The organism is Methylobacterium sp. 1030, assembly GCF_040544715.1.
In the GTDB taxonomy this organism is placed as follows: domain Bacteria; phylum Pseudomonadota; class Alphaproteobacteria; order Rhizobiales; family Beijerinckiaceae; genus Methylobacterium.
The window spans coordinates 223,679-305,992 of record NZ_JBEPKM010000009.1 but is presented as its reverse complement, the minus strand read 5'-3'; the positions used below and the strand labels follow the sequence as shown (position 1 = coordinate 305,992).

Here is an 82,314-nt window from a genome sequence, read left to right as displayed (position 1 = left end):
GGCAATCCCGCCGGCCAGCCCGCCCGCTTGTCAGAAGATGGCTCAGCGCCCGGTCCACTTCCGCGGCCGGCGCCGATGAGCCGGGGTATAGAGCCCTCGAATTTGCCCGTCAACAGCCCTGTTCCATCTCCGGGCTGTTCTTTCGCACGGCCCGGGCGATCGCTGCCGCGGCGCCTCCCTGCCCTCTCAGGAGGCCAGAGAGGTCCGGGATCCGGTCAGTACCCCTTCTTCACCTGCGCGAGCGCCGCGCTGAGCCCCTGGGCTACCCGCGCCCGCTCGTCCGGCCCGGCGTCGCGCGCGACCAGCGCCTGCTGCCGGCGCGAGACCAGGGTCAGGCGCTGGAGGCCGTACTCGTCGTCCTCGACCGTCTCGAGCTTGGTCCAGAGCGGATTGAACCGCCACTCCCGCCGCTCACCGCGGTGGCTGACCCGGGCGAGCAGGATCTCGATCTGCGAGATCATCACCTCCTCGAAGGAGCGTCCGCGCCGGAAGCTCACCTTCAGCGCCGCGTAGATCGCCAGCATGTCGAGGCCGAAGAAGCCGGCCACGGGCCAGAAGCCCATGCGCCACGCCCAGACCGACACGGCGACCGAGACCGCGCAGCAGCCGGTCATGACCACCCGGAAGCCGCGCCGGCTCAACGACTGGTGCGGCCGGATCGTCGCGGTGAAGACGGGCCGGTCGATCGTGTCCGGATCGAGCCCGTACGGGTGGACGGAAGGATTGCCGCTCGCCATGCGATCCATATAACGCGCCGATGCCCGCCAGAAAGACTCCCCCGCCCGTGACGGATCGCGCCGGTCGCGCCGCCGCGGGACCGGCCGAGATCGCGTCCGAGACGGTATCCGGGACAGCCCCGACGCGGCGGGGCAAGGGCAGGTCCGGGAGCAAGGCCGAGGGAGCGTCTAAGAAGGCGTCCGGGCGGGCGTCCAAAGGAGCATCAGAGAGCGCCGTCTCCGCGCGGCTCGGGGGTCCGATCGAGCCGGCCGTCACCGCGCAGGTGGATACGGCTCCCGAGGCCGTTGACGCGGCGGCCCTCGCCGAGATCTTCCGCCGCTTCCATGCGGCGGAGCCGGAGCCCAAGGGCGAGCTCCACTACGTCAATCCGTTCACGCTCCTCGTCGCCGTGGTGCTGTCGGCCCAGGCGACCGACCGCGGCGTCAACCTCGCCACCGGCCCGCTCTTCGCGGTCGCCGACACGCCCGAGAAGATGCTGGCGCTCGGCGAGGACCGGGTCCGCGACTTCGTGCGCACGATCGGGCTGTTCAACACCAAGGCGAAGAACGTCGTCGCCCTCTCGCGCATCCTCGTGGAAACGCACGGCGGCGCGGTCCCGGCGAGCCTGGAGGCCCTGCAGGTCCTGCCCGGGGTCGGTGCCAAGACCGCGAGCGTGGTGCTCAACATCGCCTTCGGGGTTCCGCGGATCGCCGTCGACACCCACATCTTCAGGGTCTCGAACCGGATCCCGCTCTTCGTCGGCGCGACGACCGACAAGGTCCAGGCCGGGCTCGAGGCGATCGTGCCGGATGCCTACCGACTCCACGCTCATCACTGGCTGATTCTCCACGGACGCTACACCTGCAAGGCGCGCAAGCCCGAATGCCCACGCTGCCTCATCGCCGACCTCTGCCGCTACCCGTCCAAGACGATCGATTGACGACCGCACGACGACGGCGAGACGCGCGCGCGACGGGTCGCGGAGGTCGTCCCGGGCACGTCCCGACCGGCCTCCGCAATCCCGCCCTGCGGGCTAACGCGTTGTGCTGGAAGCCCGCTTCCGCTAGTTTGGCGGCCGGTCGCCGGGGCCCTCGGGCAGAGGCCGTCCGGCGGCCCGACCTCGCGTCCGGTCGCCGCGCCGCGGATTCCTCCCCATCGTCGCGCATCAGGAGCCTCGGCCCATGGACTTCCTCAAACCACGGTACACGCCTATGAATCGCCGCCGTCGCATCTACGAGGGCAAGGCGAAGGTCCTCTACGAGGGGCCGGAGCCCGGCACGCTCATCCAGCACTTCAAGGATGACGCGACGGCCTTCAACGCGAAGAAGCACGAGGTCATCGACGGCAAGGGTGTGCTGAACAACCGGATCTCGGAGTTCGTCTTCCAGCACCTCAACGACATCGGCGTGCCGACGCACTTCATCCGCCGGTTGAACATGCGCGAGCAGCTGATCCGCGAAGTCGAGATCATCCCCCTCGAGGTCGTGGTGCGCAACGTCGCGGCCGGGTCGCTGGCGACGCGCCTCGGCCTGGAGGAAGGCACGCAGCTGCCGCGCTCGATCATCGAGTTCTACTACAAGAACGACGCGCTGAACGATCCGATGGTCTCCGAGGAGCACATCACCGCCTTCGGCTGGGCGACGCCCCAGGAGATCGACGACATCATGGCGCTGGCGATCCGCGTCAACGATTTCCTGTCGGGTCTCTTCCTCGGCGTCGGCATCCGGCTGGTCGACTTCAAGATGGAGACCGGCCGTCTCTGGGAGGGCGACATGATGCGGATCGTGGTCGCCGACGAGATCTCCCCGGATTCCTGCCGGCTGTGGGACATCAAGTCCTCCGACAAGCTCGACAAGGACCGGTTCCGCAAGGATCTCGGCGGCCTGATCGAGGCCTATACCGAGGTCGCCAAGCGGCTCGGCATCATGTCGGAGAACGAGAAGGTCCAGGGCGGCGGCCCGCGTCTCGTGCAGTAGGCCCGGTCAGGCGCCCGGCCGGCGCAGGGGCGCCGGTCCGGCCTCGGGAAACCCCGCGCGCAGCCGCGCGTGGGTCGAGAGTTCCGGGTCGAAGCCCGGGTGATAATGGGGGTCCTGCACCAGCAGCGACCCCCATCGCGTTCTCAGCGCCGCGATCTCGCGCACGTGGCGGGCCCGGGCCTCTCGGGTCCAGCGGCGGCTCGCCGCCTCGCGGTGATGGAGGACCGCCCCGGGGACCAGGAGCGTGCGGTAGCCGGCCGCGTTCAGGCGCAGGCAGAGATCGACGTCGTTGAAGTCGACCGCGAAGACCGCCTCGTCGAAGCCGCCGACCGCGCGGAACTTCGCCGCCTCGACGGCCAGGCACGCGGCGGTCACCGCCGACACCGTGTGGGTGACGCGCAGGGCCCCGAGGTAGCCGGGGGCATCGCCGGGAAAGTGCCGGTGCCCGTGGGTGACGAGGCCGCCGGTGCCGAGCACGATGCCGCCGTGTTGGATCCGGCCCTCGCCGTCGAGGAGCTTGGCACCGACCGCCCCCACGTCGGGACGGAGGGCCTCCCGGGCCATGCGGGACAGCCAGTCGGGCCGGAAGGCCTCGACGTCATTGTTGACGAAGACCAGCAGCCTGCCGCGGGCGCGGGCCGCGGCGGCGTTGTTCATCGCGGCGAAGTTGAACGGCCCGGGCCAGGGCACGACGTGCCCCCTCCCCTCCCCCTCCAGCGCCCGCAGGTAGGCCAGCGTCTCGGGCTCGCGACTGTCGTTGTCGCAGACGATGATCTCGGTCGACGGCCAGTCGGTGCAGCCTCGGAGGCTCTCGAGGCAGGGGCGCAGGAGATCCAGGCGATCGCGGGTCGGCACGATGAGGCTCGCCAAGGGCCGCTCGTCCGGCAGGGGATGCTCGACCTGCACGAGACCGTCGAGCCCGACGGCCACGCCAACGCCCTCCCGCCCTGTCCGGTCGAGGTGATCGCGCACCAGCGCGTGGTGGGGGACGCGCCCGGTTTCGCCGCCCCGCGTCGCGGTCGAGGCGCCGCGCCGGACCGACAGGATCTCCGGCAGGTGGCCGATGGCGCCGGGACCGAAGCGCTCCGCGATGCGGAATGCGGCCTCGGCGGGACTGCCGGGATCGTCGCCGGGCTCGAGGGCGCCGCGTCGGCAGGCCAGCACGGGTCCGAGATAATCGAGGGCCGCGAGCCGGTCGGCGTCGAAGACCGGCGGCAGAAGCGGCAGCACCGCGCCGCCGGGTCTCTCCTGCACCAAGGCGTCGCCGTACAGCGCCTGCAGGTCGGGCTCGCGCGCGAACGCGGCGGCGATCCGGCCGGGCGCACCGGCGACGAGGACCCCGTCGCCGATCAGGCGGATCGCGTCTCTTGGACCGGCCGGCGCGGAGGGGAAGCGGTCGAGGATCCCGGGCGGCAGGGCGAGCCGATGGTCGATCCCGATCAGGGCGGCGAGCGCCTGCCGGGCGCGCAGGCGCTTACCCGTCACGCGCGCGCGCAGGATCGCGGCCGCCGCCCGGGGATGCGCGAGGAGCTGGCGCGTCGCGCCCACCAGCGCGCGCCAGGAGCGGCGCGACGGTCCGAGATAGGTCGCGGCATCGTGGCCCGACGCGCCGTCCGATGCACCGTCCGACCGCGACGTCATTCCAGGTCCTCGCCGAACGTCGTGACCGACAGGGCGGGGTGGTAGAACGGATCGTGCCGGATCGCGGCCCGCCAGCGCTCGGAGAAGCGGGCGGCCTCCTGCTCGAAGCGGGCGCGCTTGGCCCCGACGGACGGACCGCGGCTGACGGATTCGAGATGGGCCAGCGTCGCGGCCGGCGTCCAGACCGTCTTCCAGCCGGCGGCGCCGAGGCGGAGGCAGAAATCGACGTCGTTGAAGTCGACCGGGAATGCCTCGGCGTCGAAGCCGCCCACCGCCAGATACTTCTCCCGCGCGACGGCGAGGCAGGCGGCCGTCACCGCCGAGACCTCGTGCGCCACCCGCAGCTGGCCGAGATGGCCGGGCGTGTCACCGGGCCGGCGGCGCAGGATGTGGCCGGCCCGGCCGCCGAGTCCGACGACGACGCCGGCATGCTGCAGCGTGCCGTCGCCGTAGAGAAGCTTCGCCCCGACGGCGCCGACCTCCGGTCGGTACGCCTGCCGGACCATGGCCTCGAGCCAGCTCGGCTCCAGCACGGCGACGTCGTTGTTCAGCAGGACGACGATCGTCCCGGACGCCGCGGCGACGCCGGCGTTGACCATCGCGGCGAAGTTGAAGGGCTGCGGGTCCATGAGGATCCGGACGCGCGGATCGCCGCGCAGGGTCGCGTAGTGGTCGAGCACCGCTGGATCGGTGGAGCCGTTGTCGACGATGATCAGCTCGATCGCCGCGTAGGCTGTCTCGTGGAGCACCCCGCGGCAGACGCGGGTGATCAGGTCGAGGCGGTCGCGCGACGGGATGACGACGCTCACCAGCGGCACCGGATCCGGCAGGGGCCACGCGAGGCGAACGGCACCGTCGTGGATCCCGGCGCGGAACAGCGGCTGTCCGGACCGGTGCGCGTCCAGGGCCGCGGCCCGGGCCGACGGGTCGAGACCGTCTCCGGCGGTGCGGGCGAGGATCCGCGGGACATGCGCCACCCGCGCGGCGGTGCTCATCGCCGCGATCGCGATGGCCGGCGCGAGCGCGGCCATCGGGCCGACCGGGCGCGCCATGGCCGCGGCCAGCCACGCCCGCGACAGGAGCAGGGGAAACCCGGGATAGCCGGTCGCCAGGGCGAGGTCCGGGCTCCAGTCCGGCTTCAATTGCGGGCGACCGTCGGGGCCGACCGCGTCGCCGTAGGCGATGTCCGCTCCCGACAGGGCCTGGGCCAGCAGCGCCAGGGCCTCCGGCTCCGGGACGTCGCCGGGGCGCAGCAGGCACAGGGCGTCCGCCTTGCCGGAAAGTTCGTCGAAGCCGGAAGCCGCATCCCAGGTTCGATGCGACAGCGGCCCGTCGACCGATGCGGGCGGCGTCCCCGCCCACGCGACCTGGATCGAGTCGGGGCGGTGCGTCTGCGCGTTCAGCGCGTCGCGCGTGGCCGACAGCGGCGCCGCGTCCTCGGCTCGCGCGAGAACGACGCAGCGGATCCGCAGGGCGGAGGGCGCGACGCGGGCGGGCCGGGTCCGGGCGGCGGCCCAGGCCGGGAACCGGGCCATCGGGGTCACCGCGCAGGCGCCGCGCAGGATGTCGCGGTAGCGCCGTTCCGAGCCGCGGGCGCGCTCGTAGAGGGCGGAGACACAGCGCCAGGGCCTGCGCAGGAGGCACTGCGCGAGCACCTCGACCTCGCGCCGGGCGCCGACCCGCTCGAGGGCGAAGTCCGCACCGGCAGAGAGACGGATCTCCCGGGTATCGGAGGGGATCAGCCCGAGCCAGTGGGCGAGCCCCTGCGCGGCTCCCGGCAGGAGGAAGTCCTGGACCGTCTCGTCAGGCCCTCGCAGGACGCGGAGGATCGGGCGCCGGGGCGCATTCGTCGGATCGCCGGCATAGCTCAGCACGATCCAGCCGGCGGGATGGTCCGGGAGCACGAGGCGGCGATCGAAGACGGGATCGTCCGTGGATTCCAGCCGGAACCGGGTCTTCCGGCCGAGCCAGAGCCTGTCGCGGCCGGTCCGGGCAATCAGCGGGGTCGGATCGCCGAGGCGCGCCGCGGCGTCACTGGGCAGCGTCGCCTCCGCCGGGTGGCGCCGCGGCGACAGCCGGTTTGCGGCGGCGCGGTTTCGCGGCGGTCTTGCCGCCCGCACCCTTGCCGGTCCCGACACCCACCGCGATGTCGTAATCGGCCGTCATGGCGGCCGGAACCTGCAGCTCGTCGGCCACGACCGTGGCGAAGCCCTGCGCCTCTCCGGGCCCGACGATCACGCCGGCCCGCTCGGTGCGGCTCGAGACGGTCTTGCCGTCGTGGCGGATCTGGAACGTCACCGGCACATCGAACCGGCCCGGCGCGCCCGCCGGCCCGAGCAGGACGTTGATCTCGGCGCCCACCTTGACGGTGATCGAGCCGTCCTGACGCCGCGTGCATTCGCGGGCGAGACGGCCGAGGGAGAACTGGGTGCGCACCGTGTCGCCCGCGAGCGTGCGCGAGGCGGCCCCGCCCTCGGCGACCTCGACCGTCGGGCAATAGGCCGGGTCGAGGGCTTCGGGTTGCGACGGCGGGACCGTCGTGCCGCCGTACTTGAACAGGTTGGAGAAGATGTTGCCCTCCTCGGCCCGGCCCGGGGCCGGGGCGGCGAGCGACGCGGCGAGCACAAAGCCGCCGAGCCGGAGAGCGACGGTCCGGCGCCGGGCCATGTCCGGGGACCGCGTGAGGCTCCTGTTCCGATGTCCGATCATCGCACGGCTCCCGAACCGCACCGTCATTTCAGGCTGTCGAACCCGGCCGCGAAGCCCTTCATCGACAGCGGGATGCCGACGCCCTCCTCGGGCGTCTGGAACACGATGAAGGTGGCCTGCGTGCCGTTCTTGAACTGGCGGATCAGCCCGTCATCCATCACGACCTCGGCCACGCACCCGGTGGTGAGGCAGCGGACGAAGCCGGCGCGGCCGATATCCGTCTGGTCGATCTTCAGGCCGAGTCCGGAAGGCAGGAGAACGCCCAGCGGCGCCACCACCCGCAGCAGGTAACCGCGATTGTCGGCGGTCTTGAGGACGATGACCACGAGGGTCAGATTGGGTCTGTCCTCGGCGGCGAGATACTGGACGAGGGCACACTGCTCGGCCTTCGCGCCGGCCGGCGTCTCGCAGCGCAGCTGCCAATCGTCGAAGGTCTTGCGCACCATGCCCTGAGCCGCGGCCGGCCCGGCGGGCGCCAGTGCCGCCGCGACGAGGGCGAGGAGAACCGGCAGCGCGGCGCGCCGGAAACGAACGAGCCTCGCGTGAAGCGGCACCACCGATCCCTTCGGAACGCTCCGGCCGAGGACCGGCGGGAGCCGTACAATCGGGCGTGTTCCGACCATGGTCCGCCCCGCGCTGTCAAGCGATGCGGGCGCGGTGTTGCGCGTCGGCGCTACCCGTAACGGTTTCAGCGGCCTAGATTGTGTTCGAACACTCCTCCAGCGCCGGATTTTGACGCCGTGATGCGCCCGCTCACTCTCTCGGCCGCCTGCTTGGTGGCCACCCTCGCGCAGGCGGGAGCCCAGTCCCTGCCGGTCGGAGAGACTACCTACATCGAACGCTCGCTGAACCACTCGGACACGCTGGTGATCGAGCATCCGCCCGTGGCGGCGAACCCGTACGGCCGCCGCAACGGTCAGGCGGCCATCGCCGGCTACTGCAGGGACGGCGGCCTGGTCCGCCGCCGGGACGAGTTCGGCAACCCGGTGATCATCCGCCAGCGGGAGATCTGCGACAGCGTCGCGCCGCGCACCCTCAGCCCCGGGCAGGTCGATCCCCGCCCGAGCTGGCCGGCGGATGCCGTGGCGCGCCAGCGGGTGCTCCGCGTCAAGGGCTGAGGCGGGGCTGATGCGGGTCTGAGGTCGGCTCAGCCGTAGCGATGCAGGCCGGTGCCGTGGCGCTTGAGCCACGCTTCGGCAGCGTCGGTGTTCGGGCAGAGCGCCTGCACCAGCGCCCAGAAGCGCGGAGAGTGGTTCATCTCGCGCAGATGCGCCATCTCGTGGGCGACCAGATAGTCGAGCACCATCGGCGGCGCGAGGATCAGGCGCCACGAGAAGTTCAGCTCGCCGCGGGCCGTGCAGGATCCCCAGCGACTGCGGGTATCGCGCAGCGTGACCCGGACTGGCCGCTGCCCGAGCCGCGCCGCGTAGCGCTCGATCGCTTCGGTCAGGTCGCGCTTGGCCTCGCGGGCCAGGAAGTCGCGGACCCGGCGCGCCACGTGGGCGGCGTCGCACGACACCGACAGCACCGCCTCCCCCTCGACGGGCTCGATGCGGACGGGACCGCTCCGGGTGCCGCGCTGGCTGATCCGGTGGGGCTCACCGCGGAGCGGCAGGCTGGCTCCGAGCTCGAAGAGCACGCGGGTCGGCACGCGCGCCAGGCGCGCGGCGATCCACTCCGCGTGGCTCGCCGCGAAGCGCTGCGCCGTGTTGATGGCGGTGCGGCTCGGCAGGGTGATCACGGCCTCGCCGGTGGCGGCCGACACGCGGAGCGTGATGCGGCGCGCGGTCGGCCGCCGACGGAGGGCGATGCGGAGGCTGGCCCCCTCGTGCTGGACCTCAAGATGATCGGGATCGGGGCGACGCAGCAGCGCGAGGGGCATGCGCGACTTCTAGCTGGGCCGGGCCCGGGGCTCCAGATCCCGCGTCTCTGAATCGCCGCGGCGGCCTCAGCTGGCGAGGGCCCGGGTCCAGACGTCGGTCTCGGGGAGGACGAGGAGCGCGGCGGCGGCCAGCGCGATCCCGTACGGGATCCCGGTCTTGGCGTCGTGCAGGTGCAGGGCGAACGGCATGCGCGCGATCCGGCCGGGCAGCGGGTGCGTCCGCGCGAACAGGATCGCCAGGGTCAGGGCGCCGCCGAACACCGAGGCCACAAGGAGGTAGTCGCCGAGGCCGTCGAAGCCGAGCCACAGGGCCGTGGCGGCCGCGAGCTTCGCGTCGCCGCCGCCGATGACGCCGAAGGCGAACAGCGTGAACGTGACGAGCAGGACGACCGCACCGGCGGCGCAGTGGAAGCCGACCTCGGTCCAGCTCATCGAGCTCGTCAGGGCCAGCAGCGCGAACCCGGCCACGAGGGCGAGGGAGATCCGGTTCGGGATCAGCATGGTGAGCAGGTCGCTGGCGGCCGCGTAGGCCATCAGGAAGGGAAACAGGATCAGGAGACCGAAACCGGCCGGGCCCAGACCCGCCAGTCCCAGGCTTGCCGTCGCTGAACCGACCATCTCGGCGCCCATCTCGTCGCAGCCTGTCGCGTCACACAATACGGTCCGCCCCGGCGGAGTGCCGGCCGGTCCGGACCTCGGATGTGCCGGGCGGCGAGCGCCGCCGCGAACAACGGCGATCCCGGCAGGCCGGGAACCCCCGCCTCTCTCCGGGTTGCGAGGAGAAGCGGGATGTCTCGAACCTGCCGCAGATCGGACGGGTCTCGATCAGTTCAGGTTGCCGGAGATCTGGCTGAACTTGCTGGTCAGGCTGGTGCCGACCGTCTTCAGGGCGGTGATGATGGCCACGGCGATGAGGGCCGCGATCATGCCGTACTCGATCGCGGTGGCGCCGGACTCGTCCGAAGCAAAACGCGTGAACAGGGTCTTCATAGAGGGTGATCCTTCGATCAACACAGAGCGAGATAAAACTTGCGCGATGCCCGATGAAGAATTTTCAGGTCTCGATCGGCGGCCTGCACAGACTGCCGATTACGCCTTGAAAATCGGTTAAATCGATCCCGCACCGACCTAAAAGGCTGTCTCGCTGCGAGTTTGGTGAAGGTTGGGTTTCACCGATACGGCACAGTGCCGCGACTTGGTCTTGCTTAGCGCTTCCTTCACGGGTTCCGCGCTAGCCTCGGGCCTCGGGTAGGCTCTCTTCGACCGCCCGCCGTCTTGAGGAACCCCGATGCGTCGCACCCTGTCGATCGCGGGCCGCGCCGGCCTCGTCGTCCTGCTGACGGGCGCCGCGGCCGCGGCCGGCCAGCCCGATCTGCTGCCCGTCGTGACCGTTCTCGTCGACAACGCCAAGGTGCTCCGCCTGCCGGAGAAGACGTCGACCGTCATCGTCGGGAACCCGATCATCGCCGAGGTGACGCCGCAGAAGAACGGCGTCCTCGTGCTCACCGGCAAGAGCTTCGGCTCCACCAACCTGATCGCCCTCGACAACGGCGGCGCCATGATCGCCGAGACGACCATCCGGGTCGAGGCGTCGCGGGACTCGACGATCACGGTGCAGCGCGGTCTCGATCGGGAATCCCTGTCGTGCACGCCGGGCTGCCAGCCGTCGGTGCAGCTCGGCGACTCGGCCAGCTACTTCGGTGCGACGAGCGGTCAGGCCGATGCCCGTCGCAAGCTCGCGACCGGCGGCGGCGCGGGCACGGTCCCGGCGGCAGATCACTGACCGGGCCGGGGTTCCATCGCGACATCGGCCGCGGCCTGGGGCAGGATCCCCCGGCCCTCGCCGATTCGCCGCGATGCCGCGGGGGCGCTGACGCCAGGGAGACGTCGAGGCCGATGTCCGCCATCACCCGCAATCCGCCGCCGCCCGCCGTCGACCCGGCCGTGCTGGCGGCCTTCCGCGATGTCTCGACGGCCACGATCAGCGACTGCCTGGCGCGGATGCCGGTCCTGGCCGGCCTGCGCCCGTTCCATCGCGGCGGGACGCTCGTGGGAACGGCCTTCACGGTCCGCGTCCGGAGCGGCGACAACCTGGCCATCCATCAGGCACTGGAAGAGGTCCGCCCCGGCGACGTGATCGTGGTCGACGGCGCCGGCGACACGAGCCGCGCGCTGGTGGGCGACATCATGAAGGCCATCGCGGAGAGCCGGGGCGTGGCCGGCTTCGTGATCGACGGCGCCGTGCGCGACACGGCGGCGTTCGCGGGCGCGGACTTCCCCTGCTACGCCCGCGACGCGACGCCGCGGGGGCCGTTCAAGACGGGCCCCGGCGCGATCAACGTGCCGGTCTGCGTCGGCGGCTGGACGGTGAGCCCGGGGGACGTGGTGGTCGGCGACGCCGACGGCGTCGTGTCGTTCCCGCCCGGCGACGCGGCCGCCCTGCTCGACGCCGTGCGGGCGCAGGCGGCCCGCGAGGCGGAGGTCCTGGAGCAGATCCGGGCCGGTCGCTACGACGGCCGCTACGCCCGGGTGGCGAAGGCCTGATCGGGCCGGGCGCCCTCGGGCGCCTGCAGGCGCCGCCACAGGGCATCGGCCGCACCGCCTCGGCCCTCGCGCGTCCGGAACAGCCGGATCTCCACCGGAACGTCCAGCTCCTCCGGGCCTGCCCGCACGAGCTGTCCGCGGGCGATCGCCGCCTCCGCGAGCGTCACCGGGAGCCACGCGACACCGTCGCCCTCCTGGGCCATGGTCATCAGCGTCGCCGCCAAGTGCGACGTGAAGGCCGGCTCGTGGCCGGCCGCCACCCCGCTCGCCGCCAGGATCCGGCCGAGCCCCGAGGCCTCGCCGTAGGCGAGGTAGCGGACCGCCCCGGTCAGGGGCCAGAGCGGCGCCCCTTCGGACGCCGGTGCGCAGAGCGGCACGAGGCTGTCCGCGCCGACGCGGACCGACTCGCAGCGGCCATCGTCCAGGGGCGTGGGGAGGTCCGCGCGGTGGTGGCACAGGAGGAGTTGCACCTCGCCGGCCAGCAGGATCGCCTCGCAGGCCGCCATGCTGTCCGAGATCAGGTTGAGGGCGCCCAGCGTCTCGAAGGGTGCGTGCCGGCGGATCCAGCCGGAAAAGAACGTGAACGACAGCGCGTGCGTGGCCGCGATCGCGAGGCTCGCATCCGCGCGCGCGCCCGCGGCCCGCGCCTCGCGGCACGCCCGGTCCAGGCCCCGCATCAATTCCTCGGCGTGCGGGCGGAAGCCCGTTCCGGCGGCGGTCAGGTGCGCCCCTTGCGCGCTCCGCAGGAACAGCGGCGTCCCGAGCCACGCCTCGAGCGCGCGGATCCGTCGGCTGAAGGCCGGCTGCGTCACGTGCCGGACCTCGGCGGCCCGCGAGAAGGTCCGGTGCTCGGCGAGCGCGAGGAAGTCCCGCACCCAGTCCAGATCCATAGCGCCTCTCCGACAGGACGGGGCCGATGCCGCCCGCGCATCGCGCGCTCCGGAAACGGCATTGGCTGACCGGGGGCCGCCGACGCTATGGCACCGGGACGCACCGGGGAGAGTGAGCCATGCGCATCGTCGACGTCCGCGAGGTCACCAAGCCGATCGCATCGCCGATCCGCAACGCCTACATCGACTTCTCGAAGATGACCACGAGCCTCGTCGCGGTGGTCACCGACGTGGTCCGCGACGGCCGGCGGGTCGTCGGCTACGGCTTCAACTCCAACGGCCGCTACGGTCAGGGCGGCCTGATCCGCGAGCGCTTCCGCGACCGGATCCTGGAGGCCGACCGGGACAGCCTCCTCGTCGATGCGGGCGACAACCTCGACCCGCACCGGGTCTGGGCCGCGATGATGCGCAACGAGAAGCCCGGCGGCCACGGCGAGCGCTCGGTGGCTGTGGGCACCCTCGACATGGCGATCTGGGACGCGGCGGCGAAGATCGCCGGGAAGCCACTGTTCCGGATGCTCGCCGAGCGGAAGGGCGTCGCCGCCGACCCGCGGGTCTTCGTCTACGCGGCCGGCGGCTACTACTATCCCGGCAAGGACGATTCCGCCCTCCGCGCCGAGATGCGCGGCTATCTCGACCGCGGCTACACCGTCGTGAAGATGAAGATCGGCGGCGCACCGCTCGAAGAGGACCGGCGCCGGATCGAGGCCGTGCTCGCCGAGATCGACGGACGGGGCCGTCTCGCGGTGGACGCCAACGGCCGCTTCGATCTCGAGACCGCCATCGCGTACGCCCGGATTCTGCGGCAGTACCCGCTGTTCTGGTACGAGGAGGCGGGCGACCCGCTCGACTACGCGCTCCAGGCGGCGCTCGCGCCCTACTATCCCGGGCCGATGGCCACCGGCGAGAACCTGTTCTCGCACCAGGACGCGCGCAATCTCCTGCGCTACGGCAACATGCGGCCCGACCGCGACTGGCTGCAGTTCGACTGCGCGCTGTCGTACGGGCTCGTGGAGTACCTGCGCACCCTCGACGTTCTGGCCGAGTTCGGCTGGTCGCCCGCCCGCTGCATCCCGCATGGCGGGCACCAGATGTCGCTCAACATCGCGGCCGGCCTCGGCCTCGGCGGCAACGAGAGCTACCCGGACCTGTTCCAGCCCTACGGCGGCTTCCCCGACGGGGTGCGGGTCGAGGACGGCCACATCACCATGCCGGACCTGCCGGGCATCGGCTTCGAGGGCAAGTCGGACCTCATCGCGGAGATGCGCGCCCTCGCGGCGTAGCGCATCGCTCAGCGCGGCCTTGCGGAGCGCGGCGCCGCGGTGGACGATGGCGCATGGATTCCGGCCCCCTCACCTACGCGATCGGCGACGTCCACGGCTGCGCGGCCCTCCTCGACGCGCTGCTGGAGCGGATCGCCGACCATGCGGGCGACCGTCCCCACCGGCTGGTCTTCCTCGGGGACTACATCGACCGCGGCCCGGACAGCGCTGCGGTGCTCCGCACCGTGAGTCGCCTGAACTGGGCCGAGCCCGAGCGCGTCGTCTGCCTGATGGGCAATCACGAGCGGATGCTGCTCGACGCACTCCAGACGGAGAGCGCGGCCGCGCACTGGATGTACAACGGCGGCGAGGCGACGCTCGATTCGTTCGGCGCGCGGGATCCTGCCGGCCTCCCCCGGGACACCCTCGACTGGATCGAGGCGCTCCCGACGCTGCACGGTGACGGCGCCCACTGGTACGTGCATGCCGGCCTGCGGCCCGGCACGGACGCCCTCGGCTCGGACGCGCACGACCGCCTCTGGATCCGCGAGCCGTTCCTCGAGGGCGACCACGATTTCGGACGGCACGTGGTCCACGGCCACACGCCGCAGCGGAGCGGGCGCCCGGAAGTGCGCCGGTTCCGCACCAACCTCGACACCGCGGCCGTCTACGGCGGCGCGCTCACCGCCGGGATCTTCTCGAACGCGCAGGGGCCGGCCCTGGAGTTCCTGCAGGTGAGAGCATCATAGGGCGCGGCGGCGCCGTCTTTGCGAGCGGAGCGAAGCAACCCAGGGCAGCGCCGCATCGCGCGGCCCGGCGCTGCGTGGACTGCTTCGCTCCGCTCGCGAAGACGCTGGCCCGCGGGCCGCCGGCCGGACCTGTCAGACCCCGCGTCGCGCGGGCACCAGCGCGCAGAGGATCCCGGTGAGCCAGCCGCCCATCAGGGCGAAGCCGCCGGTGGGCGCCGCCATCGGGAAGAGCGCGTGCTGGAGCCACGCGCGCACCGAGAGGTCGCCGCAGAACAGGATCAGGCCGGCGACCAGCAGCCCGGCCGCGACGCGCGCGAGACCGGCCCGGACGAGGCCCGCGGCCCCCAGACCGACCAGCGCCAGGATGGCGGGGGCGTGGAACAGCAGGAACTGCGCCGCCGTCTTCAGCGAGTCCGCCCCGGGGATGTGCGCCGCGGCGGCGCTCAGCGCGACGCCGAGCAGCCCGGCCAGGGCGGCGAGCGCCGCGAGCGCGCGGTCGACACCCGCGAGTCTCACGCGCCGCGCTCCGCCAGGAGCTTGGCGATGGCCGCGCGCAGATCCGGTACGCCGGAATCGTCCCGGCTCGAGGTGAGGATCACCTGCGGGTAGGCGGCCGGCCGCTTGGCGAGCCCCGCCTCGATCCCGGCGATGCGGCTCGCGACCTCGCCCTTCTTGAGGGAATCGCCTTTGGTCAGCACGACCTGATAGCTCACCGCGGCCTTGTCGAGGCCGTCGAGGACGTCGGTGTCGATCGACTTGAAGCCGTGCCGGGCGTCGATCAGCATGAACACCCGGGCGAGGTTGGCGCGGCCCTTGAGGTAGGCGTGGATCAGCCGGGTCCACGCCTCGACCTTGGCCTTCTCGACGGCGGCGTAGCCGTAGCCGGGCATGTCGACCAGCGACAGGCGCTCGCCGATCCGGAAGAAGTTGAGCTGCTGCGTCCGCCCCGGCGTGTGCGAGGTCCGCGCCAGGGTGTTGCGCCCGGTGAGCGCGTTGATCAGGCTCGACTTGCCGACATTCGAGCGCCCCGCGAAGGCGATCTCGACGCCCTCCATGGGCGGCAGCCGGTCGAGGATCTGGGCGGCCGCGTAGAAGTCGGCCGGGCCGGCGAAGAGAAGGCGGCCGGCCTCGAGGAGGTCGGCCGCGTCGTCGTTGGTCTCGCTCACGGCGTCTCGCCCGTCAGCTCTTGGTGGCGGCCGCCTTGGTGCCGCCGCGCTTGAACGTGGTGCGGAGGTTGTCCCACAGCTCCACCTTCACGCCGTTACGGCGCATGATGACGTATTGCTGGATCACCGACAGGGTGTTGTTCCAGGCCCAGTAGATCACCAGGCCGGCGGGGAACGAGCCCAGCATGAAGGTGAACACGATCGGCATGAAGGTGAAGATCTGCGCCTGGACCGGGTCCGGCGGCGCGGGATTCATCTTCATCTGCACGAACATCGTGATGCCCATGATGATCGGCCAGACGCCCAGGTGCACGAAGTCGGGTGCCGGGAACGGCAGCAGGCCGAACAGGTTCACGATGCTCGTCGGATCCGGCGCCGCGAGGTCGCGGATCCAGCCGAAGAACGGCGCGTGGCGCATCTCGATGGTAATGAACAGGACCTTGTAGAGCGCGAAGAAGACCGGAATCTGGATCAGCACCGGCCAGCAGCCGGCGACCGGATTGATCTTCTCCTTCTTGTACAGCTCCATCGTGGCCTGCTGCTGCTTCATGCGGTCGTCCTTGTACCGCTCGCGGATGGCGGCCATCTCCGGCTGCACGGCCTTCATCTTGGCCATGGAGACGTAGGACCGGTTCGCGATCGGCAGGAACAGCAGCTTCAGGCAGAAGGTCACCACCAGGATCGAGACGCCGAAATTGCCGAACAGGTGGTAGAAGAAGTCTAGCGCCCGGAACATCGGCTTGGTGATGAAGAAGAACCAGCCCCAATCGATCATCAGATCGAAGTGCTTGATGCCGAGGTCCTTCTCGTAGTTGTTGATGACGTTGACTTCCTTGGCGCCGGCGAACAGCCGCTGCGTCGCGGTCGCCGAGGCGCCCGCCGCGAGATTCACGGCATCGCCGCGCACGCTGGCTTGGTAGACGTTGGTGGCACCGTCGGTCCGGTCGGTGAAGGCGCCGGTATAGGGCGCGTCCTGATCGGGGATCGCGGCCGCCGCCCAGTACTTGTCGGTGATGCCGACGAAGCCGCCGGTCACGCCGCTCCAGGCCTTGCCCTTGGTGTTGGCACCGCCGTAGGCGCCCTCCTTGGCGAGCTTGTCGTAGGTGAATTCCTGCAGGCCGTCGTTGCCGAGATAGCCGATCATGCCCTCGTGCAGGACGTAGTAGCCCTGGGTATGCGGCTTACCCCAGCGGGAGACGAGGCTGTACGGGTAGAGCGTGATGGCGCCCGAGCCCTTGTTCTCGACCTCGTCGCGGATCGTGAACATGTACTTGTCGTCGACCGCGATGATCCGCTTGAAGACGAGGCCGGCGCCGTTGTCCCAGGTCAGGGTCACGGGCATGCCGGGCGACAGTGTCTTGCCGTCGCTGGTCCAGAGGGTGTCGTTGGTCGGCAGCGGACCGGCATTGGCGCCGACCCAGCCGAACTCGGCGTAGTAGGGCGTCTCGGTCCCGGCCGGCGAGAACAGCACGATCTCGGGGCTCTTGGGGTCGATGGTCTCGTGGTAGTTCCTGAGCGAGACGTCGTCGACGCGGCCGCCCTTCAGGGCGATCGAGCCGGAGAGCGCCGGGGTCTCGATCCGGACGCGCGGCGAGCGGGCCAGCGCCGCCTCGCGGGAGACCGGGCCGCCCTGGGCGGTCGGCAGCGTGCCGGGCGCGGGGGCCGCCGGGCCACCCTCCTTCGGGGACGGCGAGGGCACGCCGTCCGGGGTCACGCCCGGGGGCTGCTGCTGCGCGGCCTTGTTCTGCGCCTCGATCTGGCGCTGCTGCTCCATGCGCGGGCCGGCCACGAAGTACTGCCACCCGAGCAGCACCAGCAGCGACAGGCCGATGGCCACGAACATGTTCGTCTTGTCATTGCCCATCAGGGACACCGCCGCACGCGTTCGGAGTGGCAACAGGAACGTCGCCGGCCCCGGGGGACCTGCGCGCGCCTGTGATTCGGGGATCTCTGTCGCACCCCTGCGACGGGCCGATGTCGGCACCGCCGGGTGGGGCCGCCTGCGCGGAGGCGCGGCCGGCTTCGTGCGGGAGAGAGGACGACTGAGAAGTGGCCGTGTCAGGAGCCGGCTTGGAGCGCCGGCCGCCGGATCGACCGGGTGACCTGTCCCCGCGGGGCGCGGCCGCGCGGGTCACCGCGGGAATCGCGCGGCGCAGATCCTCGGCGAGGGCCTCGAAGGAGGCTTCGAGGGCGGGGCGGCGGGCGATCAGCACGATGTCGGCCGGAAGGCCCGCGAGCTCGCTCGGCAGATCGGACGCGACCAACCCCACGGCAGCGCGGAGTCGGCGGCGGATGCGGTTGCGCTCCGTCGCGTGGCCGACACGCTTCGTGATGGTGAAACCGAGACGGAGGCCGGGGCAGACGTCGGGGTTCCGAAGACGCCCCTGCGCGGTCATACGCTCGGTGTGGAAGCGACGCCCCTCGGCTGCCGCCAGGAAGTCGGGTCGTTTCTTGAGCCGCTCGATCGTCGCCATCGATGGTTCGATCCCGGCCGATACCACTTGCCTCGTGGCGCGGATGCGTCGGAGCGTCCGCGCCGGCGAGGATCAGGCCTCAGGCCGACAGGCGCTTGCGGCCATGGGCGCGACGGCGCGCGATGACCTTGCGGCCGCCGGCGGTGGCCATGCGCGCACGGAAACCGTGACGGCGCTTACGGACGAGCTTGCTCGGCTGGTAGGTTCTCTTCATGGCTCAGAGCCTTCAAAGGTCGAGGCGCGCTCGCGGGCAGCTATTGCTGCACCCGACCTTCACGCGTCCTGGTTGTCTGCAAACACGAAGGGCGCCCATGCGGGGCGCCACGTCGCGAGTGGCGGGCTTATGGCGGATGGGCCCCGCGAAGTCAACGTTTCGCGGGGCTCAATGACCCTCGAACTGCATGAGGGTGCGCACCTCGACGCCCAGGTCGCGCAGGCGCTGCGCGCCGCCGATCTCGGGCAGGTCGATGACGAAGCAGGCGGCCACGATCTCGGCGCCGATCTTCTGGAGCAGGTTCACGGCCGCGATCGCGGTGCCGCCGGTGGCGATCAGGTCGTCGACCAGCAGCACCTTGTCGCCGGGCCGTACGGCGTCGACGTGGATCTCGATCTCGTCGGTCCCGTACTCGAGGGCGTAGGCCATCGAGACAGTCTTGTGAGGCAGCTTGCCCTTCTTGCGGATCGGCACGAAGCCGCAGGAGAGCTGGTGGGCGATGGCCCCGCCCAGGATGAAGCCCCGGGCCTCGATGCCGGCCACCTGGTGGATCTGTCCGCCGGCGTAGGGATGCACCAGGGCGTCCACCGCCCGCCGGAAGGCACGCGGGTCGCTCAGCAGCGTGGTGATGTCGCGGAAGATGATCCCCGGCTTCGGGTAATCGGGAATCGAGCGGACCGATTCCTTCAGCGCGACGTGGCGGCGGGCTTCCATGCGTTCGGCCTTCCGTGGGGAACCGCGGGCTTAAAGCAGAAGCCCGACGGCCTGACCAGTCGGTGGCGGCTCAGGCCGCCTGGACCTTCTTGAGGATGGCGACGAGGTCCCGGTGAAGCCCCTCGTTGCCGCAGGCCACCGACCGGGGCGCCAGCGGCTCGGCCGCGCCGTCCGCCGAGGTCACGAAGCCGCCCGCCTCGCGCACCAGGATCACGCCGGCGGCGAAGTCGTAGGTCTGGAGGTCGCGCTCCCAGTAGGCGTCGAGGCGGCCGCAGGCCACGTAGGCCATGTCGAGGGCCGCCGAGCCCATCCGGCGGGTCCCGCCGGCCACCGCCATCACGGCGCCGAGCTCGCGCAAGAGGCGCGGGTGGCTGCCGCGACCGAGATAGGGCGTGCCGTAGCCCACCAGCGCGTCCGCCATGTCCTGGCGGCCGGAGACGCGCAGGCGCCGGTTGTTGAGATAGGCGCCCTTGCCGCGCTCGGCGACGAACAGCTCGTCCTTGATCGGGTCGAAGATCACGCCGGCCACGATCTGGCCCTCGCGCTCGAGACCGACCGAGACCGCGAAATGCGGCACGCCGTGCAGGAAGTTCGACGTGCCGTCGAGGGGATCGATGTGCCAGGTGTGGCTCTTGTCGGTCCCCTCGATGATCCCGTTCTCCTCGAGGACGAGGCTGTAGCCCGGACGCGCCTTCATCAGGGCGTCGCGCAGCACCTCCTCGGCCTTGCGGTCGGCCGCGGAGACGAAGTCGCCCGGACCTTTGCGCGAGACCTGCAGGTTCTCGACCTCGCCGTAGTCGCGGCGCAGGCCGCGCGCGGCCTTGCGCACGGCATCGACCATGACGGTCATGAGGGGTGAGGAGATCATAGGCGGACTTTTCGCGGATGAGGATTGGCGCCGTCGTTACAGGTCGGCGCCGGAAAAGACGAGATGGGGACGGGACATGGAAGCGCTGCGGGCCGCTGCCTCAGCGCGGAGCCGGCGCGGTCAGGCCGGCCTCAGCATACCGGCGCGCCCGTCTTTGCGAGCGGAGCAAAGCAATCCAGGGCAGCAGGCCGGCCGCGGATGTGGCATCCCTGGGTTGCTTTGCTCCGCTCGCAAAGACGGGCGCCCGCAACACGGCCCGGCCGGGACGGCGGCGCGGATCCTACTCCGCGGCCTCGACGAAGACAGTGCCGGCGCGGGGCAGGTCCAGGGCCTGCCAGGTCTCGCCCAGCGCCGCGGCGAGGCGCTCGATATGCGCCGCGTCGTGGAACGGCGACGGCGTGATCCGCAGCCGCTCGGTCCCGCGCGGCACCGTCGGGTAATTGATCGGCTGAATGTAGATCGCGTGGTGCTCCAGCAGATGGTCCGCCGCCGCCTTGCACAGCTCGGCATCGCCGACCATCACCGGCACGATGTGCGTCTCGGTCTCCAGGACCGGAAGCCCCGCCGCGCTCAGCGCCGCCTTCGTGGCCGCCGCCTGACGCTGGTGCGCCTCGCGCTCCGCGCTCGAGCGCTTCAGGTAGCGCACCGACGCCCGCGCCGCCGCAGCCACCGCCGGCGGCAGCGCCGTCGTGAAGATGAAGCCCGGCGCGAAGCTGCGCACCGCGTCGCAGATCGCCGCCGAGGCGGTGATGTAGCCGCCCACGCAGCCGAAGCCCTTGGCCAGCGTCCCCTCGATCACGTCGACCCGGTGCATGACGCCGTCGCGCTCGGCGATGCCGCCGCCGCGCGGGCCGTACAGGCCGACGGCGTGGACCTCGTCGAGGTAGGTCATCGCGCCGTAGCGCTCGGCCAGGTCACAGATCGCGCCGATCGGCGCCACGTCGCCGTCCATCGAGTAGACCGACTCGAACACGATCAGCTTGGGCCGGTCGCCGGCCTGCCGCAGCAGCTCCTCGAGATGGGCGAGGTCGTTGTGGCGGAAGATCGTCTTGGCGCACCCGGAATGGCGCACGCCCTCGATCATCGAGTTGTGGTTGAAGGCGTCCGACAGGATCAGGCAGTCGGGGATCAGCTTGGCGATGGTCGAGATGCCGGCTTGGTTCGAGACGTAGCCGGAGGTGAAGACGAGACCGGCCTCCTTGCTGTGCAGGTCGGCGAGCTCGCGCTCCAGGTCGACCAGCGGCGAGGTGTTACCGGCGATGTTGCGGGTGCCTCCGGCGCCGACGCCGCAGCGGGCGGCGGTCTCGGTCATGGCGGCGACCACGTCCTTGTGCTGGCCCATGCCGAGGTAGTCGTTGGAGCACCACACGGTGATCTCGGTGGTCTTGCCGTCCGGCTGGCGCCACTTGGCGGTCGGGAAACGCCCCGAGATCCGCTCGATGTCGGCGAACACCCGGTACCGCCGTTCCCCGTGCAGCTGATCCAGGGCCCCGCGGAAGTAGCGCTCGTAGCCGGATCCGGCGCGCGTCGATCCCGCTTGGGCGAGCATCGTGCTGGGCATCCGGGTGACGGTCATCGAGCGTCCTTCGCGTGTTCGGCCGCGCGGGCGACACCGCGTGAGCGGCGTCTCAGGCCCGCGATCGAGGTCCGGCCTCGGTCCAGTCCTTCGCGTGAGGGCCGCAAGATACGCGCGGATCTGGAACTGGTTCAAGGTAAGGGTCCGACATCGCAGCGTTGCATCCGTTGAGAGGCCCGCGTGAACCCGCTAGCGTCCGGCACGTTCTTCCGACCCGAACTTGGCTCCCGCCCCCTGCAACAGCTCATGTCTCCGACCGCAGATGGCTCGTCCGGCGTGGACCGCGCGGCCCCGACCTTGCGGCGACCAAGGGTCGCGCCGTGACGGACTCCAGGGACGAGCGGGCGGAGCGCCTCAAGGCCGCGCTGCGCCAGAACCTGCGCCGCCGCAAGGCGCAGGGCCGCGGGCGGGCCGAAGGAAGACCGTCTCCCGGCGCGGATCAGTCCTGCGCGCGGGAATCGGACGGAAACGGTCCTGATTCCGACAAATCCGGTCTATAGGGCACGGCCAAGCCTGGGCGCTGCCGCGCCCGCGATCAGCACGGCCGGCCGCGCGCCCTCGCGGGTGCGCCGCCCGAGGACACACGATGGACCGCATCCACATCACCGGCGGCGCGCCGCTCAACGGCGTGATCCCGATCTCGGGCGCCAAGAACGCGGCGCTGCCGCTGATGATCGCGAGCCTGCTCACCGGCGAGACGCTGGAGCTGATCAATGTGCCGCGGCTCGCCGACATCGCCGCGCTGACGCGGATCCTCGGCAACCACGGCGTGGACCACATGGTCGTGGGCAAGCGCCCCGGTCAGACCACCGAGACGGGCCAGACGATCCGGCTCACCGCCTCGAATGTCATCGACACCACGGCGCCCTACGAGCTGGTCTCGACCATGCGGGCGAGCTTCTGGGTGATCGCGCCGCTGCTCGCCCGGTTCGGCGAGGCCAAGGTCTCGCTGCCCGGCGGCTGCGCCATCGGCACCCGGCCGGTGGACCTGCTGATCATGGCGCTGGAGAAGCTCGGGGCCGAGATCGAGATCGACGCCGGTTACGTCGTCGCCAGGACCAAGAACGGCCTGCGCGGCGCCGAGTTCGCCTTCCCGAAGGTGACCGTGGGCGGCACGCACGTGGCGCTGATGGCCGCCGCCCTGGCCTACGGGACCACGGTGATCGAGAACGCCGCCCGCGAGCCGGAGGTGGTCGACCTCGCGGAGTGCCTGAACAAGATGGGCGCCAAGATCCGCGGCGCCGGCACGCCGCGCATCGAGATCGAGGGCGTGGCCCGCCTGAACGGCGCCCGCCACGAGGTCCTGCCCGACCGGATCGAGACCGGCACCTACGCCATGGCGGTGGCGATGGCCGGCGGCGACGTCGTGCTCAAGGATACCCGGGCCGACCTGCTCCACTCGGCCCTCGACGTCCTGACGACCACGGGCGCGGAGATCACGCAGGTCGAGGGCGGGATCCGAGTGCGCCGCAACGGCGCCGGCATCGCGGCGGTCGACGTCACCACCGACCCGTTCCCGGGCTTCCCCACGGATCTCCAGGCGCAGTTCATGGCGCTGATGACGCTGGCGAAGGGCCAGTCGCATATCCGCGAGACCATCTTCGAGAACCGGTTCATGCACGTGCAGGAGCTGGCCCGCCTCGGCGCGAAGATCCGCCTGGAGGGCGACCTCGCCATCGTCGAGGGCGTGGACCGGCTGAAGGGCGCCCCCGTGATGGCGACCGACCTGCGCGCCTCGGTCTCCCTGGTGATCGCGGGCCTCGCCGCCGAGGGCGAGACCCAGATCAACCGGGTCTACCATCTCGACCGCGGGTTCGAGGCGCTGGAGGCCAAGCTCGGCCGGTGCGGCGCGCAGATCGAGCGCGTCCGGGCCTGAGCGGCAGCGCTCGGTCCGAACGGGCCGGCGCGCGGCAGCGCCCGAGGCTCAGTCCTCGATCTGCCCGCGCCTGTAGCCGAAGCCGGGGATCTCGCAGCCGCAGGGCGCGTCGGGAGGCCCCGGGCGCACCCTGCACGTGCCGCGGGCCGTCACGCAGACGCTGTCGTCCCACCGGCGCTCGAAGTCGCCGCGCCAGCGCGGGCCGCGCCTGTCGTACGCATCGTCGACTGGCGGCGGGGGCGGACGCCAGCCATACCCGTCATCCGCGGGCGGAGGCGGCGGACGCCCGCCGGGCGGCGGCGGTGCGTAGAGATCCCGATCCGGTGCCGGACGACCGTAGATGTAGGGCCGCGCCTCCGGACCGACCTGCGCGACGGCGGGTCCGGCCGCCTGCAGTCCGACGGCCAGCACCGCCACAACCGCGCGCTCGGTGAGTGCCGCCATATGAGACCCTGCCCCGGCTCGACCGCCGGCGCGTCTAAACGGCGACGCTGGCCCGAGCCTGTGCCCGGCCGGGATCGCGATCCCCAGACCAGCCGTTGCCCGAACGGGGCCGCGCCGCTACCTACGCCGTGCCGCGGACCGGCCCTCGCCGCCCGACCCGCGCCCCGTATTCCCCGAGGACCCTCTGCATGGAGCTGCTCAGGCTCGCCGCCCTCGACACCGAGGACCTGACCGTGATCTCGGCCCATCTGCAGGACGCGATCCTGCGACCTCAGGACCTGACCTTCCTCGCCGGCGAGCACCGCTTCCTCATGGCGGTGCGCCGCTTCGACTGGACGCCTGGCGCCCCGCCGCGCCGGCGCCTCGCCGGCCTGCACATCGAGCGCGTGCTGGGCGTGAAGAGCCGCGGCCTGAAGCCGGACGATGCGACGCCGATGAGCCTGCTCGCCCTCACCTTCGAGCCGACGGACGCGCCCTCCGGGCACATCGACCTCGTCTTCTCCGGCGGCGCGGCCCTGCGGCTGGAGGTCGAGTGCATCGAGGTCCGGATGAAGGATCTCGGCCCGGTCTGGGAATCGGCGAACCGTCCCGGGCACGACATCGACACCGATACGGCCGCCGGCTCGGCGGCCTGACGCGAGACAGAAGGCTTCCCGATGGTCCGGCTCGACAGCAGCGATCCGAATTTTGCCGCCGCCTTCGCGCGCCTCCTCACGGTGAAGCGCGAGATCGCCGAGGATGTGGACGAGGCGGTGCGCGGCATCATCGCCGACGTCGTCGCCCGCGGGGACGAGGCGCTGGTCGATTTCACCCGGCGGTTCGACCGGCTCGGCGCCGATTTCTCCGCCGCGCAGCTGCGGGTCACGGACGCGGAGATCGAAGCGGCCGTCGCGGCCTGCCCGCCGGACTCGCTGGAGGCCCTGCGCCTCGCCGCCGAGCGGATCGAGAGCTTCCACCGGGCGCAGCGGCCCGCGGATCACCGGGCCACCGACGCCCTCGGCGTCACGGCCGGCTGGCGCTGGACCGCGCTGGAATCGGTCGGCCTCTACGTCCCGGGCGGCACCGCGAGCTATCCCTCCTCGGTGCTGATGAACGCGCTGCCGGCGCGCGTCGCCGGGGTGCCGCGCCTCGTGATGGTGGTGCCCACCCCGGACGGCCAGATGAACCCGCTGGTCCTGGCCGCCGCGCAGCTCTCCGGCGTCCACGAGGTCTACCGGGTGGGCGGCGCCCAGGCGGTCGCGGCCCTCGCCTACGGGACCGCCACGATCGCCCCCGTGGCCAAGGTCGTCGGGCCCGGCAACGCCTGGGTGGCGGCGGCCAAGCGCCGGGTCTTCGGCCAGGTCGGGATCGACATGATCGCCGGCCCCTCCGAGGTGCTGATCCTGGCGGACGGCCACGCCAACCCCGACTGGATCGCCGCCGACCTCCTGGCCCAGGCCGAGCACGACGTGGCCGCCCAGGCGATCCTGATCACCGACAGCGCCGAACTCGCCGGCGCCGTCGAGGCGGCGGTCGAGCGCGCCCTCACCACCCTGCCCCGTCAGGAGATCGCCCGGGCGAGCTGGCGCGATTACGGCGCCGTCATCCGGGTCCGCACCTTCGACGAGGCCGTGCCCCTGGTCGACCGCCTCGCCCCCGAACACCTGGAGATCGAGACGCAGGACGCGGAGGCGCTCGCCGCCAAGGTCCGCAATGCCGGCGCGATCTTCCTGGGCTCGCACACGCCGGAGGCGATCGGCGACTATGTCGGCGGCCCCAACCACGTGCTGCCGACCGCGCGCTCCGCCCGATTCTCGTCCGGGCTGGGCGTGCTCGACTTCATGAAGCGGACGACGATCCTCGCCTGCACGCCGGAGAGCTTGCGGGCGCTCGGCCCGGCAGCGATAAACCTCGGCCGGTCCGAGGGCCTGGAGGGGCATGCCCGCTCCGTCGCGATCCGGTTGAACCTGTGAGGTTTTGGGGATGGCGGAGAAGCAGCGCGGGCCGAACCGCCTCGCGAAGGTGAGCCTGGACGAGGGGTCCATCGCCCGCGGCAATCCGGATCAGGAGCACGAACGGGCGATCGCCCTGTTCGACATCCTGGAGGACAATTCCTTCACCATCCCCGGGCGGGAGGGCCCCTACGCGCTCACGCTCGGACTCGTCGAGAACAAGCTGTCCTTCGCCATCACCACGGTGGACGGTGAGCCGGTGATGACGCACCTCCTGTCGCTCACGCCGTTCCGGCGGGTGATCCGCGACTACGAGATGATCTGCGAGAGCTACTACAACGCGATCCGCACCGCCTCACCGTCGCAGATTGAGGCGATCGACATGGGTCGGCGGGGCCTGCACAACGAGGCGTCCGAGACGCTCAAGCAGCGGCTCGAGGGGAAGGTCGACCTCGACCACGACACGGCGCGCCGCCTGTTCACCCTGATCTTCGCGCTGCACTGGAAGGGTTAGGCGCCCTCCGCGCCGACCGGCGATGGCTGAGCCCGCTCCCGAGCCTCCTCCCGAGCCTTTTCCCCACGCGCCCCCGAAGAAGCGGCGGGTGCAGTCCGTCCTGTTCATGTGCAACTACAACGCCGTGCGCTCCGTGGCGGCGGAAGCGATCGCGCGCGCCTATTTCGGCAAGTCCACCTACGTGCAGTCGGCCGGGGTGCGCTCCGGCGAGCCCACCGACCCGTTCATGGTCGCCGCCCTCGACGAGGTCGGCATCGACGCGAGCCGGCACCGCCCGCGCACCGTGGAGGAGCTGGAGGACTGGGAGGGCCTGAACTTCGACCTGATCATCACCCTCGCGCCGGAGGCGCACCACCGGGCACTGGACCTGACGCACACCCTCGCGGCCGATGTCGAGTACTGGCCGACTCCCGACCCGACGCTGCTGCAGGACGCCTCGCGCGAGCAGCGCCTCGACGCCTACCGCGACGTCCGCGACGGGCTGACCCGGCGAATCAAGGCGCGCCTGAAGGCATAGGCGGCAGGCCCCCGCGACGCTGCCTTGCTGGCCGACCTCACGCGCTTGGCGGAAACGTCCTTTCCCGATGGCCGCTGCCAGGAATCGCCGACGTCAGCCGCGGTTGCCGACCAGCCAAGCGCGCATCCGGCCGGCGAGGAGCGGCCGGGCGCGCCCGACATCCTCGTCGTCGAGCAGCGGCGAGGCCGCGAGGGTCGCGAGATAGGCGTCCTCGGCGGTCCGGCAGGCCCGGAAGGCGGCGTCGGCGGCGAGATCCCGGTCCGTCAGTGCGGCCTGGATCCGGAAGTTGCGGCTGACGCAGTCGCGCCACGCGGCGTGGCGGGCTTCGGTCTCGCTCGCGGCCCGGGCGGTGCCGCAGGCGGCGGCGACGAGGACGACCGCCAGAAGCGGGACCGGCGTCACGTGGCGGGCTCGCGGCATCGTTAAGGCACTCCGTCACCCGACAGAGTGGCGCCGCAGGGTTAGCGATCCGTTAAGGAACGGCGCATGCGGCCGAGGTTCCACTGCTCGCCGCGTGGCTTGTTCACCGGTTTGCGGTGGTGACCGGGGAGGTGACGCCGCCGAGGGAGACCCAGGCGACGGCGTCCTGGCTCTCGCGCTTGATGAACACGTAGCCGGTCTTGTGCCAAGGCAGGATCGCGCTGGTCTTGTTGTCGAGCACCAGGTCGCCCCGGTCGGTGATCAGGGTCAGCACGGCGTGGCCCTCGCCCTTCTCGTCGATCACCACGGTCATGCGCATCGCCCGCCGCGGCAGGCCGGCCTCGGCCAGCATGTGGCGCTTGAGCAGCTGGAAGTCCTCGCAGTCGCCGATGCCGTCCTCGGCCAGGTCCCAGCGGTCGGCCACGTGCAGGTGGTCCTGGTCGGTCATCGGCTCGATCGCCTTGTTGACCCGCCGGTTCACCGACACGATCGTCGCCCAGGTCGCCGGCGTCAGGCTGATCCGGGCCGGCTCGCCCCGGTCCAGCGCGCACTCCGCCGCGTAGGTCTGGCAGAACGTCACCCACGCCGCGATCGGCTTGGCATCGCCCTGCACCCGGGCGCCGGCCTCGGTGGGCAGGCTCGCCAGCGTCTGCGCCTGGGCCGGGGCGGCGAGCCCCGCGACGGCGAGGACAGCCAGGGCCGCCCGGCGGCTCCGGGAGAGCCGACGCGAGGCGGGTCCCTTGACCAGGCCCTGCATCATGGAAACCGCGAACCGCATCGCCGGGACCCAACCGTTAAGCTCTCGTTAACGAAAGCTCTCACGCCGGCGGGCCGGCGGCAATCCGCCGATTAACAAAAGGTTAATGCTGTGCGCAACGCGGATAAGCGCACTCTCGGCCGGTCATCGTGACGCTCACCGGCCGTGCGCGAAAACGTGAAGGCGCCTCAAGGTGTTCTCCGACGAGATCCGCCGTTATCCCGGCACCGCGCCACCAAGAAGAAGCCTGTGGGCGGCAGGAGGAAGACGTATGCGTTGCGTTGCAGACAGAGTGGCCGGCCTCGTCCTGGCCGGGCTCGCAGCGGGAACCCTGGGGATGCTGCCGGCCTCCGCCGCGGCTCCGACCACCGCCCCGCCCGCGACCGACCTGAAGAGCGAGGGGCCGACGCAGCCGGCCAAGGTCCAGGACGGTCAGTACACCGACAAGAACGGTAACCCGACCTACCACGTCACGGACGGCGGCAAGATGGTCGACTGGTACACCATGTCCGGCTACGTCCGATACAGCGCGAACTGCATGGCCTGCCACGGCCCCGACGGGCTGGGATCGACCTACGCGCCGTCGCTGGTCGACGCCCTCAAGGGCATGGACTACGCGCAGTTCGCCGGCATCGTCGTGGGCGGCAAGAGGGACGTGAACGCCTCGCAGGAGTTGGTGATGCCCGCCTTCGGCGAGAACAAGAACGTCACCTGCTACCTGCCGGACATTTACACCTATCTCCGCGCCCGCTCCGACGGGGCGCTCGGCCGCAACCGGCCGTCCGAGCACGAACCCAAGCCCGCGGCCTTCGAGAAGGCCGAGGATGCCTGCATGAAGTGAGCCCTCCCGGTCCGGCTTCCCGCGCGAACCGGACCGGGTCGACACGCCCCGTTGCACCGCTCGATTGCGCACGACATACTCCGCCCAAGACGCTGAAGAGCGGGCGCCAAGCCTGCCGAGGGGGTCGCAGGGGGTGGAACGTGGCTCAAGGATCGGGAGTGCGCCGCCATCTGTGCGGCATCTGGACGGCCTGGACGGACGCGGCCGGGGCCGCCGACGCGGCCGCGGAGGTGGCGCTCGCGGTCGGTGACACCGCCCTGTCGCAGGTCGTCGCGTTCTTCTCCGCCGATTACGATGCCGAGATCCTGGCCCGTGCCCTGGAGACCCGGTTCCCCGGCGTGCCGGTGGCCGGCTGCTCGATGTCGGGCGGCATCGCCCCGGCCGGCGGCCTCGACCGCGGGCTCGTCGTCATCGCGTTCCCGGCCGAGCGGTTCCGGATCGTCTCGACCGTCCTCGACGCCATCGACCACCTCGACGTGGAGCGGACCGCCTCGGCGGTCCGGGCGCTGCGCCGGACCCTGGACCCGCTGGACCGGTGCCGCGATGTCGACGCGGCCGGCACGGGCCACCGCTTCGCCCTGTCGCTGATCGACGGGCTCGCCAACGCCGAGGAGACCGTGGTCTCGGCGATCGCCTGGGCGCTCGACGGCATCCCGATCGTCGGCGGCTCGGCCGGCGACGACCTGCGCTTCCGGGACGCCGTCATGCTCCACGGCGGGAAGATCCACCGCAAGGCGGCGGTCCTGGTGCTCGTCGAGACCGACTTCTCGGTGGAGATCTTCAAGAGCGACAATTTCGAGCCGACGCGGACCAAGTTCGTGGTCACCGCCTCGGACGGCGAGCGCCGCACCGTGCACGAGCTCAACGCCGAGCCGGCGGCCCGGGAATACGCGATGGCGATCGGCCTCGACCCCGAGGGCCTGTCGCCGATGAGCTTCGCCGCCTACCCGCTCGCCGTGAAGGTCGGCGGCGAGTATTTCTGCCGCTCGATCCGGCGGATGAACGAGGACGGCTCGCTCAGCTTCTTCTGCGCGGTGGATGAGGGCGTGGTGCTGACCCTCGCCGAGCCGCGCGACATCGTCGCCTCGACCCGGGCGGAGCTGGCGCGCCTCGACGCCGTGCTCGGCGGCGTCGACCTCATCATCGGCTTCGAGTGCGTGCTCCGCCGCCTCGACGCCGAGAGCCGGCAGGTCCGCCACGGGATCGCCGACCTCTACCGCCGCTACAACGTCGTCGGCTTCGAGACCTTCGGCGAGCAGTACCGGGCGATGCACCTGAACCAGACCTTCACGGGCATCGCCATCGGCAAGACCCTCGCCGCGGGCGCGCCGGCCGCGGCCCCCGCCCCGGCCGCGTCGTGACCCTGCACCCGAACGGCCTCGAGACCGACGCGTCCCTGCACCGGCGGATCGAGAAGCTCGAGCGGATCAACGCCGCGCTGATGTCCCATGTGGAGCGCTCCATGGACCAGCGGGGCAGCGCCTACTCGCTGTTCCAGACGGCGATCATGCTCGAGGGCCGGGTCCGCACCCGCACCGAGGAGCTGACCGGGCTGATGCACCGGCTGGAGCGCTCCAACGAGGCGCTGGCCGCGGCCAAGGAGGAGGCCGAGACCGCCAACCGCTCGAAGACGCGGTTCCTGGCGGCGGCGAGCCACGACCTGCTGCAGCCGGTCAACGCCGCCCGCCTCTCGATCTCGGCGCTCGCCGACCTCGACGTGCCGCCGGAGGCGCGCACCATCGCCGGACAGGTGGAGCGGGGCCTGCAGACCATCGAGGACCTGATCAAGACGCTGCTCGACATCTCGAAGCTCGATGCCGGGATTGTCCGGCCGCAGGTCCAGCCCGTCTTCCTGCCCGACCTGCTGGCGGGGATCGCGGAGAGCTTCGAACCCTTCGCGCAGCGCAAGGGCCTGCGCCTGTCGGTGCACTGCCCGGACCTGACCATCACCAGCGACGTGGTGCTCCTGCAGCGGATCCTCCAGAACCTCGTCTCCAACGCCGTCCGCTACACCCGCACCGGCGGGATCGTCCTGGCGGCCCGGCGCCGGTCCGGCGGCGTCCGGATCGAAGTGACCGACACGGGCTGCGGCATCGCCGCCGAGGAATGCGAGCTCGTCTTCGACGAGTTCTTCCGGGGCGGCGACCGGCCGAGCAGCGGCGAGGAGCCGGGCCTCGGCCTCGGCCTGTCGATTGTCCGCCGCATGGCCCTCGCCCTCGATCATCCCCTGCGGCTGCGCTCCCGGGTCGGCCACGGCACCCGGGTGTCGCTGACGCTGCCCCTGAGCGCGGTCCCGGCCGCCGCGGCGCCGCCCGCCCCGGTGGCGACCCGGCTCTCGGGAGCCCACGTCCTCGTCGTGGAGAACGACGCCTCCACGGCCGACGCCCTCGCGCGCCTGCTCCAGAACTGGGATGCAAGGGTCTCGACCTTCCGCGACCTCGCGGGGGTGAAGGCCGCCGTCGCGGCGGGCGCCGGGGCGCCGGACATCCTGGTGCTCGACTACCATCTCGACGACGGCGCCTGCGGCCTCGACGTGGCCGCCTATCTCCGGGCGCTGCGGACCGACCCGCTTCCGGTCATCGTCACCACCGCCGACCATACCGGCGCGGTCGAGGAGCGCGTCACCGCCGCCGGCGCGGAGCTCGTGCACAAGCCGATCAAGCCGGCCCAGCTCCGCTCCCTGCTCACCTACATGCTGGCCTGAACCCGATCGGGCGCCGCGACGCGCCGGCTCGCGCCCTGTCAGAGCCGCGGGCGTCCGCGGCGAACAGAGCCGTCCGCGCCGTGACATAGGACACACGGCCCCCCTCGACGGGCCTCCCCGCCTGCGCGACAGGGAGCAGCATCCGCGGCGCGTCCCGTGCCCGGATGTCCCCCCGCCATCGACGTCACGGACCCGCCGGGACGCCGCAGGAGCGCGCACCCATGGCGCAGGTCCCGCACGGTCCGACAGGCAGCCCGCCGGGTCATCCTCAGGGCACCGCGCAGGGGCCCGTCCAGGACGGCCTGCCGCCGCGCGAGCGCGTCCTCGCCATGGCGGCGATCGGGCTCGCCATGACCATGGCGGTCCTCGACGGGGCCATCGTCAACGTGGCGCTGCCCGTCATGGCCAAGGACCTCGCGGTCCGGCCGGCCGACGCGATCTTCGTGGTCAACGCCTACCAGGTCGCCGTCACGGCGAGCCTCCTGCCGTTCGCGGCCCTCGGCGACATCTTCGGCTTCCGGAAAGTCTACCTGCCGGGGCTCGCGCTGTTCGTCGCCGCGTCGCTCGCCTGCGCGGTCGCGCCGAACCTGCCGATGCTGATCGCGGCGCGCATCGTCCAGGGCCTCGGTGGCGCGGCGATCATGAGCGTGAATATCGGCTTCGTGCGCTTCATCTACCCGCACCGGATGATCGGCCAGGGGGTCGCCAACGTCGCGCTGGTGGTAGCGGTGGCCTCGGCCGCCGGCCCGACCGTGGCGGCGGCGATCCTGTCGGTGGCGACCTGGCCCTGGCTGTTCCTCGTGAACATCCCCGTGGGCCTGCTGGCCCTGGCGGTGGCGTCCCGGACCCTGCCGGTCACACCGGCGAGCGGCCGCCCCTTCGACCTCGCGAGCGCGGTGCTCAACGCGCTGACCTTCGGCCTGCTGATCATCGGGATCGACGGTCTCGGCGATCCGGAGGCGCGCAGCGTCGCGATCGTCGAGCTCGCCGCCGCCCTGGTCATCGGCGCGGTGTTCGTGCGGCGCCAGATCCGGCTGCCCGCCCCGCTCCTGCCGGTCGACCTGCTGCGGATCCCCGCCTTCGCCCTGTCGATGGCGACGTCCGTCGCCTCGTTCTGCGCCCAGATGGTCTCCTACGTGGCGCTGCCCTTCTACTTCCAGGACGTGCTCCACCTTTCCAGCACCCAGACCGGCTTCCTGCTCACCCCCTGGCCGATCGCGGTCGCCGCGATGGCGCCGATCTCCGGCCGCCTCGCGGACCGCTACCCGCCCGGCATCCTCGGCGGCGTCGGGCTGGCCATGATGGCCGCCGGGCTCGTCAGCGTGACGCTCCTGCCCGAGGCCCCCGCCACCCTCGACATCGTCTGGAGGCTCACCCTGTGCGGCCTCGGCTTCGGCCTGTTCCAGTCGCCCAACAACAAGGTCATCGTCACCTCGGCGCCGCGCGAGCGGGCCGGCGGGGCGAGCGGGATGCAGTCGACGGCGCGGCTCACCGGGCAGTCGCTCGGCGCGGCCCTGGTGGCGGTGATCTTCGGCCTGACGCACGGGCTCGGGGCCGAGCGGGCCGTCACCATCTCGCTCTCCTGCGCGGTGGCGCTCTCGGTGATCGGCGGCTGCGCCAGCGTCCTGCGGCGGAGTCGGAGCGGCTAGACCGACCCCGTATGCCACCGCGGGCGCGGGACCGCGTTGACGCGACGAGTCACGTGCAGGAGCGTCCCATGGATCTCGATCTCTCCGGCCGGAAGGCCCTGGTCACCGGCTCGACCGGCGGCATCGGCTACGCCATCGCCAAGGAACTCCTCGATCTCGGCGCCGAGGTCGGCATCAACGGCCGCACGCCCGAGCGCGTCGAGGCCGCGCTGGCGAAGCTGCGGGGCGAAGCGCAAGCCGGCCGCGCCTTCGCGGCACCGGGGGATGTCGCGACCGCGGACGGCGTGTCCGCGCTCGTCCAGGGGCTGCCGGTCGTGGATATCCTGGTCAACAACACCGGGATCTTCGAGCCGAAGCCGTTCTTCGAGATCCCGGATGCCGACTGGCAGCGCTTCTTCGACGTCAACGTGATGAGCGGCGTGCGCCTGTCCCGGGCCTACACGCCCGGCATGGCGGAGCGCGGCTGGGGCCGGGTGATCTTCATCTCCAGCGAGTCCGGGATCAACACGCCGACCGAGATGGTCCATTACGGGATGACCAAGACCGCGCAGCTCGCGATTTCCCGCGGGCTCGCCCAGACGGTGGCCGGCAGCGGCGTGACGGTCAACAGCGTCCTGCCCGGCCCAACCCTGTCGGAGGGCGTCGCGGAGTTCATGACGCAGATGGCCGGCGGCGCGGCCGACGCCGACCTCGAGGCCATGGGCCGCCAGTTCGTCGCGGAGCACCGGCCTTCCTCGCTGATCCGGCGCCTCGCGCGGGTGGAGGAGGTGGCGAACCTCGTCGCCTATCTCTGCAGCCCGGCCGCGAGCGCCACCACCGGCGCAGCTCTGCGGGTCGACGGCGGTGTCCTGCAGGGCCTCGCCTAGGATCAGGCAGGGCCCGCCCCCGAGATCAGGACCGGTCCGGGCATCACCCGCCGGTCTCGGAAGCGGTGGCCCGGTCGACCAACCCGCGGGCGCGGGACCGCGATGCCCGGCGAGAGCGCGCGAGGAAGCCCGCGATCCAGACCCGTGGATCCGCACCTGTGGACGCGCCCCGCTCCGCGGATCGCCCGAGCCCGCCGGAGCGACCGGCGGCTCTGGATACCGGGCTTTCGCCCGCGGCGCGCCGCGCCATGTCGGCCGGTCGGCCGGCCCGACTGGAGCGTCGCGGAGGCACCTAGAGCCGTCGGCCCAGACGAGACGCCGGACTTGGCTCTAGGTCGTGATCAGGCCTTCAGGTGGGCGGCGAGATGCTTGTTCATCTCGAACATGGAGCACTTGTCCTTGCCGAAGACCTTCTTGAGCTTGTCGTCGGCAACGATCTCGCGCTTGTTCTGCGGGTTCTGAAGATTGTTCTTCTTGATGTAGTCCCAAACCTTGCTGACCACCTCGCCGCGGGGCAGCGGGCTGGTGCCGACGATGGCGCCGAGCTCGGCCGACGGCTTCAGCGGCTGCTGCAGAGCGTTGGGCTTGGTGCCGGCCGACTTGGCGGCAGCCGGCTTAGCAGCCTTCGCCGGGGCGGCCTTCTCCGCAGTCTTGGTGGTCTTGGCCGCCTTCGGCGCAGCCTTCTCGGTCTTTGTGGCCATAAACTTCCTCCGGTTCTCGGGCCGCAGGCCGGGGCATGATCGCCCCACGGCCGAGCCAGCATAGCAGCAACTAAGCGGTGCCGCCGCCGTTCCAAGGGGAAATTGCCTTTGCAGCCCCCTCATCCACAAGGCACGCACGAGAATCCCCTGTGGGATCGCCCGATCGACGCCGTGGTGAAGATTATTCGGTCCGATGCCGGGCGCGAAACCTGCTCTTAACAATCCTGCGCGCGAAGTACAGACATGTTCGCCCCGGCCCTCACGCTCGCGCTCCTGCTCGCCACCGGACTGGTCACCGGTCTCGGGTTGGTGATCCGCGCGGAGACGACGGCCTCCGGCACCGCGCCGGGGCGCGGACTGATCTGAGCGACCCGGGATTGCCGCGCGGGTCCGCCGGGTGCATCAGCCCGACCGCATGACCGACCCGATCACCCTCGCGAGCCTGGAAGGGACTGCCCACGTCGTCCAGGTGGCGCTCAGCCCCGTCTTCCTGCTGTCGGGCATCGCGACGCTCCTCAACGTCTTCGGGGCCCGCCTCGCGCGCGTGGCGGACCAGGCCGACCACGTCTCCGGATTGCTGGCGGGGGCCGGCGACGCCGAGCGCGTCCGCCTCGGTCAGCGCCTGGACCGCCTTCACCGGCGCTCCCTCGCGCTCGACGCCGCAGTGTTCCTGGCCGCGCTCGGCGGCGTGGCGACCTGCGGCTCGGTGCTGACGCTGTTCGTGGGCGCGCTGCGCGACAGCACGGTCGCGACCCTGCTGTTCGGCCTGTTCGGCGCGGCGATCCTGTGCACGCTGTGCGCCCTCGTGGCCTTCGGCTTCGAGATGCTGCTGGCGAACCGCTCGGTCCGCGACCGGATCAACCAGCGGCGGGCGAGCGCCGGCATGCCGCCCGACCGTTGAGCGCTCGGTGCGGGTCCGGACCCCGCGCCCCGCCGGCGGAACCGGTCCCGACCGGCGCGCTTAGTGAGCCGAGGGACCGCCGCGCGGGCACGACCCCGCGCGCGAACCGGGAGAGATCATGCCGACGGACCTGCCCAACGAGCGCACCCTGAGAAAGCCCGGCACGCTGGAGCTCGACCCCGCCGCCGGCGAAGGCGTCGCCATCGACGAGACGCCGCGTCTGATCGCGTCCAACAGGGTCGAGGGCACCGCCGTCTACGACCGCAGCGGCCGCCACCTCGGCGCTATCCACAATTTCATGGTGGACAAGATCTCCGGACAGGTCGCCTACGCGGTTCTGGCCTTCGGAGGCTTCCTCGGGCTCGGCGAGACCCACCACCCGCTGCCCTGGAAGGCGCTGAGCTACAGCACTGAACTCGGCGGCTACGTGGTCGATCTCGAGCCCGGCGTGCTCGCGGAGGCGCCGAGCCAGGCGGCCGGTTAGGCCTGGCTCGTCGACCCGGGCTGTCGGGCGCGGATCATCCCGCGTCGCGGCGCGCGGACGCTTCGCTGCGGAGCGGGCCCCGGGACGTGCCGGCTCAGAACTTCCCGCCGAGGCCGACGCTGCCACCCGGCGACAGCATCGGGCCCATCGAGCCGCTGCCGCCGCTGCCGCCGACGGCCGCGTTGCCGCCGTCGAGATCCTCGCGCCGGATGCGGCGCTCGCCGCTGTCGGCCGTCCGCGTGGCGCCGCCGGCGGTCTTGGGAATCGCGAGCTGCCTCGTCGGCGCCGTCTGGAGAGGCTGACCGTCGGCATCGACCGCGGCGTTGCGCGGCTCGCGGTTCGGCAGCGAACCGCGCAGCGACGGCGGCAGCCCGACCTCCGTCGCCGGCATCACGCCTCCGCCTCCGCCGAGCGCCTGACAGCCGGCCACGAGACCGGACAGGGCAGCACCGAGCGCGAGGCCGCGCGCTGCCGCGCATCGCGACGTGGTGAGGGTCGACATCGTGTAGTCCTCGACAGTGGCCACGGTGCCATCCGCGGCTCGCGTGGGTTTATGCGCGGCTGTCTACGCTGGGGATGCGGCGAAAACCAGACAGCGCCGCGGGACGCCGGGGGATGACGCCGCCCCCTCGGGCCGTGCGAGCGCCCCGCGCGGCCCGAGCCTTGCTGCGAGGCCGCCGCGGTCCATAACTTCGCCCAGGTCCTGCGGCACGACGCCATCCGCGGGCGGGATCCTGCCGGCGGCGGACCCGGAACCGGCCGAATGCGGTCGTGGACGCGCCGGCACGCCGGCGCGGCCCGGCCTTTCCTCAGAGGACGAAGCGTGTTCAGAACCAACCGGATGATCGCGGCCGTGACGCTCGCCCTCTGGGCGTCGGGGGCCGCGGCGCAGGCCCAGGTGAGCGGCAGCGAGGGTCCTGCCGGTCAGGCCGCGCCGCAGAGTCCGGCCGCGCCGCCATCCGCACCGCCGGCCCAGACGCCGGCCCAGACCCCGGCCCCGGTACCGGCCCCGACGCCACCGCCCGCGGCGACCCCGGCCGCCCCGCCCGCCAGCCCGCCGGCTGCCGCGGGCGCGCCGCCCTCCGCGGCCCAGGCCCAGCAGCAGGGGACACCCGCCACCGTCCTCGACACGCAGGATTACGAGAGCCTGCTCGGCCGCAGCGTGCGCAGCGCCGGCGGCGACGAGCTCGGGCGCGTCATCGACATCATCATCGACAAGGAGGGTCATCCCCGCGCCGCCATCATCGATTTCGGCGGCTTCCTCGGTGTGGGAACCCGCAAGATCGCCGTGGACTGGCGCGCCCTGCGCTTCACGCCGGACGGCGGGAAGGAGCGCAAGCTGTCGGTCGCGCTGACCCGCAATCAGGTCCGCGTCTCCCCGGAATACAAGGCCGGCGAGCCGATCGTGGTCCTGGGCCCCGCCAGCCCGGCCGCGCCCGCGGCCGAGGGCGAGCAGGCTGCCGCGCCGACGGCGGGCTCCGCGACGCCGCCGCAGTCGGCCCCAGCCGCGCCGGCGCCCGGCAACGCGGCCTCGGGCGCCGCGGCGCCGGCCGCCGCGACCCCGCCGACCCCCGCCGCGCCTGTGCCCGCGCCCGCGCCCGCCCCGCCCCCGGAGAAGGCACCGGATAAGTGACGGTGGCCCGGTTGAAGGTCAGAACCGCCGCCGCCCCCCGCGAGCGCGACGTGCCCCGGCAGGACATCCGCTCCCGTCCGACCCGCCTGAAGGATCAGGCGGCCGAGGCCGCGCGCGCACCGGCAGGCTCGGCGGTCCACGGCGAACGCGCGATCTCGTCGGCGAGCCGCTACGGCCTCGACGCCTTCGCGTTCTTCGTCGCGAACCTGCAGACCGGGTTCGGCCCGTTCCTGGCGGTCTACTTCTCGCAGGCCAAGTGGACCCAGTCCGACATCGGCTTCGCCCTGACGGTGGGCAGCCTCGTGGCGCTCCTCGGCCAGGTGCCGGGGGGCGCCTTCGTCGACGTCGTGCGCTCGAAGCGCTTCGCCGCCGCCGTGGCGGTCATCGGGATCGCCGGCAGCGCCTTCGCGCTGGCGGTCTGGCCGAGCTTCCTGATCGTGCTCCTGGCGATGGCGCTCCACTCGGCCGCGAGCTGCGTGCTGACGCCGGCCATCGCGGCGATCAGCATCGGCCTGGTCGGGCGCGCCCGGGCCGGCGAGCGCCTCGGCCGGAACGCGAGCTTCGCCGCCCTCGGCAACGCCCTCGGCGCGGCCGGCATGGGCGCCATCGGCTACTACCTGTCGAACGGCGCCGTCTTCTACCTCACCGCCGCCCTCGGGATCCCGACGGTGATCGCGCTGGCGCGCATCCGCGCCCAGGACATCGATCCGGGCGTGTTCAAGGAGCCGGCCCCGGCCCAGGCGGCGCCGGCCTCGACGGCGCCCGCGTCCGGCCAGGACGGAATCCGCGCGCTCCTGACCAACCGCGGCCTCCTGTGCTTCGCGGCCTGCATGGTGCTGTTCTTCCTCGCCAACGCCGCGATGCTGCCCCTCGTCGGCAGCGTCCTGACCCTGCGGGCGAGCGAGACCGCGACCGCGCTGGTGGCGGCCTGCATCATGGTCCCGCAGGCCGTCCTCGCGGTCAGCGCCCCGGCGGTCGGCCGGGCCGCCGAGCGTTTCGGCCGCTACCCGGTGCTGCTGTTCGGCTTCGGCGCCCTCCCGGTCCGCGGCCTGCTGCTCGCCTACACGACCAACCCCTACGGCCTCGTCGCCATCCAGGTGCTCGACGGGATCTCGGCCTCGGTGCTGGGCGTGATGGTGCCGCTGATCGTGTCGGACCTCACCCGCGGCACCGGCCGCTTCAACCTCGCCCTCGGTGCGGTCGGGACCGCCATGGGCATCGGCGCGGCCCTCTCGACCTCGCTCGCCGGCATCATGGCCGACCATCTCGGCAGCCACAGCGCCTTCCTGGGGCTCGCGGTCGTCGGCTTCGCGGCCTTCATGCTGGTGGCGCTGATCATGCCGGAGACGCGCCAGCCGGAGCGCGCGGCCTGACCCGGCGCGGCATCGGATTCGCTTGGGTGTTTCCAAGCCGCTCAAGCGGCGTTCAGGTTCTGCGGATAAAAGCGCGGCGAAGGTGCGAGCCGGTGAAACATATGGCAACGCTCTCGCGTTGCCGCTGCGGGTCAGACTGCGCCCGCGCTGCACTCCGCCTCAGCCCGTAAGCCAAAGCCGCGCGAATACGGAATGGTCACCGCGATGGAAGAGCTGCACCGATACGCCGACAGGCCCTTCGCCTTCGTCGGACGGTATCTCCGGCGCCGCTGGCTGCCGCACCTGGTCATCCTGATCTCGGTGCTCGGCGCCGTCGGCTTCTCGGTCTCCACCGACTACGCCCTGAAGGGCGTGGTCGACGCGCTGACGAAGGGTCCCGGCCCCGACAACACCGTGATCTGGGGCGCCCTGGCGGTCCTGATCGCCTTCATCGCCGCCGACAACATGCTCTGGCGCGTGGCCGCGCTGACCGGCGCCTTCACCTTCGTGGGCATCACGGGCGACATCCGGCGCGACCTGTTCCGGCACCTGACCGGCCACTCCCCGACCTTCTTCTCCGACCGCCAGCCGGGCACCCTGGCGTCGCGGATCACGGCGACCTCGAACGCGATCTTCACGGTCGAGAACATGTTCGTGTTCAACGTGATGCCGCCGACGGTCGCGGCCTTCGGGTCGATCGCCTACATCGCCACCGTCAACCTCACCATGGCGGGCATCCTGGCGGGCGTGTTCGCCGCCGTCGTCGTGCTGATGTTCAAGATGGCCGCGGCCGGCAAGCCGCTGCACCACGACTTCGCCGCCAAGGCCGCCTCCGTCGACGGCGAGATGGTCGACCTCGTCGGCAACATGTCGCTCGTGCGCGCCTTCTCGGCGTTCAAGCGCGAGGGCCAGCGCTTCGAGGGCACCGTCGCCACCGAGATGCGCGCCCGCCGCTCCTCGCTGCTCTACCTCGAGAAGCTGCGCATCGTGCACGCGGTGCTCACCGTGCTCGCCGTGTTCGGCCTGCTCTACTGGGCGATCCAGATGTGGGAGGCCGGCCAGGCGACGAACGGTCAGGTGGTCCTCGTCTGCACGCTCGGCATCCGCATCCTCGCCGCGACTCGCGACCTCGCGGTGGCGCTGGTCGACGCGACCCAGCACACCGCCCGCCTCTCCGAGGCGCTGCACACCCTGCTCCAGCCCCACGACCTCGTGGACCATCCGGAGGCGCAGCCGCTCAGCGGCCAGGGCGCCAAGATCGAGTTCGAGCACGTCGCGTTCAGCTATCCGGACGGGCGCCCCGTCTTCACCGACTTCGACCTCGTCATCGAGCCCGGCCAGCGCGTCGGCCTCGTGGGCAGGTCGGGCGGCGGCAAGTCGACCCTGTTCTCGCTGATCCAGCGCTTCTACGACGTGCAGAGCGGCGCGATCCGCATCAACGGGCAGAACATCGAGCGCGTCACGCAGGAATCCCTGCGCGAGGCCATCACGGTCGTGCCGCAGGACGTCTCGATGTTCCACCGCTCCCTGCGTGAGAACATCCGCTACGGCCGGCCCGAGGCGACCGACGAGGAGGTCTGGCAGGCGGCCGAGGCGGCGCACTGCACCGACTTCATCAAGGCCCTGCCGGAAGGCTTCGACACGATCGTGGGCGATCGCGGCGTGAAGCTCTCGGGCGGCCAGCGCCAGCGCATCGCCATCGCCCGGGCGATCCTGAAGAACTCGCCGATCCTGCTGCTCGACGAGGCGACCTCGGCGCTCGACGCCGAATCCGAGCAGGCGATCCGTCACGCCCTCGCCAACCTGATGAAGGGCCGGACCGTCATCGCGATCGCGCACCGTCTCTCGACGCTGCAGGATTTCGACCGGATTGTCGTGCTCGACGGCGGCCGCATCGCGCAGGACGGCTCGCCCGACAAGCTGACCCATCTCGACGGCTTCTTCCGGGAGCTGATGAAGAAGGAATCGATGGCGATGGCGCTCGCCGCCGCGTGATGATCCTTCTCGCCGAGCGGACGCACCGCAGCCGTCTTTGCGAGTGCAGCGAAGCAATCCAGTGAGGCACGCGATGCCCGAGCGTGGCGCATCCCTGGGTCGCTTCGCTGCGCTCGCGATGACGGTGCGGATCGAGTGACGGCCCGGCGGCCGGCGCTCGCCGGCTGATCATCGCGCGGGCACGGCCGCTCCGGTTCCCACGCCCGCCCGGCACTGCTAGATCACCCCGCGGCCGGACCGGACCTTGCATCGCCTGAGACGTCGCGAACCGGCCCGGTTCCGACGCAACGCGACGCCCGAGCCCGACCGTGCCCGACCTTGCCCACGTCATCCGGGAGATCTCCGAGGAGATGGCCCAGCGCCCCGACCGGGGCGCGGTCGCGGACTACATCCCGGAGCTGGCCCGGGTCGATCCCGGCCAGTTCGGCCTGGCGGTGATCGACGCCGAGGGGCAGGTCTTCACCGGCGGCGACAGCGAGACGCCGTTCTCGATCCAGAGCGTGTCGAAGGTGTTCACGCTCACCCTCGCCCTCGGCATGGTCGGCGACCGCCTCTGGAAGCGCGTCGGCCGCGAGCCCTCGGGCAACCCGTTCAATTCCATCGTGCAGCTGGAGCGGGAGCGCGGCGTGCCGCGCAATCCCTTCATCAACGCGGGCGCGATCGCGGTCACCGACGTGATCCTCTCGGGCCACGAGCCCCGCGAGGCGCTGGGCGAGATCCTGCGCTTCATGCAGTTCCTGGCCCAGGATTCCAGCATCACCATCGACGAGACGGTGGCGGCCTCGGAGAAGCGCACGGGCTTCCGCAACACCGCGCTGGCCAACTACATGAAGTCGTTCGGCGTCCTCGACAATCCGGTCGACTACACGCTCGGCGTCTACTTCCACCACTGCGCCATCGCGATGAACTGCCGCCAGCTCGCGCGGGCCGGACGGTTCCTAGCGCATAACGGCGTCAACCCGTCGACCGGCCACTCGGTGGTCTCGGCCGAGCGCGCGCGCCGCATCAACGCGATCATGCTGACCTGCGGCCACTACGACGGGTCGGGCGAGTTCGCCTATCGCGTGGGCCTGCCGGGCAAGAGCGGGGTCGGCGGCAGCATCCTGGCGATCGCGCCCGGCAAGGCGTCCATCGCCGTCTGGTCGCCCGGCCTCGACGCGGCGGGCAATTCCCATCTCGGCCGCATCGCCCTGGAGCGGCTGACGCAGCGCATGGGCTGGTCCGTCTTCGGCGCCTGACGGCTCCGCCGCGCGGCCCGCGTCGCGCCCCCTTGCGCGCTGCACGCTTCCGCGGCACTGCGCCGGCGGGGCGCCGCGGCGCCGAGACGAGGCTCACCTGCATGGCGACGCGTACGGCAGTCCAGGCTTCCGATGAGGGTCTCGATCCCGGCGCCATCCTGGCCCGTCTCGACCGGCTCCCGGCGACGCCGACGGTCTGGCGCCTCGTGATGCTGCTCGGGCTCGGCTTCTTCTTCGAACTCTACGACCTGCTGTTCACCGGCTACGTCGCGCCGGGCCTCGTCAAGGCCGGGATCCTGACGCCGACGACTCCGGGCCTGTTCGGCGCCAGCGGTGTCGCGAGCTTCGTCGCGGCCCTCTTCACCGGCCTGTTCATCGGCACCATCGCCTGCGGCTGGCTCGCCGACCGGTTCGGCCGGCGGGCGATCTTCACGTGGTCGCTGCTGTCCTACACCGCCGCCAACGTGGTGATGGCCTGCCAGAGCGACGCCTTCGGCCTCAATCTCTGGCGCCTGATCGCCGGGATCGGCCTCGGCCTGGAGATGGTGACGATCGGCAGCTACCTGTCCGAGCTGGTGCCGAAGGCGATCCGGGGCCGGGCCTTCGCCCTGTGCCAGGGCATCGGCTTCACCGCCGTGCCGGTCGTGGCGTTCCTGTCCTACCTGCTGATCCCGGCGGCGCCCCTCGGCATCGACGGGTGGCGCTGGGTGGTGCTGATCGGCGCCTCGGCGGCGATCGTGGTCTGGTGGATGCGAGCGGGCCTGCCGGAGAGCCCGCGCTGGCTCGTCGAGCACGGCCGTCTGGCGGAGGCCGAGGCGGTCCTGCGGCGGCTGGAGGCGCGGATCGCGGCCGAGCACGGCGGCGCGCTTCCCGCACCGGCCGCGCCGGAGCCGGTGCAGCCGCGCGGCGCGTTCCGCGACATGTGGGTCCAGCCCTACCGGCGCCGCGCCCTGATGATGGCGGGGTTCAACGTCTTCCAGACGGTCGGCTTCTACGGCTTCGCCAACTGGGTGCCGACCCTCCTGGTGGCCCAGGGCATCACGGTGACGTCGAGCCTCGCCTACACGGCGCTGATCGCGCTGGCCGCCCCGGTCGGGCCCCTGATCGGCCTCGCCATCGCCGACCGGTTCGAGCGCAAGCACGTCATCGTGGCCGCCGCCCTCCTCTACATCGCTTGCGGCCTGGCCTTCGCGCAGACGCGGGACGTCACCGTCATCGTGGCGCTCGGCATCGGCCTGACGCTGGCCTCGAACGTGATGTCGTACAGCTTCCACGCCTATCAGGCCGAGCTGTTCCCCACGGGCATCCGGGCCCGGGCGGTCGGCTTCGTCTATTCCTGGAGCCGCTTCTCGGCGATCTTCACCGGCTTCGTCATCGCGTTCGTGCTGCGGGAGGCCGGGACGCCGGGCGTGTTCCTGTTCATCTCGGCGGCGATGCTGGCCGCGGGCCTGCTCGTCGGGCTGCTGGGTCCCCGGACGCGGGACGTCGCGCTGGAGAAGATCGCGGGGTGAGGCCCGTGAGGAGCACAGCTCCCGGCAAGCCGAATCCGTGCTAACCTCGGGCATGGTCGCTCAGCCGAGATCCCGGATGACGGTCGACGAGTTTCTCGCCTGGGCCGAGGGGCAGCCGGGGCGATTCGAGCTGGTCGATGGCGAGGTGTTCGCGATGTCACCGGAGCGGGCCGGACATGCGTTGGTCAAGTTCGCAGCACAGACAGCCCTGAATCGCGCGATCAGAGCCTCCGGTGTCGTCTGCCACATGATGCCCGACGGCATGACGGTCCGCATCGACAGCACGACGACATTCGAACCGGATGCATTGGTCTATTGTGGGCCCCGGATGGATCTCGATGCCATCGAAGTGCCGGATCCCGTCATCGTCGTCGAGGTTCAGTCGCCGGGCACACGCGCGGTGGACTCGGGCCTGAAATTGACCCGCTACTTCGGTCTGGAGAGCGTCATCCACTATCTGATCGTGGATCCGGTGAAGCGTCTCGTCATCCATCACCGCCGCGCGCAGGGCGGCCTGATCGAGACCCGCATCGCGACCCGGGAGACGCTGGATTTGACGCCCCCCGGCCTGCGCCTGCCCGTGCCCGAGCTGTTCGCCGACCTCGCGCCCGCCGACGACGGCGCTTGATCCGATCCGAGGCGGATGCCACAGCGGCGCGAACGCGAATCAGGACGCCCGGATGACTGCACCCCTCGATCTCCTCGTGCTCGGCAACGCGATCGTCGACGTGATCGCCCGCACGGACGACGCCTTCCTGTCGGCGCAGGGCGTCACCAAGGGCGCGATGCAGCTCATCGACGAGCCGCGGGCCGAGGCGCTGTTCCAGGCGATGGGACCGGCGACGATCGTGTCGGGCGGCTCGGGCGCCAACACCGCGGTCGGCGCGGCGCTCCTCGGGGCCAAGACCGGCTTCGTCGGCAAGGTCCGGAACGACGAGCTCGGCGGCCTGTTCAGCCACGACCTCAAGGCGACCGGCGTCGACTTCGCCGTCCCGGCCGCCGCCGAGGGGCCGGCCACCGCCCGGTGCTTCGTGCTCGTGACGCCGGACGGCGAGCGCACGATGAACACGTATCTCGGCGCCTGCCAGGGCCTGTCGCCCGACGACGTCGACAAGGCGCTCGTGAGCTCGGCCCGCGTCGTCTATCTCGAGGGCTACCTGTGGGATCCGCCGGCCGCCAAGGATGCGTTCCGCAAGGCCGCTCAGCTCGCCCATCAGGCGGGCAACGCCGTCGCGCTGACCCTCTCGGACGCGTTCTGCGTGGGCCGCTACCGCGACGAGTTCCTCGGCCTCGTGCGGGACGGCAGCATCGACATCCTGTTCGCCAACATGGCCGAGCTGCAGAGCCTCTACGAGACCGACGATCCCGAGGCCGCCGTGGCGGCCCTGCGCGATGAGCGCAACGCCCGCGGCCGGCACCTGCTCGGCCTCGTCACGCGCTCGGCCGACGGCGCCCTGGTGGTTCAGGGCGGCGAGGTCCGGGCCGTCGAGGCGAGCCCGGTCCAGACTGTGGTCGACACGACCGGCGCGGGCGACCTGTTCGCGGCCGGCTTCCTGGCCGGGCACGCCCGCGGGCTCGACAACGTTGCCAGCGCCCGCCTGGGCACGCTCGCGGCCGCCGAGGTCATCCAGCATATCGGCGCCCGCCCGCAGGCGGACCTGGTCGGCCTGGCCAAGGCGCGCGGGCTCCTCTGAGCCGGCGCGCCGGGCGCGCGGCCGGAGGTCCGCGTTTGCGCCGATCCCGCGCGCTCAGGCCGCGCGGACGGTCGCGAGGAAGCGCGTCACCTCGTCCCTGAGGTGGCCGGACCGGTTCGACAGCTCCGAGGCTGCCGTGAGAACCTGATCGGCCGCCGCTCCGGTCCCCTTCGCCGCGTCGGCGACGCCCGTGATGGTGCTGGTGACGTCCGCTGCCCCCTGGGCGGCCTGGGAGACGTTGCGGACGATCTCCTGCGTCGCGGCGCCCTGCTGCTCCACGGCGCTGGCGATCCGCGTCGCCACCGCGCTGAGTTCCTGAACCCGACCGCCGATGCGTCCGATCGCCGTGACGGCGTCGCCGGTGGAAGACTGGATCCGGGCGACGTGGCCGCCGATCTCGTCGGTTGCCCGCGCGGTCTGACCGGCCAGTTCCTTGACCTCCGCGGCCACGACGGCGAAGCCGCGGCCCGCCGCGCCGGCCCGCGCCGCCTCGATCGTGGCGTTCAGCGCGAGGAGATTCGTCTGCTCGGCGATGGTCGAGATCAGGGTCACGACATGACCGATCTGGATCGCCGCCCCGTTCAGATCCTGAACCAAGTGAGCGGTCGCTGCGGCGTCCGCGACCGCCGACTGTGTCAGTTCCGTCGAACCCGCGACCTGGCGGCCGATCTCCTGGACGGAGGCGCCGAGTTCCTCGGCCGCCGCCGCCGCGACGCTGACGGTGCTGGCGGCGCGTTCGGCCGCGCTCGCCACCCGGATGGAGCGATCGGCGGTGTCGGCGGCCGCCTCGTTCATGGCCGAGGCCGTGTCCTGCAGCGCGGCGACGGCGGTCGAGACCGTGCCGATGATGCCGCCGACCGTGCCCTCGAAGGCGTCGGCGATCCGGTGCATGCCGCTCCGCCGCTCCGCCTCGGCCGTGGCGCGGGCCTGTGCGGCGTCGTGTTCGAGCGTGCGCGCCCGGATCAGGCCGTCCTTGAAGACCTGGACGGACGCCGCCATGACGCCGATCTCGTCCCCGCGCTCGGAACCGCCGACGGCCGCGTCGAGGTCGTCGGCCGCGAGCCGGCCCATGGTTCCGGCCAGGGACCGGATCGGGCGGGCGACCCGGTGCCAGACCCACCAGACCGCCGCGCCGGTCAGGAGCAACCCGATGACCGCGAGCGCGACGGTGACGGACCACGCCGTCCGGAACGCGTCCTCGGAGCGCTGGACCGAGACGTTCGTGCCCTCGGCGGTGACCTGGGCGAGATCCGCCAGGGCATCGAAGGCGGCCACGAGCGGCGGGCGGGCGGGCGCGATGGCGTCGCGGGCCGCGTTCCGGTCGCCGCGCCTGAGCGGCGCGAGGATCGCCTCCTGGGCGACGCGATAGACCTTCCACCGCCCCTCGAACGCGTCCCAGAGCGCGCGCTCCCGGGGCGTCGTCGCGCGCGCGCGGTAGCTCTGGAAGGCCTCGGGGATGGACCGATCCATCTCGACGAACTCGGCATCGAGGTCCCGGTTCTCACCGTCGTCGACGGCGACCACCTTGCGGATCGTCGTCGTGTGGTACCGCAGCATCAGGAATCGAATCGTATGGAGATCGTTGTCCTTGCGCACCCAGACGTCGCGGGTCTCCACGGCGGCGGCGTTGATGGCCTGTATCTGCATCAAGCCGACGGCCGAGCTTGCCAGGAAAAGCAGAAATCCGACGATCGAGGGCAGTATCAGCTTCGATACGATACTTCTTCGCAGTCTCATCTCGGGCACCACAGAGAACGACAACGTCGCGTCGGGATGCATGAAGATGAAAGACAGATTTTTCCGCAACCTCTACTGCGGCAGCGATCTGCGCCGCAGATCGGCGCGGAACGCATAGCGCGTCGCCCGCCGACGCCGCGCTGCGGGTCGCGCGCCGATCCGGGCTGAGGCGGGCGGCCGCGCCCCGGGTCAGGGCCGCAGCAGCACCTTGCCCACCGCCGCGCGGCGGGTCAGGAGGCCGAAGGCCTCCGGGTACTCCGCCAGCGGGTAGACGCCGTGGACCTGCGCGGTGAGCCTGCCCGCGGCGACCCAGTCGAGGAGCCGGCGCTGATCGGCCCGGTGCGCCTCCGGCTCTCGGTCCAGGAAGGCGCCCCAGTGGACGCCCTGCACGTCGAGTTCCTTGAGGAGCATCAGGTTCAGCGGCAGCCGCGGGATGGCGCCGGCGGCGAAGCCGATCACGAGGAAGCGCCCGCGCCAGCCGAGCGCCCGCAGGGCCGGCTCCGCGTAGGCGTCGCCGACCGCGTCGTAGACCACGTCGATCCCGCCGCCCGAGATCCGGCGCAGCTCGTCCTTGAGCGTCGCCGGGTCGTAGACCACGCCCGCCTCGGCGCCGTGGGCGCGGGCGACCGATAGCTTCTCCTCCGAGGAGGCGCAGGCGATCACCCGGGCGCCCATCAGCCGGCCGAGCTCGACGGCGGCGAGGCCGACGCCCCCGGAGGCGCCGAGGACCGCCAGCCACTCGCCGGGCCGCAGGCGCGCGCGGTTCGCCAGGGCGTGCAGCGAGGTGCCGTAGGTGATGGTCAGCCCGGCCGCCTGCTCGTCCGGCACGGCGTCCGGCACCGGCGTGAGCCGGGCGGCGTCGAGGGCGATCAGCTCCGCGCAGCAGCCGTGCCCGGCATGGACGATCACCCGCTCGCCCACGGACACGCCCGCGGCGCCCTCGCCCAGCGCCTCGACCACGCCGACCCCCTCGCCGCCCGGCGAGAACGGCAGGGTCGGCTTCACCTGGTAGCGCCCGGCGGTGATCAGCGTGTCGAAGAAGTTCAGGGCCGCCAGCCGCATCCGCACCAGCGCCTGCCCGGGGCCCGGCACCGGGTCGGGCCGCTCGACGATCTCCAGATGCTCCGGCCCGTCGAGCCTCGTGCACAGCAGCGCCCGCATGGCGTCCCTCCTCCCCGGCGTTTCCCGGCCGATCAGGCCCGAACCGACGGTGCGGTCAAGCCGTTCCGATCATCTCGCGGATGCGGGCGCCCAGCACCTCCACCACGAACGGCTTGGTGATGACCTGCATCCCGGCCTCGAGGGGCCCGTTGCCGAAGACCGCGCTCTCGGCGTAGCCGGTGACGAACAGGACCTTGAGGCCCGGCCGCGTGAGCCGCCCGGCCTCGGCCATCTGGCGCCCGTTCATGCCCCCCGGCAATCCGATGTCGGACACCAGCAGGTCGATGCGCACGTCGGATTGCAGCACTTTGAGGCCGGCCGCGCTGTCGGCGGCCTCGATCGCCGTGTAGCCGAGATCCTCCAGCACCTCGGTGACCAGCATGCGGACGGTCGGCTCGTCGTCGACCACCAGCACGGTCTCGCCCGGCGCGGCCCGCGGCGGCGCGCCGACGGCGGCGTGCGCGTCCTCCTCGGCGACCGCGCCGCGGTGGCGGGGCAGGTACAGGCAGACCGTCGTGCCCCTGCCGACCTCCGAGTGGATCCGCACCTGGCCGCCGGATTGCTGCGCGAAGCCGTAGATCATCGACAGGCCGAGGCCGGTGCCCTGCCCCAGGGGCTTCGTGGTGAAGAACGGCTCGAACACCTTGCCGACGATCTCCGGCGCCATACCGCTGCCGGTGTCGGTGACGCACAGCGACAGGTACTGGCCCGGCGGCATGTCGTGGCGCCGGGCGGCGCGCTCGTCGAGCCAGGCATTGGCGGTCTCGATCGTGATGCGCCCCCCCTCGGGCATCGCGTCCCGGGCGTTGATGCACAGGTTGAGGAGCGCGTTCTCGAGCTGCGGCGGGTCGACCAGGGCCGGCCAGAGGCCGGGCGGCGCCACGACCTCGACCATTACGGCGGGGCCCACGGTGCGGCGGATCAGCTCCTCCATGCCGGCCACCAGCCGGTTCACGTCGGTGGGCTTCGGGTCGAGGGTCTGGCGCCGCGAGAAGGCGAGGAGCCGGTGGGTCAGCGCCGCGGCCCGCTTCGAGGCCCCCTGCGCCGCGTTGATGTAGCGGTCCACATCCATGACGCGGCCCTGACCGAGGCGGGTCTGGATCAGCTCCAGCGAGCCGGAGATGCCGGCGAGCAGGTTGTTGAAGTCGTGGGCGATGCCGCCGGTCAGCTGGCCGACGGCCTCCATCTTCTGCGACTGCCGCAGGGCCTCCTCGGCGGCGGCCAGGGCGTCGGCGCGCTCGCGCTCCGCGGTGAAATCGCGGCCGACGGCGTTGATGATCCCCTCCCCCGGCCGGGCCGCCCAGCTGATCCAGCGATAGCCGCCGTCCCGGTGGCGGTAGCGGTTGTCGAAGCGCGCGAGGCTCGACCCCGCGGAGAGCTGGCCCGCGCCCGCGACGGTGCGGTCGAGATCGTCCGGATGGACGAGGGCGATGAGCTTCGTTCCGATCAGTTCGTCCGGGCGCCAGCCCAGCACCTCGGTCCAGGCCGGGTTCACCGCGGTGATCGTCCCGTCGAACAGGCAGCGCAGCATCATGTCGGACGAGAGCGTCCACAGGGCGTTGCGGTCGGCCGTGCGCTCCTCGACCTGCTGCGCCAAGGTGGCGTTCAGATCGCGCAGCTCCGCCAGCGCCGCCTCGAGCCGCCCCTGGCTCTCCTTGAGGGCGGCGTCCGCCCGGACCCGGCCGGTGGTCTCGTTGGTGAGGATGAACAGGCCGGTGACCCGGCCGTCGGCATCGAGAACCCGCGAGTACGAGAAGGTCCACCACGTCTCGCGGGCGCCCCGATCGGTGTCGAGCTGCCACGGCAGGTCGACGAAGCGCTCCGGACGGCCCGCCATCGCGGCGTCGATGATCGGCCTGGCCTGATCCCAGGCATCCGCCCAGACCACGTCGAACCGCTCGCCCATCGCCCAGGGCAACCGCGGGCCGAGGAGCGGGAAGTAGGTGTCGTTGAAGAAGAAGTGGAGGTCGGGCCCCCAGGCCAGGATCATCGATTCCGGGGAGTTGAGGACGAGCGACAGGGCCGCGCGGAACTCCGCCGGCCACGTCTCCGGAAGCCCCAGGGGATGACCCGACCAGTCGCGCGCGCGGATCATCCGCGCGGCCTCGCCGCCGCCGGAGAGGAAGGCGAGGGAGTCGGTCACGGGCTCTGAGCGGTGCAGGTCATGGGCGTGCGGCGTATGACGGTCTTCGGCGGCCTGTCCAGGATGCCCGGTCGCGGTTCAGCGACGTCGGTTCAGAGCGCCACCGGCTCGGCCTCGATCCGACCCGACCCGTCAATGCGCCTCCTGCCAGTTGCCCGCCGCGTTGGCCTCGACCACGAGCGGCACCTTCAGCGTCAGGGCCGGCGCCGGCGCCTCTTCCATGACGCCGCGGATGATCGGGATCGTCCGCTCCACCTCGTCCTCGGCGACCTCGAAGACCAGCTCGTCGTGCACCTGCAGCAGCATGCGGGCGTTCAGCTTCTTGGCGGCGAGCGCCGCCTCCATCCGCGTCATGGCCCGGCGGATGATGTCGGCGGCCGAGCCCTGGATCGGCGCGTTGATCGCCTGCCGCTCGACGCTGGCCCGCTCGGAGGGGTTGTTGGAGCGGATCTGCGGGTAGTGGCACACCCGGCCGAACAGGGTGGTGACGTAGCCCTTGTCGCGGCAGCTCTTCTTGGTGGTCTCGATGTAGTCCCGGATGCCCGGGAACTGCTCGAAATACTGCTTGATGAACGCCGAGGCCTCCTCGCGGCCGATGCCGAGCCGGTCGGCGAGGCCGAAGGCCGAGATGCCGTAGATGATGCCGAAGTTGATGGTCTTCGCCCGGCGCCGCAGGTCGGGGGTCATCTCCTTGAGCGGCACGCCGAACATCGCCGAGGCGGTCGCCGCGTGGATGTCGATGCCGTCCTCGAACGCCTTCCGGAGTTCCGGGATGTCGGCCATGTGGGCGAGCAGCCGCAGCTCGATCTGCGAGTAGTCGGCCGAGATCAGCCGGTTGCCGGGCGCCGCCACGAAGGCGCGGCGGATGCGCCGCCCCTCCTCGGTGCGGATCGGGATGTTCTGCAGGTTCGGCTCGGAGGAGGACAGCCGCCCCGTGGTGGTCGCCGCCAGCGAGAACGAGGTGTGGACCCGCGCCGTCTCGCGGTCGGCATGGGCCTGGAGCGCGTCCGTGTAGGTGGATTTCAGCTTCGAGAGCTGCCGCCACTCCAGGATCTTCTTGGGCAGCTCGTGGCCCGCCTGGGCCAGCTCCTCCAACAGGGTCGCGGGCGTGGCCCACTGGCCCGACGGCGTCTTCTTGGCCCCCGGCAGACCCATCTTCCCGAACAGGATGTCGCCGATCTGCTTCGGCGAGCCGACCGAGAATTTCTCCCCGGCATCCTCCTGGATCTCCTCCTCCAGGCGGACGAGGATCTGCGAGAAATCTCCGGACAGGCGGCTCAGCATCTCCCGGTCGACGCGGATGCCGCGCTGCTCCATCCGGGCGATCACCGGCAGCAGGGGCCGCTCCAGGGTCTCGTAGACGGCTACACGGTGCTCGGCCACGAGGCGCGGCTTCATCATCCGCCACAAGCGCAGGGTCACGTCGGCGTCCTCGGCCGCGTAGGCGGTGGCCTTGTCGATGGCGACGCGGTCGAACGTGACCTTGTTGCGGCCGGTGCCGGCCACGTCCGAGAAGGTGATCGGCTGGTGGCCGAGATGCCGGCGGGCCAGCTCGTCCATGCCGTGGCCGCCCTTGCCGGCGTCGAGCACGTACGAGATCAGCATCGTGTCGTCGAACGGCGCGACCTCGATGCCGTAGCGGGCGAGCACCACCCAGTCGTATTTGAGGTTCTGGCCGACCTTCAGGACGCCGGGGTGCTCGAGGAGCGGCTTCAGCCGGGCGACGGCCTCCTTCAGGGGGATCTGGCCCGGCACCGGCTCGACCACGTCGGAGGGCGCGGCGCCCTCACCGAACAGGTCGGTGGCGTCCGCCTGCACCTTGGCGGCCTGGACGTGGGCCAGCGGGATGTAGCAGGCCCGGCCGGTGGCGACCGCCAGCGAGACGCCGACGAGGCCGGCCCTGTGGGCATCGAGCGAGTCGGTCTCGGTATCGACCGCGATCACGCCGGCCTCCTCGGCCTCGGCGATCCAGGCGTCGAGCTGCTCCAGGGACGAGACCGTCTCGTAGGCGGCGGTGTCGAACGGCGCCACGGATTCCGCGGCCCGGGCCGCCACCACGTTGCCGGGTGTCGCCTCGACGGGCGCCCGGGGCTTGGCGGGCGCGTCCGGCAGGTCGAGATCGGCGAAGGGATCGATCTCGCCGCCCTCCGGCGGGGCGGCGCCCGGCGGTCGCTCGGCCCCGGCGGCCGCGGTCTCGGGATCCGGCGGCACGGAATCGCCGAAGAACGGCACCGCGTCGCTGCCGCCGGCCGCGTTGCCGTAGCCGTGCGGCCGGGCGCCCGGCAGGAGGCGCGGATCGGGCTTCACCGCCTCGGGATCGACGTGCAGCATCTGGGCGATGCGGCGCGTCAGCGTGTTGAACTCCATCGCCTTCAGGAAGCCGACCAGCTTCTCGGGATTGGGCTGAGGCACGCCGAGGTCGTCCAGCGGCACCGGGACCGGTACGTCCTCCATCAGCGCCACGAGCCTGCGCGACAGCTTGGCCTGATCGATGTTGGCGAGCAGCGTCTCCCGCCGCTTGGGCTGCTTGATCTCGCCCGCCCGCTCCAGCAGGGCCTCGAGGCTGCCGAACTCCTTGATCAGCGCCGCGGCCGTCTTCAGGCCGATGCCGGGCACGCCTGGCACGTTGTCGGAGGTGTCGCCGATGAGCGCCAGCGCGTCGCCGATCTGGTTCGGCTGCAGGCCCTCCCACTTGGCGACGATCGCCTCGACGTCGAGGTTGCGCTCGGGCCGGTAGCCGGGCTTGCCCTTGGCACCCGACTCGAAATCGTAGAACCGCACCTGCGGCCCGACGAGCTGCATCAGGTCCTTGTCGGACGAGACGATGATGACGCCCGCGCCCCGCGCCTCGGCCTGGCGGGTGTAGGTGGCGATGAGATCGTCGGCCTCGTAGCGCTCCAGCTCCACCGCGTGCAGGCCGAAGGCGCGCACCGCGTCGCGCATCAGCGGCATCTGGCGCTTCAGGTCGTCGGGCGCGTCCGGGCGGTGGCCCTTGTAGTCGGGGAACATCTCCTTGCGGAACGAGCCCTCCGACTTGTCGAAGACGATCCCGAGATGGCTCGGCATGGTGCCGGCGGCGCCGTCCTGCAGGAACTGCGCGATCTTGGTGCAGAACAGCCGCACGGCGCCGGTGGGCAGCCCGTCGGAGGGGCGCGAATTGTACTTCTGGTCCTGGTTGATCGACTGGAAATAGGCCCGGAAGATGAAGGACGAGCCGTCGACCAGGATCACCTGATCGCCGGGTCCGACGGGCTTGGTCTCGGGGCTCGAGTCGGGCTTCGAGTCGGTCATGGGCTCAGGCGGCTCGGGGCGATCAGGAGTCGGGCGCGCGGGCGATTTCGGCGCGGCAGGCCGCGACGAGAACGGGCAACTCGTGGTGGACGGTGAGCCAGACGATGTCCAGCGTCACCCGATGATAGCTGTGGCGATAAAAGTTCCCCGCATCCGCGATCTGACGCCACGGCACGTCGGGATATCGGGCTCTCGTCTCGGCGCTCAATCGGCGGCTCGCCTCCGAGATGATCTCCAGGCAGCGCACGACCGCGAAGTGGGTGCGTTCGTCTGCCTCGAACGTCTCGAGCGTGAATCCCCCTACGAAGCGGGCAACGCGCTCCGCGTTGGCGATCATGTCGGCGCAGGCGGCCCGCTCGCGTTCAGAAGGCGGAAATGGCATCGCGCTCCGCGTGCGTGCGAACCCGATCCTTCAGGGCCGCCCGATCCGTCACGTCGACCCGGATCGGAAAGAGATCATCGATGAAGTGGCACAGGCCGACATAGCCGAAGAGACCGCCCACGACGGACACATCGATCTCGATCATCACGTCGAGGTCGCTGTCGGCCCGCGCCTCCCCCCGGGCGACCGAACCGAACAAGGCCGCGTGCAGCACGCCGCGGCGGCGCAGTTCCGCCTCGTTGGCGCGCAGGATGTCGAGGGCGGCGAGCTTGTCCATGGCGGCGGGACCGGAGGGAATCGGCGGCCGTCAGCATAGCAGAAGCGCGGCAGAGGAGGATCAGGCCGCCAGCTCGCGCCCGAGCGCCTCCACCCGGCGCAGGTCGTCCACGAAGGCCGCGTAGGCCTCCGCCTTCGCCTCGTCCGGCAGCCGGAGCAGGTAGGATGGGTGGACCGTGATGAAGCCCTGGAATCGGTTGTCGTGCCGGTCGAAGCGGAACGGGCCGCGCGCCCGGGTGATCGGGATCGCCTTGCCGGTCAGCGCCAGCACGGCGGTCGCGCCGAGCGCCACGACGAGCTTCGGACCGACGAATTCGAGCTCCCGGTCGAGCCACCACCGGTAGTGGCTGACCTCGCCGGCTGTCGGCTTCTGGTGGATGCGGCGCTTGCCGCGCTCCTCGAACTTGAAGTGCTTGACCGCGTTCGTCAGGTAGCTCGCGCCCCGGTCGATCCCGGCCTCCGCCATGGCGCGGGAGAGCAGCTGGCCGGCGGGCCCGACGAAGGGCCGGCCCTGCCGGTCCTCTTGGTCGCCGGGCTGCTCGCCCACGAAGGCCACCGTCGCCCCGACCGACCCCTCGCCGAGCACGGCCTGGGTGGCCCCCGGCACCAGCGGCTCGGTCCGGCGGATGATCGCGTTCAGCTCGTCGAGGCTCTTGGGATCCTGGTCGGCCATGGCGGCGACGGCCCGGGCGGGTTCGCGGCGTGTGGGCAAGGTCGGCTCCCTCTCGATCATGGCTTCGGTGCGCCCGGCCGCCGCCCGGACCAGGGCCGGGATCGCGGCCGTCTCGGGCATGTTGTGCCAGTACTTCTTGGGCATCTCCGCCCGCATCGCCTTCAGGTTGGTGCGGGCCGGGTTGAACGTGCTCTCGTAATAGGTCTGCCAGCCGGCCTCGAAGCCGTCGCCCTCCGGAAGTTGGGCGCGGTCGCCGGGCGGCCCGAAAGTCAGGGTCTCGGTGTCCCAATGGGCCGAGCCCTCGGGCGTCAGGATCGACCAGCGCATCCCGCGGAAGCGATCGACGAAGAACGGCGCCGCCGCCTCGAGGATGTGGTGGTCCGGCTCGAACCACGCGACGTAGCGCTCGCCGTCCGGTCCCTCCGCCCGACGGAAGCGCAGGAAGGCGTGCATCTTGTGGAGGTCGCGCCCGATCGCCTTCGCCATCCGGTGCAGGCGGTGGACCAGCGGGTCGCTGCCGACCTCCATCAGGTGCCGCTCGCCGCGGCAGACGCGCCAGATCAGCGCGTAGAGCAGGCCGTAGCGCTCCGGATCGCGGTGGGGAATGACCTGCGGGATCAGGCCGGCGACGGCCTTCGGCAGGACGAGCGGCGTGCCGGTCGCCGGCTCGGCGTCGCTGCCGAACAGGCCGGGCGCGTCCGTCACCGACCACGTCACGGCCTCGGGCGGGACGCCCTGCGCGACGAGGCTCCGGGCGGCGTTGCGGAAACCGTCGAGATCGGCGCCGGGGCGCAGCGCGACGGAGCGCGGCGACCGCGCATCCCCCCTCTCCACGGAGGCAGACGGAAACGGCGCGGGCCCCGCCCCCATCAGAACAGGCTCAGCTGCGCCGCGGGCTCGACCAGCCGCGCCCGCAGGTCGAGCCGGTCGGTCAACCCGACCGGCCGATGGTCGGCGGCGACGAGGAACGGCCGCGCCCGCTTCAGCCCGGAGGTCAGCCGGGCGACGTCATCGAGGCGCAGGGTCGCGTGGCGGCGCGCCCTGACGATCTTGTCGACCGCCCGAGCCCCGAGCCCCGGAACCCGCAGCAGCCATTCCCGGTCGGCGCGGTTCACGTCCACAGGGAACTTGTCCCGGTGCTTCAGCGCCCAGGCGAGCTTCGGGTCGATGTCGAGGGCCAGCATCCCACCCTCGGAGGCGTCGGCCACCTCGTCGGGGGTGAATTCGTAGTACCGGAGCAGCCAGTCGGCCTGGTACAGGCGGTGCTCGCGCTGGAGCGGCGGCGGCTTCGGCGGCAGGATCGCTGAGCCGTCCGGGATCGGGCTGTAGGCAGAGTAGTAGACCCGCTTCAGGCCGACGCTGCCGTAGAGGAGCGCGCTCTTGCGGATCAGGGCCTCGTCGGTGGTGGTGTCCGCCCCGACGATCACCTGCGTCGAGTGGCCGGCCGGCGAGAAGCGGCGCTTCTCGGCCTTGGCCTGCACGATGCGCTCGCCGATCTGCGCCATCGCCCCCTGGATCGCGGCGCCGTCCTTCTCGGGCGCGAGCCGCTCCAGGCTCGCCTCAGTCGGCAGCTCGACGTTGATCGAGAGCCGGTCGGCGTAGAGGCCGGCCTCCTCGATCAGCCAGGGGCTCGCCTCCGGGATCGACTTGAGGTGGATGTAGCCAGCGAAGCCGTGGTCGCGCCGCAGCGACTTCGCCACGCGGGTCAGGAGTTCCATCGTGTGATCCGGCGACTTGATGATGCCGGAGGAGAGGAACAGGCCCTCGATGTAGTTGCGCCGGTAGAAGTTCAGGGTGAGGTTCACGACCTCCTCCACGGTGAACTTCGCCCGCCGCACGTTCGAGGAGCGCCGGTTCACGCAGTAGGCGCAGTCGAACAGGCACCAGTTGGTCAGCAGGATCTTGAGGAGCGAGACGCACCGTCCGTCCGGCGTGTAGGCGTGGCAGATCCCGGCGCCGGTGGTCGACCCGAGCCCGTCCTTGCCGGCCGCCCGCTTCGGCGCGGCCGAGGAGGCGCAGGAGGCGTCGTACTTGGCCGCGTCCGCGAGGATGCGCAGCTTCTTGGCCAGGGTCTCGTCCATCGAACAGACAATGAACAACGCGGCGGAAGGTGCAAGGCCGGCGCGGCCCTCGCCCCGGGCCGCGATGCCGCACCCGTCACGCAGGCTCGTCGGGTTCTTCGGTCTCCCGGTCGACCACCCGGCGGGCGAGGCCGTAGGCGAAGCCGGCCCGGGCCAGGGCGGCGAGGTCCCGGTCGCGGTGCGCCGCCCGCTGGTCCGGGCGGCGATACGGGCCGAGGCGTCGCCGCTTGGCGTAGGCCTGCGCGGCCTGCTCCTCGACCGCGTCCGCCTCCCCGACCGGCAGGGCGTCGCGCTCCGCCAGCATGGCGGCCTCGACGACGTCGCGCGGGACCCCCTTGGCGGCGAGCTTGGCCGAGACGCCGCGGCTCGACGTGCCGCGGCGGCGCAGGGTGGCGAGGCGGGTATCGGCGAAGCGCGCGTCGTCCACGAGGCCGGCCGACACCGCCCGCGCCACGGTCGCCGTCACGAGGTCGGCGAAGCGTTCGGGATCCTCGCCCCGGGCCCGCGCCCGCTTCTGCACGCGGCGCGCGAGCGTCCGGCGCAGCATCTCGGTCGAGGCGCTGTAGCGCTCCAGATAGTGGAGCGCCGCACGCTCCAGCCAGGCCGGGCTCACGGGGCCGGGCGGCTTGATCTCGCGGTCGCGACCTTCTGGCGCGGATCCTGCAACGAATGGAGATTTCACCGGTTCTTCACGATCTCGACAGGTTTGCGTTCCATGACTCAGGTATGGAACGCGCGCAACGCGACAGGCTCGGCCATGGCCCGAACCACCGTTCTTCGCCCGGCACTCCGCAGGGCCGATGGCGCCTGCGGCTGCACGGCGCGGCGGCCGTACTGATGCGGCGCGAGTGGCTCCTGGTCCTCGTGGCCCTGGGGCTCGCCGCGGCCGCGGCCGCGATCGTCTACCTGTCGCGCCCGAACACCCTGACGGTGGCGGTCGGCCCCCAGGACGGGCCCGAGGCCGCGCTGATCGAGGCCTATGCCGGCGCCCTCGACCGGGCCCGGGAGGACGTCCGTCTCAAGGTGGTGCGCTACGGCGACGTGCGCGACAGCGCCCTGGCACTCCAGCGCAACAAGGCTGACCTCGCGGTGGTGCGGCCGGACGTGTTCCTGCCCGAGAACGGGCTGACCCTGGCGATCCTGCACGACGAGGCCCTGGTCATCGCGGCGCCGGAGGCGGCCGATCTCGACGACGTGCCGGCCCTGGCGCGCAAGCGGCTCGGCATCGTGGTCCGTCACAGCGCTGACCTGTCGTTCCTCACGAACCTCCTGTCCTTCTACGACCTCGTGCCGGACATCGTGGGCGAGGACGCGCCGGAGGCCGGCCACGCCGCCGAGGCGGAGCCCGGCCACGTGGTCGTGGTGCCGCTGAAGGTCGGTGACGTCACGGCCGCACTCACCGAGAAGCGGGTCGACGCGGTGGCGGTGATCGCGAGCCCGGCCTCCAAGCCGGCGGCCGCGGTCGTCCGCGCCGTCGAGCTGGGCGCGCCGGACCGCAAGATCGGCTTCGTCTCGATCCCGGACGGCGACGCGATCCTGCAGCGCTTCCCCGAGCTGCAGTCGGTGACGATCCCGGCCGGCACCTTCGGCGGCCGCCCGAAGCGGCCCGACGAGGAGGTCAAGACCGTCGGCGCCTCCTATCGCCTGATGGCCCGCGGCACGGTGAGCCGCGTCGCGGTCGCCTCTGCGACGCAGCACCTGTTCGAGTGGCGCTCGCGGCTCGCCTCGACCGCGCCGGTGGCCAAGCTGATGAAGGCGCCGGACTTCGACACGACGGTGGCGGCGACCTCGGCGCGCCTGCCGAACCACCCCGGCGCCGTCGACTATTTCGAGCGCGAGCAGCAGACCTTCCTCGACCGCTACGAGGACTACATCTACCTGTTCGCCTTCTTCGGCGGCACGATCGGCTCCGGCTTCGCGTGGCTCGGCCAGCGCCTCGCCCGCAAGCGCCGGGAGCGGGTCGACTTCGTCCTCGACCGGCTCCTCGACATCATGCGCGAGGTGCGCGCGGCGACCAGCGCCGCCGAACTCGACGCGATCGCGATCGAGACCGACGGGCTGGTGGCGGACGTGGTCTGCTACGCCCGCGAGCGCAGCATCGACGCGCGGACGGTCAGCGCGCTGATCCTGGCGGTCGACGGCGTCCACGCGGCCATCGCCGACGCGCGGCGGCAGACGAGCGAGACCGAGCCCCGGGCGGCGACCCGCAACCGCACGGCCCGGCTGCTCGCCCTCGATCTGCCGGCCGCGGAGTAGCGGCGGGCGCCGCATGGCTGGCGGCTTAGGGATATCATGCTAACGGGAACCATGTTCGATCCCGTCGCCGCCCTCGATACGGTTCTCGAGAACCTCGACCGCGAGGCCCGCGAGCCCACGAAGCTCCGGGCCGCGCTGGTGCCGCAGCTGCGCCGGGTGATCGAGGAGGGCCACCGGGCCGCCGAGGCGCAGCTCCTCGAGGACCGCAACGGGCTGCTGTGCGCGCAGACCCTGTCGAATCTTACCGACGCGGTGGTCCGGGCGATCCACGACGCCGTGGTCTGGCGGCTCTATCCCAACGACAACCCGTCGACCGGCGAGCAGCTCGCGGTGGTCGCCACCGGCGGCTACGGCCGGGGCACGATGGCGCCGGGATCGGACATCGATCTGCTGTTCCTGCTGCCCTACAAGCAGACCGCGTGGTCCGAGAGCGTCGTCGAGGGGATGCTCTACGTCCTGTGGGACCTGAAACTGAAGGTCGGCCACGCCACCCGCTCGGTCGAGGAGTGCCTGCGCGAGGCGCGGGCCGACATGACGATCCGGACGGCCCTGCTGGAGGCGCGGTACCTGTTCGGCACCCGGGTGCTCTACGAGGAGCTCGTGACGCGCTTCGACGCCGAGCTGGTGGTCGGATCCGCCGCCGAGTTCGTCGAGGCGAAGCTGCGCGAGCGCGACCTGCGCGTCTCCAAGGCCGGCACCTCGCGCTACCTCGTCGAGCCCAACGTCAAGGACGGCAAGGGCGGCCTGCGCGACCTCAACACGCTGTTCTGGATCGCCAAGTACACCTACCGGGTCCGCGACCAGATCGAGCTCGTCAGCGCCGGCCTGTTCACCCCGGAAGAGTACGCGCTGTTCGAGCGCTGCGAGGAGTTCCTGTGGCGGGTGCGCTGCCACATGCACTTCGCCACGAAGCGCGCCGAGGAGCGCCTGTCCTTCGGTCTGCAGCCGCGGATCGCCGAGCGCTTCGGCTACGAGGCCCGGGGCGGCCTCTCCGGCGTCGAGCGCTTCATGAAGGCCTATTTCCGCATCGCCAAGGATGTGGGCGATCTCACCGCCATCGTCTGCGCCGAGCTGGAGGCGCGCCACGCCAAGCGCACGCCGGTTCTCGACCGCTGGATCGGCCGGTTCCGCGACCGGTTCCGGGCGACCGCCATGGAGGCGGAGGATTTCTGGATCGACCACGGCCGGGTGAACCTGCGCGCGGAGGACGCCTTCGAGCGCGACCCGGTCAACCTCATCCGGCTGTTCTGGCTCGCCGACCGGCACAACCTCGCGATCCATCCGGACGCCAAGCGGCTGGCCAACCGGTCCCTGCGCCTCGTCAACCCGTCGCTGCGCGTGGACCCCGAGGCGAACCGACTGTTCGTCGAGATCCTGACCTCGCGGAACGCGCCGGAGGAGGCGCTGCGCGAGATGAACGAGGCGGGCGTGCTCGGCCGCTTCATCCCGGATTTCGGCCGCATCGTCGCGATGATGCAGTTCAACATGTACCACCACTTCACGGTGGACGAGCACCTGCTGCGCACGGTCGGCGTGCTGGCGGACATCGAATCGGGCCGGGCCCAGGAGACCTACCCGCTGGTCTCGCGCCTCGTGCACTCGATCCACAACCGCACCGCGCTCTACGTGGCGATCCTGCTGCACGACATCGCCAAGGGCCGCCCGGAGGACCACTCGATCGCCGGCGCCGCCATCGCCGAGAAGCTCTGCCCGCGCTTCGGCCTGAACCAGGCCGAGACCGAGACGGTGCGCTGGCTCGTGGAGCACCACCTGCTGATGTCGATGACCGCGCAGAGCCGCGACCTCTCGGATGCCAAGACGATCGAGCGCTTCGCCGCGAGCGTGCAGAGCCTGGAGCGGCTGAAGCTCCTGACCATCCTGACGGTGGCCGACATCACCGCCGTCGGCCCCGGCGTCTGGACCGCCTGGAAGGGCACCTTGGTCCGCACCCTGTACGACGAGACCGAGGTCTACCTCTCGGGCGGCCATTCCGAGATCGCCCGCACCGACCGGGTGCGCCTCGTGCAGATGGGCCTGCGGGAACAGCTGCCCGGCTGGGGCTCGGAGGAGTTCGACGCCTACGCGGCCCGCCACAGCCAGGCCTACTGGCTCAAGGTCGACGGCACGCGCCAGCTCAAGAACGCGATCTTCCTGCGCGACGTCGTGCGCGACGGGCGGACCAGCGCGACCGACGTCGCCCTCGATCCCGTCCGGGGCGTGACCGAGATCACGGTCTACTCGCCGGACCATCCCCGCCTGCTCGCCATCGTCACCGGCGCCTGCGCCGCGGCCGGCAGCAACATCGTCGACGCGCAGATCTTCACCACCACGGACGGGTTCGCCCTCGACACGATCTTCATCTCGCGCGCCTTCGAGCGGGACGACGACGAGCTGCGTCGGACCAAGCGCATCACCGCGGCGATCGAGCGGGCGCTGAAGGGCGAGATCAAGATCGCCGACCTCGTGGCCGACAAGCACCCGCCGACCAGCACCCGCGCCAAGACCTTCCCGGTGCCGCCGGACGTCATCATCGACAACGCCCTGTCGAGCCGGGAGACCGTGGTGGAGATCACCGGCCTCGACCGGCCGGGCCTGCTCTACGAGCTCACCACGGCCTTCAGCCGGCTGTCGCTCAACATCACGTCGGCGCATGTGGCGACGTTCGGCGAGCGCGCCGTGGACGTCTTCTACGTCACCGACCTCACCGGCACGCGGGTGACGCAGCCCGACCGGCAGGCCGCGATCCGGGCCGCCGTGATGGACGTGTTCGCCCACGACGTCGCGACGCTGAAGGCCGAGGGTCTGGAGGCGCTGGTGGCGGCGCCGCCGCCGCGCGAGGCGTGAGCGTACGGGTTGATTTCGCGGCCCCGTGGCCAGATATCAGCGCCGATTCCACCATCCCTCACCGATTCCCGCCCACGACTGAAACGTGATGACGAGCAACGACATGCCTCAGGATGACCAGCGCCAGACCACGGTCGAAGCCGGTGCCGGCGCGGCCCAGGATCCCGCGCCCGCGGGTCAGGGCAGCGAGTCGGCCACCGTCGATCCGGTCGCGGAGGCCCTGGCCTTGCTGACCGCCGAGCGCGACGAGCTCAAGGACCGGACGCTGCGCACCCTCGCCGAGATGGAGAACCTGCGCCGCCGGACGGAGCGCGAGGTCGCCGACGCGCGCGCCTACGCGGTGACCAACTTCGCCCGGGACGTGCTCAACGTCGCCGACAACATCCGCCGCGCCCTCGACAGCGTTCCGGCCGACGCGAAGGCCACGGCCGACGGCGCCCTGAAGGGGCTGATCGACGGGATCGAGCTCACCGAGCGCGACCTCGGCAAGACCCTCGAGCGCCACGGCGTGAAGATCGTCGAGCCGCAGGGCCAGAAGTTCGACCCGAACCGCCATCAGGCGATGTTCGAGGTGCCGAACGCGGAGGTTCCGGCCGGCACCGTCGTGCAGGTCGTGCAGGCGGGCTACGTCATCGGCGAGCGCGTGCTGCGCCCGGCCCTGGTGGGCGTCGCCAAGGGCGGCCCGAAGGCAGCCGCCAACCCGGCCGACGCCGCCTGAGCGGCCCCGTGGTGCGCCCTACTGGCAGGGCAGCGCCGCGGCGAAATCCGAGATGAACTGCGCGGTCTGGCGGGTCCGGGCCGGCGCCGCCGGATCGCGGGCGACGAGCCCCGCCTCGACGCGGAGGCGGCCGTTGCAGGCGCAGGTCGGCAGCGTTCCCGCGGCCGGCTCAGGCGAGCACGCGTCGTGGTGCGCGCAGGCGAGATCCAGCGCGTCGATCGGCGGGTAGCCGGGCCCGCGGCTGCCGGGGCCGCAGAAATTCCCGTAGATCAGGATGGCGCCGCGCCCGTCGGGCCCGGGTGGCACGATCTCCTGCGCCCGCGCCGGGACGGTGCAGGCCGCGAGCGCGACGGCGAGCAGCATTGTCGTGAGGGAGGTCGAGCTGGGCATGCTCACGGCCGATCCTGTCGGAGAGAATCCGCGGTCCCGCGGGGCTGCACCCGCGCGGTATCCGGCCTCACCGACATCCCTCGGCCATGGACAGGCTCGCGCGGCCGACAGATTCGCGAAGCCGAATGCAGGGCATTGCGACCCAGCTTGACCGCTCCGTCAAGCTATCGCCCAACGAATATTGCTCAGAATCGGTAATTCACACCGGCCCGAACCACCGCAAACCCGGAGTCCTGTTTGCCGGCACCATAAAACGCCGGAACACTGGCGTTGTAGTACGTGGCGGCGTTCGTTCCGCGGCCGAGATGGAGGTAGAGCGCCTCCACCTTGGCGGAGAGCTTCTCGGTGAAGGCGTACTCGATGCCGCCGCCGGCCGCGTATCCGGTCCGGTCGGTCGACGGCAGGGTGTAGGGGTAGGCGCCCGCGTCGGTCGCGCGCGCCCCGCCGCCGTAAGCGAAACCGCCGGTCCCGTAGACGAGGACCCGGTCGAACGCGTAGCCGAGCCGGGCGCGGACCGTGCCGAAATAGTCGAGGCTCGGTCGGACACTGTAATACGGCGTGGTGCCGAGATAGGCGGCGTCCGCCTTGGCGAAGGCCGCGCCCTGGATGTCGGCCTCGACGCCGACGACGGCGCCGGAGCCCGGCGTGAATTGGTAATTGTAGCCTATCTGGCCGCCGCCGGCGAAGCCGCCTGACCGCCCGCCGCCCGTGACGGTGCCGTAGGTCGGGTCGGTGAAGCCGCCGCTCCCGGTCGGGAATGCGTATCCCGCATTCACGCCGGCATAGATGCCCGTCCAGGTGAAGACCGGGAGCGACGGCAGTGGCGGCGGCGGCGCGCGGCGGGGCAGGTCGGCCGCCTGGGCGGCGAGGGCCAGGCAGCCGCATGCGGCGCCCGCGAGGGCTGCGGAGGTTCGTGCGTTCATGGAAATCTCGTTCGGCGCGCGGCGGAGCCGCGGGATCAGAGGGCCAGGAGGAGCAGCCCGACGACGGTCACGGACAGGATCAGGCAGAGGGCGAGATCGAGAATGGCCGCTCCACCGCAGGTCGGCGCGGTTCGTGCGCGGTCGATACCGGACAGGGCGATCAAGAGCGGACCTCGCGGTTCTCTTCCGTGCGTGCCGCGACCCTCACGGTTCTCGCGGCGCGTCGGGGCCCGACGGCGCCCGAGGGTGCCGCCGCCCCGCCTGAGGGGGTGGCGGGAGCGGCGGCCTGCGGCGCCCTCGGTGAACCGGCGCGGTGGACCGTTTCCGCGACGGCGACCCCGAGGACGGGCAGTGTGAGCGCGGCGACGACGCAGACGAGGCGTCGGAGCCGCGGAAGGGGATCACCCAGGCTTGCCCGTCGCGCCTGGGCGGTGGGAAGCGTGAGCGGCGGCAGGGGCATCGCCACGAGCGTTCGCGTATCAATCGTCATCGGCCGGCCCCGCATTTCGTGGGAAATTTGACCACGAAATGGTTTTACGTGTGCAAAAATCCCACGTCAACGCGAAATCGAGGGACCAGCGTGCGCCTTCGCACGCGGTGGGATTGTGTCCCACAGCGTGAGCCGTCACGATGCGGCCATGTCTGATACTGCCGATACACCGCGGGAGGGCGCCAGCCTGCACGCGCCGCTGGCGCGGCTGCTGCGCCCCCTCGTGCGCCTGCTCGTCGCCCGCGGCATCACCTTCCCAGCACTCACCGACCTGCTGCGCGAGCTGTACGTGAACGTCGCCGAGTACGACTTCGCCCTCACCGGAAAGGAGCAGACCGACAGCCGCGTCTCCCTGCTCACCGGCATCCACCGCAAGGAGGTCCGGCGCCTGCGAGGCGCCGGTGCTCCGGTCAGCGCCGTCCCGGCGGTCGTCTCCCGCACCAGCCGGATCATCGCCCGCTGGATCGCCGACCCGGCCTTCACCGACGCGCAGGGCCAGCCCCTGAAACTTCCGCGCACGGCCGAGGGCGGCGCACCCTCGTTCGAGTCGCTGGTCGCGGGCGTGACGCGGGACCTGCGGCCGCGCGCCGTCCTCGACGAGTGGCTCGATCGCGGGCTGGCCTTCACGGATCCGCAGGACCGGATCGTGCTGGCCGAGGCCGCCTACGTACCGAGGGGCGACGGCGCCGAGGGGCCCCAGCTCTACTATTTCGGCCGCAACCTGCACGACCATATCGCCGCCGCCGTCGCCAACATCTTCGGAGACGCGCCGCGCTTCCTCGAGCGGGCGGTCCACTACGACGGGCTGTCCGAGGACCTCGCGACCCGGCTCGAGGCGCGCGCCCGCGAGATCGCCATGGAGGCGCTGCAGCAGGCCAACCGGGAAGCGCACGCGGCCTGCCAGACCGATCCCGGCGGCACGCATCGCTGGAACTTCGGCCTGTACGTCTACACCGAAGCGGCGCCGCCGGCGCGGCGAGCGGACGAGCGGTGAGAGGCCGGCCGGTGCGCGCCACGCTCAACCGCCGGTTCGTCCTGCGCCTGCTCGCGGGCGCCGCGACCGTTCTGCCCGGCACCGTCCGGTCGCAGGAATCCCCGCGCGATCAGGGCATCGGCGGGACCGGCATGATGCGGACCGACGCGCCGAAGAGCGGGCCCCTCGGCGAGGGCGACCGCGGCATCGGCGGCACCGGCGTGATCGGCACGATCCGACGCTTCGGCTCGATCGTCGTCAACGACCTGCGCATCGCCTATCCGCCCGAGGTGGAGGTGCATATCGACGGCACGGCCGCGAAGGCCGCCCACCTGAAGATCGGTCAGGTCGTCCACGTGGTGGCGCGGCCCGAGGGCGGCGGACTCGCCACGGGACGGATCGACGTCACGAGCGAAGTGGTCGGGACGGTGGAATCGGTCGCGCCTGGGCGGCTCGTAGTGCTCGGCCAGCGGGTCTCGACCACGGGTCTCGGCGGCGCGTGGCAGCCGGGCGCGCGAGTCGCGGTGAGCGGGCTGCGCCGGCCCGACGGCGTGATCGTGGCGAGCCTGATCGAGCCGCGGGACACCGGGCCCGACCGCGTCGCCGGCCCGGTGCGGCGGGTCGCGGGCGGCCTCGGGATCGGCGGCCTCCGCCTCGCGGGCGCCGACGCCCTGCCGCCGGGCCGGCGCGCCCTGGTGACGGGCCGTGCGGCGAACGGCGTGCTCACCGTGACCAACGCCGCGCAGGTCGGTCTGCCCTTCCCGCCGGGTCTGAAACAGGTCTCGATCGAGGCCTATATCGGCCGGGATAGCGGCAGGCTCGACGTCGGCGCGGGCTACGCCGTCGCGGGCCGCCCCGGCGCGCAGGTTCCGCGCACCGGGAGCGTGCGGGCGGTGCTGACCGCGGCGATCGCGCGGGACGGGGACCTGACGGTGGAGCGGCTGCGGATCGAGGACCGCATCGCGCCCGAGCCGCAGCGGCCGGACGCCCCCCGGTTCGAGCGGGAGCGCGACCGGCTCGACCTCCGCAACCTCCCCGACGAGGCGCCCGGCCGCTTCGGCGCCGAGCCCGGAGGCCGCCAGGGCGGCCTGGGCGGCATCGGCGAACCGCGCGGCCCCGCGATCGACACCCGGCCGGGGGGCGCGGTCGTCCCCGGATCGGAGGGTACCGGCGGATTCGGAGCGCCGCGCGGCGGCTTCGGCGGCACGCCGCCGGCAGGCCCCGGGGCGTTCCCGGGCGGCCCCGGGGGCTTCGGCGGCTCGCCCGGGGGCCCCGGCCCGGGCCCGGGCGGGGGCGGCTTCGGCGGCGGTGGTTTCGGCGGCGGTGGTTTCGGCGGGCCTGGCGGTCCGGGCGGCGGCCGGCGCTAGAGCCGCGCCCGGTCGGGACGACAATGTAGCCGGGCCCGTGCCGAGCGAGGCGTGGGTCCTCTCTCCCCTGCGGGAGAGGGGTGTGGGGCGGCTGTCTCGACCGGATCGGCCTTCGTCCCGCACCGTCGCAACGCAATCGGAGGCGGCTCTAGAACAGACCGCGCGGAGCGCGGACGCGCGCGGGACGGAGGGACTTCAGGCCTCCGCCTCCCGGTCGAGCAGCGCGCGCTTGCGCGCGACGCCCCAGCGATAGCCCGACAGGGCACCGTCCGAGCGCACGACGCGGTGGCAGGGGATGGCCACCGCGACCGGGTTCGCCCCGCAGGCCTGCGCGACCGCGCGCGTCGCCGTCGGCAGGCCGATCGCCCGGGCGATCTCCGCGTAGGTCGCGGTGGATCCCACCGGGATCTTGCGCAGCGCCGTCCAGACCCGCTGCTGGAACGCCGTCCCGCGGATGTCGAGGGGCAGGTCGAGGCCGCTGCCCGGCGCCTCCACGAGCCCGATGACCCGCGCCATCCAGCCCTCGAAGGCCGGGTCGCCGCCCTCGATCTCCGCGGCGGGGAAGCGGTCCTGGAGATCGTGCAGGAGCGGCTCGGGCGCGTCCCCGAGGAGGATCGCGCAGACGCCCGCCTCGGTGGCGGCGACGAGGATCGCGCCGAGGCTGCAGGCGCCGATGCCGAACCGGATGCGCAGGCCCGCGCCGCCCGTCCGGTAGGCGGCGGGCGCCATGCCGAGGCGCGGCGCGCCCGCCGCGTAGAACCGGCTCGCGGCGGCGTAGCCGGCCTCGTACAGCGCCTCCGTCACCGAGGCGGCCCCGGGCAGCCGCCGCGCCACGGCGGCGGCGCGGTGGGCGGCCGCGTAGGCTCTGGGGGTCACGCCGGTGGCGTCCTTGAACACCCGGTGGAAGTGGTAGGCGCTCAGGCCGGCGGCGCTGGCGAGCGCGGCGAGGGACGGAACCGTCTCCGCCGTCTCGATCAGGCGGCAGGCGCGGGCGACCGCCTCGGCCCGGCGCTCGGCGAGGGCGGGCTCGTCCGGGCGGCAGCGGCGGCACGGCCGGAAGCCGGCAGCCTCGGCCTCAGCGCAGGTCCGGTGGAAGCTGACATTCTCGGGCCGCGCCGCGCGCGCGGCGCAGCTCGGGCGGCAGTACACGCCCGTGGTGCGGACCGCGTACACGAAGGTGCCGTCGGCCCGCGGGTCGCGGGCGGCGAGGGCGGCCCAGCGCTCGGCATCGCCAGGGTCTGTCGCGGGAACGGGGCTCATGGCAGCCGTACTATGCGGCTTGGCGCGGGCCTTGAGGAGGGGCATGACGGGGCCTGCCGGGTGGTGGATGACGCGTGCGGCACTCTGCCGGTCCGCCGCCGCACCGGCATCCCGCGCCTTGCGGCCGAATTCGACATCGGCGGCCGCCGGAACGGGCGACCCGCCTCACGAGTGCGCCATGGCTTCGAGCACGCCCGATCACATCCATGTCGGCCAGGACGGCTGGCTGTTCCTGAAGACGGGCACGAACGACGTGCTCGGCCAGTACGAGCGGCCGGAGGAGACGACCGAGCTGATCTGGCAGTGGCGCAGCCTCGTGACGACGCGGGAGCGGCGCCTGCGCGCCCAGGGGATCCTGTACCGCCACGTCGTCGCCCCGGAGAAGCTGATGATCTACGATCACCGGCTCGACGGGCTCACCATCCGGCCGAGCGCGTCGCCGGCCTACCGCCTCCTCCACAGCGAGCCCCCGGCGGGCCGCTTCCCGGGTCCGGTCGGGCTGTACGCGGCCTGGCGCCGGCGGAAGCGCTGGCGGCAGACCTGCATCGATCTGGTGACGCCGATGCGGGCGCAGCGCGACGCGGCCGACCTCTACTGCCGGACCGACACCCACTGGTCCGCCGACGGCTGCTATCTCGCCTACGCGGAGATCTGCCGGGCGCTGGGCGCCGAGCCGCGGCAGGACCTGCGAGAGCGGCCGTCCTTCGAGACCGACCACGACGGCGATCTGGGGAGCGCCTTCGATCCACCCCGGCAGGCGCGCTCGCGCACCGTCCTGATGCAGCAGAACGCGGTCCGGACCTACGGCAGCCCGATCGTCGAGGCCCGGGAGAAGGCCGGCCTGCTGCACACGCTGCATGTCGGTGCGCACGTGATCTACGGGAACGCCAAGGCCACCGACCCGCGCCGGCTGGTCTTGTTCGGCGATTCCTTCTCGCACGTCATGCCGTACATGCTGACGATCATGCTGGCCGAGACGTTCCGCGAGGTGCACTTCGTCTGGAGCACCTCGCTGGACTGGCCGTATATCGAGCGCGTCCGGCCCGACATCGTGCTGACCGAGGTGGCCGAGCGCTTCATGGTGCAGCTGCCCGACGACACCTTCTCGGTGGAGCGCTACGCGCAGGACCGCTTCGGGGCCGAACTCGCGGCCGCGGGCGCCTGACGGGCGAGCCCGGAACTCGGGAGGGCGAACACGTCGCCACCCCCGACTTCGCCAGTCCGGGATTGCCGAGCGGGATCCGGAGCGCGAGCGGGCGCCCGGCATGGCTGCGACCGGGACTGTCCGTTCCCGGCTCGCCGGCCGTGCCCCTCACGCCTGCAGCTTGGCCACCAGCGCGTCCGACAGGGCGAAGTTCACGTAGACGTTCTGGACGTCGTCCTGGTCCTCGATCACCTCGACGAGGCGGATGAGCTTCTCGCCGGTCTCGTCGTCGACGTTGATGGTGTTCTGCGCCTTCCAGATCAGGCCCGTGCGCGCGGGCTCGCCGAAGCGCGCCTCGAGGGCCTTGGTGACCTCGCCGTAGGAATCCTGGGCGCAGATGACCTCGTGTCCGTCCTCGCCGGAGCTGACGTCGTCGGCGCCGGCCTCGATCGCCGCCTCCAGCATCGTGTCGGCGTCGGCCACGGAGGCCGGGTAGGCGATCACGCCGACGCGGTCGAACATGAAGGCGACGGCCCCGGTCTCGGCGAGGCTGCCGCCGGACTTGGTGAAGGCCGAGCGCACGTCCGAGGCGGTGCGGTTGCGGTTGTCGGTCTGTGCCTCGACGATCAGCGCGGCGCCGCCGGGCCCGTAGCCCTCGTAGCGGATGTCCTCGTAGTTCTCGCCGTCGGCGCCGGCGGCCTTCTTGATGGCGCGCTCGATATTGTCCTTGGGCATGTTCTCGGCGCGGGCCGCCAGGATCGCGGCGCGCAGGCGCGGGTTCATCGCCGGGTCGGGCGTGCCGAGCTTGGCCGCCACCGTGATCTCGCGGGCGAGCTTGCCGAACACCTTCGAGCGGACCGCGTCCACCCGGCCCTTCCGGTGCATGATGTTCTTGAACTGCGAATGGCCTGCCATGACGGTTCGGACTTTTGTTCGTTGGCGCGGGCGGGCGTGCGGAACCCCGCCGTCGCGGCTGTGAGGTCGCGCCGTATATAGGCCGCCGCCTTCGGACGAAGCAACGCGGCCGCTGCCGGTCGGCGCGACACGGGCCGATACGGCCCCGCGGGCTTCGCAATCCCGTGACCGCGGAAAAAGTCGCCGTCTCGGGCGTTGGCGCTGGACTTCACGCGCAGCTGGGAACCCGATGTCGAGCCGGAACGGACGCAGCACGGTCATGGTCACGGGCGCGAGCGCCGGCGTCGGCCGGGCTGTCGCCCACGAATTCGCCCGGCACGGCTGGAACGTGGGGCTGATCGCGCGCGGCCCGGCGGGGCTGAGGGGCACGATCCGCGATGTCGAGCGGGCCGGCGGCCGGGCCCTGGCCTTTGCGGCCGACGTCGCCGACGCGGAGGCCGTCGCCCAGGCCGCCGACGCGCTGGCCGAGGCGTTCGGCGGCATCGACGTCTGGGTCAACAACGCGATGGTGACGGTCTACGCGCCCGTTCAAGAGACGAGCCCGGACGAGTTCCACCGCGCCACCGCGGTGACCTATCTGGGGCAGGTGCACGGCACGCTGGCGGCCCTCCGCCACATGGTCCCGCGCGACCGGGGCACGATCGTGCATGTCGGCTCGGCGCTCGCCTACCGGTCGATCCCGCTCCAGGCAAGCTACTGCGCCGCCAAGGCCGCCGTGCGGGGCTTCGTCGATTCCCTGCGCAGCGAGCTGCTCCACGACCGCAGCCGAGTCCGCCTGACGATGGTACAGCTTCCGGCCGTGAACACGCCGCAATTCGACTGGGCGCGCTCGCGGCTGCCACGCAAGCTCGAGCCGGTGCCGCCGATCTACCAGCCGGGGGCCATCGCCCGGCACGTCTTCCGGGCGGCGCACGACGCGCCCCGGGAAGTGTGGATCGGGGCCTCGGCCTGGAAGGCGATCATCGGAAACATGCTGATCCCGGGCTGGATCGACGGCTACCTCGCCCGGCACGGCTATCGCGGGGAGATGACCGGCGTGCAGGCGCAGAAGAACCGACCCGACAACCTCTACGACCCGGTGGACACCGATCCCGGCGCCCACGGCCGCTTCGACTCCCGCGCGACCAGCGACGTCGCCGCGGCCGACCCGCGCTGGCTCAAGTTCGGGATCGCGGCCGCGCTCGGCCTCGTGGCCGGGACGATGCTGTTCGCCACCGAGGCGCACGGGCGGGCGGACGCCCGCGCCGATCGCCGGCCGGGCAGACGCTAGGACACGGGCCAACGCGGGTTTCAAGGAGGATCCGATGCCGGGCACGAACCGTCGCGATCTGGTGCGGGCCGCGCTCGCCGGAGGGGCCGTCCTGGGTCTCGGCGGCCGCGCCCGCGCCACCGCACCCTTCGGCGGAGCGCAGGCGCCGGGCTTCTACCGGACGCGTGTCGGCAGCTGCGAGGTCACGATCCTCAACGACGGGGCGCGCAGCTTCCCGATGCCGGACCGCTTCGTGCGCAACGTTCCCCGGGACGAGGCGCTCGGCGCCGCGCGGGCGGCCTACATGCCCCCCGGCCAGGTGACGGTGCCGTTCAACCCGACGCTGATCAACACGGGCGCGCAGCTCGTCCTGATCGATACCGGCAACGGCCCGGTGCCGGGCGCGCCCGTCGGCCGCCTCGCGGCGAACCTCGCGGCGGCCGGGATCAGGCCCGAGGACATCGACCTCGTCCTGCTCTCGCACCTCCATCCCGACCACACGAACGGCCTCAAGCGGGCGGACGGGTCCCTCGCCTTCGCGAACGCCGAGATCCGGGCCGCCGCACCCGACTGGGCGTTCTGGATGAGCGACGCCAACATGGCCCGCGCCGCCGACCCGGTGACGCAGGGCTACTTCGCCAACACCCGCCGGGTGCTCGGCGACCTGAAGGACCGGATCGGCACCTTCGCGTGGGACGAGGAGATCGTGCCCGGGATCACCGCCCTCGCCGCCCCCGGCCACACGCCGGGCCACACGGCCTTCGCGGTCGCCTCGGGTGCGGACCGTCTGCTGATCCAGTCCGACGTGACCAACATCCCGGCCCTCTTCCTGCAGCACCCGGACTGGCACGTGATGTACGATCACGACGCCGATCAGGCGCAGGCGACGCGCCACCGCTTCTACGACACGGCCGCGTCCGAGAGGGCCCTCGTGGTCGGCTACCACTTCCCCTTCCCGTCGCTCGGCCACGTGGAACGGGACGGACGGGGCTACCGGCTCGTGCCCATCGCCTGGACCGGCGTGCTCTGACCGCCCCGGGATTCGTGCCACCGGATCAGGGAGGCCAGATCCACGACCCCGCCCGGCCATTCGACGCCCGCGAGGTGCCGGTGCGGCCGGTCCGGCTCGCCGAGATCCGAGACGGCCGAGAAGGCGCCGTCGAGCCGGTGGCTCTCGGTGTAGCGGCTCCGGGTTGCCAGGACCGGCAGCCCGGCGGCTCGGGCCGAGCTGATGCCGGCGGCCGAATCCTCGAAGGCCACCGCCTCGGAGGCCGGGATCTCCAGGCCGGCGAGCGCCAGCAGGAACACGTCGGGGGCGGGCTTCTTGCGGCTCGCCTCGTCGCCGGCCGCGATCACGTCGAAGGGCGCTGCGTCCGGCGGGAAATTGGCGGCGAGGAGCCGGTCGACGTTCGGGCGGCTCGTCGTGGTGGCCACCGCGAGCCGGACTCCCGCGGCCCGGGCCTCGGCGATCAGCCGGGCGATCCCGGGGCGCAGCGGCAGGCCGTTCCGCGCGACGAGGTCGCCGTAGGCGCGCGTCTTGATGGCGTGGATCTCCGGCGCGCGGGCGTGGAGCGCGGCGGCTTCCGCCGGGTGCTCGGTGTCGATGTAGTGGGCGAGCCGCTCCTTGCCGCCCATGACGGCCAGCAGGTCGGCGTAGAGCGCCTCGTCCCACCGCCAGGGCAGGCCGAGCTCCGCGAAGGCGCGGTTGAACGCCTGCCGGTGCAGGTCCTCGGTCTCGGCGAGGGTCCCGTCGACGTCGAAGATCAGCGCCTTCAGCACGACAGGTCGCGACCGGAGGCGCCCTCCGCGCCCTCGCGGATCGCCGCGATGCGCTCGGCGTAGGCGTCCGGGCCGCCGCTGAACACCGCGTTGCCGGCCACGAACGTGTCGGCGCCGGCGCGGCTCGCGACCTTGACCGTCTCGGGGTCGATCCCGCCGTCGACCTGGATGCGGATGTCCCGGCCCGCCACCATGGCGCGCACCCGCGCCACCGATTCCATGGCGCCCTTGATGAAGCTCTGGCCGCCGAAGCCGGGATTGACGGTCATCACCAGCACGAGATCCACGAGGTCGAGCACCGGCTCGACCATGGCGGCCGGCGTGCCCGGGTTGATCGCCACGCCGGCGCGCTTGCCGAGGTCGCGGATGGTCTGGAGCGAGCGGTGGATGTGCGGCCCGGCCTCAGCGTGGACCGTGATGCCGTCGGCCCCCGCCTGCGCGAAGGCCGCGAGGTACGGATCGGCCGGCGCGATCATCAGATGCACGTCGAAGTACTTCTGCGTGTGCGGCCGGAGCGCTTTCACCACCGGCGGCCCGAAGGTGATGTTGGGCACGAAATGCCCGTCCATCACGTCGAGATGGATCCAGTCGGCCCCGGCCGCGTCCACGGCGCGGGTCTCCTCGGCCAGCTTCGAGAAGTCGGCGGATAGGATCGACGGGGCGATGACGGGTGCGAGCATGGGAGGCTTTCGGGGTCGGCTCAGGCCAGCCGGCGGCGGCGCTCGACGAGCTGCATGATCATCGGCGTCAGGATCAGCTGCATCGCCAAGTCGAGCTTGCCGCCGGGGATCACGATGGAGTTGGCCCGGCTCATGAAACTGTCGTGAATCATGGAGACGAGATACGAGAAGTCGATCCCCTTCGGGTCCTTGAAGCGGATCACGACCATCGATTCGTCGGCGGTGGGGATCCAGCGGGCGATGAACGGGTTCGACGTGTCGACCGTCGGCACCCGCTGGAAGTTGATGTCGGTGAACGAGAATTGCGGGCAGATAGTCTGCACGTAGTCGGGCATGCGCCGCAGGATCACGTCGGTCACCGCCTCGGTGGAGTAGCCGCGGAACGAGCGGTCCCGGTGCAGCTTCTGGATCCATTCGAGGTTGATCACCGGCACGACGCCGATCTTCAGGTCGGCGTAGCGGGCGATGTCGACGTCCTGGTCGGCCACGCAGCCGTGCAGGCCCTCGTAGAACAGGAGGTCGGAATCGGGCGGGAACGTCTCCCAGTCCGAGAAGCTGCCCTCCGGGATGCCGTAGGCCTGCGCGTCGTGCTGGTCGTGGGCGTAGTGACGGGTCCGGCCGGTGCCGGACTCGGCGTAGCTGCGGAACACCGCCTCCAGCTCCGGCAGGAGGTTGGCCCGCGGCGCGAAGTGGGACAGCGTCGGCTCGTTCGCCATCATCGCCCGCATCGTGTCGCGGTCGAAGGCGTGGAAGCCGTCACCCTCGATGAAGACCGCCCGCACGTCCTCGCGGCGGAAGATCTGCTCGAAGGTGTTGCGCACCGAGGTGGTCCCGGCCCCGGAGGAGCCGGTCACCGAGATGATGGGGTGCCGCGCCGACATGCCTTTACGACTTCACGGTGCGGCTATGACCGCATCAGGCCGCGCTGGCCGAAGAGCGGCGAGCGGCCGGCATCGGGCTTGCCTCCGGCATAGTAGGTGGCGACGCACGCCACTTCCTCGGTCGAGCCGCAGACCAGCGGCGCCCGCTCGTGGATGCCGGTGGCCACGAGGTCGAGGATCCGCGTCTGGCCGTCGGTCGCCGCGCCGCCGGCCTGCTCGACCAGCATGGCCACGGGCGCGACCTCGTAGAGCAGCCGCAGGCGGCCACGGGCGTAGTTCTTCCGGGCGTCGCCCGGGTAGAGGAACACACCGCCGCGGGTCAGCACGCGCTGGATGTCGGCCACCAGCGAGGCGAGCCAGCGCATGTTGTAGTCCTTGTCGCGCGGCCCCTCGGTGCCGCGCTGGCAATCCTCGATATAGGCCTTCACCGGCGCGTCCCAGTGCCGAGCGTTGGAGGCGTTGATGGCGAATTCCTTGGTGGAGGCCGGCACCGACATCGCCGGGCTCGTCAGCTTGAACCGGCCCTCGGCGCGGTCGAGCACGTAGGACTGGGTGCCGTCGCCGAGCGTCAGGATCAGCGCCGTGGCCGGGCCGTAGGTGACGAAGCCCGCGGCGATCTGCGTCGAGCCGGGGGTAGTGAACGAGGCCAGCGGGTTCGCCGGATCCTTGATCGACGGCCGGATGCCGAAGATCATGCCGACGGCCATGTTCACGCCGATGTTGGAGGAGCCGTCGAGGGGGTCGATGGCGACGGCGAGCGGGGCGTCCGGGTTCAGACGCATCACCTCCTCGGCCTCCTCGGAGGCGACCTCGGCGACCGGCGCGCCCCGCAGCGCCGCGGTCACGCTCTCGTGAGCGATGACGTCGAGGGCCTTCTGGACGTCGCCGTCGCTGTTGTGATCGCCGGCCGCCGCGAGGTCGCCGCTGAGCGCGCCGCGCCCGATCCGCTCGCTGATCTCCACCGCCGACCGCGCCACGGCCGCGATCACCGCGGCGGCGTCCTTCAGCGCCGGATTGGCGTCCACGGCCTGCGCCAGGCAGGTCTCGAGGGGCGTCCCGATCGCCGCTGAAATTGCCATCGGCCTACTCCTCCTGCTCGGATCCCGTCCGCGGGGATCGCGCGTTCCGCGCCGGCTCTGTAGCGGCCGCTTGGCTGCCAAGATAGCGGTCTCTGTCTCCGGATCGACAGGAACCCGCGGCGGGGCCTTCAAGATTTCTGTGCGATCTTGTGCCATAGGACGAAAAAAACGAGATGTCCGCCATGCGCAACCTCTCCCTCAAGCAGCTTCAGGCGGTCGCTGCCGTGGCCCGCCTCGGCACCATGACCCGGGCTGCGCAGGAGCTGAACGTCACCTCCGCCGCCCTCTACGCGCGCATCCGCCAGCTGGAGGAGGAGGCCGGGCTGCTGCTGTTCGACCGGACGCCGGGGGGCCTCAAGCCGACGGATGCCGGCCGCGAGATGCTCTGGGCGATCGACAGCATCAACACGGTGCTGGAGACCTGCACGGACCGCCTGCGCACCCTGCGCGGCGCGGAGGGCGGCCGCGTGGCGCTCGGCGTCGTCTCCACCGCCAAGTACTTCGCCCCGCAGGTGATCGCGGGCTTCGTCAAGAAGCATCCCGGCGTCGAGATCAGCCTGTCGGTGCGCAACCGCGGCCAGACCGTGGAGGCGCTGCGCGGCTACGAGATCGACTTCGCCCTGATGGGCCGCCCGCCCCGGGACTTCCCGATCGAGGCCGCCACCTTCGGGCCGCACCCGATCGTGCTGATCGCGCCGCCCGGCCACCCCCTGGCGGGCCGGACCGACCTGAACCGCGAGGACCTCGCGGACCAGCCGTTCTTCCTCCGCGAAGAGGGCTCGGGCACCCGCATGGTCTTCGAGGAGTTCATGAGCGGCGTCCTGGTCAAGCGGGCGCCGCTGGACATCGACACCGGGTCGAACGAGACGATCAAGCAGGCGGTGATGGCCGGGCTCGGGATCGCGCTGCTCTCGGTGCACTCCGTGGCGGCCGAGCTGGAGAGCGGGCGCCTCGTCCTCCTCAACGTCAGGGGCCTGCCGATCCGGCGCGACTGGTACGCGGTCCGGCGCGCCGACAAGGTGCTGGGCCCGGCCGCCTCCGCGGTCTGGTCCTACCTGATGTCGGAGGGCGCGCGCTGCCTGCCGGGCGTCGCCCAGAGCGGTCTGGTGCTGGCGGGAGCCAAGGCGTGAGCGCCGCTGCCGGCGTCGTCGTGGCCGGGGCCGGGCAGGCCGGCTTCCAGCTCGCCGCGTCCCTGCGGGAGGGCGGGTTCCGCGACCCGATCACCCTGGTGGGCGACGAGACCGCCCTGCCCTACCAGCGGCCGCCCCTCTCGAAGGCCTACCTCGCCGGCAAGACCGACCGAGAGGGCCTGTTCCTGCGCCCGCCCGGCTTCTTCGCCGAGCACGCCATCGCGCACCGCCCGGGGCTCCGCGCCGTCGCGATCGACCGGGACGCGCGCCGCCTGCAGCTCTCGGACGGCACCGACCTCCCCTACGACCACCTCGTGCTCGCCACCGGCGCGCGCAACCGCCCCCTGCCGGTCCCGGGCGCCGAACTCGCGGGCGTGCGCCAGCTGCGCGGTCTCGCGGATGCCGACGCCCTGAAGGCGGCAGTCGCCGAGGCCCGGGCGGTCGTCATCATCGGGGCCGGCTTCATCGGGCTCGAATTCGCCGCCGTCGCGGCCGCGCGCGGCCTCCCGGTGACGGTGGTCGAGGCGGCCGAGCGGCCCATGGCCCGGGCGGTCTCGTCCGAGATGGGCGAATTCTTCCGCCGCGCCCACGCCGCGATGGGCGTGCGCTTCGCCTTCGGGGCGGGCGTGACGGCGATCGTCGGGCGGGACGGCCGCGCCACCGGCGTCGCCCTGGCGGACGGCAGCGAACGCGCGGCCGATCTGGTCCTCGTGGGGATCGGCGTCCTGCCGAACCGGGAGCTCGCCGCGGAGGCCGGCCTCCCGGCCGAGGACGGCGTGCGGGTCGACGCGTTCCTGGCGACGCCCGACCCGGCCATCTCGGCGATCGGCGACTGCGCCCGCTTCCCGATCCCCTTCGCCCGCGGGCTGACGCCGGACGGGACGGTGCGGATCGAGTCCGTGCAGAACGCCATCGACCAGGGCCGCTGCCTCGCGGCCCGCCTCACCGGCAAGCCCGCCGCCTACGGGGCGCTGCCGTGGTTCTGGAGCGACCAGGGTCCGCACAAGCTGCAGATCGCGGGCCTGTCGGGACCCGGCGATGCCGGCGTCGTCCGCGGGACCGGCGACGCCTTCTCGGTCTTCCGCTTCCGCGACGGGCGCCTGAGCGCGGTGGAATCCGTCGACCGCGCGGGTGACCACATGATCGCGCGGCGCCTGCTCGCGGCCGGGACGCCGCTGACGCCCGACCAGGCGGAAGATCTAGGCTTCGACCTCAAGGCGCTGGCGATGGGGCGGGTCTGAGAGCTGCTCCGCGTCATCGCGAGCGTAGCGAAGCGACCCAGAGCAGCGCGACATCGGGAGGCGTGGCGCGACACTGGATTGCTTCGCTGCGCTCGCAAGGACGACCTCGCGCGGTTCAGACTAACTCTCGGAAAACCATGGAACGGCTGGACGCCGCTCTGAATCGTCCGAGCACCATGCCCTTTCCCCGGCGCATGGAGCACCAGCGGAATGCGACCCGGGATCCAGCGCGAAACGTCGCGAAGCGTCGATATGCGGTGCCGCTTTCGCGGCGCTTCGTGTGCTGGTTCCCGGATCGCCTTCCACTGCGTTGCGGGCGTCCGGGAAAAGGCGCGCTCAGCCGGTAAACGGGACTGGTCCCGGCTTCTGCCGCAGGGCGATGGCGGTGGCGATCCCGAGCGCCAGGATGGTGACGGCGCATCCGAGCAGGGCCCCGAGCTGCCCGAACCGGAGCAGCGCCTGCCCGATCACCGCGACGCCGAGCGCCTGGCCGCAGAAGAACGAGAAGGCGTGGAGCGCCACCGCGGAGGCGCGGGCCTTGGGCGCGACCTCGGTGACCTGCGTCTGGTAGGTGTTGTGCAGCATGTAGAAGCCGAGGCCCATGGCGGTGAGCGCGGCGCAGTCGACCTGCCAGGAGCCCGCGAGCCCGACCACGGTGAGCGACGCGCCGCAGATCAGGCCGCCGCCGATCAGCATCCGCGGCAGGCCGAGCAGCCGCACCAGCAGCCCGACCAGGGCCGAGTAGAGCAGGCCGCCGACCGCGAACCCCGCCAGCACCAGCCCGGCCTCGCGCGGGCCGCCCTCCCCCCGCGCCTCGATCAGCGGGGCGAGGTGCGGGAACACGCCGAAGATCGCGATGGCCTCGATGAACACCGCCGAGAACAGCACCCGCGCCCGGGGATTGCCCAGGATCGTGCGGTAGCGCGTCACCGCCTCGCCGAAGGCGGGGCGGCGGGCCGGAGCCCGGCCGGCCCGGTCGAAGCCGAAGACGGTCGCCGCGCAGGCCAGGGCCGCCACCGCGGCGATGACCGCGAAGACGCCGCGCCAGCCGATCGCCGCCTCGATCAGGCCCGCGAAGGTCGAGCCCGAGAGCTGGCCGAGGATCACCGCCACGAGGAAGCGCCCGATCGCCACCTGGCGACCCTCCATCGGCACGCGGTCGCCCAGGAGCGCGAGCGAGAGCGGGATGCAGCCGCCCGCGGCAGCCCCCGCGAGCATGCGGAGGCCGAACAGGCTGCCGATGTCCGGCGCGACGCTGCACAGGGTCAGCGCGACGGCGAGCACCGCGAGGCAGGTGCTCATCACCCGCTCTTTGCCGAGCGCGTCGCCGATCGGGCCGAGCACCGGCTGGATGAACGCGTAGGGCAGTGCGAAGGCGGTGGAGAGGAGCGCCACCGTGTGGGCGTCGCTCGCGAGATCCCGGGCGAGCACGCCGACGAGGGGCTCGACCGAGCGGAGCGCGAAGGTGCTGCCGAACCCCGCGCAGGCCAGCACGACGATCAGGCGCGGGATCGACGTGGCCGGCGCCGCGGCGACGGCCGCGCTGGACGGGAGAGCCGGCTCTGTGCTGTCGGTCATGGCACGCTTCGCGACGCGGGCGGGATCAGACCCGCGGCATCGCATCTCCCTCGCCGGAGCGGAACCCCGCCGCGCGACAGATCAGTGCGCGTAGAACGCGGGATCCGGATTGTCGGTCGGGTGCGCGAAGGCCCAGCGCAGGGCCGACGACAGCGGCACGTTGTAGGTCAGGCCGCGCGGCGGCACGGGCTTCAGGAACCAGCGGTCGTAGAGCGCCGTGATCTCGGGGCTCCGGTAGAGATCGGCCGTCGCCCGGTCGACCACCGCCTTGAAGGCCGGGTCGTCCTTGCGCAGCATGATCCCGTAGGGCTCCGGATTGGACAGGGTCTCCTCGCTGACTGCGTAGGCGGCGGGCTCCTTGGACTGGGCCGCGACCACGCTGAGCTGCACGTCGTCCATGACGAAGGCCGAGGCTCGGCCGGTCTCGACCATGAGGAAGCCCTCCGGGACGTCCTTGGCGGCGATCACCGTGATGCCGAGCTTGCGCTCGTTGTTGGCCTTGATCAGCATCAGGATGTTGGTCGAGCCGGCGACCGACGAGACCGTCTTGCCGCGCAGGTCGTCCAAGCTGGCGATGTGCTGGTCCTTCCGGGAGACGAAGCGGGTCGCCGTCAGGAAGTGCGTGTTGGTGAAGTCCACCTGCTTCTTGCGCTCGGCGTTGTTGGTGGTCGTCCCGCACTCCAGATCGATCGTGCCGTTGGTCATCAGCGGGATGCGGGACGAGGAGTTGACGAACTCCATCCCGACCTCGAGGCCCGGCATCTTCAGTTCGCGCTTCACCGCGTCGGCGATCCTCAGGCAGATGTCGACCGCGAAGCCGACGACCTTCTGGTCCTGGTCCAGGTAGCTGAACGGGGTCGCGGTATCGCGCACGCCGAGGACCAGCCTGTTGCTGTCGTGGATCTTCTTCAGCGTGCCGGTGAGCTCGGCGGCTCGTGCGGCGCCCGCGGGGGCGCCGAGGAGGAGCGCGGCGATGAGGGGAGCGAGCAGACGCATGGGCCGACGGGTTCCGGTCGCGCGAGGGGCCGCCCGCGGGGTGCGCCGGCGGCGGGAGACCGGACCGCGCGCCGGGGCCGGCCCCCGGCGCGAGCCCCAGCAAGAGTCCGGCCGCGGTCAGGTCGACGCGGCCGCCTGGTGCGCCTCTGCGAGCTGCGCGTCCGCGGCCGCGACCTTCCGCGAGGCCGGGCGGGACCGGATGCGCTCCACGTAGGCCGCCAGCACCGGGTCGGGCGCGACGAGGCCGAAGCCCGTCGTCCAGCCGAGGGCGCCGCCCCACAGCACGTCGACGGCGCTGAAGCGCGCGCCGAGCAGGTACGGGCCGGGCGTCAGGGCCTCCTTCACCCGGGCGATGACGCTGTCGTAATCGGCGTAGGCCGACAGGGCGCGCGGGCCCGGCTCCCGCTGGAGGTGCCGGTCGATCACCGCGGGCTCGAAGCACGACCCGTAGAACACCATCCATCGCAGATAGGTGGCGCGGTCGGGCTCGGTCGGCGCCGGGGCGAGCCCCGCCTCGGGGAACAGGTCGGCGAGGTAGAGGTAGACGGCCGCCTGCTCGGTCACGAGGGCGTCGCCGTGGCGGATCGCCGGCACCTTCGCCATCGGGTTGACGGCGCGATAGGCGTCCTGGAGGTGCTCGCCGGCGCGCATGTTGAGCGCGTGCAGCCGGTACGGGACCCCGAGTTCCTCGAGCAGCACGCGGACGCCCGACGAGCGGGTATTGGGCGAATGATAGAACTCGATGTCAGGCATACTGGCCATTCCGCCCCGTCCGAGGATTGTCGATTCGTTGGCGTCCACGCTCTTACCCGCGGACCGACGGGTCAACCGCGGACCGGAGGCCACTTCTCCAGGGACCGGAATCGCGGCAGGAACGTTGGGCGATTGTGCGTTGCCGCGCGTTGGGCCTCCGACCGGCACGACGCGAGCCGGGGGTTACGAGTTCTGATGGCGAAGATTCTGCTGGTCGAGGACCACGAAGAGATCTGGGACTTCCTCTCGCGCCGCCTCAAGCGGCGCGGCTACGAGGTGATGCTCGCGCATGACGGCGAGGCCGGCGTCCGGCAGGCGCGCTCGGGCCAGCCCGACGTGATCCTCCTCGACATGAACCTGCCGGTCCTCGACGGCTGGTCGGTCGCCCGGACGCTGAAATCCGGCACCGACACCCGGGCGATCCCGATCATCGCGCTCACGGCCCACGCCATGTCGGGCGACCGCGACAAGGCCATCCAGGCCGGCTGCGACGACTATCACCCGAAGCCCGTCG

General features: G+C 71.9%; 81 protein-coding genes and 1 pseudogene (1 of these 82 running past the window's edge). 39 read left to right on the top strand and 43 right to left on the bottom strand.

All coding sequences use genetic code 11. The annotated features are described in order from the left end of the window. Positions 1–215 precede the first annotated feature (215 nt). Entirely contained in the window at positions 216–737 is a 522-nt protein-coding gene (locus tag ABIC30_RS15620) for a DUF2244 domain-containing protein (RefSeq protein WP_020092482.1), read from the bottom strand. Between the two features lie 239 nt (positions 738–976). Between ABIC30_RS15620 and nth the strand changes: the two genes are divergently transcribed. Both nth and purC read left to right on the top strand, forming a co-directional pair. Continuing rightward, a complete protein-coding gene (nth, locus tag ABIC30_RS15615; RefSeq protein ID WP_042669674.1) occupies positions 977–1,657 on the top strand; it encodes an endonuclease III in 681 nt (226 codons plus the stop codon). 241 nt (positions 1,658–1,898) lie between these two features. Next, positions 1,899–2,693 carry a phosphoribosylaminoimidazolesuccinocarboxamide synthase gene (gene purC / locus ABIC30_RS15610; RefSeq protein WP_010684691.1) on the top strand — a complete coding sequence of 265 codons (795 nt, stop codon included), beginning with the start codon at positions 1,899–1,901 and terminating at the stop codon, positions 2,691–2,693. Positions 2,694–2,699: 6 nt separating this feature from the next. Here purC and ABIC30_RS15605 read toward each other — a convergent pair whose 3' ends face one another. From ABIC30_RS15605 to ABIC30_RS15590, 4 genes are read right to left on the bottom strand one after another with little or no spacing between them, the layout of a single operon-like run. Continuing rightward, positions 2,700–4,334: a glycosyltransferase gene (locus ABIC30_RS15605; protein ID WP_020092485.1), complete on the bottom strand. Its 1,635-nt coding sequence runs from the start codon at positions 4,332–4,334 to the stop codon at positions 2,700–2,702. Next, positions 4,331–6,454: a glycosyltransferase family 2 protein gene (locus ABIC30_RS15600; protein WP_354455680.1), complete on the bottom strand. Its 2,124-nt coding sequence runs from the start codon at positions 6,452–6,454 to the stop codon at positions 4,331–4,333. Before ABIC30_RS15600 ends, ABIC30_RS15605 begins: the two co-directional genes overlap by 4 nt. Next, positions 6,366–7,043, bottom strand: coding sequence for a hypothetical protein (locus ABIC30_RS15595; protein ID WP_354455678.1), 678 nt, complete (start codon positions 7,041–7,043; stop codon positions 6,366–6,368). The genes ABIC30_RS15600 and ABIC30_RS15595 overlap by 89 nt, the downstream gene beginning before the upstream one ends. Before the next feature lie 23 nt (positions 7,044–7,066). Next, on the bottom strand, positions 7,067–7,600 hold the full coding sequence (locus tag ABIC30_RS15590) for an invasion associated locus B family protein (RefSeq protein ID WP_012320430.1): 534 nt from the start codon (positions 7,598–7,600) through the stop codon (positions 7,067–7,069). A 186-nt stretch (positions 7,601–7,786) separates the two neighbouring features. Between ABIC30_RS15590 and ABIC30_RS15585 the strand changes: the two genes are divergently transcribed. Further along, positions 7,787–8,161, top strand: coding sequence for a hypothetical protein (locus tag ABIC30_RS15585; RefSeq protein WP_020092489.1), 375 nt, complete (start codon positions 7,787–7,789; stop codon positions 8,159–8,161). Between the two features lie 29 nt (positions 8,162–8,190). Here ABIC30_RS15585 and ABIC30_RS15580 read toward each other — a convergent pair whose 3' ends face one another. From ABIC30_RS15580 to ABIC30_RS15570, 3 genes are all read right to left on the bottom strand, one after another. Continuing rightward, the gene (locus ABIC30_RS15580) at positions 8,191–8,925 is read right to left on the bottom strand and encodes a M48 family metallopeptidase (RefSeq protein WP_354455676.1); all 735 of its coding nucleotides are present in this window, start codon (positions 8,923–8,925) and stop codon (positions 8,191–8,193) included. 66 nt (positions 8,926–8,991) lie between these two features. Beyond that, positions 8,992–9,543: an A24 family peptidase gene (locus tag ABIC30_RS15575; protein WP_165923093.1), complete on the bottom strand. Its 552-nt coding sequence runs from the start codon at positions 9,541–9,543 to the stop codon at positions 8,992–8,994. Between the two features lie 207 nt (positions 9,544–9,750). Next, complete coding sequence (locus ABIC30_RS15570; protein WP_012320434.1) at positions 9,751–9,915, bottom strand: Flp family type IVb pilin; 165 nt, start codon at positions 9,913–9,915, stop codon at positions 9,751–9,753. A 298-nt stretch (positions 9,916–10,213) separates the two neighbouring features. Between ABIC30_RS15570 and ABIC30_RS15565 the strand changes: the two genes are divergently transcribed. Next, a complete protein-coding gene (locus ABIC30_RS15565; protein WP_020092492.1) occupies positions 10,214–10,708 on the top strand; it encodes a pilus assembly protein N-terminal domain-containing protein in 495 nt (164 codons plus the stop codon). A gap of 113 nt (positions 10,709–10,821) precedes the next feature. Next, positions 10,822–11,469 (top strand): RraA family protein, encoded by a 648-nt coding sequence (locus ABIC30_RS15560; RefSeq protein ID WP_132367238.1) that lies wholly within the window; start codon positions 10,822–10,824, stop codon positions 11,467–11,469. Here the strand turns inward: ABIC30_RS15560 and ABIC30_RS15555 are convergent. After that, the gene (locus tag ABIC30_RS15555; protein WP_354455673.1) at positions 11,445–12,359 is read right to left on the bottom strand and encodes a LysR family transcriptional regulator; all 915 of its coding nucleotides are present in this window, start codon (positions 12,357–12,359) and stop codon (positions 11,445–11,447) included. The two genes, ABIC30_RS15560 and ABIC30_RS15555, sit on opposite strands and share 25 nt — an antisense overlap. Before the next feature lie 119 nt (positions 12,360–12,478). Here ABIC30_RS15555 and ABIC30_RS15550 point away from each other — a divergent pair, with 119 nt between their 5' ends. Together ABIC30_RS15550 and ABIC30_RS15545 are read left to right on the top strand one after the other, a co-directional pair. Continuing rightward, a complete protein-coding gene (locus ABIC30_RS15550) occupies positions 12,479–13,642 on the top strand; it encodes a mandelate racemase/muconate lactonizing enzyme family protein (RefSeq protein WP_020092495.1) in 1,164 nt (387 codons plus the stop codon). Between the two features lie 53 nt (positions 13,643–13,695). Next, positions 13,696–14,370 (top strand): metallophosphoesterase family protein, encoded by a 675-nt coding sequence (locus ABIC30_RS15545; RefSeq protein WP_354455670.1) that lies wholly within the window; start codon positions 13,696–13,698, stop codon positions 14,368–14,370. Positions 14,371–14,502: 132 nt separating this feature from the next. On the opposite strand, the gene ABIC30_RS15540 is transcribed toward ABIC30_RS15545, so the two are convergent. The 8 genes from ABIC30_RS15540 to hemA all read right to left on the bottom strand — a co-directional run bounded on the left by ABIC30_RS15540 (position 14,503) and on the right by hemA (position 21,355). Continuing rightward, positions 14,503–14,886, bottom strand: coding sequence for a DUF423 domain-containing protein (locus ABIC30_RS15540; RefSeq protein WP_020092497.1), 384 nt, complete (start codon positions 14,884–14,886; stop codon positions 14,503–14,505). Next, positions 14,883–15,536, bottom strand: a complete 654-nt coding sequence (gene yihA / locus ABIC30_RS15535) for a ribosome biogenesis GTP-binding protein YihA/YsxC (protein WP_056526930.1) — start codon at positions 15,534–15,536, stop codon at positions 14,883–14,885. Before yihA ends, ABIC30_RS15540 begins: the two co-directional genes overlap by 4 nt. Before the next feature lie 13 nt (positions 15,537–15,549). Further along, positions 15,550–17,400, bottom strand: coding sequence for a membrane protein insertase YidC (gene yidC, locus ABIC30_RS15530; protein ID WP_020092499.1), 1,851 nt, complete (start codon positions 17,398–17,400; stop codon positions 15,550–15,552). Then, positions 17,390–18,010: a ribonuclease P protein component gene (gene rnpA, locus ABIC30_RS15525; protein ID WP_020092500.1), complete on the bottom strand. Its 621-nt coding sequence runs from the start codon at positions 18,008–18,010 to the stop codon at positions 17,390–17,392. Before rnpA ends, yidC begins: the two co-directional genes overlap by 11 nt. Before the next feature lie 79 nt (positions 18,011–18,089). After that, a complete protein-coding gene (gene rpmH, locus ABIC30_RS15520; protein WP_007558110.1) occupies positions 18,090–18,224 on the bottom strand; it encodes a 50S ribosomal protein L34 in 135 nt (44 codons plus the stop codon). Positions 18,225–18,392: 168 nt separating this feature from the next. Continuing rightward, complete coding sequence (locus tag ABIC30_RS15515; RefSeq protein WP_012320444.1) at positions 18,393–18,938, bottom strand: adenine phosphoribosyltransferase; 546 nt, start codon at positions 18,936–18,938, stop codon at positions 18,393–18,395. A 70-nt stretch (positions 18,939–19,008) separates the two neighbouring features. After that, the gene (locus tag ABIC30_RS15510) at positions 19,009–19,806 is read right to left on the bottom strand and encodes an inositol monophosphatase family protein (protein WP_026604817.1); all 798 of its coding nucleotides are present in this window, start codon (positions 19,804–19,806) and stop codon (positions 19,009–19,011) included. A gap of 280 nt (positions 19,807–20,086) precedes the next feature. After that, positions 20,087–21,355: a 5-aminolevulinate synthase gene (gene hemA / locus ABIC30_RS15505; protein ID WP_244603189.1), complete on the bottom strand. Its 1,269-nt coding sequence runs from the start codon at positions 21,353–21,355 to the stop codon at positions 20,087–20,089. A gap of 347 nt (positions 21,356–21,702) precedes the next feature. Between hemA and ABIC30_RS15500 the strand changes: the two genes are divergently transcribed. Together ABIC30_RS15500 and murA are read left to right on the top strand one after the other, a co-directional pair. Further along, positions 21,703–21,882 (top strand): hypothetical protein, encoded by a 180-nt coding sequence (locus ABIC30_RS15500; RefSeq protein WP_081636463.1) that lies wholly within the window; start codon positions 21,703–21,705, stop codon positions 21,880–21,882. A gap of 86 nt (positions 21,883–21,968) precedes the next feature. Next, positions 21,969–23,258 carry a UDP-N-acetylglucosamine 1-carboxyvinyltransferase gene (murA, locus tag ABIC30_RS15495; protein ID WP_020092503.1) on the top strand — a complete coding sequence of 430 codons (1,290 nt, stop codon included), beginning with the start codon at positions 21,969–21,971 and terminating at the stop codon, positions 23,256–23,258. A 48-nt stretch (positions 23,259–23,306) separates the two neighbouring features. Here the strand turns inward: murA and ABIC30_RS15490 are convergent, their stop codons facing one another. Next, entirely contained in the window at positions 23,307–23,702 is a 396-nt protein-coding gene (locus ABIC30_RS15490) for a hypothetical protein (RefSeq protein ID WP_354455666.1), read from the bottom strand. A 188-nt stretch (positions 23,703–23,890) separates the two neighbouring features. Here ABIC30_RS15490 and ABIC30_RS15485 point away from each other — a divergent pair, with 188 nt between their 5' ends. From ABIC30_RS15485 to ABIC30_RS15470, 4 genes are all read left to right on the top strand, one after another. Beyond that, positions 23,891–24,337, top strand: coding sequence for a DUF2948 family protein (locus tag ABIC30_RS15485; RefSeq protein WP_354455664.1), 447 nt, complete (start codon positions 23,891–23,893; stop codon positions 24,335–24,337). Between the two features lie 21 nt (positions 24,338–24,358). Continuing rightward, a complete protein-coding gene (gene hisD, locus ABIC30_RS15480; protein ID WP_020092506.1) occupies positions 24,359–25,654 on the top strand; it encodes a histidinol dehydrogenase in 1,296 nt (431 codons plus the stop codon). Positions 25,655–25,664: 10 nt separating this feature from the next. Further along, positions 25,665–26,147 (top strand): UPF0262 family protein, encoded by a 483-nt coding sequence (locus ABIC30_RS15475; RefSeq protein WP_020092507.1) that lies wholly within the window; start codon positions 25,665–25,667, stop codon positions 26,145–26,147. Between the two features lie 106 nt (positions 26,148–26,253). Continuing rightward, positions 26,254–26,664, top strand: coding sequence for an arsenate-mycothiol transferase ArsC (locus ABIC30_RS15470; protein WP_234083060.1), 411 nt, complete (start codon positions 26,254–26,256; stop codon positions 26,662–26,664). 93 nt (positions 26,665–26,757) lie between these two features. On the opposite strand, the gene ABIC30_RS15465 is transcribed toward ABIC30_RS15470, so the two are convergent. After that, positions 26,758–27,084: a hypothetical protein gene (locus ABIC30_RS15465; protein WP_020092509.1), complete on the bottom strand. Its 327-nt coding sequence runs from the start codon at positions 27,082–27,084 to the stop codon at positions 26,758–26,760. 103 nt (positions 27,085–27,187) lie between these two features. Then, positions 27,188–27,862, bottom strand: a complete 675-nt coding sequence (locus ABIC30_RS15460) for a transglutaminase-like cysteine peptidase (protein ID WP_020092510.1) — start codon at positions 27,860–27,862, stop codon at positions 27,188–27,190. Between the two features lie 250 nt (positions 27,863–28,112). On the opposite strand from ABIC30_RS15460, the gene ABIC30_RS15455 reads away from it, so the two are divergent. The 5 genes from ABIC30_RS15455 to ABIC30_RS15435 all read left to right on the top strand — a co-directional run bounded on the left by ABIC30_RS15455 (position 28,113) and on the right by ABIC30_RS15435 (position 33,901). Further along, positions 28,113–28,682 (top strand): c-type cytochrome, methanol metabolism-related, encoded by a 570-nt coding sequence (locus ABIC30_RS15455; protein ID WP_026604819.1) that lies wholly within the window; start codon positions 28,113–28,115, stop codon positions 28,680–28,682. A 158-nt stretch (positions 28,683–28,840) separates the two neighbouring features. Continuing rightward, positions 28,841–30,043 carry an FIST signal transduction protein gene (locus ABIC30_RS15450; protein ID WP_020092512.1) on the top strand — a complete coding sequence of 401 codons (1,203 nt, stop codon included), beginning with the start codon at positions 28,841–28,843 and terminating at the stop codon, positions 30,041–30,043. After that, entirely contained in the window at positions 30,040–31,386 is a 1,347-nt protein-coding gene (locus ABIC30_RS15445) for an ATP-binding response regulator (protein ID WP_042669683.1), read from the top strand. The genes ABIC30_RS15450 and ABIC30_RS15445 overlap by 4 nt, the downstream gene beginning before the upstream one ends. A 221-nt stretch (positions 31,387–31,607) precedes the next feature. After that, positions 31,608–33,035 (top strand): MFS transporter, encoded by a 1,428-nt coding sequence (locus ABIC30_RS15440; protein WP_083916050.1) that lies wholly within the window; start codon positions 31,608–31,610, stop codon positions 33,033–33,035. Positions 33,036–33,103: 68 nt separating this feature from the next. Next, on the top strand, positions 33,104–33,901 hold the full coding sequence (locus tag ABIC30_RS15435; RefSeq protein WP_042669684.1) for an SDR family NAD(P)-dependent oxidoreductase: 798 nt from the start codon (positions 33,104–33,106) through the stop codon (positions 33,899–33,901). 341 nt (positions 33,902–34,242) lie between these two features. Here the strand turns inward: ABIC30_RS15435 and ABIC30_RS15430 are convergent, their stop codons facing one another. Continuing rightward, positions 34,243–34,602 carry an SWIB/MDM2 domain-containing protein gene (locus tag ABIC30_RS15430; protein WP_012320460.1) on the bottom strand — a complete coding sequence of 120 codons (360 nt, stop codon included), beginning with the start codon at positions 34,600–34,602 and terminating at the stop codon, positions 34,243–34,245. A gap of 243 nt (positions 34,603–34,845) precedes the next feature. Between ABIC30_RS15430 and ABIC30_RS15425 the strand changes: the two genes are divergently transcribed. The 3 genes and pseudogenes from ABIC30_RS15425 to ABIC30_RS15415 all read left to right on the top strand — a co-directional run. Next, the gene (locus tag ABIC30_RS15425; RefSeq protein WP_020092516.1) at positions 34,846–34,968 is read left to right on the top strand and encodes a hypothetical protein; all 123 of its coding nucleotides are present in this window, start codon (positions 34,846–34,848) and stop codon (positions 34,966–34,968) included. A 49-nt stretch (positions 34,969–35,017) separates the two neighbouring features. Continuing rightward, positions 35,018–35,503: a DUF2721 domain-containing protein gene (locus ABIC30_RS15420; RefSeq protein WP_042669689.1), complete on the top strand. Its 486-nt coding sequence runs from the start codon at positions 35,018–35,020 to the stop codon at positions 35,501–35,503. A 118-nt stretch (positions 35,504–35,621) separates the two neighbouring features. Next, positions 35,622–35,984 (top strand): annotated as a pseudogene (locus tag ABIC30_RS15415) (PRC-barrel domain-containing protein); the annotation flags it as partial. A 97-nt stretch (positions 35,985–36,081) separates the two neighbouring features. Here the strand turns inward: ABIC30_RS15415 and ABIC30_RS15410 are convergent. After that, positions 36,082–36,489 carry a hypothetical protein gene (locus tag ABIC30_RS15410; RefSeq protein ID WP_026604823.1) on the bottom strand — a complete coding sequence of 136 codons (408 nt, stop codon included), beginning with the start codon at positions 36,487–36,489 and terminating at the stop codon, positions 36,082–36,084. Between the two features lie 339 nt (positions 36,490–36,828). On the opposite strand from ABIC30_RS15410, the gene ABIC30_RS15405 reads away from it, so the two are divergent. The 7 genes from ABIC30_RS15405 to ABIC30_RS15375 all read left to right on the top strand — a co-directional run bounded on the left by ABIC30_RS15405 (position 36,829) and on the right by ABIC30_RS15375 (position 45,410). Continuing rightward, positions 36,829–37,620, top strand: a complete 792-nt coding sequence (locus ABIC30_RS15405) for a PRC-barrel domain-containing protein (protein ID WP_042669686.1) — start codon at positions 36,829–36,831, stop codon at positions 37,618–37,620. After that, the gene (locus tag ABIC30_RS15400) at positions 37,617–38,993 is read left to right on the top strand and encodes an MFS transporter (RefSeq protein ID WP_042669687.1); all 1,377 of its coding nucleotides are present in this window, start codon (positions 37,617–37,619) and stop codon (positions 38,991–38,993) included. The genes ABIC30_RS15405 and ABIC30_RS15400 overlap by 4 nt, the downstream gene beginning before the upstream one ends. A 204-nt stretch (positions 38,994–39,197) precedes the next feature. Then, positions 39,198–40,967, top strand: coding sequence for an ABC transporter ATP-binding protein (locus ABIC30_RS15395; RefSeq protein WP_026604824.1), 1,770 nt, complete (start codon positions 39,198–39,200; stop codon positions 40,965–40,967). A 308-nt stretch (positions 40,968–41,275) separates the two neighbouring features. Beyond that, positions 41,276–42,205, top strand: coding sequence for a glutaminase (locus ABIC30_RS15390; RefSeq protein WP_020092523.1), 930 nt, complete (start codon positions 41,276–41,278; stop codon positions 42,203–42,205). A 101-nt stretch (positions 42,206–42,306) separates the two neighbouring features. After that, the gene (locus ABIC30_RS15385) at positions 42,307–43,716 is read left to right on the top strand and encodes an MFS transporter (protein WP_020092524.1); all 1,410 of its coding nucleotides are present in this window, start codon (positions 42,307–42,309) and stop codon (positions 43,714–43,716) included. A gap of 76 nt (positions 43,717–43,792) precedes the next feature. After that, a complete protein-coding gene (locus tag ABIC30_RS15380) occupies positions 43,793–44,344 on the top strand; it encodes a Uma2 family endonuclease (RefSeq protein ID WP_020092525.1) in 552 nt (183 codons plus the stop codon). A 52-nt stretch (positions 44,345–44,396) separates the two neighbouring features. Beyond that, positions 44,397–45,410, top strand: coding sequence for an adenosine kinase (locus ABIC30_RS15375; RefSeq protein WP_020092526.1), 1,014 nt, complete (start codon positions 44,397–44,399; stop codon positions 45,408–45,410). Between the two features lie 54 nt (positions 45,411–45,464). On the opposite strand, the gene ABIC30_RS15370 is transcribed toward ABIC30_RS15375, so the two are convergent. From ABIC30_RS15370 to ABIC30_RS15330, 9 genes are all read right to left on the bottom strand, one after another. Continuing rightward, a complete protein-coding gene (locus ABIC30_RS15370) occupies positions 45,465–47,147 on the bottom strand; it encodes a methyl-accepting chemotaxis protein (RefSeq protein WP_042669700.1) in 1,683 nt (560 codons plus the stop codon). 189 nt (positions 47,148–47,336) lie between these two features. Beyond that, positions 47,337–48,308, bottom strand: coding sequence for an NADPH:quinone oxidoreductase family protein (locus ABIC30_RS15365; protein ID WP_020092528.1), 972 nt, complete (start codon positions 48,306–48,308; stop codon positions 47,337–47,339). A 55-nt stretch (positions 48,309–48,363) separates the two neighbouring features. Then, the gene (locus ABIC30_RS15360; RefSeq protein ID WP_354455657.1) at positions 48,364–50,451 is read right to left on the bottom strand and encodes an ATP-binding protein; all 2,088 of its coding nucleotides are present in this window, start codon (positions 50,449–50,451) and stop codon (positions 48,364–48,366) included. A 132-nt stretch (positions 50,452–50,583) separates the two neighbouring features. Then, positions 50,584–53,742 (bottom strand): DNA polymerase I, encoded by a 3,159-nt coding sequence (polA, locus tag ABIC30_RS15355; protein ID WP_354455655.1) that lies wholly within the window; start codon positions 53,740–53,742, stop codon positions 50,584–50,586. A 22-nt stretch (positions 53,743–53,764) separates the two neighbouring features. Beyond that, the gene (locus ABIC30_RS15350) at positions 53,765–54,124 is read right to left on the bottom strand and encodes a HepT-like ribonuclease domain-containing protein (protein WP_354455653.1); all 360 of its coding nucleotides are present in this window, start codon (positions 54,122–54,124) and stop codon (positions 53,765–53,767) included. Beyond that, on the bottom strand, positions 54,105–54,401 hold the full coding sequence (locus ABIC30_RS15345) for a nucleotidyltransferase family protein (RefSeq protein ID WP_354455651.1): 297 nt from the start codon (positions 54,399–54,401) through the stop codon (positions 54,105–54,107). Before ABIC30_RS15345 ends, ABIC30_RS15350 begins: the two co-directional genes overlap by 20 nt. 60 nt (positions 54,402–54,461) lie before the next feature. Further along, positions 54,462–55,943, bottom strand: a complete 1,482-nt coding sequence (locus tag ABIC30_RS15340; RefSeq protein ID WP_354455649.1) for a UdgX family uracil-DNA binding protein — start codon at positions 55,941–55,943, stop codon at positions 54,462–54,464. After that, the gene (locus tag ABIC30_RS15335; RefSeq protein ID WP_091976872.1) at positions 55,943–57,154 is read right to left on the bottom strand and encodes a putative DNA modification/repair radical SAM protein; all 1,212 of its coding nucleotides are present in this window, start codon (positions 57,152–57,154) and stop codon (positions 55,943–55,945) included. Before ABIC30_RS15335 ends, ABIC30_RS15340 begins: the two co-directional genes overlap by 1 nt. A gap of 76 nt (positions 57,155–57,230) precedes the next feature. Further along, complete coding sequence (locus ABIC30_RS15330; RefSeq protein ID WP_089231578.1) at positions 57,231–57,767, bottom strand: regulatory protein RecX; 537 nt, start codon at positions 57,765–57,767, stop codon at positions 57,231–57,233. 224 nt (positions 57,768–57,991) lie between these two features. On the opposite strand from ABIC30_RS15330, the gene ABIC30_RS15325 reads away from it, so the two are divergent. From ABIC30_RS15325 to grpE, 3 genes are all read left to right on the top strand, one after another. Then, positions 57,992–59,410, top strand: a complete 1,419-nt coding sequence (locus ABIC30_RS15325; protein ID WP_020092536.1) for a TAXI family TRAP transporter solute-binding subunit — start codon at positions 57,992–57,994, stop codon at positions 59,408–59,410. Positions 59,411–59,461: 51 nt separating this feature from the next. Continuing rightward, a complete protein-coding gene (locus ABIC30_RS15320) occupies positions 59,462–62,254 on the top strand; it encodes a [protein-PII] uridylyltransferase (RefSeq protein ID WP_020092537.1) in 2,793 nt (930 codons plus the stop codon). Positions 62,255–62,357: 103 nt separating this feature from the next. Further along, a complete protein-coding gene (gene grpE, locus ABIC30_RS15315) occupies positions 62,358–62,972 on the top strand; it encodes a nucleotide exchange factor GrpE (protein ID WP_026604829.1) in 615 nt (204 codons plus the stop codon). Between the two features lie 18 nt (positions 62,973–62,990). Here grpE and ABIC30_RS15310 read toward each other — a convergent pair whose 3' ends face one another. The 3 genes from ABIC30_RS15310 to ABIC30_RS15300 form a co-directional block, all read right to left on the bottom strand. Next, positions 62,991–63,362, bottom strand: a complete 372-nt coding sequence (locus ABIC30_RS15310; RefSeq protein WP_020092539.1) for a phospholipase A2 family protein — start codon at positions 63,360–63,362, stop codon at positions 62,991–62,993. 185 nt (positions 63,363–63,547) lie between these two features. Further along, the gene (locus ABIC30_RS15305) at positions 63,548–64,285 is read right to left on the bottom strand and encodes an outer membrane protein (protein ID WP_020092540.1); all 738 of its coding nucleotides are present in this window, start codon (positions 64,283–64,285) and stop codon (positions 63,548–63,550) included. Positions 64,286–64,320: 35 nt separating this feature from the next. After that, the gene (locus tag ABIC30_RS15300) at positions 64,321–64,449 is read right to left on the bottom strand and encodes a hypothetical protein (RefSeq protein ID WP_020092541.1); all 129 of its coding nucleotides are present in this window, start codon (positions 64,447–64,449) and stop codon (positions 64,321–64,323) included. 474 nt (positions 64,450–64,923) lie between these two features. Between ABIC30_RS15300 and ABIC30_RS15295 the strand changes: the two genes are divergently transcribed. Further along, positions 64,924–65,769 (top strand): DUF6502 family protein, encoded by an 846-nt coding sequence (locus ABIC30_RS15295; RefSeq protein WP_020092542.1) that lies wholly within the window; start codon positions 64,924–64,926, stop codon positions 65,767–65,769. An 11-nt stretch (positions 65,770–65,780) separates the two neighbouring features. Continuing rightward, a complete protein-coding gene (locus ABIC30_RS15290) occupies positions 65,781–67,115 on the top strand; it encodes a DUF5666 domain-containing protein (protein WP_020092543.1) in 1,335 nt (444 codons plus the stop codon). Positions 67,116–67,310: 195 nt separating this feature from the next. On the opposite strand, the gene ada is transcribed toward ABIC30_RS15290, so the two are convergent. Next, positions 67,311–68,375: a bifunctional DNA-binding transcriptional regulator/O6-methylguanine-DNA methyltransferase Ada gene (ada, locus tag ABIC30_RS15285; RefSeq protein WP_020092544.1), complete on the bottom strand. Its 1,065-nt coding sequence runs from the start codon at positions 68,373–68,375 to the stop codon at positions 67,311–67,313. Positions 68,376–68,553: 178 nt separating this feature from the next. On the opposite strand from ada, the gene ABIC30_RS15280 reads away from it, so the two are divergent. After that, positions 68,554–69,540 (top strand): alginate O-acetyltransferase AlgX-related protein, encoded by a 987-nt coding sequence (locus tag ABIC30_RS15280; protein WP_020092545.1) that lies wholly within the window; start codon positions 68,554–68,556, stop codon positions 69,538–69,540. A 147-nt stretch (positions 69,541–69,687) separates the two neighbouring features. Here the strand turns inward: ABIC30_RS15280 and ABIC30_RS15275 are convergent, their stop codons facing one another. Continuing rightward, positions 69,688–70,434 carry a YebC/PmpR family DNA-binding transcriptional regulator gene (locus ABIC30_RS15275; protein ID WP_056526849.1) on the bottom strand — a complete coding sequence of 249 codons (747 nt, stop codon included), beginning with the start codon at positions 70,432–70,434 and terminating at the stop codon, positions 69,688–69,690. Between the two features lie 229 nt (positions 70,435–70,663). Here ABIC30_RS15275 and ABIC30_RS15270 point away from each other — a divergent pair, with 229 nt between their 5' ends. Together ABIC30_RS15270 and ABIC30_RS15265 are read left to right on the top strand one after the other, a co-directional pair. Beyond that, a complete protein-coding gene (locus ABIC30_RS15270) occupies positions 70,664–71,704 on the top strand; it encodes an SDR family oxidoreductase (RefSeq protein ID WP_103984977.1) in 1,041 nt (346 codons plus the stop codon). 34 nt (positions 71,705–71,738) lie between these two features. Then, entirely contained in the window at positions 71,739–72,713 is a 975-nt protein-coding gene (locus tag ABIC30_RS15265) for an MBL fold metallo-hydrolase (RefSeq protein ID WP_020092548.1), read from the top strand. Here the strand turns inward: ABIC30_RS15265 and ABIC30_RS15260 are convergent. The 4 genes from ABIC30_RS15260 to ABIC30_RS15245 are packed head-to-tail and all read right to left on the bottom strand — an operon-like array spanning position 72,674 to position 76,102. Continuing rightward, on the bottom strand, positions 72,674–73,462 hold the full coding sequence (locus ABIC30_RS15260) for an HAD-IA family hydrolase (RefSeq protein WP_020092549.1): 789 nt from the start codon (positions 73,460–73,462) through the stop codon (positions 72,674–72,676). The two genes, ABIC30_RS15265 and ABIC30_RS15260, sit on opposite strands and share 40 nt — an antisense overlap. Continuing rightward, positions 73,456–74,142, bottom strand: coding sequence for a ribulose-phosphate 3-epimerase (gene rpe, locus ABIC30_RS15255; protein ID WP_020092550.1), 687 nt, complete (start codon positions 74,140–74,142; stop codon positions 73,456–73,458). The genes ABIC30_RS15260 and rpe overlap by 7 nt, the downstream gene beginning before the upstream one ends. A 20-nt stretch (positions 74,143–74,162) precedes the next feature. After that, positions 74,163–75,023 carry a phosphoribulokinase gene (locus tag ABIC30_RS15250; RefSeq protein ID WP_012320495.1) on the bottom strand — a complete coding sequence of 287 codons (861 nt, stop codon included), beginning with the start codon at positions 75,021–75,023 and terminating at the stop codon, positions 74,163–74,165. Between the two features lie 23 nt (positions 75,024–75,046). Next, positions 75,047–76,102, bottom strand: a complete 1,056-nt coding sequence (locus tag ABIC30_RS15245; protein WP_020092551.1) for a class 1 fructose-bisphosphatase — start codon at positions 76,100–76,102, stop codon at positions 75,047–75,049. Positions 76,103–76,284: 182 nt separating this feature from the next. Between ABIC30_RS15245 and ABIC30_RS15240 the strand changes: the two genes are divergently transcribed. After that, positions 76,285–77,232, top strand: a complete 948-nt coding sequence (locus ABIC30_RS15240) for a LysR family transcriptional regulator (protein ID WP_026604832.1) — start codon at positions 76,285–76,287, stop codon at positions 77,230–77,232. After that, positions 77,229–78,473 (top strand): NAD(P)/FAD-dependent oxidoreductase, encoded by a 1,245-nt coding sequence (locus tag ABIC30_RS15235; protein ID WP_354455642.1) that lies wholly within the window; start codon positions 77,229–77,231, stop codon positions 78,471–78,473. The genes ABIC30_RS15240 and ABIC30_RS15235 overlap by 4 nt, the downstream gene beginning before the upstream one ends. Positions 78,474–78,809: 336 nt before the next feature. Here ABIC30_RS15235 and ABIC30_RS15230 read toward each other — a convergent pair whose 3' ends face one another. From ABIC30_RS15230 to ABIC30_RS15220, 3 genes are all read right to left on the bottom strand, one after another. Beyond that, positions 78,810–80,051 (bottom strand): MFS transporter, encoded by a 1,242-nt coding sequence (locus ABIC30_RS15230; RefSeq protein ID WP_020092554.1) that lies wholly within the window; start codon positions 80,049–80,051, stop codon positions 78,810–78,812. A gap of 81 nt (positions 80,052–80,132) precedes the next feature. Further along, complete coding sequence (locus ABIC30_RS15225) at positions 80,133–81,047, bottom strand: amino acid ABC transporter substrate-binding protein (RefSeq protein ID WP_020092555.1); 915 nt, start codon at positions 81,045–81,047, stop codon at positions 80,133–80,135. A 117-nt stretch (positions 81,048–81,164) separates the two neighbouring features. Beyond that, positions 81,165–81,800 (bottom strand): glutathione S-transferase family protein, encoded by a 636-nt coding sequence (locus ABIC30_RS15220; protein WP_020092556.1) that lies wholly within the window; start codon positions 81,798–81,800, stop codon positions 81,165–81,167. A 195-nt stretch (positions 81,801–81,995) separates the two neighbouring features. Between ABIC30_RS15220 and ABIC30_RS15215 the strand changes: the two genes are divergently transcribed. Continuing rightward, positions 81,996–82,314: the 5' portion of a response regulator gene (locus ABIC30_RS15215; protein ID WP_020092557.1), read on the top strand. It continues 62 nt past the right edge of the window; only the first 319 of its 381 coding nucleotides appear in the window; it begins with the start codon at positions 81,996–81,998; its stop codon lies beyond the right edge, outside the window.

Coding starts and splice junctions, on each gene's coding strand:
- rpmH (WP_007558110.1), bottom strand. CDS start 18,224: ATGAAGAGAACCTACCAGCCGAGCAAGCTCGTCCGTAAGCGCCGTCAC.
- ABIC30_RS15565 (WP_020092492.1), top strand. CDS start 10,214: ATGCGTCGCACCCTGTCGATCGCGGGCCGCGCCGGCCTCGTCGTCCTG.
- ABIC30_RS15230 (WP_020092554.1), bottom strand. CDS start 80,051: ATGACCGACAGCACAGAGCCGGCTCTCCCGTCCAGCGCGGCCGTCGCC.
- ABIC30_RS15585 (WP_020092489.1), top strand. CDS start 7,787: ATGCGCCCGCTCACTCTCTCGGCCGCCTGCTTGGTGGCCACCCTCGCG.
- ABIC30_RS15370 (WP_042669700.1), bottom strand. CDS start 47,147: ATGAGACTGCGAAGAAGTATCGTATCGAAGCTGATACTGCCCTCGATC.
- ABIC30_RS15435 (WP_042669684.1), top strand. CDS start 33,104: ATGGATCTCGATCTCTCCGGCCGGAAGGCCCTGGTCACCGGCTCGACC.
- ABIC30_RS15405 (WP_042669686.1), top strand. CDS start 36,829: ATGATCGCGGCCGTGACGCTCGCCCTCTGGGCGTCGGGGGCCGCGGCG.
- purC (WP_010684691.1), top strand. CDS start 1,899: ATGGACTTCCTCAAACCACGGTACACGCCTATGAATCGCCGCCGTCGC.
- ABIC30_RS15270 (WP_103984977.1), top strand. CDS start 70,664: ATGTCGAGCCGGAACGGACGCAGCACGGTCATGGTCACGGGCGCGAGC.
- ABIC30_RS15335 (WP_091976872.1), bottom strand. CDS start 57,154: ATGGACGAGACCCTGGCCAAGAAGCTGCGCATCCTCGCGGACGCGGCC.
- ABIC30_RS15305 (WP_020092540.1), bottom strand. CDS start 64,285: ATGAACGCACGAACCTCCGCAGCCCTCGCGGGCGCCGCATGCGGCTGC.
- ABIC30_RS15470 (WP_234083060.1), top strand. CDS start 26,254: ATGTGCAACTACAACGCCGTGCGCTCCGTGGCGGCGGAAGCGATCGCG.
- ABIC30_RS15275 (WP_056526849.1), bottom strand. CDS start 70,434: ATGGCAGGCCATTCGCAGTTCAAGAACATCATGCACCGGAAGGGCCGG.
- ABIC30_RS15295 (WP_020092542.1), top strand. CDS start 64,924: ATGTCTGATACTGCCGATACACCGCGGGAGGGCGCCAGCCTGCACGCG.
- ABIC30_RS15580 (WP_354455676.1), bottom strand. CDS start 8,925: ATGCCCCTCGCGCTGCTGCGTCGCCCCGATCCCGATCATCTTGAGGTC.
- hisD (WP_020092506.1), top strand. CDS start 24,359: ATGGTCCGGCTCGACAGCAGCGATCCGAATTTTGCCGCCGCCTTCGCG.
- ABIC30_RS15225 (WP_020092555.1), bottom strand. CDS start 81,047: ATGCGTCTGCTCGCTCCCCTCATCGCCGCGCTCCTCCTCGGCGCCCCC.
- ABIC30_RS15560 (WP_132367238.1), top strand. CDS start 10,822: ATGTCCGCCATCACCCGCAATCCGCCGCCGCCCGCCGTCGACCCGGCC.
- ABIC30_RS15455 (WP_026604819.1), top strand. CDS start 28,113: ATGCGTTGCGTTGCAGACAGAGTGGCCGGCCTCGTCCTGGCCGGGCTC.
- ABIC30_RS15515 (WP_012320444.1), bottom strand. CDS start 18,938: ATGGAAGCCCGCCGCCACGTCGCGCTGAAGGAATCGGTCCGCTCGATT.
- ABIC30_RS15430 (WP_012320460.1), bottom strand. CDS start 34,602: ATGGCCACAAAGACCGAGAAGGCTGCGCCGAAGGCGGCCAAGACCACC.
- ABIC30_RS15575 (WP_165923093.1), bottom strand. CDS start 9,543: ATGGTCGGTTCAGCGACGGCAAGCCTGGGACTGGCGGGTCTGGGCCCG.
- murA (WP_020092503.1), top strand. CDS start 21,969: ATGGACCGCATCCACATCACCGGCGGCGCGCCGCTCAACGGCGTGATC.
- ABIC30_RS15350 (WP_354455653.1), bottom strand. CDS start 54,124: ATGCCATTTCCGCCTTCTGAACGCGAGCGGGCCGCCTGCGCCGACATG.
- ABIC30_RS15570 (WP_012320434.1), bottom strand. CDS start 9,915: ATGAAGACCCTGTTCACGCGTTTTGCTTCGGACGAGTCCGGCGCCACC.
- ABIC30_RS15620 (WP_020092482.1), bottom strand. CDS start 737: ATGGCGAGCGGCAATCCTTCCGTCCACCCGTACGGGCTCGATCCGGAC.
- rpe (WP_020092550.1), bottom strand. CDS start 74,142: ATGCTCGCACCCGTCATCGCCCCGTCGATCCTATCCGCCGACTTCTCG.
- ABIC30_RS15345 (WP_354455651.1), bottom strand. CDS start 54,401: ATGGACAAGCTCGCCGCCCTCGACATCCTGCGCGCCAACGAGGCGGAA.
- grpE (WP_026604829.1), top strand. CDS start 62,358: ATGCCTCAGGATGACCAGCGCCAGACCACGGTCGAAGCCGGTGCCGGC.
- ABIC30_RS15420 (WP_042669689.1), top strand. CDS start 35,018: ATGACCGACCCGATCACCCTCGCGAGCCTGGAAGGGACTGCCCACGTC.
- ABIC30_RS15475 (WP_020092507.1), top strand. CDS start 25,665: ATGGCGGAGAAGCAGCGCGGGCCGAACCGCCTCGCGAAGGTGAGCCTG.
- ABIC30_RS15365 (WP_020092528.1), bottom strand. CDS start 48,308: ATGCGGGCGCTGCTGTGCACGAGGCTCGACGGGCCGGAGCATCTGGAG.
- ABIC30_RS15545 (WP_354455670.1), top strand. CDS start 13,696: ATGGATTCCGGCCCCCTCACCTACGCGATCGGCGACGTCCACGGCTGC.
- ABIC30_RS15310 (WP_020092539.1), bottom strand. CDS start 63,362: ATGCCCAGCTCGACCTCCCTCACGACAATGCTGCTCGCCGTCGCGCTC.
- ABIC30_RS15280 (WP_020092545.1), top strand. CDS start 68,554: ATGGCTTCGAGCACGCCCGATCACATCCATGTCGGCCAGGACGGCTGG.
- yidC (WP_020092499.1), bottom strand. CDS start 17,400: ATGGGCAATGACAAGACGAACATGTTCGTGGCCATCGGCCTGTCGCTG.
- ABIC30_RS15550 (WP_020092495.1), top strand. CDS start 12,479: ATGCGCATCGTCGACGTCCGCGAGGTCACCAAGCCGATCGCATCGCCG.
- ABIC30_RS15410 (WP_026604823.1), bottom strand. CDS start 36,489: ATGTCGACCCTCACCACGTCGCGATGCGCGGCAGCGCGCGGCCTCGCG.
- ABIC30_RS15605 (WP_020092485.1), bottom strand. CDS start 4,334: ATGACGTCGCGGTCGGACGGTGCATCGGACGGCGCGTCGGGCCACGAT.
- ABIC30_RS15375 (WP_020092526.1), top strand. CDS start 44,397: ATGACTGCACCCCTCGATCTCCTCGTGCTCGGCAACGCGATCGTCGAC.
- ABIC30_RS15510 (WP_026604817.1), bottom strand. CDS start 19,806: ATGATCTCCTCACCCCTCATGACCGTCATGGTCGATGCCGTGCGCAAG.
- hemA (WP_244603189.1), bottom strand. CDS start 21,355: ATGCTCGCCCAAGCGGGATCGACGCGCGCCGGATCCGGCTACGAGCGC.
- ABIC30_RS15595 (WP_354455678.1), bottom strand. CDS start 7,043: ATGATCGGACATCGGAACAGGAGCCTCACGCGGTCCCCGGACATGGCC.
- ABIC30_RS15395 (WP_026604824.1), top strand. CDS start 39,198: ATGGAAGAGCTGCACCGATACGCCGACAGGCCCTTCGCCTTCGTCGGA.
- ABIC30_RS15220 (WP_020092556.1), bottom strand. CDS start 81,800: ATGCCTGACATCGAGTTCTATCATTCGCCCAATACCCGCTCGTCGGGC.
- rnpA (WP_020092500.1), bottom strand. CDS start 18,010: ATGGCGACGATCGAGCGGCTCAAGAAACGACCCGACTTCCTGGCGGCA.
- ABIC30_RS15385 (WP_020092524.1), top strand. CDS start 42,307: ATGGCGACGCGTACGGCAGTCCAGGCTTCCGATGAGGGTCTCGATCCC.
- ABIC30_RS15440 (WP_083916050.1), top strand. CDS start 31,608: ATGGCGCAGGTCCCGCACGGTCCGACAGGCAGCCCGCCGGGTCATCCT.
- ABIC30_RS15485 (WP_354455664.1), top strand. CDS start 23,891: ATGGAGCTGCTCAGGCTCGCCGCCCTCGACACCGAGGACCTGACCGTG.
- ABIC30_RS15460 (WP_020092510.1), bottom strand. CDS start 27,862: ATGCGGTTCGCGGTTTCCATGATGCAGGGCCTGGTCAAGGGACCCGCC.
- ABIC30_RS15490 (WP_354455666.1), bottom strand. CDS start 23,702: ATGGCGGCACTCACCGAGCGCGCGGTTGTGGCGGTGCTGGCCGTCGGA.
- ABIC30_RS15320 (WP_020092537.1), top strand. CDS start 59,462: ATGTTCGATCCCGTCGCCGCCCTCGATACGGTTCTCGAGAACCTCGAC.
- ABIC30_RS15555 (WP_354455673.1), bottom strand. CDS start 12,359: ATGGATCTGGACTGGGTGCGGGACTTCCTCGCGCTCGCCGAGCACCGG.
- ABIC30_RS15250 (WP_012320495.1), bottom strand. CDS start 75,023: ATGTCGGCGCGGCACCCCATCATCTCGGTGACCGGCTCCTCCGGGGCC.
- ABIC30_RS15325 (WP_020092536.1), top strand. CDS start 57,992: ATGCGGCGCGAGTGGCTCCTGGTCCTCGTGGCCCTGGGGCTCGCCGCG.
- ABIC30_RS15425 (WP_020092516.1), top strand. CDS start 34,846: ATGTTCGCCCCGGCCCTCACGCTCGCGCTCCTGCTCGCCACCGGACTG.
- ABIC30_RS15465 (WP_020092509.1), bottom strand. CDS start 27,084: ATGCCGCGAGCCCGCCACGTGACGCCGGTCCCGCTTCTGGCGGTCGTC.
- ABIC30_RS15340 (WP_354455649.1), bottom strand. CDS start 55,943: ATGGGGGCGGGGCCCGCGCCGTTTCCGTCTGCCTCCGTGGAGAGGGGG.
- ada (WP_020092544.1), bottom strand. CDS start 68,375: ATGAGCCCCGTTCCCGCGACAGACCCTGGCGATGCCGAGCGCTGGGCC.
- ABIC30_RS15240 (WP_026604832.1), top strand. CDS start 76,285: ATGCGCAACCTCTCCCTCAAGCAGCTTCAGGCGGTCGCTGCCGTGGCC.
- ABIC30_RS15265 (WP_020092548.1), top strand. CDS start 71,739: ATGCCGGGCACGAACCGTCGCGATCTGGTGCGGGCCGCGCTCGCCGGA.
- ABIC30_RS15380 (WP_020092525.1), top strand. CDS start 43,793: ATGACGGTCGACGAGTTTCTCGCCTGGGCCGAGGGGCAGCCGGGGCGA.
- ABIC30_RS15245 (WP_020092551.1), bottom strand. CDS start 76,102: ATGGCAATTTCAGCGGCGATCGGGACGCCCCTCGAGACCTGCCTGGCG.
- polA (WP_354455655.1), bottom strand. CDS start 53,742: ATGACCGACTCGAAGCCCGACTCGAGCCCCGAGACCAAGCCCGTCGGA.